Origin of the sequence: Mesorhizobium ciceri biovar biserrulae (genome assembly GCF_001618845.1) — a bacterium.
GTDB classification, from domain to species: domain Bacteria; phylum Pseudomonadota; class Alphaproteobacteria; order Rhizobiales; family Rhizobiaceae; genus Mesorhizobium; species Mesorhizobium ciceri.
Window position 1 is genome coordinate 3739889 of sequence record NZ_CP015064.1, and the last position, 114137, is coordinate 3854025.

At 63.6% G+C, this 114137-nt stretch carries 101 protein-coding genes and 1 other RNA gene (2 of these 102 running past the window's edge); 32 read left to right on the forward strand and 70 right to left on the reverse strand.

Annotated elements, in window-relative coordinates:
- On the reverse strand, positions 1-2204 hold the 5' portion of the coding sequence (locus A4R29_RS17550; RefSeq protein ID WP_063172471.1) for a glucose/quinate/shikimate family membrane-bound PQQ-dependent dehydrogenase. 112 nt of this gene lie to the left of the window's left edge; only the first 2204 of its 2316 coding nucleotides appear in the window; its start codon is at positions 2202-2204; the stop codon falls past the left edge of the window.
- A 194-nt stretch (positions 2205-2398) separates the two neighbouring features.
- On the opposite strand from A4R29_RS17550, the gene A4R29_RS17555 reads away from it, so the two are divergent.
- Both A4R29_RS17555 and A4R29_RS17560 read left to right on the forward strand, forming a co-directional pair.
- Positions 2399-3229, forward strand: coding sequence for a DUF2059 domain-containing protein (locus tag A4R29_RS17555; protein ID WP_063172472.1), 831 nt, complete (start codon positions 2399-2401; stop codon positions 3227-3229).
- 91 nt (positions 3230-3320) lie between these two features.
- Positions 3321-5921 carry an ATP-dependent helicase gene (locus A4R29_RS17560; protein ID WP_063172473.1) on the forward strand — a complete coding sequence of 867 codons (2601 nt, stop codon included), beginning with the start codon at positions 3321-3323 and terminating at the stop codon, positions 5919-5921.
- A gap of 138 nt (positions 5922-6059) precedes the next feature.
- Here A4R29_RS17560 and A4R29_RS17565 read toward each other — a convergent pair whose 3' ends face one another.
- The 5 genes from A4R29_RS17565 to A4R29_RS17585 form a co-directional block, all read right to left on the reverse strand.
- On the reverse strand, positions 6060-7109 hold the full coding sequence (locus A4R29_RS17565; protein WP_024501438.1) for an ABC transporter permease: 1050 nt from the start codon (positions 7107-7109) through the stop codon (positions 6060-6062).
- Positions 7106-7903 (reverse strand): ATP-binding cassette domain-containing protein, encoded by a 798-nt coding sequence (locus A4R29_RS17570; RefSeq protein WP_023813110.1) that lies wholly within the window; start codon positions 7901-7903, stop codon positions 7106-7108. Before A4R29_RS17570 ends, A4R29_RS17565 begins: the two co-directional genes overlap by 4 nt.
- An 89-nt stretch (positions 7904-7992) precedes the next feature.
- Positions 7993-9006: a substrate-binding domain-containing protein gene (locus A4R29_RS17575; protein WP_063172474.1), complete on the reverse strand. Its 1014-nt coding sequence runs from the start codon at positions 9004-9006 to the stop codon at positions 7993-7995.
- Between the two features lie 103 nt (positions 9007-9109).
- Entirely contained in the window at positions 9110-10018 is a 909-nt protein-coding gene (locus tag A4R29_RS17580; RefSeq protein WP_013530991.1) for a sugar phosphate isomerase/epimerase family protein, read from the reverse strand.
- Positions 10015-11046 carry a Gfo/Idh/MocA family protein gene (locus tag A4R29_RS17585; protein ID WP_027160620.1) on the reverse strand — a complete coding sequence of 344 codons (1032 nt, stop codon included), beginning with the start codon at positions 11044-11046 and terminating at the stop codon, positions 10015-10017. The genes A4R29_RS17580 and A4R29_RS17585 overlap by 4 nt, the downstream gene beginning before the upstream one ends.
- A gap of 196 nt (positions 11047-11242) precedes the next feature.
- Between A4R29_RS17585 and A4R29_RS17590 the strand changes: the two genes are divergently transcribed.
- A complete protein-coding gene (locus A4R29_RS17590; protein WP_063172475.1) occupies positions 11243-12268 on the forward strand; it encodes a LacI family DNA-binding transcriptional regulator in 1026 nt (341 codons plus the stop codon).
- 184 nt (positions 12269-12452) lie between these two features.
- Here the strand turns inward: A4R29_RS17590 and A4R29_RS17595 are convergent, their stop codons facing one another.
- From A4R29_RS17595 to A4R29_RS17605, 3 genes are all read right to left on the reverse strand, one after another.
- Positions 12453-12767 carry a ferritin family protein gene (locus A4R29_RS17595; RefSeq protein ID WP_013530988.1) on the reverse strand — a complete coding sequence of 105 codons (315 nt, stop codon included), beginning with the start codon at positions 12765-12767 and terminating at the stop codon, positions 12453-12455.
- Between the two features lie 119 nt (positions 12768-12886).
- Positions 12887-14440: a trimethylamine methyltransferase family protein gene (locus A4R29_RS17600; RefSeq protein WP_063172476.1), complete on the reverse strand. Its 1554-nt coding sequence runs from the start codon at positions 14438-14440 to the stop codon at positions 12887-12889.
- 12 nt (positions 14441-14452) lie between these two features.
- A complete protein-coding gene (locus A4R29_RS17605; RefSeq protein ID WP_063172477.1) occupies positions 14453-16864 on the reverse strand; it encodes a GcvT family protein in 2412 nt (803 codons plus the stop codon).
- A gap of 243 nt (positions 16865-17107) precedes the next feature.
- Between A4R29_RS17605 and A4R29_RS17610 the strand changes: the two genes are divergently transcribed.
- Together A4R29_RS17610 and A4R29_RS17615 are read left to right on the forward strand one after the other, a co-directional pair.
- Positions 17108-18586, forward strand: a complete 1479-nt coding sequence (locus A4R29_RS17610) for an esterase-like activity of phytase family protein (RefSeq protein WP_013530985.1) — start codon at positions 17108-17110, stop codon at positions 18584-18586.
- 163 nt (positions 18587-18749) lie between these two features.
- The gene (locus A4R29_RS17615) at positions 18750-20222 is read left to right on the forward strand and encodes an MATE family efflux transporter (RefSeq protein ID WP_063168296.1); all 1473 of its coding nucleotides are present in this window, start codon (positions 18750-18752) and stop codon (positions 20220-20222) included.
- Positions 20223-20256: 34 nt separating this feature from the next.
- Here A4R29_RS17615 and A4R29_RS17620 read toward each other — a convergent pair whose 3' ends face one another.
- Entirely contained in the window at positions 20257-21468 is a 1212-nt protein-coding gene (locus A4R29_RS17620; protein ID WP_063172478.1) for an MFS transporter, read from the reverse strand.
- 177 nt (positions 21469-21645) lie between these two features.
- The gene (locus tag A4R29_RS17625) at positions 21646-22047 is read right to left on the reverse strand and encodes an SH3 domain-containing protein (RefSeq protein ID WP_063172479.1); all 402 of its coding nucleotides are present in this window, start codon (positions 22045-22047) and stop codon (positions 21646-21648) included.
- 241 nt (positions 22048-22288) lie between these two features.
- On the opposite strand from A4R29_RS17625, the gene A4R29_RS17630 reads away from it, so the two are divergent.
- The gene (locus A4R29_RS17630) at positions 22289-22864 is read left to right on the forward strand and encodes a TMEM175 family protein (RefSeq protein WP_013530981.1); all 576 of its coding nucleotides are present in this window, start codon (positions 22289-22291) and stop codon (positions 22862-22864) included.
- A gap of 53 nt (positions 22865-22917) precedes the next feature.
- Here the strand turns inward: A4R29_RS17630 and A4R29_RS17635 are convergent, their stop codons facing one another.
- Positions 22918-23199, reverse strand: a complete 282-nt coding sequence (locus A4R29_RS17635) for a hypothetical protein (protein ID WP_027160626.1) — start codon at positions 23197-23199, stop codon at positions 22918-22920.
- 163 nt (positions 23200-23362) lie between these two features.
- Between A4R29_RS17635 and A4R29_RS17640 the strand changes: the two genes are divergently transcribed.
- Positions 23363-24229, forward strand: coding sequence for an SDR family NAD(P)-dependent oxidoreductase (locus A4R29_RS17640; RefSeq protein WP_063172480.1), 867 nt, complete (start codon positions 23363-23365; stop codon positions 24227-24229).
- A gap of 3 nt (positions 24230-24232) precedes the next feature.
- On the opposite strand, the gene A4R29_RS17645 is transcribed toward A4R29_RS17640, so the two are convergent.
- A complete protein-coding gene (locus tag A4R29_RS17645) occupies positions 24233-24658 on the reverse strand; it encodes a low affinity iron permease family protein (protein WP_013530978.1) in 426 nt (141 codons plus the stop codon).
- A 263-nt stretch (positions 24659-24921) separates the two neighbouring features.
- Here A4R29_RS17645 and A4R29_RS17650 point away from each other — a divergent pair, with 263 nt between their 5' ends.
- On the forward strand, positions 24922-26169 hold the full coding sequence (locus tag A4R29_RS17650; protein ID WP_013530977.1) for a hypothetical protein: 1248 nt from the start codon (positions 24922-24924) through the stop codon (positions 26167-26169).
- A gap of 105 nt (positions 26170-26274) precedes the next feature.
- Here the strand turns inward: A4R29_RS17650 and A4R29_RS17655 are convergent, their stop codons facing one another.
- The 3 genes from A4R29_RS17655 to A4R29_RS17665 form a co-directional block, all read right to left on the reverse strand.
- On the reverse strand, positions 26275-26568 hold the full coding sequence (locus A4R29_RS17655) for a hypothetical protein (protein WP_013530976.1): 294 nt from the start codon (positions 26566-26568) through the stop codon (positions 26275-26277).
- Positions 26569-26758: 190 nt separating this feature from the next.
- Complete coding sequence (locus tag A4R29_RS17660; RefSeq protein WP_027160628.1) at positions 26759-27400, reverse strand: transferase hexapeptide repeat family protein; 642 nt, start codon at positions 27398-27400, stop codon at positions 26759-26761.
- 138 nt (positions 27401-27538) lie between these two features.
- Positions 27539-28057, reverse strand: coding sequence for a CreA family protein (locus tag A4R29_RS17665; RefSeq protein ID WP_024501452.1), 519 nt, complete (start codon positions 28055-28057; stop codon positions 27539-27541).
- Between the two features lie 188 nt (positions 28058-28245).
- Between A4R29_RS17665 and A4R29_RS17670 the strand changes: the two genes are divergently transcribed.
- From A4R29_RS17670 to A4R29_RS17680, 3 genes are all read left to right on the forward strand, one after another.
- Complete coding sequence (locus tag A4R29_RS17670; RefSeq protein WP_013530973.1) at positions 28246-28824, forward strand: SCO family protein; 579 nt, start codon at positions 28246-28248, stop codon at positions 28822-28824.
- Between the two features lie 10 nt (positions 28825-28834).
- A complete protein-coding gene (locus A4R29_RS17675; protein ID WP_013530972.1) occupies positions 28835-29707 on the forward strand; it encodes a 50S ribosomal protein L11 methyltransferase in 873 nt (290 codons plus the stop codon).
- A 138-nt stretch (positions 29708-29845) separates the two neighbouring features.
- Positions 29846-31690, forward strand: a complete 1845-nt coding sequence (locus A4R29_RS17680; RefSeq protein ID WP_063172482.1) for an aminopeptidase P family protein — start codon at positions 29846-29848, stop codon at positions 31688-31690.
- A gap of 183 nt (positions 31691-31873) precedes the next feature.
- On the opposite strand, the gene A4R29_RS17685 is transcribed toward A4R29_RS17680, so the two are convergent.
- The 23 genes from A4R29_RS17685 to mraZ form a co-directional block, all read right to left on the reverse strand.
- Positions 31874-32170, reverse strand: coding sequence for an AzlD family protein (locus tag A4R29_RS17685; RefSeq protein WP_013530970.1), 297 nt, complete (start codon positions 32168-32170; stop codon positions 31874-31876).
- Complete coding sequence (locus A4R29_RS17690) at positions 32167-32895, reverse strand: AzlC family ABC transporter permease (protein WP_063172483.1); 729 nt, start codon at positions 32893-32895, stop codon at positions 32167-32169. Before A4R29_RS17690 ends, A4R29_RS17685 begins: the two co-directional genes overlap by 4 nt.
- Before the next feature lie 157 nt (positions 32896-33052).
- Positions 33053-33745 (reverse strand): DUF2461 domain-containing protein, encoded by a 693-nt coding sequence (locus A4R29_RS17695; RefSeq protein ID WP_063172484.1) that lies wholly within the window; start codon positions 33743-33745, stop codon positions 33053-33055.
- The gene (ligA, locus tag A4R29_RS17700) at positions 33745-35949 is read right to left on the reverse strand and encodes an NAD-dependent DNA ligase LigA (RefSeq protein ID WP_063172485.1); all 2205 of its coding nucleotides are present in this window, start codon (positions 35947-35949) and stop codon (positions 33745-33747) included. Before ligA ends, A4R29_RS17695 begins: the two co-directional genes overlap by 1 nt.
- Before the next feature lie 112 nt (positions 35950-36061).
- Positions 36062-37735 (reverse strand): DNA repair protein RecN, encoded by a 1674-nt coding sequence (gene recN, locus A4R29_RS17705; RefSeq protein WP_063172486.1) that lies wholly within the window; start codon positions 37733-37735, stop codon positions 36062-36064.
- A gap of 119 nt (positions 37736-37854) precedes the next feature.
- Positions 37855-38724 (reverse strand): outer membrane protein assembly factor BamD, encoded by an 870-nt coding sequence (locus tag A4R29_RS17710; protein WP_013530965.1) that lies wholly within the window; start codon positions 38722-38724, stop codon positions 37855-37857.
- A gap of 263 nt (positions 38725-38987) precedes the next feature.
- Positions 38988-39938 carry a UDP-3-O-acyl-N-acetylglucosamine deacetylase gene (gene lpxC, locus A4R29_RS17715; protein WP_013530964.1) on the reverse strand — a complete coding sequence of 317 codons (951 nt, stop codon included), beginning with the start codon at positions 39936-39938 and terminating at the stop codon, positions 38988-38990.
- A 281-nt stretch (positions 39939-40219) separates the two neighbouring features.
- On the reverse strand, positions 40220-41899 hold the full coding sequence (gene ftsZ / locus A4R29_RS17720) for a cell division protein FtsZ (RefSeq protein ID WP_063168307.1): 1680 nt from the start codon (positions 41897-41899) through the stop codon (positions 40220-40222).
- A gap of 68 nt (positions 41900-41967) precedes the next feature.
- Positions 41968-43275, reverse strand: a complete 1308-nt coding sequence (gene ftsA / locus A4R29_RS17725; RefSeq protein WP_013530962.1) for a cell division protein FtsA — start codon at positions 43273-43275, stop codon at positions 41968-41970.
- Positions 43272-44213: a cell division protein FtsQ/DivIB gene (locus tag A4R29_RS17730; RefSeq protein ID WP_024501462.1), complete on the reverse strand. Its 942-nt coding sequence runs from the start codon at positions 44211-44213 to the stop codon at positions 43272-43274. Before A4R29_RS17730 ends, ftsA begins: the two co-directional genes overlap by 4 nt.
- Positions 44201-45127: a D-alanine--D-alanine ligase gene (locus A4R29_RS17735; protein WP_024501463.1), complete on the reverse strand. Its 927-nt coding sequence runs from the start codon at positions 45125-45127 to the stop codon at positions 44201-44203. The genes A4R29_RS17730 and A4R29_RS17735 overlap by 13 nt, the downstream gene beginning before the upstream one ends.
- A gap of 390 nt (positions 45128-45517) precedes the next feature.
- The gene (gene murB, locus A4R29_RS17740; RefSeq protein WP_013530959.1) at positions 45518-46483 is read right to left on the reverse strand and encodes a UDP-N-acetylmuramate dehydrogenase; all 966 of its coding nucleotides are present in this window, start codon (positions 46481-46483) and stop codon (positions 45518-45520) included.
- Positions 46480-47886 (reverse strand): UDP-N-acetylmuramate--L-alanine ligase, encoded by a 1407-nt coding sequence (murC, locus tag A4R29_RS17745; protein ID WP_063172487.1) that lies wholly within the window; start codon positions 47884-47886, stop codon positions 46480-46482. Before murC ends, murB begins: the two co-directional genes overlap by 4 nt.
- Complete coding sequence (murG, locus tag A4R29_RS17750; RefSeq protein ID WP_063172488.1) at positions 47883-49010, reverse strand: undecaprenyldiphospho-muramoylpentapeptide beta-N-acetylglucosaminyltransferase; 1128 nt, start codon at positions 49008-49010, stop codon at positions 47883-47885. The genes murC and murG overlap by 4 nt, the downstream gene beginning before the upstream one ends.
- Before the next feature lies 1 nt (position 49011).
- Complete coding sequence (gene ftsW / locus A4R29_RS17755) at positions 49012-50163, reverse strand: putative lipid II flippase FtsW (RefSeq protein WP_013530956.1); 1152 nt, start codon at positions 50161-50163, stop codon at positions 49012-49014.
- Complete coding sequence (gene murD, locus A4R29_RS17760; RefSeq protein ID WP_063172489.1) at positions 50163-51563, reverse strand: UDP-N-acetylmuramoyl-L-alanine--D-glutamate ligase; 1401 nt, start codon at positions 51561-51563, stop codon at positions 50163-50165. The genes ftsW and murD overlap by 1 nt, the downstream gene beginning before the upstream one ends.
- Before the next feature lie 8 nt (positions 51564-51571).
- Positions 51572-52654: a phospho-N-acetylmuramoyl-pentapeptide-transferase gene (mraY, locus tag A4R29_RS17765; protein ID WP_013530954.1), complete on the reverse strand. Its 1083-nt coding sequence runs from the start codon at positions 52652-52654 to the stop codon at positions 51572-51574.
- A gap of 18 nt (positions 52655-52672) precedes the next feature.
- The gene (locus A4R29_RS17770; protein WP_063172490.1) at positions 52673-54130 is read right to left on the reverse strand and encodes a UDP-N-acetylmuramoylalanyl-D-glutamyl-2,6-diaminopimelate--D-alanyl-D-alanine ligase; all 1458 of its coding nucleotides are present in this window, start codon (positions 54128-54130) and stop codon (positions 52673-52675) included.
- Positions 54127-55581 carry a UDP-N-acetylmuramoyl-L-alanyl-D-glutamate--2,6-diaminopimelate ligase gene (locus A4R29_RS17775; protein ID WP_024501469.1) on the reverse strand — a complete coding sequence of 485 codons (1455 nt, stop codon included), beginning with the start codon at positions 55579-55581 and terminating at the stop codon, positions 54127-54129. Before A4R29_RS17775 ends, A4R29_RS17770 begins: the two co-directional genes overlap by 4 nt.
- Positions 55582-55635: 54 nt before the next feature.
- Positions 55636-57345, reverse strand: a complete 1710-nt coding sequence (locus tag A4R29_RS17780; protein ID WP_013530951.1) for a peptidoglycan D,D-transpeptidase FtsI family protein — start codon at positions 57343-57345, stop codon at positions 55636-55638.
- Complete coding sequence (ftsL, locus tag A4R29_RS17785; RefSeq protein WP_013530950.1) at positions 57342-57740, reverse strand: cell division protein FtsL; 399 nt, start codon at positions 57738-57740, stop codon at positions 57342-57344. The genes A4R29_RS17780 and ftsL overlap by 4 nt, the downstream gene beginning before the upstream one ends.
- Before the next feature lie 4 nt (positions 57741-57744).
- Entirely contained in the window at positions 57745-58779 is a 1035-nt protein-coding gene (gene rsmH, locus A4R29_RS17790) for a 16S rRNA (cytosine(1402)-N(4))-methyltransferase RsmH (RefSeq protein WP_063172491.1), read from the reverse strand.
- Positions 58776-59234, reverse strand: a complete 459-nt coding sequence (gene mraZ, locus A4R29_RS17795) for a division/cell wall cluster transcriptional repressor MraZ (protein WP_013530948.1) — start codon at positions 59232-59234, stop codon at positions 58776-58778. Before mraZ ends, rsmH begins: the two co-directional genes overlap by 4 nt.
- A 410-nt stretch (positions 59235-59644) precedes the next feature.
- Here mraZ and A4R29_RS17800 point away from each other — a divergent pair, with 410 nt between their 5' ends.
- The gene (locus tag A4R29_RS17800; protein ID WP_063172492.1) at positions 59645-60772 is read left to right on the forward strand and encodes a cystathionine gamma-lyase; all 1128 of its coding nucleotides are present in this window, start codon (positions 59645-59647) and stop codon (positions 60770-60772) included.
- Positions 60773-60859: 87 nt separating this feature from the next.
- On the opposite strand, the gene rnpB is transcribed toward A4R29_RS17800, so the two are convergent.
- The 5 genes from rnpB to A4R29_RS17825 all read right to left on the reverse strand — a co-directional run bounded on the left by rnpB (position 60860) and on the right by A4R29_RS17825 (position 64167).
- Positions 60860-61269, reverse strand: an RNA gene (rnpB, locus tag A4R29_RS17805) — RNase P RNA component class A.
- A gap of 50 nt (positions 61270-61319) precedes the next feature.
- The gene (locus tag A4R29_RS17810) at positions 61320-62051 is read right to left on the reverse strand and encodes a lytic transglycosylase domain-containing protein (protein WP_013530946.1); all 732 of its coding nucleotides are present in this window, start codon (positions 62049-62051) and stop codon (positions 61320-61322) included.
- Positions 62052-62260: 209 nt separating this feature from the next.
- Positions 62261-63016 carry an N-acetylmuramoyl-L-alanine amidase gene (locus A4R29_RS17815; RefSeq protein ID WP_063172493.1) on the reverse strand — a complete coding sequence of 252 codons (756 nt, stop codon included), beginning with the start codon at positions 63014-63016 and terminating at the stop codon, positions 62261-62263.
- On the reverse strand, positions 63013-63732 hold the full coding sequence (locus tag A4R29_RS17820) for a J domain-containing protein (protein ID WP_063172494.1): 720 nt from the start codon (positions 63730-63732) through the stop codon (positions 63013-63015). The genes A4R29_RS17815 and A4R29_RS17820 overlap by 4 nt, the downstream gene beginning before the upstream one ends.
- Positions 63733-63906: 174 nt before the next feature.
- A complete protein-coding gene (locus A4R29_RS17825) occupies positions 63907-64167 on the reverse strand; it encodes a hypothetical protein (protein WP_063173721.1) in 261 nt (86 codons plus the stop codon).
- Positions 64168-64361: 194 nt separating this feature from the next.
- Here A4R29_RS17825 and A4R29_RS17830 point away from each other — a divergent pair, with 194 nt between their 5' ends.
- The 3 genes from A4R29_RS17830 to A4R29_RS17840 are packed head-to-tail and all read left to right on the forward strand — an operon-like array spanning position 64362 to position 70021.
- Positions 64362-68009 carry a hydantoinase B/oxoprolinase family protein gene (locus tag A4R29_RS17830; protein ID WP_063172495.1) on the forward strand — a complete coding sequence of 1216 codons (3648 nt, stop codon included), beginning with the start codon at positions 64362-64364 and terminating at the stop codon, positions 68007-68009.
- 33 nt (positions 68010-68042) lie between these two features.
- Entirely contained in the window at positions 68043-69341 is a 1299-nt protein-coding gene (locus tag A4R29_RS17835) for a BtaA family protein (protein ID WP_063172496.1), read from the forward strand.
- Entirely contained in the window at positions 69338-70021 is a 684-nt protein-coding gene (locus A4R29_RS17840; protein ID WP_063172497.1) for a class I SAM-dependent methyltransferase, read from the forward strand. The genes A4R29_RS17835 and A4R29_RS17840 overlap by 4 nt, the downstream gene beginning before the upstream one ends.
- Before the next feature lie 52 nt (positions 70022-70073).
- Here A4R29_RS17840 and A4R29_RS17845 read toward each other — a convergent pair whose 3' ends face one another.
- Positions 70074-71453 carry a serine hydrolase domain-containing protein gene (locus A4R29_RS17845; RefSeq protein WP_063168488.1) on the reverse strand — a complete coding sequence of 460 codons (1380 nt, stop codon included), beginning with the start codon at positions 71451-71453 and terminating at the stop codon, positions 70074-70076.
- A gap of 230 nt (positions 71454-71683) precedes the next feature.
- Between A4R29_RS17845 and A4R29_RS17850 the strand changes: the two genes are divergently transcribed.
- Both A4R29_RS17850 and A4R29_RS17855 read left to right on the forward strand, forming a co-directional pair.
- Positions 71684-72484 (forward strand): glycoside hydrolase family 25 protein, encoded by an 801-nt coding sequence (locus A4R29_RS17850; protein ID WP_013530938.1) that lies wholly within the window; start codon positions 71684-71686, stop codon positions 72482-72484.
- 315 nt (positions 72485-72799) lie between these two features.
- Positions 72800-73981: a lytic murein transglycosylase gene (locus A4R29_RS17855; RefSeq protein WP_063172498.1), complete on the forward strand. Its 1182-nt coding sequence runs from the start codon at positions 72800-72802 to the stop codon at positions 73979-73981.
- Between the two features lie 84 nt (positions 73982-74065).
- Here A4R29_RS17855 and A4R29_RS17860 read toward each other — a convergent pair whose 3' ends face one another.
- On the reverse strand, positions 74066-75286 hold the full coding sequence (locus A4R29_RS17860) for an alanine racemase (RefSeq protein WP_063172499.1): 1221 nt from the start codon (positions 75284-75286) through the stop codon (positions 74066-74068).
- Positions 75287-75494: 208 nt separating this feature from the next.
- Here A4R29_RS17860 and A4R29_RS17865 point away from each other — a divergent pair, with 208 nt between their 5' ends.
- Positions 75495-76412 (forward strand): DMT family transporter, encoded by a 918-nt coding sequence (locus tag A4R29_RS17865; protein ID WP_024501483.1) that lies wholly within the window; start codon positions 75495-75497, stop codon positions 76410-76412.
- A gap of 439 nt (positions 76413-76851) precedes the next feature.
- On the opposite strand, the gene metF is transcribed toward A4R29_RS17865, so the two are convergent.
- Together metF and A4R29_RS17875 are read right to left on the reverse strand one after the other, a co-directional pair.
- A complete protein-coding gene (gene metF / locus A4R29_RS17870) occupies positions 76852-77769 on the reverse strand; it encodes a methylenetetrahydrofolate reductase [NAD(P)H] (protein ID WP_024501484.1) in 918 nt (305 codons plus the stop codon).
- Complete coding sequence (locus A4R29_RS17875; RefSeq protein WP_024501485.1) at positions 77766-78788, reverse strand: ArsR/SmtB family transcription factor; 1023 nt, start codon at positions 78786-78788, stop codon at positions 77766-77768. Before A4R29_RS17875 ends, metF begins: the two co-directional genes overlap by 4 nt.
- A gap of 122 nt (positions 78789-78910) precedes the next feature.
- On the opposite strand from A4R29_RS17875, the gene tsaA reads away from it, so the two are divergent.
- Both tsaA and A4R29_RS17885 read left to right on the forward strand, forming a co-directional pair.
- Positions 78911-79447, forward strand: coding sequence for a tRNA (N6-threonylcarbamoyladenosine(37)-N6)-methyltransferase TrmO (gene tsaA / locus A4R29_RS17880; RefSeq protein WP_082827436.1), 537 nt, complete (start codon positions 78911-78913; stop codon positions 79445-79447).
- Positions 79444-79758: a DUF2293 domain-containing protein gene (locus A4R29_RS17885; RefSeq protein WP_013530931.1), complete on the forward strand. Its 315-nt coding sequence runs from the start codon at positions 79444-79446 to the stop codon at positions 79756-79758. Before tsaA ends, A4R29_RS17885 begins: the two co-directional genes overlap by 4 nt.
- A 6-nt stretch (positions 79759-79764) precedes the next feature.
- Here A4R29_RS17885 and A4R29_RS17890 read toward each other — a convergent pair whose 3' ends face one another.
- Positions 79765-80268: a hypothetical protein gene (locus A4R29_RS17890; protein ID WP_063172501.1), complete on the reverse strand. Its 504-nt coding sequence runs from the start codon at positions 80266-80268 to the stop codon at positions 79765-79767.
- Between the two features lie 157 nt (positions 80269-80425).
- Here A4R29_RS17890 and A4R29_RS17895 point away from each other — a divergent pair, with 157 nt between their 5' ends.
- The gene (locus A4R29_RS17895; RefSeq protein ID WP_013530929.1) at positions 80426-81391 is read left to right on the forward strand and encodes a D-amino acid aminotransferase; all 966 of its coding nucleotides are present in this window, start codon (positions 80426-80428) and stop codon (positions 81389-81391) included.
- 129 nt (positions 81392-81520) lie between these two features.
- Entirely contained in the window at positions 81521-82360 is an 840-nt protein-coding gene (locus A4R29_RS17900; protein WP_013530928.1) for an SDR family oxidoreductase, read from the forward strand.
- Between the two features lie 47 nt (positions 82361-82407).
- Here the strand turns inward: A4R29_RS17900 and A4R29_RS17905 are convergent, their stop codons facing one another.
- Positions 82408-83025: an MOSC domain-containing protein gene (locus tag A4R29_RS17905; protein WP_013530927.1), complete on the reverse strand. Its 618-nt coding sequence runs from the start codon at positions 83023-83025 to the stop codon at positions 82408-82410.
- 198 nt (positions 83026-83223) lie between these two features.
- On the opposite strand from A4R29_RS17905, the gene A4R29_RS17910 reads away from it, so the two are divergent.
- Positions 83224-83790, forward strand: a complete 567-nt coding sequence (locus A4R29_RS17910) for a methyltransferase family protein (RefSeq protein ID WP_024501491.1) — start codon at positions 83224-83226, stop codon at positions 83788-83790.
- Between the two features lie 10 nt (positions 83791-83800).
- Here the strand turns inward: A4R29_RS17910 and A4R29_RS17915 are convergent, their stop codons facing one another.
- From A4R29_RS17915 to A4R29_RS17930, 4 genes are all read right to left on the reverse strand, one after another.
- Positions 83801-84922, reverse strand: a complete 1122-nt coding sequence (locus tag A4R29_RS17915; protein WP_063172502.1) for a beta-ketoacyl-ACP synthase III — start codon at positions 84920-84922, stop codon at positions 83801-83803.
- Positions 84923-85064: 142 nt separating this feature from the next.
- Positions 85065-85832 carry a trans-aconitate 2-methyltransferase gene (gene tam, locus A4R29_RS17920; protein ID WP_027160655.1) on the reverse strand — a complete coding sequence of 256 codons (768 nt, stop codon included), beginning with the start codon at positions 85830-85832 and terminating at the stop codon, positions 85065-85067.
- 43 nt (positions 85833-85875) lie between these two features.
- On the reverse strand, positions 85876-87525 hold the full coding sequence (gene ettA / locus A4R29_RS17925; protein ID WP_013530923.1) for an energy-dependent translational throttle protein EttA: 1650 nt from the start codon (positions 87523-87525) through the stop codon (positions 85876-85878).
- 164 nt (positions 87526-87689) lie between these two features.
- Complete coding sequence (locus A4R29_RS17930) at positions 87690-88697, reverse strand: ribonuclease T(2) (protein ID WP_013530922.1); 1008 nt, start codon at positions 88695-88697, stop codon at positions 87690-87692.
- 183 nt (positions 88698-88880) lie between these two features.
- Between A4R29_RS17930 and A4R29_RS17935 the strand changes: the two genes are divergently transcribed.
- The 3 genes from A4R29_RS17935 (at position 88881) to A4R29_RS17945 (ending at position 92734) form a co-directional block, all read left to right on the forward strand.
- Positions 88881-89813 (forward strand): alpha/beta fold hydrolase, encoded by a 933-nt coding sequence (locus A4R29_RS17935; protein ID WP_063172503.1) that lies wholly within the window; start codon positions 88881-88883, stop codon positions 89811-89813.
- Positions 89814-89912: 99 nt separating this feature from the next.
- A complete protein-coding gene (locus A4R29_RS17940) occupies positions 89913-91088 on the forward strand; it encodes a CaiB/BaiF CoA transferase family protein (protein ID WP_063172504.1) in 1176 nt (391 codons plus the stop codon).
- Complete coding sequence (locus A4R29_RS17945) at positions 91085-92734, forward strand: thiamine pyrophosphate-binding protein (RefSeq protein ID WP_063172505.1); 1650 nt, start codon at positions 91085-91087, stop codon at positions 92732-92734. The genes A4R29_RS17940 and A4R29_RS17945 overlap by 4 nt, the downstream gene beginning before the upstream one ends.
- Before the next feature lie 210 nt (positions 92735-92944).
- Here A4R29_RS17945 and A4R29_RS17950 read toward each other — a convergent pair whose 3' ends face one another.
- Together A4R29_RS17950 and A4R29_RS17955 are read right to left on the reverse strand one after the other, a co-directional pair.
- Positions 92945-93385, reverse strand: a complete 441-nt coding sequence (locus A4R29_RS17950; RefSeq protein ID WP_013530918.1) for a CHRD domain-containing protein — start codon at positions 93383-93385, stop codon at positions 92945-92947.
- Positions 93386-93539: 154 nt separating this feature from the next.
- Entirely contained in the window at positions 93540-94823 is a 1284-nt protein-coding gene (locus A4R29_RS17955; protein WP_024501497.1) for a cystathionine gamma-synthase family protein, read from the reverse strand.
- A 125-nt stretch (positions 94824-94948) separates the two neighbouring features.
- Between A4R29_RS17955 and A4R29_RS17960 the strand changes: the two genes are divergently transcribed.
- Positions 94949-95407 carry an Lrp/AsnC family transcriptional regulator gene (locus A4R29_RS17960; RefSeq protein WP_063172506.1) on the forward strand — a complete coding sequence of 153 codons (459 nt, stop codon included), beginning with the start codon at positions 94949-94951 and terminating at the stop codon, positions 95405-95407.
- A 50-nt stretch (positions 95408-95457) separates the two neighbouring features.
- On the opposite strand, the gene A4R29_RS17965 is transcribed toward A4R29_RS17960, so the two are convergent.
- From A4R29_RS17965 to A4R29_RS17985, 5 genes are read right to left on the reverse strand one after another with little or no spacing between them, the layout of a single operon-like run.
- On the reverse strand, positions 95458-96429 hold the full coding sequence (locus A4R29_RS17965; RefSeq protein ID WP_063172507.1) for an ABC transporter substrate-binding protein: 972 nt from the start codon (positions 96427-96429) through the stop codon (positions 95458-95460).
- Positions 96430-96469: 40 nt separating this feature from the next.
- Positions 96470-97624, reverse strand: coding sequence for an ABC transporter permease (locus A4R29_RS17970; RefSeq protein ID WP_027160664.1), 1155 nt, complete (start codon positions 97622-97624; stop codon positions 96470-96472).
- On the reverse strand, positions 97621-98499 hold the full coding sequence (locus tag A4R29_RS17975) for an ABC transporter permease (protein ID WP_063172508.1): 879 nt from the start codon (positions 98497-98499) through the stop codon (positions 97621-97623). The genes A4R29_RS17970 and A4R29_RS17975 overlap by 4 nt, the downstream gene beginning before the upstream one ends.
- Complete coding sequence (locus tag A4R29_RS17980) at positions 98500-99036, reverse strand: endonuclease domain-containing protein (protein WP_082827437.1); 537 nt, start codon at positions 99034-99036, stop codon at positions 98500-98502. It abuts the gene before it with no gap.
- Entirely contained in the window at positions 99026-99817 is a 792-nt protein-coding gene (locus A4R29_RS17985; RefSeq protein ID WP_013530913.1) for an ABC transporter ATP-binding protein, read from the reverse strand. The genes A4R29_RS17980 and A4R29_RS17985 overlap by 11 nt, the downstream gene beginning before the upstream one ends.
- 142 nt (positions 99818-99959) lie before the next feature.
- Between A4R29_RS17985 and A4R29_RS17990 the strand changes: the two genes are divergently transcribed.
- Positions 99960-100370: a cupin domain-containing protein gene (locus tag A4R29_RS17990; protein WP_013530912.1), complete on the forward strand. Its 411-nt coding sequence runs from the start codon at positions 99960-99962 to the stop codon at positions 100368-100370.
- A 62-nt stretch (positions 100371-100432) separates the two neighbouring features.
- Here A4R29_RS17990 and A4R29_RS17995 read toward each other — a convergent pair whose 3' ends face one another.
- The 3 genes from A4R29_RS17995 to A4R29_RS18005 form a co-directional block, all read right to left on the reverse strand.
- The gene (locus A4R29_RS17995; protein ID WP_244506838.1) at positions 100433-100768 is read right to left on the reverse strand and encodes a hypothetical protein; all 336 of its coding nucleotides are present in this window, start codon (positions 100766-100768) and stop codon (positions 100433-100435) included.
- 43 nt (positions 100769-100811) lie between these two features.
- Complete coding sequence (hydA, locus tag A4R29_RS18000) at positions 100812-102263, reverse strand: dihydropyrimidinase (protein WP_063172510.1); 1452 nt, start codon at positions 102261-102263, stop codon at positions 100812-100814.
- A 63-nt stretch (positions 102264-102326) separates the two neighbouring features.
- Complete coding sequence (locus A4R29_RS18005) at positions 102327-103577, reverse strand: Zn-dependent hydrolase (protein ID WP_013530909.1); 1251 nt, start codon at positions 103575-103577, stop codon at positions 102327-102329.
- Between the two features lie 121 nt (positions 103578-103698).
- Between A4R29_RS18005 and A4R29_RS18010 the strand changes: the two genes are divergently transcribed.
- The gene (locus tag A4R29_RS18010) at positions 103699-104337 is read left to right on the forward strand and encodes a TetR/AcrR family transcriptional regulator (protein WP_013530908.1); all 639 of its coding nucleotides are present in this window, start codon (positions 103699-103701) and stop codon (positions 104335-104337) included.
- A 75-nt stretch (positions 104338-104412) separates the two neighbouring features.
- Here A4R29_RS18010 and aptA read toward each other — a convergent pair whose 3' ends face one another.
- On the reverse strand, positions 104413-105741 hold the full coding sequence (gene aptA / locus A4R29_RS18015; protein WP_063172511.1) for an omega-aminotransferase AptA: 1329 nt from the start codon (positions 105739-105741) through the stop codon (positions 104413-104415).
- A gap of 226 nt (positions 105742-105967) precedes the next feature.
- Here aptA and A4R29_RS18020 point away from each other — a divergent pair, with 226 nt between their 5' ends.
- Positions 105968-106603, forward strand: coding sequence for a TetR family transcriptional regulator C-terminal domain-containing protein (locus A4R29_RS18020; protein ID WP_013530906.1), 636 nt, complete (start codon positions 105968-105970; stop codon positions 106601-106603).
- A 200-nt stretch (positions 106604-106803) separates the two neighbouring features.
- On the opposite strand, the gene A4R29_RS18025 is transcribed toward A4R29_RS18020, so the two are convergent.
- Positions 106804-107691 (reverse strand): helix-turn-helix transcriptional regulator, encoded by an 888-nt coding sequence (locus A4R29_RS18025; RefSeq protein WP_063172512.1) that lies wholly within the window; start codon positions 107689-107691, stop codon positions 106804-106806.
- A gap of 103 nt (positions 107692-107794) precedes the next feature.
- Here A4R29_RS18025 and A4R29_RS18030 point away from each other — a divergent pair, with 103 nt between their 5' ends.
- Together A4R29_RS18030 and A4R29_RS18035 are read left to right on the forward strand one after the other, a co-directional pair.
- On the forward strand, positions 107795-108637 hold the full coding sequence (locus A4R29_RS18030; RefSeq protein WP_063172513.1) for an SDR family NAD(P)-dependent oxidoreductase: 843 nt from the start codon (positions 107795-107797) through the stop codon (positions 108635-108637).
- Positions 108637-109359, forward strand: coding sequence for an SDR family oxidoreductase (locus A4R29_RS18035; RefSeq protein ID WP_063172514.1), 723 nt, complete (start codon positions 108637-108639; stop codon positions 109357-109359). Before A4R29_RS18030 ends, A4R29_RS18035 begins: the two co-directional genes overlap by 1 nt.
- Before the next feature lie 31 nt (positions 109360-109390).
- On the opposite strand, the gene A4R29_RS33225 is transcribed toward A4R29_RS18035, so the two are convergent.
- From A4R29_RS33225 to A4R29_RS18050, 4 genes are all read right to left on the reverse strand, one after another.
- The gene (locus tag A4R29_RS33225; RefSeq protein WP_024501507.1) at positions 109391-109648 is read right to left on the reverse strand and encodes a hypothetical protein; all 258 of its coding nucleotides are present in this window, start codon (positions 109646-109648) and stop codon (positions 109391-109393) included.
- 60 nt (positions 109649-109708) lie between these two features.
- Entirely contained in the window at positions 109709-110434 is a 726-nt protein-coding gene (gene otsB, locus A4R29_RS18040) for a trehalose-phosphatase (protein ID WP_032898633.1), read from the reverse strand.
- Between the two features lie 53 nt (positions 110435-110487).
- Entirely contained in the window at positions 110488-112269 is a 1782-nt protein-coding gene (locus A4R29_RS18045; protein ID WP_013530900.1) for an alpha,alpha-trehalose-phosphate synthase (UDP-forming), read from the reverse strand.
- Positions 112270-112411: 142 nt separating this feature from the next.
- Positions 112412-114137 carry the 3' portion of an amylo-alpha-1,6-glucosidase gene (locus tag A4R29_RS18050; RefSeq protein ID WP_063172515.1) on the reverse strand. It continues 437 nt past the right edge of the window, so 1726 of the gene's 2163 nt are visible here — the last part of the coding sequence; its start codon lies off the right edge, out of view; the stop codon is at positions 112412-112414.

Consider the following 114137-nt stretch of genomic DNA (forward strand, 5'->3'; position numbering starts at 1 on the left):
ATCGGCGTCGATTGCCCGCCGGCCGGCAGCCGCGCCTGCCACAGCTGCTTGCCCGATGTCAGGTCGTAGGCGCGCAGGTAGTCGTCGACTGCGGCCCCCAGGAAGGCGACGCCGCCGGCGGTGATCATCGGCCCGCCGATGCCGGGCACGCCGACCTTCAGCGGCAGCGGCAGCGGCGTCATGTCGTAGACGGTGCCGTTGCGGTGCTTGTAGGCGATCTTGCCGGTCCTGAGATCGGCACCGGCGACATAGCCCCAGGGCGGCGCCTGGCAAGGAATGCCGAGCGGCGACAGGAACGGTCCCATCACCACCGCATAGGGCGCGCCCTCGTTGCGGTTCAGCCCCTGTTCGCTGCCCCGCCCTTCGTCCGGCGGCGGCACCTGATCGCGCGGGATCAACTGCGACTTGAACGCCAGATAGGTCGGCATGCCGAACAGCACCTGCCGGACCGGGTCGACGGCGACGCCACCCCAGTTGAAGGTGCCGAAATTGCCGGGGTAGATCAGCGAGCCCTGGACGGAAGGCGGCGTATAGCGACCCTCATAGCGCAGGCCCTGGAATTCGATCCGGCAGGCCAACTGGTCGAACATGGTGAGGCCCCACATGTCGGCGCCGGTCAGCGGCTTCGGCATGAAGGTGAGGTCGGAGACCGGCTGCGTCGGCGATGTGTGGTCGCCTTCGATCGCGCCGCCGGGCGCCGGCACTTCGTTGACCGCGATGACCGGCTCACCGGTGCGGCGGTCGAGCACATACAGATCGCCCTGCTTGGTCGGTCCGACCAGCGCCGGCACCACCGTGCCGTCGGGTTTGGTGATGTCGATCAGGCTCGGCTGCGCCGGTACGTCCATGTCCCAGAGATCGTGGTGCACGGTCTGCCGCACCCATCGCACCTGTCCGGTGTTGAGGTCGAGCGCGGTGATCGACGACGAGAACTTCTCGACATTGGCACTGCGCCCGGCGCCGAGCTGATCCGGCGTCTGGTTGCCGAGCGGCACGTAGAGCAGGCCGAGCTTCTCGTCGGCGCTCGGCGTCGACCACATGTTGGGCGAGTTGGCGGTATATGTCTGGCCGGCCGGCAGCGGCGTCGTCTGGTCCGGATTGCCGGAATCCCAGTTCCACACCAGCGCGCCGGTGGCAGCGTCGTAGGCGCGGATGACGCCGGACGGCTCCTGCGTCGAATAATTGTCGTTGACCGCGCCGCCGACAATGATCTTGCCGCCTGAGATCAGCGGTGCCGAGGTCGAGTAATAATAGCCCGACTTCGGATAGGGCATGTTGGTCAGAAGGTTCAGCGTGCCGCCCTCGGCGAAAGCCGGGCAGATCTGCCCGTTGGCGGCGTCGAGCGCGATCAGCCGCGCATCCGAGGTCGGCAGGTAGACGCGGGTCGCACAGGGCTGGCCGGCGGCGCCGGCGGCATCGGCGTAATAGGCCACGCCGCGGCAGGTCTGGTGCTGGCGGTCCTTGTCAAGCTTGACCTTGGGATCGAAGCGCCATTTCTCCTTGCCGCTCGCGGCATCGATGGCGATGGCGAAATTATGCGGCGTGCAGATGTAGAGCGTGTCGCCGATCTTCAGCGGCGTCACCTGATAGGTGGTCTCGCCGACATCGTCCGGTCCCTTCACGTCGCCGGTCTGGTAGGTCCAGGCAGGCTGCAGCTTGGCGACATTGTCCGGTGTGATCTGGTCGAGCGGCGAATAGCGCTGGCCGAACTGCGTGCGGCCGTAATAGTGCCACTCGCCGGCCGGCACGTCATTGCCGAGATTGGCGTTGGCGACCACCTTGTCGGTGCCGAGTTCGCCGGCAATGTCCTTCGGATCTGTAGTCATCGAATAACCGGCGACGGCCAGTGATGCCAGCACGGCAAGGATCAGCGGCGCGCGTGCGTCAGGGCCGACAAGACCCCGCCTCGCCCACGGCGTCAGCAGCCACAAAGCGAGAAGCACGATGACGCCGCCGCGAGGCCCGAGTTCCCACCAGTCGAAGCCGGTTTCCCAGACCGCCCAGGCCAGTGTGCCGAGCACGATCGCCGCGTAGAGCCACAGCGCGGTGGACCGGCGCCGGTAGAGCAGCCAGGCGGCGATCAGGAAGGCAAGGCCAGCAACGACATAGTACCAGCTGCCGCCCAGCATCGCCAGGCGGATGCCGCCGCCGCCGAGTGCCAGGCCGATGAGGAAAAGAATGAGGGAGGTGATGGTGACAGCCAAGATGATACTCCTTCGACTGTTGCGCTTTGCCACGCCAAGGACAGCCCGATGTCCCGTTCCTGCCCTGCGCACAGCTTTCTCCTGCCCGCCCCGCCTGTCAAGCTGGCCCACACGCCAAGGTGGCAATTCATCTTGCCTGCGGTCGGGTTATCGAGCAGTCTCCGTCGCAGCATCACCGTGGAGTAGACCGAGTCATGCCCTTCGTCTTTCCGCCATGGATGCGCATTGCCGGCGCGCTGTTCGGCTTCGTCGTGCTTATGGCTGGCAGTCAACCGGCGTCGGCACAAACGCTCGAGGAGATCAACAAGGCAAGCGGCTTCCACGAGATGCTGGCCGGCCTCGGCCCAAGCATAGTCGCCGGCATCAAATCCGTGCCGGGGCCGGAAAAAGTCAAGGAAGCCTTGTCCGCCGCCGCTGAAGGCGCTTTTGACGCTGACAGGATGGAGAAAGCCGTAGAGGCGCGGATGACGGGCCGGTTGCAGCCCGTCGATCTCACCGATCTGGCTGCTTTCTTCGATTCACCATTGGGCAGGCGGGTCACAGCCCTGGAGATCCAAGCGTCCGATCCGCAAGCCGTGGGGCGCAAGAAGATCGAAGGTCCGAAAATCCTTGGAGGACTTCAGGCGGGAGATCCGGCACGGCTCGCGCTGTACCGGAAAATCGTCGACGATACCAGCGCCGTGGACATGGCTGAAGCGATCGCATTGAACATGGGCTATGCGATGGTTTCGGGAATGCTCGCGGCAGCCGGGCAGCCTTTATCGGATCAGCAGATAATGGTGCTGGTGCACAAGCAGGCCGGCAACCTTCGTGAAAAAGCCGAAAAGGGGATCATGGAAGGAAATGCTTTCGCCTATCGTGACTTGTCGCTCGACGATCTCAGGCTTTACGCGGCATTTCTCGCGTCCCCTGCGGGCAGCCATTACTACGACCGGATGCAGACGGCACTCGGCGCCGTGATGACCGATGAGGCGCGTTCGTTAGGGCAGCGATTTTTCGTCGCTCTCGGCTACCGCAAGGCCTGAACAGCCCATACATCCTTGCCGCCAGCACTTTAGCGGAACAAAAGGTAGACAGTTCTGGTCTTTCCCCACCGAATCACTACATTCGGGGGCGATGTCCGGCTTTTCCGAAGACATGCCCTTTTTCGACGAACCCAATGCGCGGCCCTCGGCCCCGTCGGGTATCGCCGCGCGCGCCATGGCTGCCCGCAGCGGACACAACAACGCACCCGACTATCTGAAGGGCCTCAACCCGGAGCAGCGGCTAGCTGTTGAAACAACGGAGGGCCCGGTTCTGGTGTTGGCCGGCGCCGGCACCGGCAAGACCCGCGTGCTCACCACCCGCATCGCCCACATCCTCGCCACCGGCAAGGCGTTTCCGTCGCAGATCCTCGCGGTGACCTTCACCAACAAGGCCGCGCGCGAGATGAAGATCCGCATCGGCGTGCTGATCGGCGAAGGCAATGTAGAGGGCATGCCGTGGCTCGGCACCTTCCACTCGATTGGAGTGAAGCTGCTTCGCAGACATGCCGAACTCGCCGGTTTGCGCTCCGACTTCACCATCCTCGACACCGACGACGTCGTGCGGCTGATCAAGCAGTTGATCCAGGCCGAGGGGCTGGACGACAAGCGCTGGCCGGCCAAGCAGTTCGCCCAGATGATCGACGGCTGGAAGAACAAGGGGCAAGGCCCCGCCGACATTGCCGAGGGCGACGCGCGCGCCTTCGCCAACGGCAAGGGCCGCGAACTCTACAAGGCCTATCAGGAGCGGCTGAAGACGCTGAACGCCTGCGATTTCGGCGACCTGCTCTGCCACCCGATCCGCATCTTGCGCGCCAATCCGGACGTGCTGAAGGAATACCATAAGCGCTTCAAGTACATCCTCGTCGACGAGTACCAGGACACCAACACCGCCCAGTACATGTGGCTGCGGCTGTTGGCGCAAAGGCCTCAAGGCAAGCCGATCTCCCCCCTTGAGGGGGAGATTGGGCGCTCTTCGGCCGAAACCCGCGCCACCGTAAACATCTGCTGCGTCGGCGATGACGACCAATCCATCTATGGCTGGCGCGGCGCCGAGGTCGACAACATCCTGCGTTTCGACAAGGATTTCCCCGGCGCCACCATCATCCGGCTGGAGCGCAACTACCGCTCGACTGCGCACATCCTTGGTGCCGCCTCCCACCTCATCGCTCACAATGAGGGCCGCTTCGGCAAGACGCTGTTCACGGATCGCAACGATCCCGAGGATGGCAAGGTCAATGTCCACGCCGCCTGGGATTCCGAAGAAGAAGCCCGCGCCATCGGTGAGACCATCGAGGCCTATCAGCGCCAGAAGCACAATCTCAACGACATGGCTATTCTTGTCCGTGCATCCTTCCAGATGCGGGCCTTCGAGGATCGCTTCATCACACTCGGCCTCAACTACCGCGTCATCGGTGGCCCGCGCTTCTACGAGCGCCTGGAAATCCGCGACGCCATGGCTTTCTTCCGTGTCGTCGCGCAGGGCGCCGACGACCTCGCTTTCGAACGTATCGTCAATGTGCCCAAGCGCGGCTTGGGCGAAGCCACCATCCGCCAGATCCACGACACCGCCCGTGCGCTGCGCATCCCTATGCTCGAGGCCGCCGCCAAGCTCGCCGAAAGCGACGAGTTGAAGCCGAAGCCGCGCGCCGCCTTGCGCGAAGTGGCGGCCAATTTCGAGCGCTGGCAGAAGGCGCTGGAAACCACGCCGCACACCGAACTCGCCGAGACCATTCTCGAAGAGAGCGGCTACACGGACATGTGGAAGAACGACCGCTCGGTCGAAGCCCCCGGCCGGCTGGAGAACCTGAAAGAGCTGATCCGCTCGATGGAGGAGTACGAATCGCTGCGCTCCTTCCTCGAGCACGTCGCGCTGGTCATGGACGCCGAACAGAATGCCGGGCTCGACGCCGTCTCGATCATGACGCTGCATTCGGCCAAGGGCCTCGAATTCGAGACCGTCTTCCTGCCCGGCTGGGAGGAAGGCCTGTTCCCGCATCAGCGCGCGCTCGACGAAGGCGGCCGCTCCGGGCTGGAGGAAGAGCGCCGCCTCGCCTATGTCGGCCTGACGCGGGCCAAGAAGAACCTGCATATCTGGTTTGTCTCCAACCGCCAGATCCATGGCCTATGGCAGTCGACGATCCCGTCGCGTTTCCTCGAGGAATTGCCGAACGCCCATGTCGAGGTCGCTGAAAGCGGCAACTCCTACGGCGGCTACGGCAATTCCTATGGCGGCGGTTCCTTTGCCTCCGGCCGCGGCGGCCAGGGCGCAGGACGGCAGAACCCCTATGGCGCCTCGCGCTTCGACAATGTCGGCGCCGACAGCGAAAAATCCGGCGCCTTCTCCAACACCTATGCGACGCCGGGCTGGCAGCGCGCGCAGGCCAACCGCACCGAGGCGACCGACCGCAACTGGGGCTCGCGCTCCGGCCACCAGGTCGAGCGCATCGGCTACGGCGAGACGGACAGCGGCTACGGCGCCGGCCGCACCTCGGTCAAGGGCCGCACCATCGACGGCGAACTGGTCGCCAAATCCGTCTCCGACAAGCCGTCCGCCTTCAACGTCGGCGACCGTGTCTTCCACCAGAAATTCGGCAACGGCAACATCTCGGCCATCGAAGGCAACAAGCTGACCATCGACTTCGACAAAGCCGGCCAGAAACGCGTGCTGGACGGGTTTGTCGCCGCGGTGTGAAGATGGCGTTTTCCCCGCGGAAGCCTCACCTTCGTCATCCGCAAGGAGCGTAGCGACGCGGCGCAGACCCGTGGATGACGAAGTGATTGATGTCTACGCCAATCGTCAAGGCATGCGGTCCGCCAACGAAACAGCCCCTCACCGATACCGCGCCTGATTCCATTTGTGCCCCAGCAGCGACAGGATGATGATCAGCCCGTTGAAGAACTGCACATAGAAACCGCTTAATCCCGCCGCCACGACGCCGGTCTGGATGAAGGACACGGTAACCGCGCCGATGGCGCCGCCGACGACGGTGCCGATGCCGCCCCAGGTCGGCGTGCCGCCGACGAACACCGAGGCCAGCACCGGCAGGAGATAGCCGTCGCCGGCGGTCGGCCACCAGGTGAAGTTGATCATCACCGAGAAGGTGCCGGCGATGGCCGCGCCGATGCCGACGAAGACGAAGACTTTCACCCGCACACGCTTGACGTCGATGCCCATCTGCTGGGCGCTGTCTGGATTGTCGCCGACCACCCTCACCTGGGCGCCGAAGCGGTGCCGGTTGTAGAGCATCGCCGACAGCACGACGAAGCCGATGGCCCAGAAGATCTGCACCGGAATGCCCAGGAGCTGGCTGGAGAAGATCGTGTAAGCCCAGCTGTCGCTGAGGCTGGTCAGCGCCATCGACTTGCCCTCGTTGATGATCTGGATCAGGCCGCGCAGCAGGAAATTCATGCCCAGCGTGGCGATCAACGACGACAGCCCGCCATAGACGACCAGCGAGCCTACGAGGAAGCCGAGCAGCATGCCGGTGACGAGTGCCGCGGCGATGCCGAGAAACGGATCGTAACCGGCCTGCACGACCAGCGCGAAGACCCATGAGGCGAAGCCCATCGTTGCCGGAAACGACAGGTCGATCTCGCCGCAGGTGACGACGAAGACCAGCGGCACCACCACGAACAGCGCAACGGGGAGCGTCGTCAGCACCGAACGGTAGAGATACCAGGTGGTGAAAACGGTCGGGTTGGCGATCAGGAACACCGTCATCATGACGATGAACACGGCGAGCGTGCCGAGCGCGGCACGGTTGTCGAGGATGAAGCCGCGCATCCAGTGATCGGATGGGTGTTTCCACTCTTTCTGGGCACTGGGGCGTGGAATGCCGGCGGACGGCTCGTGCAGGTCGGGCTCCATGGTCTTGCTCATCGTGCTCTCTGCTCCGCGTCGCCGGCATCGTGCAGCCCGGCCAATCCGCCGGGATGCGCGACCTCTTCCATGAAGTTGATGAGGTCTTCGGCCGACTTGACCTCGCTGCGGTCGGTCGTCAGCGCGACCTTGCCGCGATCCAGCACGACGAAGCGATCGGCGATGTCGAAGACATGATGGATGTTGTGGCCGATGAACAGAATCGAGCGGCCGCTCGCCCGCACCTGGCGCACGAAATGGAACACCTTGGCGGTTTCGGTCAGCGACAGCGCCGTCGTCGGCTCGTCGAGGACGATCAGCTCGGCCTGCTTGTAGATGGCGCGGGCGATCGCCACGCCCTGGCGTTCGCCGCCCGAAAGCTGGCCGACGATCGACTGCGGCGTGAACACTTTCGAGGTGAAGCCGATCTCGCGCATCAGCCGGCTTGCCTCCTCGATCTCCTTGTTGACCCTGAGAAAGCCCAAGAAGCCGGTCAGCTCGCGGCCCATGAAGATGTTGCGAACGATGGTCTGCTGCACGGCCAGCGCCCGGTCCTGGAACACCGTCTCGATGCCGGCTTCGCGGGAACGCGCCGCGCTCCACCCGGTCACCGGCTTACCACGCACGAGGATTTCGCCGCTGGTCGGCTTGACCACGCCCGAGAGAATCTTGATCAGCGTCGACTTGCCGGCGCCATTGTCACCGAGCAGGCCGACCACCTCGCCGCGGTCGACGCTGAGATTGACCCCGCCCAGCGCATAGACCTGGCCATAGGACTTGCTGATGTCGCGCAGTTCGATGAGGCGTTCGGCCATCGGATGCTCGCTTTCATTGTCTCGTGCCGGCGTCGTCGCCAGCGGTCCCGCCGGCCGGGGCCTGAGATCCCGGCCGGCGGCTTGGGAGGTCAGCGCAGCGCCTGCTTGGCGAGCTCGGCGACGATCTCGTAATTTTCGGGCGTGACGAAGCCGGCGCCGGTGTCGACATTCATCGGCGCCAGCCCCAGCACAACCTGCTGGCAGAGGCTGAGGATCGGCAGATAGCCCTGCAGGAACGGCTGCTGGTCGGCGGTCAATTGCACCCAGCCACCCTTGAAACCCTCGACGATCTGCGGGCTGGTGTCGAAGCCGAAATTGAAGATCTCGCCCGCCTTGCGTCCGGCCGCCTGCATATAGGTCGAGACATTGCCGAGCATCTGCCCGCCGGGATAGCCGACCGCCTTGACGTCGGGATTGTTGAGCAGCGCCGCGGTGATCACCGGAATGGCCAGATTGGGATCGGACGCCCATTCGCCGCTCGGCGGTGAGGACAACTGGATGACCTCGACGCCGGCGTCCTTGAGCGCTGCCACCGTGCCGCGTTCGCGCGCGCCGCGACTTTCGTTTTCGAACGGACCGATCATGATCGCCTTGTCGCCGGCCTTCAGCTTGCCCAGCTTGAACGCCTCTGCGCCGAGCGCACGGCCCTGCTGTTCCTGCTGGGCGCCGACATAGCCGCCGCCGAACGCTTCCACCACCTTCGGCACAGGCACGTTCTGGTACATCATCTTGATGCCGTCCTTGTGCGCCTGTTCGGCGAGCGGCATGATCGATGCGTCGCCCGGATGGCCCATCATGGCGATGCCGTTGGGCTTGACCGCGACGGCCTCGCGCAGTTGCTGCACCATCTTTTCGATGTCCCACTGGGAGAAGATGTAGTCGACCTTCGGCCCCAGATCGGCCTCTGCCTGCTTGGCGCCATTGTAGACGATGGTGCCGAAAGCGTCGCCCTCGGCGCCGCCGACGAAGAAGCGGATGTGGACGTCCTTGCACCATTTGGCGTCGAGCGCCTGCGCGGGCAAGGTGGAGATCGCAGCGGCAAGCACCGTGGCGGCGGCCACGACGGTCGAGCGCAGAACTGTCCTTCTCATCGTCATGCTCATGCACTTATCCTCCCTTTTTGTCCTCGCAAGCGAGGGGTTTCGACATTCGCTTCGGCAATGTGCGTTGCAGACATCCCGGCCGGCTCCTCCCGCCGACCGATCCTCACATCGGGTTCGGCAGGTAGCTGGCCCCTCCCCGGCATTGTTTGAGATATTCCAGCGCCCGCACCTGCCCGGTGATCTCGAGATCGCCGCGATAGACCGGGTCGTGCCAACCTTCGATATCGATGGCCCCCTTGTAGCCGGCCAGCCGCAATTCGCTGATGACCCGCGTCCAGTCGCTGTCGCCGAAGCCCGGCGTTCGCATCTGCACGAAGGGCAGCCGGCCGAACACGCCATGCTCGCGGATGACATCCCAGCGCACCGTCGCGTCCTTGCCGTGGACGTGGAAGATGCGCGGCGCCCATTTGCGGATCTGCGGCATCGGATCGATCAGATAGACGAGCTGGTGGCAGGGCTCCCATTCCAGCCCGAGATTGTCGTCGGGCACTTCGTTGAACATCAACTCCCAGGCGTCCGGATTGTGGGCGATGTTCCAGTCGCCGGCGGCCCAGTTGCCGTCCATCGCGCAGTTCTCGAAGGCGATGCGCACACCCTTGTCGGCGGCGCGTCTGGCCAGCGGTCCCCAGACCTCCTTGAAGCGCGGCAGGCTGTCGGTCAGCTTCTTGCCGCGCAGGCGGCCGGTGAAGCCGCTGACCATCGAGGTTCCGAACAGATGCGCATTGTCGATGACCGTCTCCCAGGCCTTGAGCACGCCGCGATCGACCTCGCCGTCTTCCAGCGGATTGCCGAACACGCCGAGCGAGGACACGGTGACGTCGGCATCGCCGATCGCCTCGCGGATCTGGCCGGCCAGCCGCGGCAAATCCTTGCCGCCCAGCGTCTGCCAGAAGAAGGGCTGGATGCTCTCGAAGCCGAGCGGCAGGATCTGCTTGATGTAAGCCGCCGGGTCGTCGAGATTGGCCCGCACCATGGTGCCGATCCGGATGTCGAGAAGCGGGTTCGGCGTCATTGTGCTTCCTCTGCGATTGTCACGCGGCGGCCGGTCTCGGCGCTTTCGATGGCGCCAAAAACCATGGCCAGGCTCTTGATGTTGTCGCCGCCGCGCGTTTCCGGCTCGGTGCCGGTCTCGATGGCGTGCATGAAATCCTGGAGAATGCCGAGATGGCCGCCGACGCGATCGGACGCATCGAGCGGCGGCACCTCGATCGGCTGGGTTTTGTCGAACATTCCCTCGCGGCCCGGCATCACTGCTTCTGCCCTCAAATCGTCATGACCGTCCCAGATGAGGCTGCCGCGCTCGGCAACGATGCGCCATGCACTTTCCCAACTGGTGCGGAAGCCGGCCGCGCACCAGCTGCCGGCGTAGGTGAAGACCTTGCCGTCGCCGAGATCGAAGACGGCGCTGGCCGAAGATCCCTGCCTGTACCAGGAACTGGCCGGCTCCCATTCCTGGCAATAGACGCCGGCCGGCTCGCCATTCACCATGTAGCGGGCGGCGTCGAAGGTGTGGATCGCCATGTCGAGCAGCAGCACATGGGCCATCTCCTCGCGAAAACCGCCGAAATGCGGCGCGACGAAGAAGTCGGCGTGGATGCTGGTCGGCGCACCGATGGCGCCGGAGTCCAGGAACCTCCGGATGCGCCTGACATTGGCGACATAGCGGCGGTTCTGCACGACCGCATGGATGCGCCCGGCGCGGCGCGCGGCCTCGACGATGGCGCGCGCATTTTCCGGACTGTCGGCGAGCGGCTTTTCCGTCAGCAGATGGCAATTGTGCGCAAAGGCGGACAGCGCGACCGCGCGCCGGGCGGCGGGAACCACGACATCGAACACCGCTTGCGGTTTGATCTGATCGAGGACGGTATCGAGGCTGCTGCCGATGACGGCATTGGTGAGGCCGTATTCGTGCGCCCGCGCCCGTGCCCTGTCGGCATCGAGATCCACAAGGCCGACAATGGCGAGCCCGTCGACTTGCTGCGCGGCATCGAGCCAGGCCTTGCTCATCGCTCCGCAGCCGACCAGGACGGCATTGATCATCCGGTGCTCCTCCTCCGCTCGGTCCCTCCAGACCGATCGTCACGGCATCCACGGCATGACCGTAAACGTTTTTCCGTAAACGTTTACGAGAACACACCCGAAGGCGTAGAATGTCAATTGGCCGCTCGTGAAAATCGTCCTGTCGCCTTGGCCTGAGCGGCTACCGGTGCTAGCCAAGCAAGGGGAGTACAGTCACTTGGCATCCAGCATTCATGACCTTGCCCGTCACCTGAACATTTCGATCGGCACGGTGTCGCGGGCGCTGAACGGCCGCGCCGACGTCAATGCCGACACGCGCCAGCGCGTGCTCGAGGCGGCCAGGACGCTCAACTATTCGCCGAACCAGTCCGGCCGCAGTCTGCGGCAAGGCGCCACCCATTCGATCGCCTTCATGCTGCAGCCGCATCCGGGCGACCAGCAATATGGCGAGCCGTTCTTCATTCCGTTCCTGATCGGGCTGCAGGCCAGGCTTGCGGAAAGCGGGCTCGACCTGACCGTGGTCATGGGCGCGCCGGGCGATTACCAGCAGGAGCGCCTGCGCCGCGTCGTCGAGACGCGCCGCGCCGATGCGGTGCTGCTGGCCTGGACGCGGCGCGAGGATGAACGCATCGACTATCTCACCCAGGCCGGCTTTCCCTTCGCCACGCTCGGCCGCAGCCGCTCCGGAACCAAGCCCTACCCTTCCCTCGACCTCGATTTCGAGAAGGCCGGCGCCGACGCGGTCGACCGCCTCGTGGCGCGCGGCCACCGCCGCATCGCCGCCGTCCGCCCGTCGCTCGACCTCAATTTCGGCTATCTGTTTTTGGCCGGCTATCGCAAGGCCTTGCGGCGGCACGGCATCGAGGTCGACCCCGAGCTGATCGCGTCCGGCTTCATCAACGAGGCCGGCGGCTACGAGGTGACGCCGCAGGTGATGCGCTCCAAGGCTCCGCCGACCGCCATCATCTTCAACAATGACGCGATGGCGCTGGGCGGCTGCAAGGCGCTGGCAGAGATGGGCATCAGGCCGGGCCACGACATGGCGGTGACCGTCATCGTCGACACGCCGCTCTGCCGCTATTTCTCGCCAGCCCTGACCGCCTTCCGCCCGGCGCTCGAGCCGATGGGACAACGGCTCGCGGAAATGCTGCTGGCGTCGCTTCCCGCCTTCGCCGGCCCGGAGGGTCCTCGGATCATCCGCGAGGTCTGGCCGCTGGAACTGGTCGCGCGCGACAGCGATTAATCGCAGCAGCAGGACCTGGCGAATTTGTCAAACGCTGAGCCAGGGTGTGTTGAGATTCAGGTCAGGCCGAGCCGAAAATGATGGCTTTTGAGAACCGGAGCGGAGCGGACATTCGGGTCCGTGAGCACCGGAAGCGCAGAAAGCCGTCGTTTGCAGGCCGGCCTCACCTGAATATCGACATACCCTAGTCCACCTTCTTCTCGCCTCGCTCCCCGGCCTTGACGATGTCGCCCGTGGTGAACAGGATTTCCTTCAGTTCCGCGCGCCAGTCCTTCTTCTGGCGCAGCAGGAATTCGAGATCCATGCCGAAATGCTTGAACTCCTCGCCCTGCGCGTTCTTCATGATGGCGCGCGCCTGCGGGTCCTTCTCCACCGACATGCGCTGTTCGTACCAGCTGATCGCTTCCGCCTCCTCGATCAGCGAGGTGATCATGCGGGCAAAGGTCCGCACCTCCTGCGACAGTTCTTCAGGCGGTTCGTGATACTGGTCGAAACCCATGTCGTCCTCCCCTCAAACAGCACACCGGTGCGCAGTGCACCGGCCGCAGCCTTGAATGCGCGGGAGGCGCTATAGGTTCCGGATCACGCCACAACCAGGGCGATCAGCGGGAGCCAGCCTCAAGACACCGGCGCCGCTCCGCCCTCTGCCGTGCGCCGCGCGATGAACTCGTCCAGCACGCCTGATGTGGCGACGGCCGAGGTCGGCGGCGCGAAATCGGCAAGCACCCGCCTCCAGACACCGGTGGCGCGCTCGCTCGCCGTCTTCGAGCCGCTTTGCGTCCAGTTGCCGAAATTCGACCAGTCCGCCACCAGCGGCTCGTAGAAAGCGGTGCGGTAGCGGGCCATGGTGTGGCTGGCCGAGAAGAAATGCCCGCCCGGCTGCACCTCGGCGATAGCTTCGAAACCAATCGTGTCGGTGTCGCCGGGCGTCGCAGCACAAAGTTCAGCCACCGTCTGCAGCGCCTCGATGTCGGTGATCAGTTTCTCGAAGGAGACACTGAGGCCGCCCTCCAGCCAGCCGGCAGCATGGATGCACATCGTCGCCCCGGCCAGCACCGAGCCCCACAGCGCGAACTGCGTCTCGTGCGCGGCCTGCGCGTCGGAGATGTTGGCCGCACTGCCGCCGCCGGACCGCCAAGGCAGCCCGGTGAAGCGCGCCAGTTGGCCGGCGCCCAGCGTCGCCTTGACGTGCTCGGGCGTGCCGAAGGCGGGCGCGCCGGATTTCATGTCGACATTGGAGGAGAACGAGCCGTAGACGACCGGCGCACCCGGCCTCACGATCTGCGCCAGCGTCAGCCCGGCCAGCGCTTCGGCATGCTGCAGCGTCAGCGCGCCGGCGACCGTTATCGGCGCCATGGCGCCCGCCAGGCAGAACGGCGTGATGACGGAGACCTGCCCCGCGCGAGCGAAATCGATGATGCCTTGCGCCATCGGAATGTCGAGCTGACGCGGCGAGTTGGTGTTGATGACGGTGTAGCAATGCGCGCTTGCCAGAAACTCCTCTTCCGACAAGCCGCGCGCCAGCCGCAGCATCTCGAACCCGTCCTCGACTTGCGGCGTTCCGCGCGCGAAGACGAACGGGAGCTTGTCCGACAGCCTCAACTGCGCGCGGTTGACGGCATAGTGCCGAAAGCGGTTGTCGACATCCTGCGGTTCGATGCAGGGCCCCAGCATATGCAGCACATCGAAATGCTGCACCAGCCGCATCAGATCCTCGAAATCCGCCAGTGTTCCCGGCCGCCGGCCGCGCTCGAGATCGGTGACGTTCGGCGCCCCGCACCCGGCCAGGAAGGTCATCGAGCCGAGCTCCAGCGTCAGATCGCGGGCGCGCGAACCGGCGTAAGCGTGGATCGACTTCGGCGCCGAGGCGAGTGCCGCCGTCACCATGTCACGGCCGATGCGCACCATGTCGGTGTCTGGATCGACCAGGGCGCCGGCATTGGCAAAATGCTCACGCGCTTGCGGCAGCAGCACCTTGATGCCGAGCTCTTCCAGCACCCGCAGCGCCGTGTCGTGGATCGAAGCCACCTGGTCGTCCGAAAAGATCGGCTGCGGCAGGAACGGGTTCTTCAGCGAATGGTAATTGGGACGGCGGCTGCTTTCGCTGCCGGCCTCGCCCGTGCGTCCACGCCGGCGCTCGCGCCTGCCGTCCCGTGCCGCGTCATCGACCATCGGAAATCCTCCTCATTGCCGCATTGCCTTGCCCAGGGGATCGTAGGGCGAGGCCGCGACGACACGCGCCGGCCGTTCCTCACCCACGACATGCACGGAGAGCGCGGTGCCCTCGCCCGCGAAATCGCGGTCGACCAGAGCCAGCGCCAGGCTCTTGCCGACCGTATAGCCATAGCCGCCCGAGGTGACGAAGCCGACGCGTCGGCCCTGATGCCAGACAGGCTCAAAACCGCTGGCATCGGCGTCGAGCGCATCGATTTCCAGCGTCACCAGGCATTGGCCGCTGCCGGCCTCCCGCTGTTTCAACGCTGCTTCGCGGCCGATGAAGTCGCTCTTGCCGAAAGCGATGAAGCGGTCGAGACCGGTCTGGCCCGGCGTATAGCCTTGCGTGAATTCACGCGACCAGATGCCAAAGCTCTTCTCCAGCCGCAGCGCATTGAGCGCATAGTAGCCGATTTCAGCAAGGCCCAGATCCTCGCCCGCAGCCAGCAGCGTGTCGCGCAGAGTGGCGTGCATGGTCACGGGGCAACTGATTTCGAAGCCGAGTTCGCCCGCGATCGACAGCCGCGCCACACGTGCCTGCACCATACCGATGTCGAATGCGCCACAGGCCATGAACGGCAATGCTGCGCTGGAAACATCCTGATGCGTCGTGCGCTCCAGAATCTCCCGCGCATTCGGCCCCGTGAGCAGGAAGCCGCTCATCGTGTCGGAGAGGTCGGCGATGGTGACGCCCTCCGCCGCATGGCTCTCGAACCAGCGCATGTGGAATTCCCGGAGATAGTAGGAGCCCATCAGCCAATAAGAGCCGCCGCCCCAGTTGAAGACGGTGAGGTCGCCCTTCAGCCGTCCGTCATGGCCGAGCATCGGCGCCAGGCCGGCCCGCCCCGGCTTCGGCAATCGGCAGGCGAGCAGCCGGTCGAGCCACGCCTCCGCACCCAGCCCCGACACCGCATAGCGCGCATAGGCCGAGATATCGACGAGGCCGGCGGCGCGCCGCACCTGCAGCGCCTCCTCGCCGACGATGTCGAAGGCGTTGGAGCGCCGCAGCGTCGTGCTCTCGGCAAATCCCATCGGCGCGAAATAGGCCGGGATTTCCAGCCCCCAGGAAGCCGTCCATTCGCATCCCGCCGCGCTCATGCCGTCATAGGCGCCGGGGCGTTTCAGCGGCCGGCCGGCGGGCAGCCGTTCATTGGGAAAGGTCATGACGAACCGGCGCGAATAGAACTGGCGCGTCGTCTGCCTGAGATATTCGCGGTTGGCGGCGAAGGCACCGTAGCGAGCGATATCCATGCCGAAGATGTCGGCCTGCGGTTCGCCGAAAATCATCCATTCGGCCAGCGACTTGCCGACGCCGCCGCCCTGGCTGAAACCGGCCATGACGCCGCAGGCAACCCAGTAGTTCTTCAGACCACGCACCGGCCCGACAATCGGATTGCCGTCCGGCGTGAAGGTGAAGGCGCCGTTGACCCATTTGCGGATACCGGCCGTCGCCAGGCAAGGGAAGCGCTCATGCGCCTTGGCGAGTTCCGGGCTGATGCGGTCGATGTCTTCCGGGATCAGCTCTATGCCGTAGTCCCACGGCGCTCCGTCCATGTTCCAGTGCTTTGGGTTCTGCTCATAGACGCCAAGCAGCACACCCTTGCGCTCCTGCCGCAGGTATGAAAAGCCGTCGAGATCGACGGCGATGCCGATTTCCCTGTCAAGTGCTGCGATCTCCGGAATGTCATCGGTGATGAAATAGTGGTGCTCCATCGGCGTCACCGGCAGGTCGACGCCGGCCATGCGGCCGAGCTGCTTCGCCCACAGCCCGCCGGCATTGACGACATGCTCGGCGATGATGGTGCCCTGCTCGGTGATGACGTCCCAGCGCCCGTCGGCACGTGCTTTCAGCTCGACGACCCGGTTGCGCAAGATGATGTCGGCGCCGCGCTTCTTCGCAGCACCCGCATAGGCATGCGTGGTACCGTACGGGTCGAGATGGCCTTCGTTGGAATCATGCAGGCCGCCAAGAACACCGTTGACGTCAACGATCGGGCAGATCGCCTTGATCTCGTTGGGCGTGACCAGGCGCGCGGTCTCGATGCCGACCGACTGGAACACGGCCCAGGCTGATTTCAACCACTCCCAGCGCGCGGGATCGCTGGCGATGTTGACGCCGCCCGTCATGTGCAGGCCGATATCCCAGCCGGATTCGGCCTCGATCTCCCGGTAGAGATTGATGGTGTAGTCCTGCAGCGCCGCCACGTTGGGATCGGCGTTGAGCGCATGGAAGCCTGCCGCCGCGTGCCAGGTCGAACCGGCCGTCAGTTCTGCGCGCTCGATCAGCGCCACATCGCTCCAGCCGAACCGCGTCAGGTGATAGAGCACCGAGGCTCCGACCACGCCACCTCCGATGACGACTGCGCGGTAGTGCGACTTCAAGGCTTCCCCTCCACGGTTGGTCCGAAGACTGGAGCATATATCTACTAGACATAAGTGTCCAGTGCCGGCGCGCGCATCGTTTTTCGTCGACCGCCGGCATGCACTGCGCGCTGTCACGCAAGCATCATGTTCGCGCCGTAGACCGCATTTCGGGGAGGCTTGCGCAGCATCATCGATGTCGCACCTCTTTCAGTTTTTCGTCCCGCGGCCGCTCCGGCACATCCGTCACAAAGAGGATTATCCATGAAGCACCTGTATCGACCCGCGTCGCTTGGCGTCGCGCTGGCCTTGTTCACCGCCTTGGCGCCGGCGCTCGCCGACAGCACCGCGACCGTCGGCGGCCTCGTCAACAAGGGGCTGGTCGGCGTCGGCCGCATCCCGGCCGCTCAGCGCGACAAGTTCGGCGAGACCTTCGGCTCGGGTTCCGGCATGGCGATCGACGCATCAGGCTGGACGCATGACACCGCCGGCTACAGAGGTTCGCTCTGGCTGTTGCCGGACCGTGGCTACAATGTCGTCGGCACCACCGACTACCGGCCGCGCCTCAACACGATCGCCATCGAATTTGCTCCGGTCGCACCGGGCGCGGCACCTGCTGCCGGCCAGGAGCAGACGGGCGTCAAGGCAACGCTCGCCGACACCATGCTTCTCACCGACGACAAGGGGGCTGATGCCACAGGCCTCGACCCACTCAACGGCGTGCGCGCGGCAAGCGGCGACATGCCGATCCTGCCGCAAGCCGACAATGGCAAGCTGGCGCTCGACAACGAGGCGATCGTGCGGCTGCCCGATGGTTCGATGTTCATCTCCGACGAATACGGCCCGAACATCTATCGGTTTTCCGCCGACGGGCATCTGCTGTCGGCAACCCAGCCGCCGGCCGCCTTCGTGCCGATGCGCCACGGCACGCCGAACTTCGCCTCGGACAATCCGGGACCCGGTGCCGCCGAGCCCGATCCGAAGGACCCCGAGACCGGCCGCCAGAACAACCAGGGCCTGGAGGGAATGGCGATGACGCCGGACGGCAAGTTCCTGATCGCGGTGCTGCAATCGGCGCCCCGGCAGGATGGCGGCGATTCGCCCGCGACGCGCCAGAACACGCGTGCGCTGGTCTATGACGCGTCCGACCTCGCCCACCTCAAACTGGCGCATGAGTATGTCGTGCCGTTGCCGGTGTTCAAGGATGCCAAGGGCAAGACCAAGATCGCCGCGCAGAGCGAGATCGTGGCGCTCTCCGACAAGACCTTCCTGATGCTGGCGCGCGACAGCGGCAACGGCCAGGGGCTGAAGGGCGACACCTCGCTGGTGCGCCAGATCTTCGTCGTCGACGTCTCGGCCGCGACCGACATCGCCGGCGGCGCCTTCGATGCCGCCGACAAGCCGCTGGCGCCCAAGGGCGTGCTCGACCCGTCGGTGATGCCGGCCAAGCTGACGCCGTTCATCGACATCAACGACAAGGGCGAACTCGGCCGCTTCGGCCTGCACAATGGCGCGCCGAACGACAAGAACAACCTGTCGGAGAAGTGGGAGGCGATGTCGGTGGTCAGCGTTCTCGATCCGAAGCTGCCCGACGACTACTTCCTGTTCGTCGCCAACGACAACGACTTCCTCGCCCAGGACGGTTTTCAGGTCGGCGCACCCTACAAGGCGGAAGACGGCGCCGATGTCGACACCATGTTCCTGGTCTATCAGGTCACGCTGCCGGGTCTCGCCGGGAAGTAACGGCCACTGCACGGGCGGGCGCGCTTGGCGCGTCCGCTGGGCTCGCGGCAGGCATGAACGGGGCAGCGGCCTTTCAGCCGCGCGTTCGCAAGGGTGCATCTCGGTCCCGCCTGCGATATCATCGTGGACTGGATCCAAATCACCATCCGCCGAGCTACCCGCCATGGACGAAAAAATGCCCGCGCGCCGGCGCACCGGCGACCTGACCAGCGGCCCTATCCCGCGCACGCTTCTGCTGTTCGCCCTGCCGGTGCTCGGCTCCAACGTGCTGCAGTCGCTCAACGGCTCGATCAACGCCGTCTGGGTCGGCCGTTTCCTCGGCGAATCGGCGCTGACCGCCACCTCCAACGCCAACCTCGTCCTGTTCCTGATCCTCGGCACTGTGTTCGGCATCGGCATGGCGGCCACCATCCTGGTGGCCCAGTCGGTTGGCGCCCGCGACCTGCCTGAGGCGCGCCGCATCGTCGGCACCAGCGCGACGTTCTTCTTCCTCGTCTCGGTTGTCTTCGCGGTCTGCGGCTGGATCTGGGTTGACGCCATTCTCAACACGCTCGGCACACCGGCCGACGCCTTGCCGCTGGCGCGCTCCTATCTGCGCATCATCTTCGTCGCCGTGCCGATGATGAACCTTCTATCCTTCGTCATGACCGTGCTGCGCGGTGCCGGCGATTCACGCACGCCCTTCTTCTTCATGGCGCTGGCCGTCGTCCTCGACATCGTGCTCAACCCATTGCTCATCGCCGGCATCGGACCGTTTCCCGAACTCGGCATCGCGGGCTCCGCCACGTCCACGCTGATCGGCCAGACGGTAAGCGTGATCGCCATCCTGATCGTGCTCTATGTGCGCAAGCATCCGCTGCGGCTGGCCGGCGCCAACCTCGCTCTGCTGCGGCCCGATCCCACCTTGCTGCGCATCGTCGTCTTCAAGGGCGTGCCGATGGGCCTGCAGATGATCGTCATTTCGGCGGCGGCACTGACGGTGATGGGCATCGTCAATTCCTACGGCTCACAGGTCGCCGCCGCCTACGGCATCGCCGCCCAGCTGTGGACCTACATCCAGATGCCGGCGCTCGCCATCGGCGCCGCGGTGTCCTCGATGGCGGCACAGAATGTCGGCGCCGGGCGCTGGGACCGGATCGGCCGCATCGCCGCCTCAGGCGTCGGCTTCAACCTCGTCCTGACCGGCGCACTGGTTGCCGTGCTGTCGGTTTTCGACCGTTCGGTGCTGAGCCTGTTCCTGAGCCGCGACAGCGCGGCGATCGACATCGCCGTCCACATCAACAATGTCGCCTCGTGGTCGTTCATCCTGTTCGGCATAACCATCGTGCTGTTTGCCACCGTACGAGCCACGGGTGCCGTGATGCCGCCGCTGATCATCCTGGTCATTTCGGTGCTGGTCGTGCGCACCGGCTTTGCCTATTTCATGCGTGGCGTGATCGGCGAGGAAGCGCTGTGGTGGAGCTTCCCGGCGGGTTCGATCAGCTCGCTTGTACTGGCGGCGGCCTACTATCGTTTCGGCCGCTGGCGCACCACGCACATGATCGAGGACAGGCCGGCCGCCGGCGAGCCGCCGGACACCGGTCTTGGCGTGCCGCGCGGACGCGCGCATCTTTCGCCTGAAACACCGAACGGCTGAAGCCAACCCGGTTCCGCTGGACCGCTCCAGGCCCTCAACGCCGTTGTTGTTTCAGCCCAAAAGCCAGCGCCACCAACGCAAACACCACGATCATGCCGGCGAACGCCAGGCTGGCAGCGACGGGACTGGCATAGGTCGAAACGATGCCGATGCCGATGACGGGCAAGGCGTTGCCGACAAAGCAGCAGATGAAGAAGCTGGACACCACTTCGGCGCGACGATGCTTGGGCGCGATCTCGTTCACCACTTGCAGGCCGCCACGGTAACCAAGCGCCGCCGCAACGCCGCAACAGGCCGTCGCAGCAACCATCAGTGCCATCGAGGCCAATATCTGCGCCGCCACCACCAACGAGACGCTTGGGATCATCAATGCCAGCGCAGCCAGCATCGCCTTGTTGCTCTTCATGTGCATCAGAACGACAATGCTGATCGCGGTGACGATCGCCAGCTCGAAGAACAGCGCGCCGGCGACGGCATGGTTGGTCTCATGCAGCTGCTGCGCCAGGATGCTCGGCGCCAACGCGGCGTAGAACCCGACCAGCGCCATCGCGCCGAAGCCGGTCACCGCCGGCGCGACGAAGCGCGCACGGATTTCCTCCGGGACGGAAAGTCGCGGCCGCAAGGAGATCCGCCCGAGGCCGCCCGGCTTCGCCACCGTTTCGCGAGTGCGCCAGACCAGGATCGTCACCACCACAAGTGCTGCCAGATAGACGATGAAGATCAGCCGCAACGGCCATGGCTCGTATTCAGCCAGAAATCCCGAAATCAGTGCGCCGAGGCCGAGGCCGAGGAAATTGGTGCTGGTGGCAATCACACTGGCGCGCGACTTGTCCGCGCCGGGAAGAAGCTCGGCAATCCACGCGGTTCCGGTCCCCGCGCCGACGCCGATGCCAAGCCCGCTCAGGATGCGGGCGACGTCGAGCGAGACGACGTTTACGGCAAACAGGAAGACAAGCGCACTGACGATGGCGACGAGCATGGCCGCCAGGCTCGCGGGCCGGCGTCCGACAATATCGGAGACGCTGCCCAACATCAGAAGTGCCGCCAGATTGCCGACGACATACACGGCGTAGATCAGCGTCAGGGTGATTTGTGAAAAGCCGAATTGCTGCTTGTAGACGATGTAGAGCGGCGTCAGCACCGTGCTGCCGGCAAACAGCACCGCAATCATCGCGGCGACGGTGGGGATTGCGAGAGCATCGCCACCTGCCCCTTCGTGCGTATGCGCAAAATCGCGAATGGCCATGGCCAACCTCGTCACCAATTTCGGGGATCGAGGGGTCTAACGCGGTTTCATCCACGACGTTCCAGCCGGCAGGCAGGCTCCTGACAGCACGGTGGGCATTGATTGAGCGGGATGTCCGCCCGCTGAACAGGCTCGGATCGGGGCCAGCGGCTCCATCTATCGTTCAACCGGTCGGCCTTACCTGCAAGGAAAGCCGGGCGCGATCTTGCACTTGCCGGGACGCGGCCTGTGCGGCGGCCGATGGTGCGGAGGACGGTGCGGCTTGTGCCAGTGTGGCGGCCGATGCGGCGGACGCACGATGATGATTGGCGGGCGAACGATCTGGGTGCGTTCAAGATAACCGGCGCTGGCCCAGCCGCTCACGCCGCCGCCATGGATTCTACACCAGCCCGGCTGGCAGCCGGTGACATTGACTCTGAAGCCGGCGGGCAGCGTTCCCACCCTGGCGTATCCCGCTCCCGGCCCGCTGCGGACGTTGAGGTTGGTCGAGGTGTGAGCGCTGTAGGCGAAGGCCGCGGCGGACGTCCCGAACACCGCGGCCAGGATGGTCGCGGCCACAAGCAGAAAACGAAATCTCATCAGTCCCCTCCATTCGAATCCCGGCCGTTCACCTGCTCCGGCCAAGATTGCCCTGCAAGAGGAGCGGCCAAGCCAAGAAAAGTCAACAGGTGGGCGGCCGTAACCGTCCTGGCCAACGGGACTGATGCCGGATTTTCCTTGGACATGGTTGAGGAATTTCACGGTTGCCATTTATTGGCTCCTCAACATCCGCTAGCGTTTACTCTCTTTCGACAATTCATCGCGGGCAAAGGTGGGATCCATGGGCAAAGGCAGGGTCGAGGCATTCACCGATGGCGTCGTGGCTATCATCATCACCATCATGGTGCTTGAGTTGAAAGTGCCGCATGGCGAGGATTTCTCCGCCTTGGTGCCGTTGTGGCCGATCTTCTTCTGCTACGTGCTGTCCTTCATCAATGTCGGCATCTACTGGAACAATCTGCACAACATGTTCCACACCGTTCAGCGGGTCGACGGGCGCGTGCTGTGGGCGAACCTCAATCTGCTGTTCTGGCTGTCGCTGATGCCGGTGACCACAGCCTTCATGGGCGAGAACCACTTTGCGCCGGTGCCGGTAGCAGTCTATGGCACCGACCTCGCGCTATGCGCCATCGCCTACACCATACTCGCCGCCGCGCTGCATCGCCTGCACGGCAATGATACCGCTTTTGCCAAGGCGCTGGGTAATGACCGCAAGGGGAAGCTCTCGCTGGCTGTCTATATCGTGGCCGTCGTGCTGACCTTCGTCAGCCAGTGGATCGGCGTCGCGCTCTATGTGCTGGTCGCGATGATATGGCTCGTACCGGACAGGCGCTTTGCGCGGGTGATTGAAAAGTAGCTGTCTTCACACATTTTCAAGGCAAAGCGCTGCACGGCTTTCCCAGAGTTGCCCTACTTGCGCATCGCTTTCAGTTTTTCCGCCACCGATGCGGCGAGGTCGGCATAGAGCTCCTCCAGCCGTTCCGCGGCCTTGATGATCGAGAAATCATGGCCGAATTTTTCCAGCGCCATGCGCAGTTTCTCGACGAACTCGGCTTGTTTCTCCAGCGCGGAAAAGAGTGTCTTCACCTGCGCTTCGCTGATGTCGGGATTGGCCAGCATCTGCGGCACCTCGCGGCCCATCTGGTCGCCAATGGCGGTCTGCTCCTTCAGAATTGCAACCCAGTCCGTCAATCAGGAACCTCCGTTTGTCCCCAGGCCCAAATCTCTTTTGCGGGGACAAGGGGCAACATGCGCAGCCTCGGCCGGACTGGTCAACCCGACAAGACGAGCAGAGGCTTGCACCGGCCCGTTCCGGCGCTAAGTTCGGCGCCATCGAACAAGGAATCCATCGCCCATGATCACCGACGCCGAGATCCAGACCGCCCTGCCCGCGCTTGCTCCAGGCAATGCCGCCGTGATCACCGGCGCTGCCAGCGGCATCGGTCTGGCGGCCGCCAAGCGGCTTGCATTGCTAGGCATGAAGATCGTGCTGGCCGACATTGGCGGCGCGCGGCTTGACGACGCCTCGCGCGCCGTTTCCGCGATTGCCGGCGACGGTGCCGTGCTTGCCGTCGCCGCCGACGTTTCGAAGGCGGATGAGGTGGACCGCCTCGCCGAGAGGGCGTTCGGCGCCTTCGGCGGCGTGTCGCTGCTGATGAACAATGCCGGCGTCGGCGACAACCCCGGAAAGCCGTGGGAAAACCGCGATGCCTGGAAACGGCTGCTGGACATCAATTTCTGGGGCGTTGTGCATGGCGTGGAGGCCTTCGCGCCGCGCATGCTGGCCTCGGCCAGGCCGGGTCTGATCGTCAACACCGGCTCCAAGCAAGGCATCACCACGCCGCCCGGCAATCTTGCCTACAATGTCTCCAAGGCAGGAGTGAAAACCTTCACGGAAGGCCTGGCGCACGCGTTGCGCAACGAACCCGGCGCCCATGTCGCTGCCCATCTGCTGATCCCCGGCTTCACCTTTACCGGTCTGACCGAGGGTGCGACGGAAAAACCGGCCGGCGCCTGGACCGGCGAACAGGTTGTGGATTTCATGCTGGAATCCCTGACCAGGGGAGATTTCTACATCCTGTGCCCGGACAATGAGGCGGCCCGGCCGCTGGATGAAAAGCGCATGGCCTGGGCGATCGGCGACATCATCGAGAACCGCCCCGCTTTGTCGCGCTGGCATCCGGACCACAAAGGCAGTTTCGCAACCTTCATGAAAGGCTGATCTTCAGGCCGCTTGCTTTTTCGACCCGCGCTTCTGCGCCACGGCCTTCTTCGCCGCGATGTCGGCGATCTGTTCGTCATGCCGCTTTGCCGCACGCTCGCATTTGGCGCGGATTTCCTCGACTTCGGATTCGGTCAGATGCTCGATGCCGATGAAGTGGTTGTGGCCCTTGCCGACCCGGATCAGTTCGTCGAGCTTGGCCTGGATCGCCGCGCCGTCGCGGTTCTGAGTGTTCTGGATCAGGAAGACCATCAGGAAGGTGATGATGGTCGTGCCCGTGTTGATGACAAGTTGCCAAGTGTCCGAAAAGCCGAAGAACGGACCGCTCACCCCCCAGGCGATGATGATGAGGCAACAGACGGCGAATGTCGGCGGCAGGCCGGCTATGCGGGCGACCCAGTTGGCAACCTTGGTGAAATGCTTTTCCATCTATCGAAATCCTCGACGCTGCGGCGCGATGAGAAACAATCAGCGACCGCTTCAGGTTCCCGATGCGAACAAATACCTCAGGTACAATTGCCTACACGCATAGGGGAGAATAGTCTGGAAAACACACCTTATGGGTTCAATGCCACAGTACTCCTGCAGGCAAGAGTGCCTGTTCCTTCCGCTTCACAGCGGTTTACCTCCAGCCCCTTCCGCTGCGCCACCCCCGCATGGCGGAAGGGGTTTCAGTCCGGAGAGCGCGGAGCATGGTTTCCCGAAAGCGCCGACCGGCAGAAGGACAGACGGTCGCTCCACTTTCCCGCAGATTGCTTGGCAGCGCCGGCCTAGGCCTGCTGATGGCCTGCGCGGCCGTGACCGCCAGGGCAGAACCATCAACAGCACCGGCTGCCGAAATAGCGACCGATCCGACAATCACCGGCAGTCTCGAAAGGCATTGGACCAACAACGCGCTGGACAGCGACCATGCGGTCAAGGACTGGTACACACTGTTGCGCGGTTCGCTGCAGCAGCAATGGGGCGACAACGACGCCAACGCGAAATTCAGCGCGGACTTCCAGGTAACGCATTACGACAAGACGTCGATCGAGGACGACCGCGGATTGTCGCTGTCGGCCGAGGCCTTCCGCCGGCTCGGCCCGGGCCTCGAACTGAGGGGATCGCTGAGCTATCGCGTCTCCAGCACCGGCGACAATCTGGATATCGGCCCGCTGACGCTGGGTACGCGGGAGTTCAAGCAGGTCTTCGGCGCCCAGACACAACTCGGCATCGACCTCGGCAACGCCACATCGCTGATCCTCGAGGCCGCCGACAGCTACGAAAAGCTCGGCGCGACGCATTTCCAGGAAGATCTCATCTTGCCGGCGAAGCTGCATGCCGACCGCAATCTCTTCCAGTTGGCGGCTCGGGTCACCCGGACAGTTGGCCAGCTTGCCTTCGGCGCGTCCGCGTCTGCGCTCTTCGCCAGCGTCGAGGAAATCGGTTACCCGCCGCTGTTCCTATCGTTCAACGCCTATACGCTGCGCGCCGAGGCGGCCTACAAGGCCACCGATGGTTCGACGCTCGGCGTGGCCCTGGGTGCGCAGTTCCTGCGTGGCGCCGATAACATCTACCAGCGCTGGCGTCCGACCTGGCAAGTCACGTTCGGCAAGCCTCTGCCGCACGGCTTCGAGCTGCGCGGCACCTATTTCGGTCGCTACGAAACGTCCGAAACCGACGACCCCCTGGCTTCGTGGCTGCAGCGCGCGGAACTGGAACTGGGCATGAAGGTGCGCGAAAACCTCGGCATCGCTTCCGGCATCTTCTATGAGCTCAAGGACAATTTGCTCTACGAGAACCAGGAGCGCCGCAAGGGCGTCTATGCCGAAGCGACCTACAACGCGACCAAATCGATGGCCATTGTCGTTCGCGTCGACGTTTCCGAGACCTTCAAGACCGTGATCGACGAGCGCGAACACACGGTCGATGCATTTGTGGGCCTGCGGGCGAAGATCTAGCTCATTCCCGCGCTTGACTGGGTAGGCCCACAAGCGGAGGCAGGAGGGTGTTGAAGACCCTCCTGCCCACGACACGTGACATAAGGATGCCCGTGACTTTCCTGCTCAGTGACGGCCGCCCAGCTTGTAGCTGTTGCCGCCAAGGACATTGACGCCGATACCGCTGAGAACGCCGGTAAGGACGTTGGTCTTGTTGCCGTTCAGAATGCCCTGGACGACATTGCCGCTCAGGATGTTGTTGCCACTCAGGATGCCATTGAGCGCGGTCACCTGGCCGACACCGATGGACGGCGACACATTGATCAGGCTACCCGAGCTACCTCCCCAGCCGCCGGCATAGGCGCCGACAGTCGAGAACGAAACCATAGCAGCGGTGAGTACAAAAGCGAACTTCTTCATGACTTCTCTCCATTGTTGCTAGTAGTGTTTTCTTCGACTTCTTACGACTTACCCCCGAAACGAGTAGTGCATTTTGCCGAAAGTCTTGCAACCTTGGAGTGTTTAATTTCACGGATACAATCCGTTTTCCATTTCTTAACTTTAATATTTTACGTTAAGAAAATTGGTTACCGTCGACGTCTTGAGCTGGTCAGACGGCGTCGTTTTCCCAACGATCGAGGAATGCTTCGATCGGCATTGCCTGCATGTCGGGAACCGCTCTGGCGAGCTTTTCGACCGGCCAGTTCCACCAGGCGAGAGCTTCGATCCGCGCCGCGATATCCGGAGCGAAGCGTGGCCGGAGAGCCTTCGCCGGCACGCCCGCGACGATCGCGTAAGGCGGCACATCACGCGTCACCACTGCGTTGGCGCCGACCACCGCGCCATTGCCGATGGTGACCCCGGGCATGATCACCGCGCCGTGGCCGATCCAGACATCATGGCCGATGGTCACGGCTTTCGCCTGCCGCCGTTCGCGGAAGGCGGCATCGACGCCCAGCCAGCGAAAATACTCGTTCGGCCGGTAGCTGAGCTTGTGCTGGGTCAGCCGCTCTATGGGATGCTCCAGCGCATTGATGCGGCTGTTGGCGGCGATCGAGCAGAATTTGCCGATCGTCGTGTAGATCGCTTCCGAATGGCGTTCGAAATAGGAGAAGTCGCCGACGGTGACCTCGCGAAGCACCACCCGCTCGCCGATCGAGGCATAACGCCCAAGCTTGCACGCCTTCAACTCCGCGGTCGGATGGATGCGTGGCTCGGGGTCTTTCGGGACGAGATCTTCGGAACGTTCCATGCCGGCGGCTTTACCCCTAGGCGATTGGTCCCGCAAGCGGGGCCAATCGTCCGTCAGATCGTTTCCCGGCAAGGATTCGCCTAGGCGATTGGTCCCGCAAGCGGGGCCAATCGTGCGCCCGGGAAGGAACTGAATCGCCTATTGCGGCTTGCCTTTGCTCCACACCACGTTCTGGCCGTAGAGCGGCACGGTGGTGACCGACATTTTGGCCGAGCCGTTCTGCACCTGGCGCGAATGCGAGAGATAGATCAGCGTCTCGTTGGCCTTGTCGTAGATGCGGTTCACCACCTGCTTCTTCCAGATCAGGCTGATGCCTTGCTTGAACACTTCCTCGCCGCCCTCGCTCATGTCGATGTCGCCGATGGTGATCGGGCCGGTCTGGCGGCAGGAGATCGAGGAATCGGACGGATCCTCGAACCAGTTGCCCTTGTGCAGGCGATCGATGATGCCGCGATCGAAATAGGAGACATGGCAGGTCACGCCCTCCACCTTGGGGTCCTTGATCGCCTCGACGATGATGTCGTTGCCGAGCCAGTCGACGCCGACCTTGCCGACTTCATCGGCCACGGCGGCCCCGGCACCTAGGACAACGCACGCGGCCAAGGCACCGCCGATCAGTCTTCGCCCAATCAGTCCGTGCCCAATCAGTCGTTGCAAGGGACCCTCCTGCGGTTCGAGTTGCCGGTCACAGGTGGGGCGAGCAGCCCGGCTTTGCAAGCAGATAGGTCGACACCGCAGCGGTTGCGGCAACGCGGCACTTTGCCTGTGCGGGGCCGAACCGCTAAGACTGTCGCACAGGCGCGGCATTGAGCCGGCGCGACGATTTCTGCAGACGGACTTTTCTGATGATGCGTTCTATCCTGGTCGGTATTCTCGTCCTGATGGCGGCCGGCATCGGCTGGCTGACCTTCGACTGGTATCGCGGCCACTATGGCGGCGAGCCATTCGGGGCCGCCTTTACTCTGGTCGACCAGAAAGGCGCGCCGATCACCGAAGCCGCCTTCCGGGGCCAGCCCAGCGTCGTCTTCTTCGGCTTCACCCATTGCCCCGAGGTCTGCCCGACCACGCTGTTCGAACTGGCCGGCTGGCTGAAGACGCTCGGCGACGACGGCAAGAACCTGCACGCCTATTTCGTATCGGTCGATCCGGAGCGCGACACGCCTGAGGTGATGAACGCCTATGTCAGCAATTTCTCCGACCGTATCGTCGGCATCACGGGCGCTCCGGACAAGGTCCATGCCATGGCCAAGTCGTTCGGCATCTATTGGAAGAAGGTCGACACCGGCGACGGCGACTACACGATGGATCATACCGCCTCGGTGCTGCTGCTCAACGCCAAGGGCGATTTTGCCGGCACAATCGCCTACGGCGAAAGCGCCGATACGGCCATCGCCAAGCTGAAGCGGCTGGCGGCGAAAGGCTGATTACCATTTCATGACCCAGACGCGCCTTTACTTCACCACCGGAAAGATCGAGTCCGTCAGCATTTTCGCGGCGCTTGAGGCGGCCTTCGAGGAAGAGGGGCTGCCGATCGCCGTCCTGGAGGTCGACGAAGACAAGGACATCCACGAAGTGTCGCTCTATGCCGATGGCGACGTCGATGCGGTCGAGACCCGCTTGAAGGACATCCTTGCCGGCCTTTCCCTGTCGAAGCCGATCGAGCGCGAGCCCCTGCCCGACATCGACTGGGTGGCGCATTCGCTGGAAGAGCTGAAGCCGGTGCGTGCCGGACGTTTCTTCGTCCACGGCGCACATGACCGCAGGAAACGCCACAGCGGCGAACTCGCCATCGAAATCGAAGCCGGCCTTGCCTTCGGCACCGGCCATCACGGCACCACCGCCGGCTGCCTGGAAATGCTGGAAAGAGTGGTCCGGCGCGAACACCCGCGCAATGCGCTCGACCTCGGCACCGGCAGCGCGGTACTGGCGATCGCCGTCGCCAAGCTGGCGCACATTCCGGTGCTGGCCACCGACATCGATCCGGTGGCGGTGCGGGTGGCTGCCGCCAATGCGCGGCTCAACCACGTCAAGGCACTGGTGGAAACAGCAACCGCGCCCGGCTTTCACCATCCGATCTTCGGCAAGCGCGCACCCTTCGATCTGATCGTCGCCAACATATTGGCGCGGCCGCTGATGCGGCTGGCGCCGCAAATGGCCCATCATATCGCACTTGGCGGCTCGATCGTGCTGTCGGGCATCCTCGAGCGCCAGCGGGACGCGGTCATCTCGGCCTATGTCGGCCAGAATTTCCGCCATGTCAGAACCTTGCACCGCGAGGGCTGGGTGACGATCCACCTGAAGCATTAGACCGGCACCGACCGAGCTTGGACCAAATTCCCCCAGTTGTCAGTCCGGCGATGCTGTAGCAGGTTGCGCGCAGCCGGAAATCGATTCCGATTTCCGCGACCGTACGCTACGGTTGCGCGGACATGCAGGAGGCCCACCATGTTCCAGACCTTCGATTCCGCGGGCGACCCGGCCGTCGGCAAACCGCGCGTGGCGCTGCTGCGCCAATGGCTTGAAGTTAACGGGCTGGACGGCTTCATCGTCCCGCGTGCCGACGAGCATCAGGGCGAATATGTCGCCGATCGTTCGGCGCGGCTGAAATGGCTGACCGGCTTCAGCGGCTCGGCCGGCGTCGCCATCGTCCTGCGCGACCGCGCCTTCGTCTTTGTCGACGGGCGCTACACGCTGCAGGTGCGCAGCGAGGTCGATCTCGACGTCTTTTCAATCGAAAGCCTGGTCGACAATCCGCCGGCTGTCTGGCTGAAAGACAATCTTGGCAAGGGCGCACGGCTCGGCTTCGATCCATGGCTGCACACGATCAGCGAGGTCAAGGCGCTGCAGGCCTCAGTCGACAAGAACGGCGCCGTACTGGTGCCGCTCGACAAAAACCCGATCGACATCATCTGGAAGGATCAGCCCGACGCGCCGGTGGCTCCCGTCGAGCTCCACCCGATCGGCTTTGCCGGCGAGCTCGCCAAGGACAAGCTGGCGCGGCTGGCGGCGGCGATCGCCAAGGACGGCGCCACCCATGCGGTGCTGACCGACCCCTCCTCCATCGCCTGGGCCTTCAACATCCGTGGCGGCGACGTGCCGCACACGCCGCTGGCGCTCGGCTTCGCCATCCTCGCCGCCGATAGGTCGCACCAGCTTTTCATGGATAAGCGCAAATTCTCGCGCCAGGTCGCCGCCTACCTCACCCAGCTCGCCGAGCCGCATGAGCCCGGCGAATTCGAAGCCGCGATCACAGCGCTTGCCAAGAGTGGCGCGAAAATCGCGCTCGACCCGGTGCTGGCGGCTGACCGGCTGCGCATGCTGGTCGAGGACAATGGCGGCGCCGTCATTGCAGCAGCAGATCCTGCCCGAATCCCGCGCGCCACCAAGAACCAGGCCGAGATCAACGGCTCGCGCGCCGCGCATCGGCGTGACGGTGCGGCCGTGGCGAAATTGCTGTGCTGGCTGGAGCGGCAAAAACCCGGCTCGCTCGACGAGATCGCTGTCGTCACCAGGCTGGAGGAACAGCGCCGGCGGACCGGCGAGGAAACCCAGATGCCGCTGCGCGACGTCTCCTTCGACACCATTTCGGGCGCCGGCCCGAACGGCGCCATCATGCATTACCGCGTGTCGCGCGCCACCAGCCGCAAGCTGCAGGCCGGCGAGCTGTTCCTGCTCGATTCCGGCGCGCAGTATCAGGACGGCACCACCGACATCACCCGCACCGTGCCGATCGGCCAGCCGACGCAGGAGATGCGCGAACGCTTCACCCTGGTGCTGAAAGGCATGATCGGCATTTCCACCTTGCGCTTTCCCGCCGGCACGCGCGGCTCCGAGATCGATGCCGTCGCGCGCATGGCGCTGTGGAAGCACGGCTGCGACTTCGCCCACGGCACCGGCCATGGCGTCGGCTCGTATCTGGCCGTGCATGAAGGCCCGCAGCGTATCGCCCGCACCGGCACCGAAAAGCTGCTCGAAGGCATGATGCTGTCCAACGAGCCCGGCTACTACAAGGAAGGCTCCTACGGCATCCGCATCGAGAACCTGATCCTGGTGACGCCGGCGCAAGAGATCGAGGGCGGCGACATCGCCATGCACGGCTTCGAGACGCTGACGCTGGCGCCGATCGATACCAGGCTGGTGCAGTCGGACCTTCTGACGCGTGACGAGTTGCATTGGCTGGACTCGTACCACGCGCGCGTGCTGGCCGAGATCGGCCCGATGCTCGACGGCGAAACGCTGGCCTGGCTGGAGAAGGCCACCGCGCCGCTGCCGCACGACGCGAAGATTTGATTTTTCTGAGGCGCCGAGGGCGTGTCGAGATTCAGGTCAGGACGAGCGAAAACGATGGGTTCCGTGAACCGGAGCGAAGCGTACTTTTGGGTACGTGAGCTCAGTTCTACCGCGACGCGGTAGAACGGGGAAGCGCAGGAAGCCGCCGTTTGCAGGCCGTCATCACCTGAATATCGATACGCCCTACCCGACGAACTGCCGCGCCACGATCAATACCGCCGCGCCCGCCAAAAACATCGCCATCAACCCACCGCGCAGCGAAACCACCGCGGTGACCACCAGTGCGGCCCATTCCGCCGGGCCGGCGTTCAACAGCTCGGGCGCTACCAGCGTCGTCAGCACCGCCGCCGGCACGGCATTGAGGCCGGCCTCGACGCGGGGATGGATGGTATCGAAGCGCGATATCACCAGGTGCCCGCCGATGCGCGTCAGATAGGTCGCGATTGCGCCGGCGATAATGATCCAGAAGGTCGTGCTCATGGCCGTGCCTTTACGCCGCTATGGTGGGGAGGCAGGATGACCGCCAGCAGCACACCGGCAACAGCGCCAATCGAGACATGCCAGGGCGAGCCCACGGTCTTGTAGGCGATGATGGAGGCGGCAGCGCTGGCAATGACCACCGGCAGCCACAGAGGCCGCTTGCGGAAGCCCAGCACGAGACCGAGGAAATAGATCGGCAGCAGGAAATCGATGCCCAGCGCGTGCGTGTCGGGGATCAGCCTGCCGAACAGCGCACCAAGCGCGCTTTCGACGATCCAGAACAGATAGACAGGCAAGCCAAGTCCCAGATACCAGGCAAAGCCGACCGTCCGGCCCGATTGCGCCCGCGCTTCGGCCACCGCGAATTGCGGATCGGTCAGGATGAAATAACCAAGCGCCTGCTGGATGAGGGGCCAGTGCGCGATGCGCCGGCCGATGCCGGCGGAATAGAGCACGTGGCGGAAATTGACGGCGAAGATCGACAGCACGATCAGCCACGGCGCCACATGCTGGCCGAACAGCTGGATGCCGACCATCTGGCTGGCGCCGCCATAGACCAGCGCACTCATCAGAAAGGCTTCCAGGACCGAGAAGCCATTGTCCACGGCGAGCGCGCCGAACAGCACCGCAAAGGGCGCCGAGGCCACCACCACAGGCATCGACAGCCGCACGCCTTGCCAGAAATCGCTTCTGTCGCCGCTCTCGGAAATTACGTCCGTCGCCATCAACCACTCCTGATGCATGTCGCCCAAAAGGGGGATAACGACATGCACAACAACAAGGGAAGCGCGGTATGTAGGTGGCGCGGCTTGCCGTGTCACACGAATTCGCTTGAGCCAAACGATCAGCGGAAATGATCGCTGGATCGGCTGAGTTAGACGCTTATTCCTTCAGGATCTTGCCCTCGATCGCCCTGCCCCAGTCGAGCAGCGGCTTGGCGCGCAAGGTGAAATCGACGAGCTCGTCGACCAGATCAGCCGTATGGATTCCCGCGGGATCGATAACATGCTGGACGACAAAATGCCGGTTGCGGATGGCGGCGACCAGGTCGGCATCGCTGATTTCCTCGAAGCCGCGTGGCGTACGCTTCATACGGCCTTCGGTCTCGAGTTCAAGCCGGTTCTTCTTCAACGCCGCCACCAGGGCGCGAAACCTGTCCGGCTTCGTCGCGATGGCTTTGCGCATCGCCAGCAGCAGCGCCGGCTCCGACTGCCACCAGGCAATGTCGGCAAAGCAGCGCTCAAGCCCGATATGGACGTAGAACACGCCCTGCTCCATCTTGGTGCCGTCGGGCGACAGGATGGCCGACAAATGCCTGTTGTAAGGCCGCTTGTCTTTGGCGAAGCGCACGTCGCGATTGATGCGGAACAGCGACTTCTTGCGATCACCGCGCAGGCCAAGCCCGGCCTCGGCGAAGCGCTCGGTCAGCGCGTCGACGAGATCACTGAGCGGATCGCGCAATTCCTGTTCGAACAGGTCACGGTTCTCCCAAAACCACTCTCGGTTCTGGTGGAAATCCAGCGCCTTGAGGAACGGAATGGCTTTTGGGCCGAACCCTTTGAATGCGCCGTCCATCAGGCCTTGCCGATCCGCGCCAGCCAGGCATCTTCGTCGATGACCTCGATGCCGAGTTCGCTGGCGAGCTTGAGCTTGGAGCCGGCACCCGGCCCGGCGACCACCAGATCCGTCTTCGCCGAAACCGAGCCCGCGACCTTGGCGCCGAGGCGCTCCGCCATCGCCTTGGCCTCGGAGCGTGTCATCTTTTCCAGCGAGCCGGTGAAGACGACCGTCTTGCCGGCGACCTCGCTGTCGGCCGAGACGTTGACGATATACGGCTTCGGCTTGACTTGGCGGAGCAACGCATCAAGCACGTCGTCATTGCGCTCATTGCCGAAGAAGTCGCGCAACGCGTCGATCACGGTATCGCCGATACCGTTGACCGAGGGGAAGACACTGTGCGGATCTTCCGCTGCCGCTGTTTCCTTGCCGACGCGGATCAGCTCCTCGATGGTCGAGAAGGTGCGGGCAAGCACAGCCGCCGTCGTTTCGCCGATATGGCGGATGCCGAGCGCGAAGATGAAACGGTCGAGTTCCGGCTCGCGGCGTGAGTCGATGGCCGCGAACAGCTTGTCGAGGCTTTCATAGTTGCGATCCTCGACGCTGCGCACATTCTTGCGTGTCTTGCCCGATGCGGCTTCGCGCTGCCTCGCCTGTTCCTCGCGCCGTTCCGCCAGCGCCCTGGTGACAGCCGGACGGCGATCCCTGAGCGTGAAGATATCGGCGGCGGTCCTGATCAATCCCGCGTTGAAGAAGGTGTCTATGTTCTCCGCGCCGAGGCCTTCGATGTCCAGGGCACCGCGCGACACGAAGTGGCGCAATCCTTCCACCGCCTGCGCCGGGCAGATCAGCTCGCCGGTGCAGCGGCGGCGGGAATCCTCCTTGCCGGTCTTCTCGTTGATCTCGCGCGTCGCCGGCGAGCCGCATATCGGACAGGTGTGCGGGAATTCGTACGGCACGGCATCGGCCGGCCGCTTGTCGATGACGACGCTGACGATCTGCGGAATGACATCGCCTGCCCGCTGGATCACGACCGTATCGCCGATGCGCACGTCGATGCCGTCGCGGATCGGCTGGCCGGTCGAGTCCAGGCCCTTGATGTAATCCTCATTGTGCAGCGTGACGTTCTCGACCACGACGCCGCCGACCGTGACCGGCGCCAGCCGCGCGACCGGCGCCAGCGTACCGGTACGGCCGACCTGGATGTCGATCTTCTGAACGGTCGTCATCGCCTGTTCGGCCGGAAATTTATGCGCGATCGCCCAGCGCGGTTCGCCGGTGACGAAGCCCCAGCGGCGTTGCAACTCCAGCTGGTCGACCTTGTAGACGACGCCGTCGATATCGTAGCCGAGCGCGGAGCGCTGCTCCTCGATCCGATGATAATGCGCGATCAACTCCTCGGCCGATTTCGCCCGCACCATCAGCGGACTGATCTTGAACCCCCACTCGGCGAATTTCTGCACCGAATCATACTGGGTCGGAGCCGGATCCGCTGTCGTGTAACCCCAGGCATAGGCGAAGAATTTGAGGTTTCGGCTGGCGGTGACGGACGGATCCTTCTGGCGCAGCGACCCGGCCGCCGTGTTGCGCGGATTGACGTAGTCCTGGCCGCCGACGGCGGCCGAGCGCTGCTTCAGCGCCTCGAATTCCGCATAGGTCATGTAGACCTCGCCGCGGATCTCGATGGTCTCGGGCCAGCCCGAGCCTTTCAGCTTCGCCGGAATATCGGCGATGGTCTTCAAATTGGCGGTGATGTCCTCGCCGACGGCGCCGTTGCCACGCGTTGCGCCCTGCACGAACACACCGTTTTCGTAACGCAGCGAAGCCGATAGCCCGTCGATCTTCGGTTCGGCCGTGAACGCAATGTCGAGCTCCTTGTCGCGATCGAAGAACCGCCGCCCGCGTTCGATGAAATCCGTGACGTCATCATCTGTATAGGCCTTGGCAAGGCTGAGCATCGGCACGGCATGGCGCACCTTGGTAAAGCCTTCCGCGGGCGCTGCTCCGACCCTGAGCGATGGCGAATCCTCGCGCACCAGCGCTGGAAAGCGCTCCTCAATGGCAAGGTTGCGCCGCGCCAGCGCATCATACTCGGCATCGGTGATAACAGGCGCATCTTCGGTATGGTAGCGCCGGTCGTGCTCGGCGATCTCTTCCGCCAGCCGCTTCAGCTCGGCTTCGGCCTCGCTCTCACTGAGCGAATCGACAGGTTTTTCAGCCATGCTTTCCTTCCCCGGACGGTGGCCCGCCACAATAGATCAGGATTTTGGGAAAATCATTCCTGAACAGCAGGATGGAGCCATATCCTGACTCGATCCCTGACACCTGTTGTTCTTATGCCGCCGTGGTGTTTTCACGCAGCAATCGCTCGGCGGCGGCGCGGGCCTCGTCGGTGATGGTGGCGCCGGCCAGCATGCGCGCGATCTCTTCCTGCCGCGCCGGCCGGTCCATCTCGGCAATGCCGGTGGCGACACGGTCGGTGGTGCCGGATTTGGAGATCAGGAAATGCGTCGCCGCGCGTGCCGCGACCTGTGGCGCATGCGTCACCGAGAGCACCTGGACGCGCTTCGACAGCCGCGCCAGCCGCTGGCCGATCGCGTCGGCGACAGCGCCGCCCACCCCAGTATCGATTTCATCGAAAACCAGCGTCGGCGCCGAGCCGCGGTCGGCCAGCGCAACCTTCAACGCCAGAAGGAAGCGCGAAAGTTCGCCGCCGGACGCTACTTTCATCATCGGCCCGGGCCGCGTGCCTGGATTGGTGCGCACCCAAAATTCGATCTGGTCGATGCCCTCTTCCATGCGGCTCTCGGCCTCGCTCTTCATTTCCACGATAAAGGCGGCGCGTTCGAGCTTGAGTGCCGGCAATTCCGCCATCACCGCCTTGGTCAGGCCGACCGCCGCCGCATGGCGAAGCGAGGACAGCTGCGCGGCGGCAATGTCGTAGGTCTCGCGTGCCGCGGCGGCCTGTTTTTCCAGCCCGTGCAGGCGCTCCTCGCCGGCATCGAGATCGGCAAGATCGGCCGACATCGTGTCGCGAAGCTGCGCCAGATCGTCGACGGCGACGCTGTGCTTGCGCGAGGCCGCGCGCAGCGAAAACAGCCGCTCCTCCGCCTTCTCCAACCGCTGCGGATCATATTCGGTGGCGCGCAGTGCTGCCTCGACCCCCGATTGCGCCGCGTCAAGCGACAACATCGCCTCGTCGAGCGACTTGACGACGTCGTCGAGCAGGCCGGGCGCCTCAGTCACCTTGCGCTGCAGCCGCCGCAGCAGGCTGGCCAGTTGCGGCAAGGGCGAGGACGGGCCGGACAGCACATCCTGCGCATCATGGATTTCGGAAGCGATCTTCTCGACTCGCATCATCGATGCGCGCAGTTCGGCGAGATCCGTCTCCTCACCCGGCTGCGGATCGAGCTTCGTCAACTCCGCCACCGCGGCGCGCAAATAGTCGGCCTCGCGCGCGGCCGCCGCCACCTTGGCGCGGTGGCGCGACAGCTCCTGCTCGCAGGCGCGCCAGTGCCGCCATGCCTCGCCGGTCGAGCGGACGGCGCCGAGATGGCCACCGAAAGCATCAAGCACCTCGCGATGCGCGCCGGGATCGACCAGCGCGCGTTCATCGTGCTGGCCGTGGATCTCGACCAGCGCGCGCCCGACATCGCGCATCAGCGTGACGCTCGAAGGCTGATCGTTGACGAAGACACGGGTGCGGCCATCCGCCGTCTGCAGGCGGCGCAGGATGATGTCGCCGTCATCCTCGATCGCATTGTCGGCAAGCAGCGCACGCGCCGGATGATTGCGCGGCACGTCGAAGACGGCGATGACCTGGCCTTGCGCCGCGCCATGACGCACCAGCGACGCGTCGCCACGCGCACCGAGCGCCAGCGACAGGGCATCGAGCAGGATGGATTTGCCGGCACCGGTTTCGCCGGTCAGCACCGAAAGACCCGGCTGGAAGTCGATATCCAGCTTCTCGATCAGGACGATATCGCGGATCGACAGTCTGGAAAGCATCAGAACCCGAATCTAGAACGGCACGCGACCATTTGCAGTCGCAGCGCCGCACTATCTTTTTGTTTGAGCACCGGATCAATCCGAAAAGCGCTGTGAACGCTTCAGTCGATGCTCATACGTCAGGCGCCGGTGATCATCTTTCCGGCCTTGGATATCCACGACCCTGCATTTTCGCGCGGTGCAAGCCCATTGCTCTGCAAGAGCTTGTAGGAATCCTTGTACCACGAGCTGTCAGGGTAGTTGGTGCCGAGCACCGCGGCGGCGGTCTGCGCCTCCGAAGTCAGACCCATCGCGTAATAGCTTTCGGTCAGACGTGCGAGCGCCTCCTCGACATGGCGCGTGTTGGAATAGTTCTCGACCACGGTGCGGAAGCGCTTGACGGCGGCGATGTATTCACGCCGCTCGAGATAGTAGCGGCCGATCTGCATCTCCTTGCCTGCCAACTGATCGTTGGCGAAGCGGATCTTTTCCTTGGCGTCGTCGACATATTCCGATGTCGGCCAGCGCGTCACCAGATCCTGCATCGTCTGAACGGTCTGACGCGCTTCCTTCTGGTCCTGCGTCACGTCCTTGATCTGGCGGTAGTAGCTCAAGCCGATGATGTACTGCGCATAAGCAGCGTCATCGGTCGACGGATAAAGCGTGAGATAGCGCTTGGCCGAGCCGATAGCCTCATCGTAATTGCCCTGGCGATAGTCGGCGAAAGCGCCCATCACCATCGATTTGCGGGCCCATTCCGAATAGGGATGCTGGCGGTCGACGGCGTCGAACTTGCGGCTCGCCTCCTGCAGGCGCCCGGCATTGAGATTGGCAAGGCCCTGGTTGTAGAGAACATCGGCCGGCTCGGTCTGGTCGACATAGGTCGACAGGTCGATATCTTTCTCCGACGACATGCAGGCCGACAGGAAGAGCGATGGAACAACTACTGAAAGCGCCAGGAAAACGGCCCTCTGCGGTGCTTTCAATTGACCAACTCGCTTGAAGAACATGATTGGATCTCGCCCTTTCGGCGCTATTTCAATGCCAGTTGCATGCCATTGTTTCAAAACTGGTCCCCACTTTTGAACGACATGCACTAATCGACGGCAGCAGCCATAAACCATAACCGCCTTGCCCGGCAACGCTATCTCCGGCCAATCGCACATTTTTGTGGCGGCCGGACGCAGCTTGGACATCAATGCAATTTCACTGGCAGGTGGTGCATTCCTGCAACACGCGCAATCGCCCATGGAACCCGAAAAAACTGGGAAAATCAGATCATCCAGGGCGCGTAGAGCGGCGCGTTGACGGCGTTCATCTCGGCGCTGCGGCCACGCTCCCGGCGCGTCGTCTCGACGATCTCGAACGCCGTGCGATCCGACAGCAGGCGGCGCAGGGCCGCGGCATTCATCCTGTGGCCGCCGCGATAGGAGCGGAAGCAGCCGATGAAGCGGGCGCCGGCCAGCGCCAGGTCGCCCATGGCATCCAGCGTTTTATGGCGCACGAATTCGTTGGGATAGCGCAGGCCGCCCATGTTGATGACGCGGTTGTCGTCGCCGATCACTAGCGAATTCTCCAGCGAGGAGCCGAGCGCATAGCCTGCAGCCCACAGCCGCTCGACATCCTTCATGAAGCCGAAGGTGCGGGCGCGCGCGATGTCGCGACGGAAAATATCGGCATTGAGGTCGGAGGCAAACAGCTGACGGCCGATCGCCGGGCTTTCGAAGTCGATCTCGATCTCGAAACGGGTTCCGTCATAGGGCCGAAACTCCGCCCACGAGGCGCCGTTCTCGATGCGGACCGGCTTGATGACCCTGATATAGCGGCGCTTGACCGAAAGCGTCTCGATGCCCGCCTGGTCGATGGCTTCGACGAACGCCATGGCGCTGCCATCGAAGATCGGAACCTCGGAACCGTCGATCTCGACAGCGACATTGTCGATGCCGAGCCCAAACAGCGCCGCCATGATGTGCTCGACCGTGGCGATATGCTCGCCGGCGGGATCACCAAGCATGGTGCACAGGTCGGTGGCGCCGACTTCCGAAACCAGGGCACGAAACTCGCGGCCCTGCTCGGCACCGTTGAAAAGCTGGAAAACGATGCCGGTGTCGGCATCCGCCGGCATGAAGCTGATGGACACTTCCTTGCCGCTGTGGACGCCGGTGCCGGTAAGCGACGCGCGCGTCTTCAATGTCGTCTGATAGTCGTGCAAGACAATCCCCATAAGCCCGTAATGCCTAGGTCCGCTTCTCCAGCCCGAGGGCGCGGCTCTTGTGTGAATCGGCTGGCAGGGCGACTTCCCCCGAAATCCCGGCAAACCGATGATGGTAGGCAACGAAGATAATGTCCCGTCAGGGAGACTCCAAATCACGGTTTCTTACTCTGTGTAACCGCGAACTGGAATGGGTGCGACTTTGTAAGTTGTTGAAATCACATCATTTAAAACGTTAACAGGCAAGCGATTCCTCGCTTGCCTGTTAACAAATGTTACAGTCCGTTTACCAATCAGTTGGCCTGGCGGCGCAGGAACGCCGGAATCTCCAGCTGATCGTCTTCCTGAGTCGTCCTCACCTGCGGCGTCAGGCGGCCCTGATCGTCGAGTTGGCCACGGCGCGGCGCATAGAGCTGCGCATCCTGGCTGGCGAGGCGGCGCACTTCGGGCGCGGCCTGGCGCAGCTTGGGCTCGCGCGGCTGCGCCGGCTGCAGCCTTGCGGGTTCTTCCTCGCGGCGGGTCAGTCCGTTGGTCAGGCGCTTCAGCAGGCCCATCGGTCCGCTGTTGTTCTCGTGGTCAACCGGGCGGCTCTTGGCATCCACCTCGGCCTTGACGACGGGCGGGAAGTCCTCGACGCGCGGCATACGCTGAGGCGCCATGGCAACAGGCTGCGGGGCTTCGCGCAGCATCTCGCGCGGCTGCGGGGCCGGCTGCATCTGCTGGACCACCGGCTGCGGCATCGGCTGTGCTGGCGGCGCCTGGAAGATCTTGCTCTGCGGGCGGAAATCTTCTGCGTGAGCGACAGGAGCCGGGCGCGCCTGCGCCATCGCCGCGGCATTGGCTTCGGCCAGCTGGATGGCTTCGGCGACAGGGTCGACAGCGCGTGGCTCGTAGGCCGCCTGCTGGACAGGCGCCGGACGAGCCTCCGCGATCTGAGCCGCCGGGCGGCTGACCGGCTTCGGAGGCGCCGTGCGGATCGAGATCGGCGCAGCGGCGATTTCAGCCGCCGATTTGTCGATGCCGGTGGCAACCACCGAGACGCGGATGACGCCTTCGAGTTCCTCGTCGAAAGTGGCGCCCAGGATGATGTTGGCGTCCTGGTCGACTTCCTCGCGGATACGGGTCGCCGCTTCGTCGACTTCGAACAGCGTCAGGTCGCGGCCGCCCGTGATCGAGATCAGCAGGCCCTTGGCGCCCTTCATCGAGGTCTCGTCGAGCAGCGGGTTGGCGATCGCCGCTTCGGCGGCGGCCATCGCGCGGCCCTCGCCCGAAGCCTCGCCGGTGCCCATCATCGCCTTGCCCATCTCACGCATGACCGAGCGCACGTCGGCGAAGTCGAGATTGATCAGGCCTTCCTTGACCATCAGGTCGGTGATGCAGGCGACACCGGAATAGAGCACCTGGTCGGCCATGGCGAAGGCATCGGCGAAGGTGGTCTTGTCATTGGCCAGCCGGAACAGGTTCTGGTTGGGGATGACGATCAGCGTATCGACGCATTTCTGCAATTCCTCGATGCCGAAGTCCGCGGTCTTCATGCGGCGCTGGCCTTCGAAGTGGAACGGCTTGGTGACGACGCCGACGGTGAGGATGCCCTTTTCGCGCGCTGCGCGGGCAACGACGGGAGCAGCACCGGTGCCGGTGCCGCCGCCCATGCCGGCTGTCACGAAGCACATATGGGTGTTGGTCAGGTGATCGAGGATTTCATCGATGCACTCTTCCGCCGCCGCACGGCCGACTTCCGGCTGCGATCCCGCACCGAGCCCCTCGGTGACGTGAGCGCCGAGCTGGATCAGGCGGCCTGCCTTCGACATGGTCAGCGCCTGCGCGTCGGTGTTGGCCACCACGAACTCGACGCCGCGCAAACCGGCGGTGATCATGTTGTTGACGGCATTGCCGCCGCCGCCGCCGACACCGAACACGGTGATGCGCGGCTTAAGCTCGGTGATGTCCGGCTTTTGCAGATTGATGGTCATTGTCTCCGTCCTTTGCCTTTCACGCCGCTTCGCCGCCGCGGCCGCCTATGGGGCTGTCCCCGTCAATTTTAGAAACTGTCTCTCAACCACTGACTCATGCGATGCAGTTTTCCGCCCGTTCCGGTCATTTTGAGACCGGAAATTCCTTTCGCCGGATGGCTCTCGAAGCTCGCCATCTGCGGGTAGATCAGAAGCCCCACCGCGGCCGAGAAGGCCGGCCCCTTCGCCGCTTCCGGCAGGCCGGCCACGCCGAGCGGGCGGCCGATGCGCACATTTCGTCCCAGGATGCGGCGCGCCGCCTCCGGCAGGCCGGCAAGCTGGCTGGCGCCGCCGGTAAGAACCACACGCTTGCCCACTGCATTGCCATAGCCGGACTTGTTCAGCCGGTCGCGCAGCAGTTCGAGCGTCTCGTCGATGCGGGCGCGCACGATGCGCGTCATCACCGAGCGCGGGATCTGCAAGGGCACGTCGCCATCGTCGCCGATCGGCTGGATCGAGACCAGGTCGCGATCGTCGGCGCTGCCGGGCAGCGCCGAACCATGCATCACCTTCAGCCGTTCGGCGGCATCAAGCGAGGTCGACAGCCCCTTGGCCATGTCCAGCGTGACATGATTGCCGCCGATGGCGATGGCGTCGCCATGGACGAACTTGCCTTCCGAAAACACCGAGATCGTCGTCGTGCCGCCGCCCATGTCGATGCAGGCCGCACCCATTTCCAGCTCGTCGTCGACCAGCGCCGCCAGCCCGCTGGCATAGGGCGTCGCCACCATGCGCTCGACCGACAGATGCGAACGGTTGATGGACAGCTCCAGATTGCGCATCGGCGCGGCGTCGCCGGTCAGCACATGCATGTCGACGCCGAGTGCGTCGCCGACCATGCCGCGCGGATCGCGCACGCCGCGTTCGGCATCCAGCGAGAAGCCGACGGGAAGCGAATGGATCACTTCGCGCTCGGCCTTCAGCGCCTGCTTGGCGCCAGCACCGAGAACGCGCTTGATGTCGGCCTCGTCGGCCTCGTGGCCGCCAAGATTGATGGTGGCGGAGAAGGCTTCGCTCTTCAGCCGGCCGGCCGTCATGTTGACGATCAGCGAATCAACCGTCAGCCCGGCCATGCGCTCGGCTGCGTCGACGGAAAGGCGGATGGCATGCTCCGCCCTGTCGAGATCGACCACGACACCCGACTTCACGCCTTGCGACTTCTGATGGCCGATGCCGATCACCTGGATCCGGTGCGAACGGCCGCGCAGCAGCTTGCCGTCATCGCACGGCTTGAGCTTGGCCACCATGCAGCAGACCTTGCTCGAACCGACATCCAGCACCGTCAGGGTGCCAGACCGGCGCGACGCGGCATCGCCAGGACTGCCGAGCCAGCTCATATCTTCGTCTCCGGCTTGCGCTTCAGGCTCTTGGGTTTCTCGTTGAGGGCGGCTTCGCGCTGCGTCGCCGCTTCCGCCGTCAACTGGACGACCAGCCGGTCCGTCAGGCGCATGTCGACGGCGGCGATGTCGCGCGACAGCAAACCGTTGTCATGATCCATCTTCACGAGTTCGGCGAGCGCCTGATCCTCGTCGTCCTCGGGAAGCTTGATGGTGATGCCATTGTCCAGCTTCAGGTCCCAGCGCCGTTCGCCGACACGGATATAACCTTTGATCCGGTTCGCGAGCTCGGGATATTTTTCGACCTTGGCCAGGAAATCGGGCGCGCTCGCCGGCGCGCCGGTGCCGATCAGCAGCGGCAGAAGCACCTGCTTGCCGCCCGAGAACGGCGCGATCATGGCGCCATTCCTCTCGATGACCGAAAGCTCGTCACCCTGCTGCCAGAGCGCGAAAGCCTCACGCTCCTCGACACGCACTTCCAGCGTATGCGGATAGACCTTGCGCACCGCCGCGACCTCGATCCACGGCAAGGTCGCAATGCGTTCCCGCGCGGCCTCGGCATTAAAGCCGATCAGCGACGTCCAGCCGTCGAGTTCAAGCCTGTCGAGTATATCGATTTCCGAGGTCTGGCGATTGCCCACCACCTTGACCTGATCGACGGCAAATCCGGTACGGGCGGTGATGCTCTGCACGATACCGTCGACATGACCGCCGAGATAGGCGCCATAGGCACTGCTCGAGAAAATCAGCACGGCCGACATCATGGCCGCGGAAAAGCGTGGCGCCTGGAATTCCCCGACACCGAGGCGCGCCATAATGCGCACCGGGCGGCGCAGCATCCGCGGCAGCACGAAATGGTCCAACGACAACGACAGGCCGAACAGCGCCGGACCGGCCGCGCCCCTCTCCCTACCCTGTCCCCATTTCAACGCAGACACGAAGCGTCCTCCACCATCCAACTCAACAAATCGCCAAACGAGTGCCCGGCCTGGGCGGCGATTTCAGGCACCAAGGACGTCGGCGTCATACCCGGCTGGGTGTTGACCTCGAGCCAGACAATCTCGCCGTTTTCGGAATGCCGATCGTCATAACGGAAGTCCGACCGGGAAACGCCCCGACAGCCGATCGCTTGGTGAGCCTTGAGCGCCAGTGTTTGTATTTTTTGGTAAATATTCGGTGAAACTTTTGCGGGGCATTCGTGCTTTGATCCCCCGGCGACATATTTTGAATCATAGTCGTAGAAGGAATGGCCGGTCGGGATGATCTCGCAGACCCCCAGCGCCACATCGCCCATCACCGCGCAGGTCAGCTCCCTGCCGTGAATGTAGCGCTCGACCATGACGGTATCGCCATATTTCCATTCCGACGAGCCAAGAACCTGCGGCGGATGCGACTGACCTTCATGCACGATGACGACGCCGAAGCTTGAGCCCTCATTGACCGGCTTGACCACATAGGGCGGCTTCATCGGATGCTTGTTCTGGATGGCGAAGCGGCTGGCGACCTTCGATTCGGCGACCACGATGCCGACTGCCTTGGCAACCCGTTTGGCCTGCTCCTTGTTCATGGCCAGAGCCGAGGCGAGCACGCCGGAATGGGTGTAGGGAATGCCGAGATATTCGAGGATGCCCTGGATGGTACCGTCCTCGCCGAAGGGGCCGTGCAGCGCATTGAAGGCGACATCAGGCTTGAGCTCGGCAAGCACGGAGCCGACATCGCGCCCGACATCGACGCGGGTGACCTGGTAACCTTCCTTCTCAAGCTCATCGGCGCAAGCCTTTCCGGAGGACAGGGACACGGGCCGCTCGGACGAAAAACCACCCAGCAGGACGGCCACATGCTTGTTTTTCATTCCCCGACATCCCCTCTCTCACGGCGGACCAAAACCAGATTTTCCGCAACATTGAGTCAGAGTCTCCCGGCAGGTTGCCCCCCAGACGGAAAACGCTGAAAACGCGTCGAACGACTCAAATCAGGAAACGCTTTCGAGCAGAGAATCAGAGAGTTGATTCACTGGCAAGTGCTTACGATTCCGAGAGATTCACTTTCTGAGAAAATGGATGCGAAAAGCGTGTCGTTGAGTCTTTGCGGCAACGGTCGCGGACCGTTTTTCGCCTCGTTGAAGTTCATGCATCACATGAACTTCAACACGCGCTAGGTGTGTCGAGATTCAGGTCAGGCCGAGTCGAAAACGATGGCTTTCGAGAACCGGAGCGGAGCATCACCTGAATATCAGCGCACCTTAAAGGAGCTGCCCGAGAAACTCCTGAACGGCATGCCCTGGCCGGAAATTGCCAATGCGCTTGATTTCCCATTGCAGCCGGATACCGGAATTCTCCAGCACCCGCGTGCGCACCGTCTCGCCGAGATATTCAAGGTCGTAGCCGGTCGCGGTTCCGGTGTTGATCATGAAGTTGCAATGCATCGGCGACATCTGCGCGCCGCCGATCATCAGGCCGCGGCAGCCCGCTTTGTCGATCTCCTTCCAGGCCGATGTGCCGTCGGGATTCTTGAAGGTCGAGCCGCCGGTCTTCTCGCGGATCGGCTGCACGGTCTCACGATGGTTCTGCACGGCCTCCATCGCAGCCTTGATGGTCGCCCTGTCCTCGGCAAAGCCTTCGAACACGGCGGAGGTGAAGATCAGCCCGGAAGGAGCCGCCGAATGGCGATAGGCGTATCCCATATCGGCATTGCTCAGCGTCTGCACATTGCCCTTGCGATCGAGTGCTCGCACTTCGATGACGCGCTCGCGCGTCTCGACGCCATTGGCGCCGGCATTCATTCGCAGCGCACCGCCGATTGCACCCGGAATGCCGTGGTAGAAATGAAAGCCGCCAATGCCGGCCTCGAGCGCCACCGCTGCGACGCGCTTGTCGGGGGTCGCAGCTCCCGCCTTGATCCTGATTGGCGAAATCACCTCGGCATCGCCGAAGCCCTTGGCCGAAAGCCGAATGACAAAGCCCTCGATGCCGCCATCGCGGACCAGAAGGTTGGAGCCGACGCCGACGACCGTCAGCGGTATCTCTTCGGGAACGGCTTTCAGGAACGCGGCAAGGTCCTCCTCGTCGGCCGGCTGGAACAACGCTTCAGCCAGCCCCCCGGCACGGAACCAGGTGATCTTGTCCATCTCGGCGTTCGGCGTCAGGCGGCCACGCAGGCCGGCAAGCCGGTCGCCAAGTCTGTCGATCAGGGCCTGGCCGTGCATCATGAGACGGTCCCGCCAAGCTCCTTGGGCAACGCATAGGCCCATTGGGTGATGTTGCCGGCTCCAAGGAAGACGACGAAATCGCCCGGCTTTGCCAGATCACGGACGATGGGCGCAATCGCCGCCGGGCCCTCGATGTAGCGCGCGTCGCGATGACCGCCGGCGCGGATGCGCGACACCAGCGCGTCCGAGCTGACGCCGTCGATCGGCTCTTCGCCGGCCGCGTAGACCGGCGCCACCATTACCGTGTCGGCGTCGTTGAAGCAGGTGGAAAACTCGTTGAACAGATCATGCAGCCGGGTGAAGCGATGCGGCTGGGCAATGGCGATGACACGACCCTGGGTGGCGCTGCGCGCCGCCTTCAGCACCGCCGAGATCTCGACCGGATGGTGGCCGTAATCGTCGAATATTTCGACGCCGTCCCACGAACCGGTATGGGTGAAGCGGCGCTTGACGCCGGCGAAGGACGACAGGCCCTTCTTAATCGCCTCGGCCGACAGGCCGAGTTCGTGCGCGACCGCGATTGCTGCCGTCGCGTTGGAGACGTTGTGACGGCCGGGCATCGGAAGGCGCAGGCCTGCTATGACAGTCTGGCCGCCGGTCTTGCGGTCGCGGATCACCACGTCGAATTCCGAAATGGCACCTGACATGCGGTGATTGGTAAAGCGCACGTCGGCCTGCGCATTCTCGCCATAGGTGATGACCCGGCGGTCCTCGATGCGGCTGACCAGCGCCTGCACTTCGGGGTGATCGGTGCACATCACGCCAAAACCGTAGAACGGTACGTTCTCGACAAACTGGCGGAACGCCTCGCGCACCTTGTCGAAGCTGCCATAGTGGTCAAGATGCTCGGGGTCGATGTTGGTGACGACCGCGATCTCGGCCGGCAGTTTCAGGAAGGTGCCGTCGCTCTCGTCGGCCTCGACCACCATCCATTCGCCGTCGCCCATGCGGGCGTTGGTGCCGTAGGCATTGATGATGCCGCCATTGATCACGGTCGGATCGAGCCCGCCCGCATCGAGCAAGGTCGCCACCATCGAGGTCGTCGTCGTCTTGCCATGCGTGCCGCCGATCGCCACCGCCTGGCGAAAGCGCATCAGTTCGGCCAGCATCTCGGCCCGGCGCACGATCGGCAGCAGCTTTTCGCGCGCGGCCTTCAGCTCAGGGTTGGATTTCTTGATCGCCGTCGAGACGACCACCACCTCGGCATCGCCGAGATTCTCGGCCCTATGGCCGACGAAGCATTCGATGCCCTTGTCGCGCAGCCGCTGCACATTGGCGCTTTCGGTCTGGTCGGACCCTTGCACCTTGTAGCCGAGATTGTGCAGCACTTCGGCAATGCCGCTCATGCCGATGCCGCCAATGCCGATGAAATGCACAAGGCCGATGGTCTGCGGCATCTTCATGCTTGCGTCCCCTTCCTGAAATCCGAAACGGTTTTTTTGGACGCAATAGCCTCTGTAAGATCGGCGAGCAACCGTGCCGCGTCCGGCCTGCCGGCCGATTTCGCACCCGCCGCCATCGCCGTCAGCCGATCGGGGTCGTCCATCAGCCCGCCGACAAGCGCTGCGATGCGTTCGGACGAGAGCGAGGATTGCGGATGCACTTCGCCGCCGCCGGCAGCGGCAAGGGCCGCCGCGTTCGCCGCCTGATCGTGATCGAGCGCATGGGGGTAAGGCACCAGCAGCGCCGGCCGGCCGATGACGGCGATCTCCGAGACGGTCGAGGCGCCGGAACGCGAGATCACCAGATGAGCGGCCGCCATGCGTGCCGCCATGTCGGTGAAGAAGGGCGAGACCTCGACGGCGACGCCAAGGGTGGCATAGGCCGCCTTGACCCGCGCCACGTCATCGGCGCGCGCTTGTTGGGTAATGACCAGCCGTTTGCGCTGGGCGTTGGAAAGCAGCGCAATGGCTCCCGGCACGGCATCGGAAAAGAACTGGGCGCCCTGGCTGCCGCCAAAAACCAGCAGGCGGAACGGTTGATCCCCAGCAGCTGCCGCATAGGCAGTCTTGGCCGCTTCCAGCACCGCAGGCCGGACCGGATTGCCCGTCGTCACCGTCTTGACCCCGGCAGCACTGCTGTCCTGCGGCAGGAAGCCGCCGGCTATGGCGTCGACACGGCCGGCCAGCGCCCGGTTGGCGCGCCCCATCACCGCGTTCTGCTCATGGATCAGGGTCGGTACCTTGCGCCGTGTCGCCGCGTAGAGCGGCGGCAAGGTTGGATAGCCGCCGAAGCCGACGACGGCATCCGGCTTGATCCTGCCAATGACGGCAGAAGCCTGGCGCACGCCGCGCCAGATTTTCCAGAAGGCACCAAGCAGGGCAAAAGGGTTTTTCGAGCCCATCGTCGCCGACTGGATCGGGTGGACGGCAGCGGCCGGAAAATGGCCGGCGAAACGCTCGGCACGGTCGTCGGTTGCCAGGTGCACCGACCAGCCGCGCTCGTTCAGCTCATGCGCCAGCGCCTCGGCCGGGAAAAGATGCCCACCGGTGCCGCCTGCCGCGAGAAGGATGACGCCTCTGGCCATATCACTCCGCCGGCACGGCGCGTTGCGACAGGCCAAAGCCCATCTGCTTGCGCTTTTCCGGCCGCTTGCGTGTCAGCGCCAACACCATCCCCATCGAGATGGCGATGGCGATCTGCGAGGAGCCGCCATAGGAGATGAACGGCAGCGTCATGCCCTTGGCCGGCACAAGCTGGAGGTTGACGCACATGTTGATGACCGCCTGCAGGCCGAAGACGGTGACGAGGCCGCCGACCGCGTAGCGGGTGAAATCGTCATGCTCCTTCAGTGCCGTGTTGAGGCCGCGCAGCACGATGAAGGCGAATATCGACATGATGAAGAAGCACATGATCAGCCCGAACTCTTCGCCTGCGACCGAGAAGACGAAGTCGGCATGGCTGTCGGGAATGACCCGCTTGACTGTGCCCTCACCTGGTCCGACGCCAAACCAGCCGCCATTGATCAGCGCGTCGCGTCCCATATCGACCTGGAATGTGTCGCCTTCGCCGGTAAGAAACTTGTCGATGCGCAAGGCAACGTGCGGGAACACCGTATAGGCGGCGAAAACGCCGCCGACGCCGGCGGCACCCAGCGCAACGATCCACAGCCAGGGCAGCCCGGCCATGAAAAACATGATGCCCCAGGTGCCGGTCGTCAGCATGGTCTGGCCGAGATCCGGTTGCGCCACCAGCAGCGACACGACCAGTACCAGCAGCAACATGGCGAACAGATTGCCGGGAATGTCGGGCTGGCGCTTGTGCTCAGCGAAAAGCCAGGCGCACATGATGACGAAGGCTGGTTTCAAAAATTCCGACGGCTGGATCGACAGGCCGGCAAGCGACACCCAGCGGCGTGCGCCCTTCACCTCGACGCCGATGTAGAGCACCGCCACCATCAGCACCAGCATCAGGCACAGCATGATCAGCGCCATGCGCCGGATCTGCCTGGAATCGAGGAACGACACAGCCAGCATCACGCCGAGCGCCGGTACGGTGAAGATGATCTGCCTGGTGGCGAAGTGGAAACTGTCGAGGCCGATGCGTTCGGCGACCGCCGGGCTCGCCGCGAAGGACAGCACGATACCGAGGCCCATCAGCGACAGGAACGCCGCCAGGAACCAGCGATCGATCGTCCACCACCAGGTCGCAACCGGACTTTTGTCGAGACGGCTCTGCATTATCGTGCCCCTCCGATGGGTTTCACACCCTCGATAGCATTCGCAGCTTGCCTGAAGGCTTCGCCGCGAACTTCGAAATTCTTGAACTGGTCGAAGCTGGCGCAGGCCGGCGACAGCAGCACCACCGCCTCGCCGCTGTCGTCCTTAGCCGCATCATGCGCGGCGTGCTCGACCGCCGCGGCCAGCGTGCCTGAAATCTCGTAGGGCACGGCCTCGCCCAGCGTCGCCGAAAACGCCGGCGCCGCCTCGCCGATAAGATAGGCCTTGGCGATGCGCGGGAAGAAGCCGCGCAAGGGTTCGATGCCGCCTTCCTTGGGCAGGCCGCCGGCGATCCAGTAGATGCGCGCGAAGCTGGACAGCGCCGGCGCCGCAGCATCGGCATTGGTCGCCTTGGAATCGTTGATGAACAGCACATGGTCCTTGCGGCCCACCTGCTCCATGCGGTGCGCGAGGCCGGGAAAGCTTTCCAGCCCCGACTGGATCTCGCCAAGCTCCAGCCCGACCTTGAGGCAAGCGGCGACCGCAGCCAGAGCGTTCTGGGCATTGTGCTGGCCACGCAAGGAGCCGATGCCTTCGAGGAAGGCGACACGGCTGTAACGGCCGTGCACAGCTTCCATCAAATTGCTGCCATCGGCGAAATAGCCGTCGGTCAGCGGCAGGCGCTTGGAAATGCGGATGACATGCCGCCCCGCCCGCTCCAGCCGCTCGGCAATCTGCGCGCACCAGGAATCGTCGATGCCGACGATCGCCGTCTCGCTGCCGGCCACCAGCCGCTCCTTGATCGCGGCGTAGTGCTGCATGGTGCCGTGGCGGTCGAGATGATCGGGCGTCAGATTGAGCAGGATGCCGGCCGTCGGATTGATCGAGGGCGCGAGGTCGATCTGGTAGGACGAACATTCGACGACATAGTGCCGATCGGGCTCGGGCGGATCGAGCGTCATCACCGCGCGGCCGATATTGCCGCCCATCTGGGCATCGCGTCCCGCGGCTTTCAGGATGTGCGCGGTCAGCGCGGTCGTCGTCGACTTGCCGTTGGTGCCGGTGCTGGCGATGAAAGGCGAACTTGGCGCGCTCAGCATCCGCTCGCGGCAGAAAAGCTCGATGTCGCCGACGATCTCGACGCCTGAGCCGCGCGCCAGTTCCACCGTCCAATGCGGCTTGGGATGCGTCAGCGGCACACCAGGCGACAGCACGAAGGCCGAGAATTTCGCCCAGTCGGCGCCGCGCAAATCAGCGGTCGCGATACCGGCAATGGCGGCCTTGGCCACACTGTCGGGATTGTCGTCCCAGGCCAGCACGTCCGCGCCGCCCTCGATCAGCGCGCGCGCCGTCGCGATCCCCGAGCCACCAAGCCCGAAGAGCGAAACGCGCTTGCCTGAAAAGGATGCGGCGGGGATCAAAGGGCTTCCTATCTCAGCTTGAGGGTCGACAGGCCGACCAGCGCCAGGATGACGGCGATGATCCAGAAGCGGATCACCACCTGGCTTTCGGTCCAGCCGAGCTTTTCGAAATGATGGTGGATCGGCGCCATCAGGAACACCCGCTTGCCGGTCATCTTGAAGTAGCCGACCTGGATGATGACGGACAGGATTTCGACGACGAACAATCCGCCGACGATGACCAGCACGATCTCATGCTTGGTGGCGACCGCGACGGTGCCGATCAGGCCGCCCATGGCCAGCGATCCGGTGTCGCCCATGAAGATCGCCGCCGGCGGCGCGTTGAACCAGAGGAAGCCGAGGCCAGCGCCGATGACCGCGCCGAGCACGACCGCGAGTTCACCGGTGCCGGGCACGAAATGGATCTGCAGATATTCGGCGAACACGGCGTTGCCGGAGAGATAGGCGATGACGCCGAAGGAGGCAGCCGCGATCATGATCGGCACGATCGCCAGGCCGTCAAGGCCGTCGGTCAGGTTCACCGCATTGCCGGCGCCGACGATGACGAAGCAGGAGAACGGAATGAAAAACCAGCCGAGATTGACGATGAATTCCTTGGCGAAGGGAAAAGTCAGCGACGACGAGAACGGCGCCTGGCCATTGTGCATGATCACCCAGGCGGCGATGCCGGCGATGACGAATTCCAGCGCCAGCCGTGCCTTGCCGGAAAAGCCGAGATGCGACTGCTTGGTCACCTTCAGATAGTCGTCGTAAAAGCCGATCGAGCCGAAGCCCAGCGTCACCAGCAGCACCACCCAGACGTAGATGCTGGACAGGTTCGCCCACAAAAGCGACGAGCCGATGATGCCCGACAGGATCATCAGCCCGCCCATGGTCGGCGTGCCGGCCTTCTTGAAATGTGTCTGCGGCCCGTCGGCGCGGATCGGCTGGCCCTTGCCTTGCCGCAGCCGCAGCGAATTGATGATGGTCGGTCCAAAGATGAAGACGATCAGCGCCGACGTGATCAGCGCCCCACCGGTGCGGAAGGTGATGTAGCGGAAGACATTGAAGACCGAGACCTTGTCCGCAAAATCGACGAGCAGTGTGAACATGCGCTTTCGTCCCCCGACCTAGGTCTGTTTTCTGGTTGTCGATTCAGCCGGGAATTTGCCCAGCAGCGCATCGACCAGTTTTGCAAAACCGATGCCCTTCGACGATTTGATCATCACCACGTCACCCGGCTTGAGCGCGGCAAGCAGCACCGGCTTCAGCTCCTCGACACCGGCGCGGTATTCCGTCTTGATCTCAGCCGGCAGCGCTTCGGCCAGCGCCCGCATTTCCGGGCCGCCAAGAAAAACGGTCTGCGTGCCCGTGCCGACGATGAGATCGGCAAGGGCCGCATGCAGCTTGGTCGAATGGTCGCCGAGTTCGAGCATGTCGCCGAGCACGGCGATGCGGCGGCCCTCGCCCGTCACCGGCGTCGCGTTGAGCAACGCCATGGCTGCAGCCATCGATGCCGGATTGGCGTTGTAGCTTTCGTCGATCAGCGTGATCAGTCCACCGGGGTGGCTCGAAGTCGAGCCACCGGGATGGCGCAGCACATGGCGCTTGCCGCGCCCGCGCTCGGCGGAGAGATCGGCCAGTGCTGAAGCAACCTTGTCGAGATCGGCGCCGACCAGATGCGCCGCACCCAGCACCGCCAGCACGTTCTGCACCATATGGCGGCCGGGCGCGCCGATCCGCGCCGGCACTTCGTGGCCGCCGATCCTGGCGATGATGTCGGAATGATCGGCATGCAGTTCGCATTTGGTGAGCTTGAAGGTCGAGCGCGCATTCTCGCCGAAGCCGTAGACGTGCTCGACACCGGCGGCATGGGCCATCTTGTCGAGCAGCTTGAAGCGGGCATCGTCGCGGTTGAGGACGGCGGCCCCCTCGGGCTCCAACCCCTCGAAAATCTCGGCCTTGGCCTTGGCGATCTCGTCCAGATTGCGGAAAAAGCCGAGATGCGCCGCCGCGATCATGGTGACGATGGCGACATGCGGCCTCACCATCTTGACCAGCGGACGGATCTCGTCGGGATGGTTCATGCCGATCTCGAACACGGCATAGTCGCAATCATCAGGCATCCGCGCCAAGGTCAGCGGCACGCCCCAGTGATTGTTGAAGGACTGCGCCGAGGCATGCACCTTGCCTACGGCTTGCAGCACATGGCGCAGCGCTTCCTTGGTGGTGGTCTTGCCGGCCGAACCGGTCACAGCGATGATTTTCGCGCTCGAGCGGGCGCGCGATGCAACTCCAAGCTTTTCCAGCGCGACCAGCACGTCCTCGACGACGACGATCGGCGCTGTCAGCCGGCCGAGCGACGGCAGCTTGCCTTCGGCCACCACCAGCACGCCAGCGCCAGCCTTGATGGCGGCGGTTGCGAAGTCATGGCCGTCCATCGCCTCGCCCTTGATGGCGAAGAAGGCGTCGCCCGGCTGCAGGCTGCGGCTGTCGATCGAAATGCCTGAAATGCCATCCGGCATCGGCCCGAGCGGCCGCCCGTCCATGGCGGCAACCAGCGCTTCGGAGGTCCACAGCAAGCTCATGCTGCACGCTCCGTGAGTGCCGCACGGACTTCCTCATGATCGGAGAAATGCAAGGTCTCGGAGCCGATCGTCTGGCCTTCCTCGTGGCCCTTACCGGCCACGATCAGCGTGTCGCCGGCATGCAGCATGGCGACCGCTTCGTGGATCGCCTGGCGCCGGTCGCCGATCTCGATGGCACCTGGAGCAGCGGCCAAAATAGCGGCACGGATCGTTTCCGGCACTTCGGAGCGCGGATTGTCGTCGGTGACGATGACGACATCGGCAAGCCGCGTCGCGATTTCGCCCATGATCGGCCTTTTTCCCCGGTCGCGGTCGCCGCCGCAGCCGAACACGACGATGACGCGGCCGGTGGTGAACGGCCGCACCGAGGCCAGCACGTTTTCCAGCGCGTCCGGCTTGTGGGCATAGTCGACATAGACCGGCGCGCCATTGCCGGTGGTGCCGACGAGGTCGAGCCGGCCCGGCGCGCCCTTCAGTTTCTCCAACGCCATCAAGGCCTTGGCGACAGGTGTTCCCGTGGAAATGGCAAGACCCGCCGAAACCAGCGCGTTCGAAATCTGGAAATCACCGGCCAGCGGCAGGTCGATCTCGTAGAGCACGCCGTCGGCCTCGACTTCGGCCCGCTGGCGGTGGCGTTCGTGCTCGACCCGTTTCAGCCTGAGGAAGTCGCCATGGCGGCCGACCGTCAGCACATTGAGCCCGGCAGCCTTTGCGGCCACGGTCGTCGGCGCCGACCATGGATCGTCGGCGAAGATCACGGCCGGCGCGCCCTTCGGCAGCAACGTGTCGAACAGGCGCAATTTGGCGCGGTGATAATCTTCGATGGTCGGATGATAATCCATATGGTCGCGGCCGAGATTGGTGAAGCCGCCGGCGGCCAGCTTCACGCCGTCGAGGCGGCGCTGGTCGAGCCCATGGCTGGAGGCTTCCATCGAGGCGTGGGTGACGCCGGCATCGGCCAATTCCCGCAGCAATTGATGCAGGGCGACCGGGTCGGGTGTCGTCAGCGAACCATAGTCGTTGCGCCCAGGCGCCACCACGCCGGTGGTGCCGATCGAAGCGGCGGCATAACCGGCTTGCTCCCAGATCTGCCTGGTGAAGGCTGCGACCGAGGTCTTGCCGCTGGTGCCGGTCACCGCGACCATGATCTCAGGCTGCTTGCCGAAATAGCGTGCCGCACTCTGCGCCAGCGCCAGGCGCGGATCGTCGACCGCCAGCACCGGAACCGGGAGCCCGGCAATGGTGCTGCCCTTGCCCGCCACGATCGCGGCCGCACCGCGCGCGGCGGCATCTGCGGCATAAACGGCACCGTCGGCCTTGGTTCCGGCGAGCGCAAAAAAGACAACGCCCGCTTTTACCTGGCGGGAATCCGAAGAAATCCCTGTAACCTCCAGATCGACGGAAGCTATTCCCTCGACGGGCAGGATACCGGCTAGATCTCTGAGCTTCATCGAGTCCCGTTCACCGCAACAAAATAGCGCGCTGTTGCCGGCGCGCCCTAAGAATCACTGATAGGAAACCAGCGTTGCACCATTTTCATGGCTGAAATCTGGCTTCACGCCAAGCATGGCAGCTGAACGCCTGATGATATTGCCGGCCATAACCCCAGCATTCGCGGCCGCGACATCCGTCATGCCGGGCTTTTCCGGGTGCGGGGCATCGGCAATGGTAAACACCAGATACTGCGGATCGTCCATCGGGAAGGCGGCGACGAAGGTGTTGAAATTCAAGTCCTTCGAGTAGCGGCCATTGATGACCTTCTCGGCGGTTCCGGTCTTGCCGCCAACGCGGTAGCCGGGGACTCTGGCGTTTCTGGCAGAGCCCTTTTCGGCATTGAGCGAATAGAGGTAGCGCATGCCTTCGACGGTCTTTTCGCTCACCACTCTCTTGGCGGTGGCCATCGCTTCCGCCTGCGTCCGCACCAGAAAGGTGGGGTTCATCAGGAAACCGCCATTCATCAACGCCGCGCAGCCCACAGCCGCTTGCAGCGGCGTCGTCGACACGCCATGGCCGAAGGCGATGGTGAATGAATTGACCTGTTTCCAGACCTTCGGTTCAGTCGGACGGGCAGTCTCCGGCAATTCGGTCTGCATCCTGTCCAGAATGCCAAGGCGATGCAGGAATTCGCGATGCCCCTCGATGCCGACCATCTCGGCTTCCCTGGCCGACCCGATGTTGGACGAGTAGAGGAACACCTCCGGCAACGACAGCACACGGTTCTTGCCGTGGAAATCGTGAATGGCCTGATGGCCGACCCGGATTGGATGCGAAGCATCGAAGCGGCTCGCCATCGTCGCTTTGCCGGAATCGAGCGCCATGGCTGAGGTGAAGCTCTTGAAGGTCGAACCCATCTCGTAGAGGCCCGCCGACATGCGATTCAGCCGGTCCTTGTCTTGTGCGTTGTAGGGATTGTTCGGATCAAAATCCGGCACCGAGGCCATGGCCACCACTTCGCCGGTCTTGACATTGAGCACAACGGCGCCGGTGCCCATGGCACGATATCGCTCCAGGCCGGCGGCGATCTCGTCGCGCACGACATGCTGCACGCGCAGATCGATCGAAAGCTTTACCGGCTTGAGATCCTTGGCAATGGCAAGGCCCGACGCCTGCAGGTCGCTCAGCCCCTGCTCGTCGACATATTTCTCCATGCCGGAGATGCCCTGGTTGTCGATGTTGGTGAGCCCGACAATGTAGGACGAGGTCTCGCCGCTCGGATAGAAGCGGCGCTTTTCGGTGCGGAAGCCGAAACCGGGAATGCCGAGCTGCATGATGTCGGACTGTTGCTTGGGCGTCAGCTGCCGCTGCAGCCAGACGAAACCGGCGCCGCTCTTCAGCTTATGGTAGGTCTGCTCATAGTCGATGTCGGGAAGCACCGTCGACAGCTTCTCGATCGCCTCGTCGGCGTCGACAATCCGGCGTGGTTCTGCAAACAGCGACGCCGTCTTGATGTCCGTGGCCAACACTTCGCCGTTGCGGTCGACGATGTCGGGCCGCGATGCCGTCACCCGGCTCTGCGGACCGCCCGACATATCGGGGGTCTGGAAGCCGAGATAGACCAGCCGCCCTGATATGGTCGAGAAGATGCCGAAGAACACCGCCATCGTCATGACGATGCGCGTCCTGCCCTTGCCGCCGGTCGCCTTGCGGGCGCCCTCGACCACGATCGATCCATCTTCACTCGTCCTGGCGCGACGTTTCAGCAGTTTACCGATCATTGGGCGATGCCTCCGGTCACCACGGGATCCCTGCCGTCCGACGGCGCCTTGCCGCCCGAACTATCAGCCATGCCGCCCTGGCGTCCCGACAAGATGTCCTGGATGTCAAGGGATTTGGCCGGCAGGTCGCCGACACCGCCGATCTGGCGGGCGCTGACCGGCTCGAGTTCGAGCTGCGACTTGTAGAGTTCGGCGAGCTTCTGCAGCCGCGACGGCTGGGTAAGCAGGCTCCAGTCGGCCTTGAGCAGGTCGATCGTGTCCTCCTCATAGCGTATCTGCGCATGGATCTTCTGCACGGCGGCCAATTGTTCCTCGGCCTCGCGCTTGGCCTTGTAGGTAAGGGCCGCGACCGCAACCATGACGGCGATCAGGACAATGTCGCTGGTACGAAACACTTAGCTACCTCTCCCCCGGCCGGTCGATACCGGGAAGCTTTGGAAGGCCGAAAATCGAAAAGTCGCTGCTGCGCGCCGGCGCCTCGGTGCGGACCGCCGCGCGCAGCCTGGCCGAACGGGCGCGCGGATTGGTCGCCACCTCGGCGTCGCCGGCCGTCACGCCGCCGCCCGACTTGCGGAACGTCGCGGTGCGCGCATGCGCCTCGGGCAGGTGACGCGAGCCGGTCGCGACATCCGCCCGGTCGGCGATGAAACGCTTGACGATGCGGTCTTCCAGAGAATGGAAGGTGACCACGGCGAGCCGTCCGCCCGGCTTCAGCGCGCGTTCGGCCGCAAACAGGGCCTTGGCCAGTTCGCCAAGCTCGTCATTGACGAAAATGCGCAGCGCCTGGAAGACGCGCGTCGCCGGATGGATCTTGTCCTTCGGCGCCCGGCCGATATGCGTCTCGATGGCGTCGGCGAGTTCCAACGTGCGCTCGAACGGGCGCTTTTCGCGGCGCGCCTCGATCATGCGGGCAATGCGTCCGGCATGGCGCTCCTCGCCGAGGAAGCCGAAGATGCGGGCAAGATCGCCCGGCTTGAAGGAATTGACGACGTCGGCGGCGCTGAGGCCCGATTGCGCCATGCGCATGTCGAGCGGCCCGTCGGCGCGGAACGAAAACCCTCGCTCCGCCTGGTCGAGCTGCATCGAGGACACGCCGATGTCGAGCACGATCCCGTCGGCGCTCTCGACATGTTCGTCCAGCGTCGAGAACGGCGCCTGCACCAGCCGCAGCCGACCACCCGACTGCACTTCAAGATCGCGCCCGGCCGCAATGGCATCCGGATCGCGGTCGATCGCCACCACGGAGGCGCCTGTCGCCAGAATGGCCCTGGTGTAGCCGCCGGCGCCGAACGTGCCGTCGATGATGAGGTCGCCCTGCGCCGGCGCCAGTGCTTCGAGCACTTCGGCAAGGAGGACCGGAATGTGGCGGGCCGATCCGCCAACGGCGTGCCCATCTACGGCGCGAGGAAGGTCATCGCCGTGGCCTGCCGTCATTCCGGTCGCTCCCCAGGCTTCGTCCCCTGCCGAAGCTGCAAAAGCCGTGCCCGCGCCTGCGCCCCATAGGCGGCAAGCCGTCCCGGCTCCCAGATCTGAAAGAAATTGCCGCGCCCGACAAAGGCCACTTCCGCCGAGATGCCGGTGTGTTCGCGAAGGAAATCGCTCATCGTGATGCGGCCGTCCTGGTCGAGTTTCAAGAAGGTTCCGTCGCCATGGCAGAAGAACGACATATCGTCCGCCGTCTGCAGGAAGGGATCCTCGAGCGCTATGCGCTGCTCGTAGCGGTCGAGCAGGTCGAGCCCGCCGACGTCCATCGCCGGCAGGTCCAGGCAGCGCAGCGCATAGAGTTCCGAATAGCCGCGCTTCTGCACGACGGCACGGAAATGCGCGGGAACGGACACCCGCCCCTTCGCATCGATCCTGCTCACCGTGTTTGACAGAAACCGGTCCATTAAACGCTACAGCCGCTTGCGCCGCCGCACCCCTCTGCATCTTGTCGCACGCGCCGCCGCAGCGCGTTCCCTGCCCCGTATCAGCCTCGTCCGCACAGGCAAAAACCAGCAAACGCGCAGCCGCCGCGGCTGCCCGATTGGCGTACGCTTTACCCTGACACGGAACGAAGGCTTTGATGTCTGGATGGGATATCATGGGGCACTATGGGCGTCAACGGGAATAGGCTTCACAAACACGCGCGCCCCGACCAAAGAGAGCAGCCGTGACGACACGTCTCGTCTTTATGGTCTATTAAGCCTAACGAAGCGTTTAGAGCCGCCTGGCCCAACCGGACGCGCCTTGCCGCGAGCCGCTGCCGGGCATAGCGTCTCGCCACATCCAGCCGGTCACCAACAGGGTCTGAAATTTGATGTCTGAAACAGCAAAGTCACGCGCTGCAGCGCTTCCTCACCTGCGTCGCAGCGGGCTTGCCATGGGCGATTCCATTCCCCTGCCGCTGACCATGGCCGCCATCTTTCATGCGCCCGGCGACGCCACCGGCTTCAACCAGTACGGGCGATTCAGCAACCCGACCTGGGACGCGGTCGAGCATATGCTGGCCCATCTGGAGGACGCGCCCTGCGTCGCGTTCCCTTCCGGAATGGCGGCAATCTCGGCGGCGTTTTTTGCCGTGCTCAAGGCCGGCGACCGTATCCTGCTGCCATCGGACGGCTATCACACGACACGAGCGCTGGCCGAGCGCTTCCTCAAGCCGCTCGGCATCACCTATGATGTCAGGCCGACTTCGACCTTCCTCGATGGCGGCTTCGATGGCTATCGGCTGGCATTTGTCGAAACCCCTGCCAATCCGGGGCTGGATATCTGCGATATCGCCGCCGTTGCCGATGCTGTCCACAAAACCGGCGCGATTCTTGTGGTCGACAACACGACCATGACCCCTTTCGGCCAACGACCGCTCGACCACGGCGCCGATATCGTCGTTGCCGCCGACACCAAGGCACCCAATGGCCATTCCGACGTGCTGTTCGGCCATGTCGCCAGTCGCAATGCCGATATCATCGCCGCCGTGACCGGCTGGCGCGAAGTTTCCGGCAGCATTCCCGGTCCGTTCGAAGCCTGGCTGGTGCACCGCGGCCTGGAGACACTGGATGTGCGCTTCGATCGCATGTGTTCCTCGGCGGAAGTCATCGCGCGGCGACTGCAGGGCCACAAGGCAATCAGCGGCCTGCGTTATCCCGGGCTTGAAGGCGACCCGTCGCACAACCTAGCCCGCGCCCAGATGGAGCGCTTCGGCTTTCTCATCTCTTTCGAACTCGCCTCGGAAGACAAAGCCGAGGACTTCATCAACAATTGTGCCCTGATGCAGGCCGCGACATCCTTCGGCGGCGTCCACACCTCCGCCGAGCGGCGCCTGAAGCGAGGCGATGCGGTCTCCGCCGGTTTCGTCCGCCTCTCGGTCGGCTGCGAGCCGGTGGAAGAGCTCTGGAAAGCGATCGAGACGTCGCTGGACGGGATCAGCGGCTCCCGGCTCGGATGAACGGCCGGACAGGCTTGAATCAACAGGCGCGCCCGAGGGCGCAACCTGCTGATTTCAAGAGATTTCTCTTGATATCGGGGGAGAGAAATTGCCAGCTGGCCTGTAAGCCGGGTTCTGTATGGCCCTCGTCCCTTGCGAGGCGAGAACGTGGCGGCCATTCATCTTGGGCGCATGTTGCCATGCGCCTCACGCAACCTACCCGGACGGTGAGCCGGAAACAGCCCTCGAGGGTTTCCCCTCGCACCGTCCCTATTCGGTCTTGCTCCCGGTGGGGTTTACCGTGCCGCTCCTGTTGCCAGTCGCGCGGTGGGCTCTTACCCCACCCTTTCACCCTTGCCCCGAATCCGGCAAGCCGGATCGTGGCGGTTTGCTTTCTGTGGCACTTTCCCTGGGGTCGCCCCCGCCGGCCATTAACCGGCACCGTGTTTCCATGGAGCCCGGACTTTCCTCACCCACGACCTTTCGGCGTTTGCGGGTGCGGCCGCCCAGCCAGCTGGCAGAGCGTATAAAGGGGTTCACGCCCGAAAACGCAAACGAAAAAGCTGACTTATGCGGGCGATCCAAGCGCAGCCATCTGCACCTTGACCTTGCCGCAATAGGCTGCCGACACGGGGTTCATCCGCGTTGCGGCGTGCCCGGCATTGTATTTCAGAATGGTGCCGCAGGTCGTGCCGCCACCGAGGCTCCGTGCCATGGCAAGGTATTTCATGCCGTATTTGATGTTGGTGTCGGGATCGAACAGGCCCTTGGCGGAGCCGCTATAGCCCATCATCCGAGCCGTGGCCGGCTTGATCTGCATCAGGCCGATCTCGCCGGCGCTGCCGACGATGTTGGGCCGGTAGTTGCTCTCGATCTTGATGACCGCCGAGGCGAGCGACACGGGCACGCCTTCGATCGCCGCATAGCGGGCAACGATTGCGGAATACTGGCCGCTGCTCGCCACCGCGGCCGTCGACTCCGCCGCGTTCCTGAGGCCGATCGATGCCGTTCTCGTCATGTCGACGGTCTTGCGGCCGCGCTTCGTCTGCCTTTTGGCAATGGACTTCTTCGGTTTGGACCAGCTTGCCTTTTCCGCTTTGGCGGAAGCCCGCTTCGTCTCCGCTTTGGCGGATGCCTGCTTTGTTGCCTTGGCGTCGTGGCCTGCCTTGCCGCTTTTTGCGGATACCACGGGAAACCCTTGATCGGCCCGCGGGCTGAATGACGCTGCATGCGCCGCACTGAAGGCAAAAGTCATTACGCCGGCAGCAAGAGCTGCCGTTAAAACGGTAAATTTCTGCATGTGATCCTGTTCTGTCTGAACCGCGCGAAGATGTTCACGCAGCAACGCCTAACCAACGTCGGAACAACCCGGGGGGCTTGGGGTCCGACATCTACACGTCAGCCGTTTGACGCCCGAATTGGTGTCAAACAAGGCCAGGCAAGTCACTTTGAGTGACAGCCTGTAACTTAAGGATTGGAAAGAATTGCTTGGGAGAGGTCTCCCGGGGATTAGCGCTTCACGGAAGCAAGCAGCCTTTGCAGCGTCCGCAGCGTCGAGCCGTCGGCAACGCCGTCCACCTTGCGCGGCCGGAAATGCCGTTGGAATGCTTCGACCACCGCCTCCGTCTGCCGGTCGAAAACGCCGGATATTTCAACGCCATAGCCGTAGAGCGCCAGCATCGACTGCAACGCTTCGATATCGCCGCCGGTGTCGCCGGTTGTCAGAGTAGCGCCTCGCCTGACGGGGGCGGCCGTAACGAGATGGCCGACACCGGCCTCGAATAGCGTCCGCCACGGAAACTTCTCGCCGGGATCGATTTTGCGCCCCGGCGCAACATCGGAATGCGCGAGTACCCGCTCGGCGGCGATCGAATGCCGACCGGCGATCCCCCGGCACAGCCCGATCACGGCATCGATCTGCCGCCGGGGAAAACCGGGATAGCCCAGCGAATGCCCGGGATTGACGATCTCGATGCCGACGGAACAGGAATTGATGTCGGCGCGTCCGAACCACGAACTCTTGCCGGCATGCCAGGCGCGGTCGCTTTCCCTGACCATCTGCACGATATGGCCATTCTCGTGGACCAGATAATGCGACGAGACCTCGCTGGCCGGATCGCAAAGCCAGGCCTCGGCCCCGGCGCCGGTCGCCATGCCGGTGTAGTGCAGCACGATCATGTCAGGCCTGGGTGTCTCGCGCCGCGGGCCGAAATTCGGCGATAACCTGACTTCGGCACGTGGCTCGTCGGGCAGAAAGCCGCTCATGCGTGGCGCAGGCCCCGCTCGATCATCTCGTAGGCGGCGTTGATCGCCGCCACCCTGGTGGTCGCGATCTTGATGAATTCCTGAGGCAGGCCGCGCGCGATCAGCCGATCCGGATGATTGTCGGAAACCAGCTTGCGATAGCGTTTCCTGACCTCTTCGAATGGCTTGCCGCGCTCGATGCCCAGCACGACATAGGGATCCCCGGCGCCGAGATTGACGTGCCGGGCCATGATGGCTTCGTAATGCGCTTCGTCGATGCGGAAAATCTCGGCGATGCGGTGCAGGAAATGGCCTTCGCGCTCGTGCACCAGCCCGTCGGCCTTGGCGATATGGAACAGACCGTCGAGTATGTCTTCAAGCATCACGCAGTTGGAATGGCCCGAACCGCACATCTGGGCCATCCGCTCGGCATAGGTTTCGAAACCGGCCACGTCGCGCTGGGCGAGATCGAACAGCCGCGCCACGTTGCGCGTCTCCTTCGGCGGCACTTCGAATATCTCCTGGAAGGCGCGCACCTCGTCCTGGGTGACGATGCCATCGGCTTTGGCCATCTTGGCCGACAGCGCGATCATCGCCACCGAAAAGGCGACACGCCGGCGCAAATCCGCATCGCCGGAGAAAACCGTACGCACAGCCTCGACAACGTCGGCGACACCCGACGAGGTTGAGGATGAAACGCGGGTGATGAACTCGCCGAGGCGATCCCAAATCGACATGGCCTGCTTCTTAGAGCCACCGCTCCCTCCTATCAAGCCGGGACAGTGCCGCAGGCTTTGCGCGACAAATCGATCCGGCGCGCGAGAGGGATTGGCCCACGGCGCTCGGACGACATGAGAAAGGCCGGCGCGAGCCGGCCTTCCTCATTCATCACAAGAAGTACTGCTTGCTCACTACTGCGCGGGCGCAGGAGCTGGTGTTGCCGGAGCCGGCTCGGCGGGCTTCTCGGGTGTGATGCTCTTCGTGGTCGAATTATCCGTTGCCGGAGGCGTCGCGGCCGGCGGCGTGGCTTCCGGGGTGGCCGGCTTCATCGGTTCCTCCGTGGCCGGCGGGTTGGTGCTCTGGGTGGTGGTGTTGTCCGTACCGCTGTCACTGCAGGCGGCGACGCCAAGCAAGGCCAAACCGGAAACGGACGCGAGAATGAGCTTTTTCATTTGTCTCTCCTTCAACACACGCTCACGTTGCCGTGAGCGGTCGAAGGACAAATGCGTCAGCCGGCCATGAGTTTCGTAACGTTGCGTTTCCGCATGTAACATCGTCTGGTTCATTTGCGATTGCCGCTCAGGCCGTAGCGAACTAACAGCATGTGCCGAAACACCGATCGAACAGAAGAGCGCCAGGGGCTGTCATGACCGAAAAATGGGATTTCTGGATCGACCGCGGCGGCACATTCACCGATATCATCGGCCGAGATCCGGAAGGCGGGCTGCACCCGCGCAAGCTTCTCTCCGAAAATCCCGAAGCCTATAACGATGCCGCCATCCAGGGCATTCGCGACCTTCTTGGCTTGTCGGCCGGCGACACGATCCCGAGCGGCCTGATCGGCGACATCAAGATGGGCACCACGGTCGCCACAAATGCGCTGCTGGAGCGCAAGGGCGACCGCGTGCTTTTGCTCATCACCAAGGGCTTCCGCGATGCGCTGAAGATCGCCTACCAGGCGCGCCCGGACATCTTCGCCAAGGAGATCATCCTTCCCGAACAGCTCTACGAGCGCGTCATCGAAATCAACGAGCGTGTGTGCGCCGATGGCTGCGTCGAACAATTGCTCGATATCGCCGCCTGCCGGCCGGCGATCGAACAGGCCAGGGCCGATGGCATCGATGCGGTCGCCATCGTCTTCATGCACGCCTGGAAATACCCCGACCACGAGAAGGCGGTGGCGAAAGTCTGCCGCAAACTCGGTTTCAGCCAGGTCTCGGTCAGCCATGAGGTCTCGCCGCTGATCAAGCTGGTCGGCCGCGGCGACACCGCGGTGGTCGACGCCTATTTGTCGCCGATCCTGTCGCGCTATGTGCAAAGGGTGGCGGGAGAGTTGGGTGCGGCGCCAAGCTCCCCCCTTGTGGGGGAGAGCGATCAATTTCCCCGCCTGATGTTCATGATGTCGTCGGGCGGTCTCACCGCCGCCGACATGTTCCAGGGCAAGGACGCACTGCTGTCAGGACCAGCCGGCGGCGTCGTCGGCATGGTCGAGACGGCCAGGCTCGCCGGCTTCGACAAGGTCATCGGTTTCGACATGGGCGGCACCTCGACCGACGTCGCTCACTATGACGGCGAATATGAGCGCGCCTTCGACACCGAGGTCGCCGGCGTGCGCATCCGCGCGCCGATGATGCGCATCCATACCGTCGCCGCCGGCGGCGGCTCGATCCTGCACTACGAGGCCAGCCGCTTCCGGGCCGGGCCGGATTCGGCTGGCGCCAATCCCGGCCCGGCAGCCTACCGGCGCGGCGGCCCGCTCGCCGTCACCGACGCCAATGTGATGCTGGGCAAGCTGCAGCCCGATTTCTTCCCGGCCATTTTCGGACCCGGCCAGGACCAGACGCTCGACGTCGAGACGGTACGGGCAAAATTCGCCGCACTCGCCGCCGAAATCGGCGACGGCCGGTCGCCCGAGACTGTCGCCGAGGGCTTCGTCACCATCGCCGTCGAAAACATGGCCAATGCTATCAAGAAGATCTCCGTGCAGCGCGGCTACGACGTCACCGAATATCTTTTGAACTGTTTTGGCGGCGCCGGCGGCCAGCACGCTTGCCTGGTCGCCGATGCGCTCGGCATGGAAGCGGTGCTGATCCATCCCTTCTCAGGTCTTCTGTCGGCTTATGGCATCGGCCTGTCCTCGGTCTTTGCCTCGCGCCAGCAGGCGCTGCTGAAACCGCTTGCCGAAGAGTCCAGAACGGAGATCGGCAACCTCATTGCCATCTTGAGAAAAGCCGTTGTCGCCGAACTCGCGGCGCAAGGCATCGGCGAGGATACGGTCGCCACGAAGTCGGTGCTGCACATTCGCTACGACGGCACCGACACGACACTGCCGGTGAATTTCGAGGCGGATTCGATTTTCCAGGCCAGGCGCGATTTTGAAATCGCCCACAAGGCGCAGTTCGGTTTCGTCTATGACGACAAGCCGATGATCGTCGAGACCGTCGGCGTCGAAGGCACCGACACCGGCGGTACTGGGCGCGACGAAACTGAATCGCGAACCGAAGACCTTGCCGTAAGCCCTTCACAGACCCGCGAAATCTTCACCGAGGGAGAGTGGCGCACTTCACCCATCTTCCGCCGCGAGGCGCTGAAGCCGGGAAACCGGGTTGCGGGACCTGCCTTGATTATCGAGCCGAACCAGACAATCGTCATCGAGCCGGGCTGGCTGGCCGAAATCACCGCCAGGAACCATGTGCTCCTGCGCCGCGTCGAGAAAAAGCGCCGGCAGGCAGCGCTCGGCACCGAGGCCGATCCGGTCATGCTGGAGGTCTTCAACAACCTCTTCATGTCGATCGCCGAGCAGATGGGCGTCACGCTGCAGAACACCGCCTATTCCGTCAACATCAAGGAACGGCTGGATTTTTCCTGCGCCGTCTTCGACCGTACCGGCGCGCTGGTCGCCAATGCGCCGCACATGCCGGTGCATCTCGGCTCGATGGACCGCTCGGTCGAAACCATCATCCGGCTGAATTCCGGCGACATCCACCCCGGCGACGTCTTTGCCCTCAACGCACCCTACAATGGCGGCACGCATCTGCCGGACATCACTGTCGTGACGCCGGTCTTCGATGATGCCAAGGAAAGAATCCTGTTCTGGGCCGCCTCGCGCGGCCATCATGCCGATATCGGTGGCACGGCACCCGGCTCGATGACGCCGCTCGCCACCACGGTCGACGAGGAAGGCGTGCTGTTCGACAATTTCCGCATCGTCGACCGTGGCCGCTTCCGCGAGAAGGAGCTGGAAACGCTGCTCACCGATCACCGCTACCCGGCCCGCAATCCGCACCAGAACATCGCCGACCTCAAGGCGCAGATCGCCGCCAACGAGAAGGGCGTAGCCGAACTGCGCAAGATGGTTACGCATTTCGGCCTCGATGTCGTCGAGGCCTATATGGGCCATGTCCAGGACAATGCCGCCGAAAGCGTGCGCCGCGTGCTGGAGCGGCTGCCGGATAGTTCTGAGTACGAATACCCGACCGACACCGGCCAGATCATCAAGGTGAAGATCACGGTCGACCGGCAAAAGCGCGAGGCGACGGTAGACTTCACCGGCACCTCGCCGGTGATGAAGAACAATTTCAACGCGCCCGAGCCGGTGGCCCGCGCCGCCGTGCTCTACGCCTTCCGCGTCATGGTCGAGGATATGATCCCGATGAATGCCGGGTGCCTGCGGCCCATCAAGATCATCATTCCCGATGGCTGCATGCTGAAACCCGCCTACCCCGCCGCCGTCGTCGCCGGCAATGTCGAGACCTCGCAGCATGTCACCAACGCGCTGTTCGGCGCCATGGGCGCCATGGCCAACGCCCAAGGCACGATGAACAACCTGACCTTCGGCAACAAGACGTATCAATATTACGAGACGATCTGCTCCGGCTCGCCGGCCGGCCAGATGAACTCGGGCCGCGGCTTTGCCGGCACCTCCGGCGTCCACACCCACATGACCAATTCGCGCCTCACCGATCCCGAAGTGCTGGAGCTGCGCTTTCCCGTTCTGCTGGAGGATTTCCACATTCGGGAAGATTCCGGCGGCAAGGGCAGATGGAGCGCCGGCGACGGCACCAAACGCACCATCCGCTTCCTCGAAAAGATGGAATGCGCGATCCTGTCCTCGCACCGCAACCGGCCGCCGCAAGGGCTGGACGGAGGCGGTGATGGCGAGGTCGGCTCGACCAAGATCCGCCGCAAGGACGGCACGATCGACCTGCTGAAAGCCTGCGACCAGACCGTGCTGCAGGCAGGAGACGCCGTCATCCTGACGACGCCGACGCCGGGGGGATTTGGTAAACCGTAAGAAGAGGCGTCAACAGGCTGTCACCGGCCTGTCATGGCCCTGCGCTACCCGCTTGCGGCAAAGCAAATGGGGAATCATCTTGCCATGACGGACGTTTCCGCAGATCTGGTTTTTCGCCGCGGCAAGGAAGTTGGAAAGGCCGTCTACCAGAACCGCCCGCTGTCGAAGGCCGGCATTTCGGAGCGGCTGTTCGCCTTCCTGTTCTCCGGCCTCGTCTATCCGCAGATCTGGGAAGACCCCGATGTCGACATGGAGGCGATGCAGCTTGGCCAGGGCCACCGCGTCGTCACTATCGCCTCCGGCGGCTGCAACATCCTGGCCTACCTCACGCGCTCGCCGGCCCGGGTCGACGCCGTCGACCTCAACACCGCGCACATCGCGCTGAACCGCATGAAGCTGGAGGCGGTGCGCCATTTGCCATCGCAGGGCGACCTGTTCCGCTTCTTCGGCGCCGCCGACACCAGCCACAATTCGAGAGCGTATGACCGTTTCATCGCGCCGCATCTCGATCCTGTCAGCCGTCACTACTGGGAGCGCCGCAACTGGCGCGGCCGCCGTAGGATCACTGTGTTCGACCGCAATTTCTACCAGACCGGCCTGCTCGGCCTGTTCATCGCCATGGGCCATCGCACGGGAAAATTCTTCGGCGTCGACCCAGCCGGCATCATGCAGGCCAGGAACATCGGCGAGCAGCGCCGCTTCTTCAACGAGGAGTTGGCGCCGGTCTTCGACAACAAGCTTTTGAGATGGGCGACGTCGCGCAAGGCTTCACTGTTCGGCCTCGGCATTCCACCGGCGCAGTACGATTCGCTGATCACTTCTGGCGACGGCACCATGGCCAGCGTGCTGAAAGCCCGGCTGGAAAAACTCGCTTGCGATTTTCCGCTGGAGAATAACTACTTCGCCTGGCAGGCCTTTGCCCGCCGCTATCCGAACCCCGGCGAGGCCGCCCTGCCCGCCTATCTCGAAAAGCAGAATTACGAGACCATCCGCGGCAATGTCGGCCGCGTCGCCATCCACCATGCCAATCTGATCGAGTTTCTCGCCGGCAAGGATGCAGGCACGGTCGACCGCTTCGTCCTGCTCGACGCACAGGACTGGATGACCGACGATCAGCTCAACGCGCTGTGGGCGGAAATCACCCGCACGGCTTCGACCGGCGCCCGCGTCATCTTCCGCACCGCCGCCGAGCCCAGCCTGCTGCCGGGTCGCGTCTCCAGCTCGCTGCTCGACCAATGGGACTATCAGGACCAGGCTTCGCGCGAATTTTCGGCCCGCGACCGCTCGGCCATCTATGGCGGCTTCCACCTCTACGTGAAGCGCGCGGCATGAGCACCAGCGAGTTGCCGGCCAGCCCCGAATTCAAGGCCAGCCATGCCGAACTGATGGACGGCGTCTACCGCTGGCAGCGCCACATCTACGACCTGACCCGCAAATACTACCTGCTCGGCCGCGACCCAATGATCTCGGGGCTCGACGTGCCTGTCGGTGGCACCGTGCTGGAACTCGGCTGCGGCACCGGCCGCAACGTCATCCTCGCCGCCCGCCGCTATCCCGACGCGCGCTTTTTCGGCCTCGATATTTCGGCCGAAATGCTGGAGACGGCCGGAAAGGCGATCGACCGCGAGGGCCTGTCCGGTCGCGTCATATTGGCTAGGGGCGATGCCACCGATTTCGATGCCCGTGCACTCTTCCATGTCGAACGCTTCGACCGTGTCTTCGTGTCCTATTCGCTGTCGATGATCCCCGGCTGGGAAAAAACAGTATCGGCGGCACTTGCCGCCCTGTCGCCGAACGGTTCGCTGCACATCGTCGATTTCGGCCAGCAAGAAGGGCTGCCCGGCTGGTTCCGTGCGCTGCTGCGCGGCTGGCTGAAAAAATTCCACGTCGCGCCGCGTGAATCGTTGCGCGAAGTGCTGGAATCGGAATCTCGGCGAACCGGCGCAAGCTTCCGTTTCCGCACGCTTTATCGCGGCTATGCCTGGCTGGCGGTTATCGGGCGGCGCGGCTAGCCAAGGTGAAACCGCCATTTGCAGGCCGACCTCACCTGAATGTCAATGCACCTTAATGCAGCGCCTTCATCAGCGCCCCCACCATCGTCTGCGGCCGATAGCCAAGCTTGGCAGGCGTCAGCCCCAGCCGCACCACCACCAACTGCTCCGAGGGAATGATGGCAACCGTCTGCCCGTCATGGCCTTCCATCCAGTACGTGTCCTTGGGCAGGCCTGCCGCGACGCCGGCGCCGGGGTTTTCCTCATCGCCCGGGGCCTCGATCCACAATTGGCCCTTGCCGTAGACCTTCGAGGCGGATGCCGGCTCTCGCATCCAGTCGACGAAACCGGCCGGCAGGATCTGGTTGCCGTTCCACACCCCGCCTTGCAGCAGGAACTGGCCGAAGCGCGCCCAGTCATGCGCGGTTGCGTAGAGATAGGACGAGCCGACGAAGGTGCCCTGCTCGTCCGTTTCAAGCACCGCGCTGTGCATGCCGAGCGGCTCGAATAGCGCCGTGCGCGGCCACGTCAGCGCCCTGGCCTTGTCGCCGACCGCGTCCTGCCAGAGGCGCGACAGCATCACCGCCGTGCCGCTCGAATAGGAAAACTGTTTGCCGACCTCTGCAGCCAGCGGCTTGGATTCGGCAAAGCCCGCCATGTCAGGTTCGAGATAGAGCATGCGCGTGACGTCGGCGACGTCGCCATAATCCTCGTTGAACTCCAGCCCGCTCGACATCGCCATCATGTCGGCAAGGCTGATCGCGGCGCGGCCGTCCGCCTTCCACGGCGCGAACAGGTTTTTGTTGTCGAAAGCCATCTTGCCGTCCTTGACCAACGTACCGACGATGGCGGCATTCACCGTTTTGGTCATCGACCAGCCGAGCAGCGGCGTCCTGGCGGAAAAGCCATCGCCGTAGCGCTCGGCGACGACACGGCCATTCTTGACCACCACGACCGCGCGCATGCCGGTGCCGATCAGCGCCGCATCGTCCAGCAGCTTGGCAACAACCGGATCCTGTGATGCCTCGACCCGTTCGCCTTCCGGCCACAGGTCGCCCATGGTGACTGCGGACGGCTCCGCTTGGATCGCGGTCCGCCGCACCTTTCCTACGTCGCCGTCCGGAACCGAAGCGCAGCCAAGCCCGTCGCGGGCTACGGCGACGCTCTTGCCGAGGAAACCGAACAGGCCGGCAGACACCGTTCCCCTGTTCTTGTCCACCGAAACCCGCATTAACCGCAGCAGGGGATGCCCGGGTGCCTGCACGTCGACGGCCAGCACCTCATTGGGATCGCGGCCGGCGATAAAAACGTTCGAACAGACGATCTTGGCCGAGTAGCCCGAGCCGACCCTGATCAACTCCGGTGGCGCGATATAAAGCCAGGCAAAAAGTGCTGCGACCGCCAGGACGATCAGGCCAAGCAGCCATTTGACGATCTTGACCACGATCCGCATTTATTTCCTCCGGGCCCTGCCCGACCCTTATGTCATCGATTTGCCGCCATTGCTTCCGCAAAATCACAATGCTTGTCGAGCGTCATCAACGGATTATCAACCATGATCGGCGATCACAGGATATGCTGAGCGATGCTGTGGGGCGATCGTTCGGAGGGGGCCCGATCACAAAGCAGGCCAACAGTGTAGAGACCCATCAGCGACCGGCTGAATCCGGCTCGGGAATTGCGATGCGCCGTCTTGCGGGCCTGATCATGCTAGCGCTGCTTGGTGCTTGCTCGACCGTCGACGATCTCTCGCCGCTGTCGCCATCCGCTTCGAGCAGCCCGACGGTTGCCGTGCGCGCGCCGCGCTTTGCCGACTCCAAGCCGCATGAATGGGAGAGCGGCGCGCCGTGGAACTATGCCGTCCACGGCACCGATGTTTCCAAATACCAGACCTCGGTCGACTGGCCGGCTGCCAGGGCCAGCGGCATCTCCTTCGCCTTCATCAAGGCGACTGAGGGCGGCGACCGTTTCGACGAGTATTTCAGCGAGCATTGGGCGCGCACGAAGGCCAACGGGATTCCGCGAGCCGCCTATCATTTCTATTATTTCTGCACCCCGGCTGCCGTTCAGGCGCGCTGGTTCATCCGCAACGTCCCCGTCGATCGCTCGGCGATGCCGCCGGTCCTCGACATGGAATGGAACCCGCAATCGCCGACCTGCAGGCTGCGTCCCGACGCCGCCACGGTGCGCGCGGAGATGACCACCTTCCTCGAAATCGTCGAACGCCATTACGGCAAGAAGCCGATCATCTACACTTCCGTCGACTTCTTCGACGACAACGGGCTGTCGGGGTTCCGCGGCTATCCCTACTGGCTGCGTTCCGTCGCCGGCCATCCGCGTGAGAAATACGGCAGCCACCCCTTCACCTTCTGGCAGTACACCGGAACCGGCATCGTTCCCGGCATGACCGGCAAGTCCGACATCAACGTCTTCAACGGCAGCGAAGCCGCCTGGAACAAATGGCTGCGGCAGAACACCCGTTGACGTCAGGTTCAACGGCAGCACCGCCCTGGATCAAAAGCACTCCAGCAGAGCTTCCGTTGAACCGGTTTAACGGCAGCACCGCCCTGGATCAAATCACTCCAGCAGAGCTTCCGTTGAACCGGTGCAACGGCAGCACTGCCCTGCATCAAATCACTCCAGCAGAGAAGCTGCCGCAGAACACCGTTGACACCGGGCCTGCCGCCTGCTTTTCGACACAGCCAGCGGTAAAGAGTGCAACCGCCGGTAATTCAGGGCGTTGGGCTTCCCGGGGGGGAGCACAACAAATGACCCCCTGTTCGTTTCGAAAGGAAGCTGATGCGACTGCGTTCCAAAGTCCTCGCGGCTGCGCTGACCCTGTGCGCCACGGCCTTGCCGGCGATGGCGCAGGAATGCGGCGGCGACTTCGAATCCTGGAAGCAGGGCGTCGCCGCGGAAGCCAAGGCGGCCGGCGTAGGTACAGTGGGTCTCGACGCCCTTGAAGCGGCAACCTTAGATGACAAGGTGTTGGCGCGCGACCGCGCCCAGGGCGTCTTCACCCAAACCTTTGTCGAGTTTTCCAACCGGATGATCTCGGCCTATCGCCTGAAGCAAGGTGCGGCGAACATGAAGAAATACGCGGATGTCTTCGCCCGCGCCGACCAGCAGTTCGGCGTCCAGGCGCCGATCGTCGCCGCCTTCTGGGCGCTGGAGACCGATTTCGGCGCCGTGCAGGGCGACTTCCACACGCTGAGCGCCTTGGTGACGCTTTCCCATGATTGCCGCCGGCCGCAGCTCTTCCGGCAACAGCTGGTGCCGCTTCTGGAACTGATCGATCGCGGCGTGCTGCCGGCCGATGTCAGGGGCGCCTGGGCCGGCGAGATCGGCCAGACGCAGATCCTGCCCTCCGACTATCTGGCACGCGGCGTCGACGGCGACGGCGACGGCAAGATCGACCTGCGCGGCAGCGTGCCTGATGTGATCATGACCACTGCCAACAAGGTGCTGTCGCGCGGCTGGAAACGCGACCAGCCCTGGATCCAGGAAGTCCGCGTGCCCGAAGACATGCCGTGGGATCAGACCGGTCGCACCAACAAGCTGCCGCTGTCGCAGTGGGCGCAATGGGGCGTCACCTACCCCAGCGGCGCGCCGCTGGTCGATAACGGCCTGAAAGCAGGCCTCGCGCTGCCGATGGGCCGCAAGGGGCCAGCCTTCCTCGCCTACGACAATTTCGACGTTTATCTCGAATGGAACCAGTCCTTCACCTATGCGCTGACGGCAGCCAACCTTGCCGCACGGCTGGCAGGCGCGCCGCCGTTGGACCCGCGCAATCCCGAGACCGGTCTCAACAATGAGCAGATGAAGGCATTGCAGACCAAGCTGGAAGCCAAGGGCTACGATGTCGGCACCGTCGACGGCATTTTGGGTACCAACACCCGCGAGGCGATCCGCAAGGAGCAGACGCGGCTAGGTTTGCCGGTGGATGGCTGGCCGACGCCGGAGCTGTTGGGAAAATTATAGGGCAATAGGGCAAATTAGCCCGAAGCAGTGACTGCCGCCACCCCTATTCCCCTATTCCCCTATTCCCCTACTGCCTTATTCCCCTCAATCCGCCATCGTCTCCAAACTGGCAAACCCCTGTGGCGCGTCGCCCTCGTCGAACGGCGTCGTCACCTCGACGAAGGTGTCGGGATAGAAGCCGTTGAAGCGGGTCCTCAGCGACAGCGAATAGGCGCCGATATGGCCGATCTCGATCCAGTCGCCGGTATCGACCGTTTCCGGCAGCCAGAACGGCCGCGACAGGATGTCGACGGAATCGCAGGTCGCGCCGCAGACCTTGAACGGCACGATGTTCTTCTCCTCGCCATTGCGCGAGCGGATCGCCGGGTCGGGAATGAAGCGCGCCGGCAGCGTGATCTTGCCGGTCCATGAATCCGACAGCGATGCCCAGATGCCGTCATTGATGTAGAGCCGCTTGCCCTTGCGCAGCAACACCCGCACGATCAGCGACAGGCAGCGCGCCACGATCACCCTGCCGGGCTCAGCCACCAGCGGCATCTGGTCGAACTGATACTCTTTCAGATCGCCCGACAGCCGCGACATGATCTGGCCAAGCGACGGCATCTCGATCTGCTTGCGATTGGGGTCGTGGCCGTATTCGGCGGGGAAACCGCCGCCGACATCGAGCCCGGCAATATCGAAGGTCAGCCGGTTGCGCACCCAGTCGGCGGAAGCCAGCGCCCGCTCATAGGTGTCGGGATCCTCGATCTGGCTGCCGACATGGAAGCACAGGCCGACCTTGTAGCCGGTACGGTTCAGCCGCTCCGCGAGCTCGACGGCATAGGCCGGCCCGGCGCCGAACTTCTTCGACAGTTCGTAGGCGGCATGCCCCTTGGTCTGCACCCGCACGAACACGCTGATCGAGCCCGGATCGATGTCGAGAGCCCGCACCACTCGCGTCAGCTTGGTGATCTCGTCCTCCTGATCGAGCGAAATGACGCGGATGGCGTATTTCTCCAGCGCCAGCTTGATGTCCGACTGCGCCTTGACCGGGTGCATGTAGAGCATCTCGGCATCGGGGGAAACGGCACGCACGGCGGCGAACTCGCCCGGCGAAGCGACGTCGAAAGCCTTGACGCCGGCTTCGACCAGCGTCTTCAGCACGATCTGCTCGCCATTGGTCTTGACCGCATAGGCGGTCTTGCCGGGGAACATGCCCATGAACTGCCTGGCATCCGCCATCAGCACTTGCGGGCGGAAGCAATAGACCGGATCGTCCGGACGAAGCGCCAGTGCCGCCTCGCGGGCATTCTCGAATCGCTGCATGGACGAATCCTCACTTCGGCTGCGCACAATTAATCCAAGCTAGCGGCTAATGAAAACAATTCTGTGTCTCGTGCGGCTGACGCTGGGGCGCTAGGTCTTTGCCAGCAACGCTTGCCAGCGATCAGGTTTCGGGTGGCTCTTGTCACTGAGTCCGATATGGCTTCTGCCTGACTGACTGGCATTCAGGCCGTCTGGGAGGGCGACTCACATGACAATAGCCGCGACATCAGCACCGCGCGGGCCGATGGTGCTCAAGGACTGGGGGCAGCTCCTGCTGCTCGGCGCGATCTGGGGCGGCTCGTTCTTCTTTGCCCGCATCGCGGTGGCGGAACTTCATCCGCTGGTGCTGGTGCTGTTTCGCGTCGCCATCGCGGCGATCGCGCTGCAGATCTATCTCGGTCTGCGTGGCCCGTCCTTCCGCCTCGCCCTTCCCCATGCCGGCCTGTTCTTCCTGCTGGCGCTCACCAACAACGTCGTGCCCTTTTCGCTGATCTTCGCCGGCCAGACGGAGCTTGGCGCCGGCGTCGCCTCGGTGCTCAACGCCACGACGCCGTTCTGGACGCTGATCCTCGCCAATGCGCTGACATCGGACGAAAAGCTCTCCTGGAACAAGCTCGCCGGCATTGCGCTCGGCATCGCCGGTACGGCCGTCATGATCGGCCCCGGCCTGCTTGCCGGGCTCGGCGGCCCCGTCTGGGCCAAATTCGCGCTGATCGGCGCTTCGCTGTCCTATGGCATTGCGCTGATGGTCGCCCGCCGCTTCAAGGGCGTGCCCTCGCCGGTCGTCGCCACCGGGCAGTTGACCGCTTCGACCATCATCATGATCCCGATCGTGCTCTTCACCTACGGCCCATCCGGCCTGTTCTCGGCCTCGCCGCCGGTCTGGGCGGCGGTGCTGGCGCTGGCACTTCTGTCCACAGCCGTCGCCTACATCCTCTATTTCAACCTCGTCGCCTCGGCGGGCGCTACCAACGCCTCGCTGGTCACGCTTGTCGTGCCGGCCAGCGCCATGCTGCTCGGCTTCCTGTTCCTAGGCGAGCGGCTGGAGCTGTTCGAAATCGGCGGGGTGGTGCTGATCGCGCTCGGCCTCATCACCATCGACGGGCGCGTCCTTGGAAGACGTTAGCGCGTCCTTTGAACCCCCACATCGCCGCGAAAGTCGAATTCGCCTTTCGCGGCGGTAGCGCTGCCATGACACGGCAGCGACACGAGCCGGCCACATTTTATTCACAGGTCTGAAGTCGGTATTTGCCTAGGAGTTTCAAAGCCTAACGGCAAAAGACATGTCGCGGATTTCACAATCACGTCGCAATGCAGCACATTTTCCGCTTGCCTGTGGCACAAATGAACCTAGACTCCATGACATAGCTCTTTAAGAGGAGGCTATGTCATGGGACTTACGAGGCCTATCAACGCATTGATGATCTGTGCTGCGTTCGCCTTTATCGGAGCCCTCATTATGGGCTTCCTTCCCTGACCGCCAAAGCGGGGAAGACCAGCACCCAAATAGTCCAACCAATTCAAAAGGCCGGGTTTTTCCCGGCCTTTTGTTGTTGAGCCCGACCTCATGCCGCGGCTGATCCGGCGGCCGCCGCCTCGTGCGAGCGAATACCGATCATATGGCAGATGGCAAAGACCAGATCGGCGCGGTTCATGGTGTAGAAGTGGAAATCGCCGACACCGCGCTCGACAAGGTCCATGACCTGTTCGGCTGCCACCGCCGATGCCACAAGCGCATGCGTCTGCGGGTCCTTGTCGAGGCCTTCGAAACGCTCCGCCAGCCAGCCGGGCACATGCGCGCCCGCCCTCGCGGAAAAGTTCGCGACCTGCTTGAAACTGTGAACCGGCTGGATGCCCGGCACGATCGGGATGTAGATGCCGGCGCGGCGAACGCGCTCGACATAGCGCTCGTAGAGATCGTTGTCGAAGAAGAACTGGGTGATCGCCCGCGTCGCGCCATTGTCGACCTTGCGCTTCAGCATCTCGATGTCGGTGGCGAAATCGGGGCTTTGCGGATGCTTTTCCGGATAAGCCGCGACGGAGATGTCGAAATCCGCGATCGTCTTGAGCCCGGCGACCAGTTCCGCGCCATTCTCGTAGCCACCGGGATGCGGCCGGTAGGGCTCGCCGACGCCGGAGGCCGGGTCGCCGCGCAGCGCCACGAACCGGTTGATGCCGATCGATTTGTAATCCCGGATGACCGCATCGACCTCGTCGCGCGTTGCCCCGACGCAGGTCAGATGCGCCGCTGCAGGAATACCGGTTTCCGTCAGGATGCGTTTTACGGTGCGGGCGGTGCGCTCCCGTGTCGAGCCGCCGGCGCCGTAGGTCACCGAGACGAATTTCGGCTTCAGCGGCTCCAGCCTTGTGACCGTCTCCCACAGCCTCGCTTCCATCTCGTCCGTCTTCGGCGGGAAGAATTCGAAGGAAACCCTGACCTTGTCGCCGATGTCGGGGCGGCGGGAAAAGCGGAACTGGTTCATGCGATTTCCCCCATCGAGTTCGCTTTGGCCTGCCTTGTGTCGTTGGAAGGATCGGCAATCAGCAGGCGCCGATCGCGGCCGAGCCAGAGTTTCACGGTGAGCCTCGCCTCATTGCCACCGCGCGGCTCGAACTCCTGGGAATCTTCGAGATCGAGGCCGGCTTCCGAAAACCAGTCGGCGATCTGCCGGTCGGAAAAGCCGAGCCGCATATGCGCATGCTCCTCGCGCAGGAATTCCAGCGCATGCGGCGCGAAATCGACGATGACCAGGCGTCCTGCCGGACGCAAAAGCCGCGCCGCCTCGTGGATGGCGCGGGCGGGATCGTCGAGATAGTGCAGCACCTGATGGATGGTGACGAGATCGAAGGCATCGCGCTCGACCGGCGGCGCGAAGATGTCGCCCTGCCGAACCTGCGCGTTCGAAACGCCGGCCTTGTCGAGATTGGCGCGCGCCACGGTCAGCATCTCGCGCGACATGTCGATGCCGACACCGCGCCGATAGAGCGGCGAGAAGATTTCGAGCAGCCGCCCGGTGCCGGTGCCGAGATCGAGCATCGACTGGAACGGCCGCTTGCCGACCAGTTTCAGCATTGCGGCTTCGACGGCGCGGTCCGGCACATGAAGCGAGCGGATATGGTCCCAGCTTGCCGCATTCACGGAAAAATACTCGACCGCCCGGTCCTGCCGCTTGCGCTTGACCGAGGCCAGGCGCTCAAGATCGCGCTCGACCTGCGGATCGGCGCCGCGAATGCCGGAAACCAGGCCCATGACGAAGTCACGCGCGGAATCCGCATCCGACAGGCGGAAGAAGGCCCAGGACCCTTCCTGGTAGCGGCCGATCAGCCCTGCCTCCAGAAGCAGCTTCAGGTGCCGCGAAACGCGCGGCTGCGACTGGCCGAGAATTTCGGTAAGATCGGAAACGGTGAGGTCACCGCGCGACAGAAGTGCCAGTATGCGCAATCGGCTGGATTCGGCCGCCGCCTTCAACGTATCCACCATGGTGTCGAGCGAGACATGCATCAGCGTATTCTCTTTGAAAAGATATAAACATATGTTTATGTCAGTTTTCGAAACCTTGCAAGCGCTATGTCGCTTCCGGACAAGAAAATGCCGCTTGTGTGGCGTTTTAAGAGACATGGGCCATGACTGGACCGCGTGAGATGTTCGAGGCGCGCGAAGGCGAGCAGAGGCTGGAAAACGATCCCGCCCTGATGCCGCCGGATGACGGCATCGTCTTCATCGGCCGCATCGCCTCGCCGTGGACGACGCGCGAAACCTGCCCGAAGAACATGCGCGCCGCGCGCGAGACCGGACAGAAGGCAGTGCTGACCATCGACGCGCCCTACCGAAATGGCTTACGGGGGCTGGAGCGCGCCAGCCACGTCATCATCCTGTCCTGGCTGCATCACGCGCCGCGGGACCTGATTGTGCAGAAACCACGCCATGCGGCCGAAGCAAAAGGCGTATTTTCGCTGCGCTCCCCTGCCCGCCCCAACCCAATCGGGCTGCATGTGGCCAGGCTCGTCGGGCTTGACCAAAATACCGGCCGCATCGACCTCGACGCCATCGATGTGCTCGACGGCACGCCGGTCATCGACATAAAACCCTATTTCGCCTCGACCGACGCTATACCGGAGGCGACCATCGAAGGGCGCGACGAGCCCGGGGGTCGGCGATGACGGCGCCCACCGGTCGCCGCCGCGCCATCGCCAAGGCGCTGACAGCACTTCTGCCGCTGGCACCCTATGCCGACATGGAGAAGATCCGCGGCGACGCCGGCGCGGTCCACATGAAGACCTTGCCACCAGGCATCGCCGTATGGCTGGCGACGATTGCCCATATCCGCCACATGCACACAGATTACGAGAAACTGCTGAGCGAAGGTTACGACCGCGACTCGGCGCGTTTCTTCGTCATCGAGCAGACCAACGTCGTGCTCACTCGCTGGCGCGCGACGCGCCTGCTCGACGCGGATGACGAGGAGGAATGACCACGGCTACTTCCGCTTAAGCACTGCGACCGCATTATAGGGCTGGCCATCGGCCTGGCCGATCCAGGTCCAGGACAGATTTTCCTTGAAAAACCTGACGGCGATGTTGCCGCCGTCGATGCATTTGTCCTGACCGTAGGTGATGCTCTCGTGGTATTCCGCCGAAATGCCGTCACTGGACGTCTGTGACAGCGATCCGCCGCAACCGAGTGACGGATAGTCGATCGACGCGCTGCCATCGTTGATGGTCATGGCGATCGGCCAGTCGGCCCCGGCGTCACCCGCCGGGCTTTGATGGCCGCTGCCGACCCAGGTGCCGCTCAGCGACGGAACGTTCACCGCACAAGGCAGGTTCTGGAAGATCGGTGTCAATTCGCTGCCGGTTTTCTCGCAGCGGTAGGTCTGCCCGCCCTGGCACAATTCCTCGCCTTCGCGCGCGCACTGGGCGCTGGCTTCGCCCGCGGCGGCGAACATCGTCATGGCTGCTATGACGGCCCCAAGCCTGCCCATCTTCCCCCTCCCGTTCAGAGCGCGCAATCTAAGGCAATTCCGATCCAATGTATCGGCGAGATCGTCATCGAGGCCGAACAGCACCGGGCGGGTGGCTCTATGCGTTCTGCCCTGCGCCGATAGCCTGCTGACTCGCCTTGCGTGACAGGAGGCCCCGATGAGCCACACGGCGACGACACAGGACGAGAAGCAACTGCCCGTGGTTGGCGACCACCATGTCGACCCGCATTTCTACCCCGACGGCATCGCCTTTCTCGACGGCCAATACCTGCCGATGTCGCAGGCCAAGATCTCGGTGCTGGACTGGGGTTTTCTGCATTCCGACGCAACCTACGACACCGTGCATGTCTGGAACGGCCGCTTCTTCCGCCTCGATTTGCATCTCGACCGCTTCCTCGGCGGGCTGGAAAAGCTGCGCATGACCATTCCCTTCGACCGCGACGGCGTGACCGAAATCCTGCACAATTGCGTGGCGCTGTCCGGTCATCGCGCCGCCTATGTCGAGATGCTGTGCACGCGCGGCGCCTCGCCGACCTTCAGCCGCGACCCGCGCCAGGCGGTCAACCGCTTCATGGCCTTCGCCGTGCCGTTCGGCTCGGTCGCCAACGCCGAGCAGCTGCAGCGCGGTCTGCGCGTCGCCATCAGCGACAAGATGCGTATTCCGCCGGCCTCGATCGACCCGGCGATCAAGAATTACCACTGGCTCGATCTGGTGCGCGGCCTCTACGATGCCTATGACCGCGGTGCAGAGACCGCGTTGCTCCTCGACTTCAACGGCAATGTCGCCGAAGGCCCGGGCTTCAACGTCTTCTGCGTCAAGGACGGCAAACTGTCGACGCCGGCCACCGGCGTGCTGCCCGGCGTCACCCGCCGCACCGTCTTCGATCTCTGTGCAGAAGAAGGCCTTGCCGCCACGGCGACCGATGTCAGCGTCACCGCATTGCGCGAGGCCGACGAGGTGTTCATCACCTCCACTGCGGGCGGCATCATGCCGGTGACGGAGATCGACGGCGCGGCGATCGCCAATGGCAAGGTCGGACCGATCACCAGCCGGCTGATGGCGCGCTACTGGCAAAAGCACGATGACCCGGCCTGGTCGTCTCAGGTGAATTATCCCCGATAATTCAGGCGTCTTTGTCAAAAGATTCCCGTCGCCTCTGGAAAATCAGAGGATCGACCGTATATGCCCGAAAGCGGAGAAGCCTCCGCTTTCATCCAAAATCACGCCCGCAGGGGCAAGGACTCCAAGATCATGACAAACAAGGTTTGGTTCATCACCGGATCGTCGAAAGGCTTTGGCCGCGTCTGGGCCGAGGCCGCACTCGCGCGTGGCGACAGCGTCGCGGCCACCGCCCGCGATGCCGGCACGCTCGCCGATCTCGTCGAGAAATACGGCGACAGGGTTGCCGCGATAAAGCTCGACGTCACCGACAAGAAAGCCGTCGATGCCGCTGTCGCCGAGGCGCACAAGCGTTTTGGCCGGCTCGACGTCGTCATCAACAATGCCGGCTACGGCCATTTCGGCGCCATCGAGGAGGTCAGCGAACAGGAAGCTCGCGACCAGATCGAAACCAATGTCTTCGGCGCTCTGTGGGTCACTCAGGCCGCACTGCCGATCATGCGGGCACAGCGTTCCGGCCACATCATCCAGATCTCGTCGATCGGCGGCGTCAATGCCTTTGCCTCGCTCGGCCTCTACCACGCCTCGAAATGGGCGCTGGAGGCCTTCAGCCAGTCGCTCAGCATCGAGGTCGCGGAATTCGGCATCCATGTGACGCTGGTCGAGCCGGGCGGTTTCTCCACCGACTGGGCCGGGCCGTCGGCCAAGGTGTCCCAGCCGATCGAGGCCTATGCGCCCGCCCGTGCCAAGATGGCCGAGCGCCGCGCCAATTCGGTCGCCGGCGATCCAGACGCCACCGGGCCGGCCATGCTGGCCATTGTCGACGCCGCCGAGCCACCGCTCCGGGTGTTCTTCGGCGATGGCGGCCTGCCGATGATCAAGCAGGAATACGCCAACCGCATTGCCACCTGGGAGAAGTGGGACGACGTTTCCATCATGGCGCAAGGCGTGAAGAAGAACCGCAAGGGCTGAAGTCCAGCGCTTTTGCTGCGCCGCTCCATGGGCGGCGTAGCCGGCCCTCAGGCTTGATAAATCCACTGCTCCGGCACGCGCAGCGATATCTCTTCGCCTGCCCTAACCGTGCCTGGCTTCTCTACCCAGGCGACAATGCCGCGCAGCCGCTTCGCCGCTTTCGGGAACAGCAGCGCGCCGGCTTCGACGTCGGCCATTCCGGCGTTCTCCGCGATCGACCGGCCGGCGATGCGGCACGGGCCATTCTGCGCGTCGACCTTGACTGTCACGCCGCCCTTGAAGAACAGCAGCGTGCCGGACGGGAGCATGGAGAGGTTCGGCACCCCTTCCATCACCAGATTGGCGCCGATCCATTCCGGCTTGATCTCGGCCAGGCCCATGCGCTCGGCGACAACCGCCAGCTCGTCCGCTGCCACGATGGACAATTGCCGCTCGTTGCGCATTTCAGTGCCGCGCGGATACCAGGGCTCGCGCCCGCCCGAGCGCCGCGTCGGTCCAGCATGGAAATCGCCTGATATGCCGTCGAAACCCAGCCGCAATTCGTCCACCGGGCGCGTCTGAAAATGGTCCGCCGACGCCACGTAAAGCGCTGCCGCCCTGGCGGCAAGCTTTCGCGCGGCGATGATTTCAACCGGCTTTTCAGCCTCGGGGAAGAGATCCGGCATGGCGTTCTTTCTATTCGTCATCCAGCGAATTAGCCGGGCGCGCTTCGCGGCGTCCAGTCGAAAGTGCTGATCGTCCGATCAACAGCACCGATAGGATCGCGATCACGCTTTTCTTACCTGTCATCGATCTCGCACCGCATTGCCGGCGCGCGGTGCCGGTTTCATAGTGACGTCCAGACGGTTTGCGGAGGCTGATCAATGCGACCTGTGACGGCAATCACGTTGCTTTGGTTGATCTGGGCAGGAAGCTGGGCCGTCGCCGCTTTGTGGTCCGACCCTGCCCAGAAGCGCGCCGGGTTCAAGGCGGAGGCCCGCTATCGGGGTCTCTGGATAGCCGGCGCGGTGCTGCTGTTCATTCCGGCGCACGGCTATGAAGGCCGGCTCAGGCTGTGGATGCCTGATCTCCCCGAAGCCTGGATCTGTGTCGCCCTGATCGCCATCGGCATCGCCTTTGCCTGGTGGGCGCGCCTGCATCTCGGCAGGCTGTGGTCGGGCACCATCACCGCCAAGGCCGGGCACCGTGTCGTCAACACCGGCCCGTATGGCCTTGTCCGGCATCCGATCTATACCGGATTGCTGCTGGCGATCCTCGCCACCATGGCGGCCAAGGGCACCGTCTGGGGCATAGCCGGAACCGCGCTGCTCATCATCGGCATCGTGACGAAAGCCAGGCTGGAAGAAAATTTCCTGCGCGGCGAACTGGGCAGCGCCTATGACGACTATGCCGCGCGCGTTCCGATGCTGGTGCCGTTCGCACCAGCATGACGCGGCAGCCTCAAAGCATTCTCAGCAGCGCGCCGCCGATCGAATAGCCCGCGCCGAAGGCGCAGATCAGACCGAAATCGCCCGGCTTCATGTCGGCGTGGTTCTCCGCCAGCGCGACGATGGCCCCGGCGCCCGCCGTGTTGCCCAGCCGCTCCAGCACCATTGGCGCGCGGTCGTGATCGACCTCGTGGCCGAACGACAGCTTCAGGATCATCGCATTCATCCGCGCATTGGCCTGATGCAGCCAGAAGCGCCTGATCGCCTGCGGCGTCAGCCCGTGCTCGGCGAGGAATTCGACGATGAATTTCTGCCCGGCGACGGTGACTTCCTTGAACACCTTGTTGCCGACCTGCTTGATCAGATTGCCTTCCAGATTGATCATGTAAGGATCATCCTGGGCGGTGCGGGTATGGTAGCCCAGATTGGTGCGGATGTTGTTCGACATCTGCGTCCAGATGCGCGTGTCGAGCACCTCGAAGCGCCCCGGCCGCTTGTCGCCCTTGGCCAGGCCTTCGACCACCATCGACACCGAAGCGTCGCCGAAAATGAAATGCGTCTGCCGGTCGCGGAAATTGAGATGGCCGGTGATGATCTCGGGCGTCGTCACCAGAATGCGCTTGTGCGCGCCGGACCGCACCAAATTGACGGCGATGTGCAAGGCCGCCGCCGCCGAAGAACAGCCGAGCCCCATGTCGAAGCCTGCGCCCTTGGTGCCCAGCGCCTCCTGCATTTCGATGGCGATCGCCGGATAGGGCCGCTGGTGATGCGAGGCCGAGCAGATCACCAGGTCTATATCCGACGGCTGTAGCCCCGCATGCTCGAGAGCCTTCTTCGCCGAGGCGATGCCGAACTCGGCTTCGAGCGACAGCGCATCGTCGGGCCGAGCCGGAATGCGCGGCGACATGCGGGTCGGATCGAGAATGCCTTCGCGCTCGATCACATGACGGGTGCGCACACCCGAAGCGTGGACGATGAAGTCGCTATCCGATTTCGCCAGTGGCGGCTCGTCGGTGCCCAGGCGGCGCGCATTCTCCGCGTCGACCCAGGCATTGAAGCTGGCCACCAGCTCTTCATTGGTGATTGTGGCTTCAGGGATTTCAACGCCGATGCCGCTGATGATGACGCGATGCATGTCCAGTCCGTCCCATCCGCAGGCGTTGCGGGCTTCATGTGGGCGCCGGAACGCTCCGGCGCAACAGTTTTCTCACCGCGGCGGTTTACGCCGGCTTAAACCAAAGGTTTAGGCCGGACTGGTCCTCGTGCAACATGGATAATCAGGCCCGCTTGGCAACGATGAAGATGCGTGGAAAGCGCAAAAGCACCTTACCGCTAGCCGTTTTCGGATAGGCCTTGGCGATCTTGGCCGTGTAGCTTTCGAGGAACATCGCCCGTTCGTCGGAATCCAGCGGATCGAGGAACGGTTTCAGGCCCGTCGACTTCACCCATTCGACGATCGCCTGCGCGTCGGCAAGCGGGTGGTTGTAGATGGTATGCCAGATATCCAGCCGATCACTGAGCGGCGACAGGAGGTCATAGTAGGACGACACCGGCGGCAACGGCCCGCGTGCCGCGCCCTTGAACTTTTCGGCAAACGGCATTTCGGCGGCGGTCTCGCGCATCAGGCGGTGCGAGTCTTCGCCCATATTGTCGGGCATCTGGACGGCCAGCGCGCCGCCTGGCGCGAGGAAACCCATCAGCCGCTGGAAGACTGCGGGATGCTCGGGCAGCCACTGGAACACCGCATTGGCGAAGATCACGTCGACCGGCTCCGCCGGCTGCCATGTGGAGGCATCGGCCAGATCAAAGGTGACCTCGGGCAAGCGAGCCCGCGCCTTCTCGATCATGTCGGGCGAAGTGTCGAAGCCGCTCACCCCAGCATCCGGCCAGCGCCCGACGAGCAGTTCGGTCGAATTGCCCGGCCCGCAGCCGATGTCGACGACCCGGCGTGGAAAGTCGACGGGCACCTGCGCCACAAGATCCCGCGCGGGCCGCGTGCGTTCGTCCTCGAATTTCAGATATTGGGCGGCGGACCAATCAGCCATTTGAGCTCCTCATGCCGGTTGAGATCGCCGCCCGGAAAACCCCCTACCGCGTCAGCCTCTTGTAGGTCATGCGGTGCGGGTTGACGGCATCCGGCCCGAGGCGGCGGATCTTGTCCTGCTCGTAATCCTCGAAATTGCCCTCGAACCATTCGACATGGCTGTCGCCCTCGAAGGCGAGGATGTGCGTCGCCAAGCGGTCGAGGAACATGCGATCGTGCGAGATGATGACCGCGCAGCCACCGAAATTTTCCAGCGCGTCTTCGAGCGCGGCCAGCGTTTCGGTGTCGAGATCGTTGGTCGGTTCGTCGAGCAGCAGCACATTGCCGCCGGTCTTCAACATCTTGGCCAAATGCACGCGGTTGCGCTGGCCGCCGGAGAGGTTGCCGACCTTCTGCTGCTGGTCGCCGCCACGGAAGTTGAACGACGCGCAATAGGCGCGCGTGTTGGCCTCGAACTTGCCGAGCTTGACCACTTCTGCGCCGCCGGAAATCTCTTCCCACACCGTCTTCGACGGATCGAGAGCATCGCGGCTCTGGTCGACATAGCCGAGCTTCACCGTTTCGCCGACGCGCACAGAACCCGCATCCGGCTTTTCCTGGCCGGTGATCATGCGAAACAGTGTCGTCTTGCCGGCGCCGTTCGGGCCGATGACGCCGACGATGCCGCCGGGCGGCAGCTTGAATTCCAGGCCGTCGATGAGCAGCGTGTCACCAAAGCCCTTCGACAGGCCTTCCGCCTCGATCACGACATTGCCGAGCCGCTCGCCGTGCGGGATGACGATCTGCGTATCGCTCGGACGCCGCTTGTCGGCTGCATCCAAAAGGTCCTGGAACGCCTGGATACGCGCCTTGGACTTGGTCTGGCGGGCCTTCGGGCTCGACTGGATCCATTCGCGCTCGCGGCCGATGGCGCGCTGGCGGGCATCGTCCTCGCGGCCTTCCTGCTTGAGCCGCTTGGCCTTGGCTTCGAGGTACTTGGTGTAGTTGCCCTCATAGGGAATGCCGCGGCCGCGATCGAGTTCGAGGATCCAGCCGGTGACGTTGTCGAGGAAGTAGCGATCGTGGGTGATGATCATCACGGCGCCCGGATAGGCACGCAAATGCTTTTCCAGCCATGCCGTGGTTTCGGCGTCGAGATGGTTGGTCGGTTCGTCGAGCAGCAGAAGGTCGGGCTGGCGCAGCAGAAGCTGGCAAAGTGCGACGCGGCGGCGTTCGCCGCCCGACAGCTTGGTGACTTCCGAATCCTTGGGCGGGCAGCCCAGCGCTTCCATCGCCATCTCGACCTGCTGTTCGAGATCCCACAGGTTGAGCCGGTCCATCTCGTCCTGGAGCTTGGCCGACTCGTCGGCCGTCTCGTCGGAATAGTTCATCATCAATTCGTTGTAGCGCTCGATGATGGCGGTCTTGGCAGCGACGCCTTCCATGATGTTTTCGAACACGGTCTTGTCCGGATCGAGCGCCGGCTCCTGCGCCAGGTAGCCGACAGTGGCGCCTTCGGCGAGCCACGCTTCGCCGTTCCACTCCTTGTCGAGCCCGGCCATGATCTTGAGGATCGTCGACTTGCCCGAACCGTTGGGGCCGAGGATGCCGATCTTGGCGTCCGGATAGAAGGAGAGATGGACATTCTCGAGCACCTTCTTGGTGCCATAGGCCTTGTTGAGGCCGGCCATGTGATAGATGAACTGGCGTGCCACGCGCGCTTTCCCTGAAAAACCGACTGGATTTGTCGAATTGAATGGAGGTTGGCCGCTATGTAGGCGATGCGGCGGCGAACGGCAATCGCTTTTGCCAGATCAGGCCAATCACACGGACAAGTGTGGACCGCTGCTCGTGCAGTCTGGGGGCCGTTCAGCCGCCCTTACTGGAACCCGATAGCGTCGACGGTGCCGGTCGGGCAGCCTGCCTTGTTGGTCGGCACCGAAGCCAGCAGCAGGTCCTTGAGCGCGCTGTTCGGGCCGATCGGGCCGGCGAGGCCGAGGGTCAGTTCGCCGATCAGCCGCCTGCCGCTCGACGGATCGATGACGCAGGAAACGCGCACGCGGTCCCCTGCTCCCGCCCCGAAGGCAGTGTCGAAAGCGCCGCGGATCTGGTCGGCCGTCAGCTTGCCGCCGATGTTCTTGGCAAAGAGATCGCGCACCGGCGAACTGTTCACCGCGCGCATCAAATTCAGCGCGTCGGAGAAATAGTCCTGCTGGCTCTTGCCGTAGCAGGTGCCGTGCTTGATCCATTCATGCCGTTCGAGGTGGGAGGCCGTTCCAGGCATCACCTGATCGAGTTCCGTGCGGGTGTTGGCGTCAAGATTGACCGGCGGCAGGTCTTTCCAGTGGGCCGGATTGTCGTTGGCCTTGTCGCTCGCCGTCGCCTGGCAATAGAAATTGCCATTCGGCTGCGGCCACAGGCCGTGCAAGGTGAAATGCGTGGCGTCGAAATCGCCGGCACTTTGTGCCCTGCATTCGGTCTTGTTCGACTTTGTCTCGCAAAACGCCGGCTGCCAGCTCAGCGCGAAGACGTATTCGGGCTTCCCCGATGCCGCCGGCTTGCCTTGCCCGTCAGGCGCGGCCGGCACGGTCGCCGCGCTGCTGCCGGAAACATGGCCGCAGCTGACCTTCACCCAGCGGCGCTCCGGATCGGCGCCCGGCACCAGGATGAGATAATGCGTCGGCGTATCCTTGTTGCCGGCAAGCAACTGATAGCTCTGCCCGGCATCGGTCGAGACATTGCCGGGGTTCTTGCCGTTCTTGATCGCTTGCGTCGCCGGACAGGCGGCGTCGGCGACGAAGCTGCCGCTCATCTTCACGTCGGCATGCGCGGCCCCGGCCAGCGACGCCGCCAACATGGCCAATCCGAAAACGACACCGATGCGCATGGAGAATCCCCGGCTGAAGAAGTGGGCGACAGACTGAAGCTGTCTCCATGTCAGAATTGCGATATTTTGCTGACCGAACGCAAGAAACATCGTCGCGAAAAGCGGGTTTGCCGGATTGACGCATAATGTGGGCCGGCGCAAACAAAGCCAACGACGACAAAAGCAAGGGCGGGACCAGGCGGCATGTCATTCAGCCAGCAGCGCGTGGTTGCCTCGCCGACCGGTGCCGAGCTCAATCTTTTCGTCAGGCAGGCCGATGGCCGGGCACGCGCCGTCGTCCAGATCAATCACGGGCTAGCCGAGCACGCAGCGCGCTATGCCCGCTTTGCCGATTTTCTTGGCTCGCGCGGTTTCGACGTCTATGTCCACGATCATCGCGGCCACGGCGCGACCAAGGCGTCCGACGCTCCGCTCGGCAGGTTCGCCGACAGGGACGGTGCCGCCAAGGTGATCGCCGACGTCGACGTCATCCATGATCTTATCGCCCGCGAACGGCCAAACAGACCGGTCATCCTGTTTGGCCATTCGATGGGTGCGTCGGTGGCGCTGAACTACCTGTTGCGCCACTCGCCACGCGTTCACGCGGCAGCAATCTGGAACGGCAATTTCTCCCAAGGCCCGCTTGGGCAGCTTGCGCTCGGCATCCTTGCCTGGGAACGGATGCGGCTCGGCTCCGACGTGCCATCGCGCCTGCTGCCGAAACTCACCTTCCAGGCCTGGGGCAGGGCGGTGCCCAATCACCGCACAGTGTTCGACTGGCTGTCGCGCGACGAAGCGGAAGTGGCGAAATACATTGCCGATCCCTTGTGCGGCTGGGACGCTTCGGTGTCGATGTGGCGCGACGTCGTCGGTATGGCGCTGAACGGCGGCAAGGATGCCGGCTTTGCCGGTATCCGGCGCGACCTGCCCGTCAGCATCGTCGGAGGCGAGAAGGATCCGGCTTCCGACTATGGCAAAGGGATCACCCATCTTGCCAATCGCATGCGCAAGATGGGCTTTTCGAATCTGGTTTCAAAGGTTTACGCCGACACCCGCCACGAAAGCCTGAACGAGGTGAATCGCGACATTATCATGGATGATTTCGCCGCCTGGGCCGACGAAGTCCTCAAAGCGTGACGGATTGGCCCATTGCAAGAGCCGTGACAGCCGTTGCAGGGCTTGATAGAGGCTCTGCTTTCGCAGCAATCGCAGTGATTGCGGCAACCACGGTGATCCATGGCTGAGCCCCCGCTGAAAGGCGTCCGCGTCGTCGAACTCGCCCGCATCCTTGCCGGGCCATGGGCCGGGCAGTTGCTTGCCGATCTCGGCGCCGATGTCATCAAGGTCGAGAGCCCCGATGGCGGCGACGACACCCGCAAATGGGGCCCGCCCTTCGTCATGGGCAAGGACGGCGAGAACCTGTCGGCCGCCTATTACCATTCCTGCAATCGCGGCAAGCGCTCCATCGCCATCGATTTCTCGACCCCGGAAGGCGCCGAGACGGTGCGCCGGCTGGTCGCCACTTCGGACGTGCTGATCGAGAACTTCAAGCTCGGCGGCCTGAAGAAATACGGCCTCGACTATGACAGCCTGCGCAAGATCAACCCGCGCCTCGTCTACTGCTCGATCACCGGTTTCGGCCAGGACGGTCCGTACGCACCGCGCGCCGGCTACGACTTCATCATCCAGGCCATGGCCGGCATGATGTCGATCACCGGCGAGGTCGGCCGCGAGCCGCAAAAAGCCGGCGTCGCCATCTCCGACATCTTCACCGGCCTTTATTCGGTCATCGCCATCCAGGCAGCACTGCGCCATGCCGAGCAGACCGGGGAAGGTCAGCATGTCGACATGGCGCTTTTCGACACCCAGATCTCGGCGCTCGGCAACCAGAATTTGAACTATCTCGTCTCCGGCAGATCGCCGGTGCAGATGGGCAATGCGCATATGAACATCGCCCCCTACGAGGTGGTGCCGGTCCGGGATGGGCACATCATCCTGGCGGTGGGCAATGACGGCCAGTTCGCCAAATTCTGCGCTGCCGTCGGGCTGGACGACCTGCCTGCCAATCCCGACTTCGCCACCAATCCCGCCCGGGTCGCCAACCGGGCCAGGCTGCGCGAACGCATGGTCGAGGCGCTGAAGGTTTTTGATCGCGATCCGCTGCTGGCAAAGCTCGAAGCGGCCAGCGTGCCGGCGAGCCCGATCAACACGATCGGCCAGATGTTCGCCGACCCGCAGACGATCGCGCGCGGCATGCGGCTCGACCTGGACGACGGCCATGGCAATCTTCTGCCTTCGGTGCGCGCGCCGATGGTGATGTCGGGCACGCCGCTGGTCTATGAGCGCCCCTCGCCGCGCCTGGGCGAGCACACGCAAGAAATCCTTGCCGAACTGGAGAAGTCTGGACAATGAAGACCGGCGGACAACTCATCGTCGACGCGCTCGAAGCCAACGGCACCGACCGCATCTACTGCGTGCCCGGTGAATCCTATCTGGCGGTGCTCGACGCGCTGCACGATTCAGCGATCCGCACCATCGTCTGCCGCCAGGAAGGCGGTGCCGCCATGATGGCCGATTGCCACGGCCGCCTGACCGGCAAGCCCGGCATCTGCTTCGTCACCCGCGGCCCCGGCGCCACCAATGCCTCGGCCGGCATCCACATCGCCATGCAGGATTCGATACCCGTCATCCTGTTCATCGGCCAGGTCGCCGGCCACGCCAAGGAGCGCGAGGCTTTCCAGGAGGTGGATTACAAGAGGTTCTTCGGCGACATCGCCAAATGGGTAGTCGAGATCGACGACGCCTCGCGCATCCCAGAATTCGTCACCCGCGCCTTCGCCGTGGCGACATCGGGCCGTCCCGGCCCAGTGGTGATCTCGCTGCCCGAAGACATGCTGACCAGTGTCGTTGAAGCGCCCGTCGCCTTGCCGCACACACCGGTCGAAACGCGGCCCGGGGAAGCCGAACTCGATGCGCTTGAGAAATTGCTGGCCAAGTCCAAGCGGCCTTTCGTCATCCTTGGCGGCACGCGCTGGGACGCCGAGGCGGTTGCACAAATGCGCACGATCGCCGAGGCCTGGTCGCTGCCGGTCGGCTGTTCCTTCCGCCGCCAGATGCTGTTCGATCATCTGCATCCGAACTATGCCGGCGATGTCGGCATAGGCATCAACCCGAAGCTGGCCACAGCGATCAAGCAGGCCGACCTCGTGCTGCTGATCGGCGGCCGCATGGGCGAAATGCCCTCCTCGGACTACACGCTGCTGAAAAGCCCCTACCCGGCCCAGACACTGGTCCATGTCCATGCCGATTCCGGCGAGCTCGGCCGCGTTTACAGGCCGGCATTGGCGATCAACGCCTCGCCGTCCGCCTTCGTCGACGCTTTCGCCAAACGCAAGCCGGCCTCCGCACCCGTCTGGGCAGCCGAGACGCCAAAGCTGCATGCCGCCTATCTCGACTGGTCGACACCACCCGAAAGCGGCCCCGGCCCGGTCCAGATGGGCCCGATCATGAACTATCTCGAAAAGGTGCTGCCCGACGACGCCATCCTCACCAACGGCGCCGGCAACTATGCCACCTGGGTGCATCGTTTCCATCGCTTCCGCCGCTTCGCCACTCAAGGTGCACCGACGTCAGGCTCGATGGGCTATGGCACGCCTGCGGCAGTCGCCGCCAAAGAGCTGTTTCCAGAGCGCACCGTGGTCGCTTTCGCCGGCGACGGCTGCTTCCTGATGAACGGGCAGGAATTCGCCACTGCCGTGCAATACGACCTGCCGATCGTCGTCGTCGTCGTCAACAACGGCATCTACGGCACCATCCGCATGCATCAGGAGCGCGAATATCCCGGCCGCGTGGTGGCCACCGACCTCAAGAACCCCGATTTCGCGGCTCTCGCCCGCGCCTATGGCGGCCATGGCGAAACGGTTGAGAAGACGGCGGACTTCGCCCCGGCCTTCGAACGCGCCCGCGCCAGCGGCAAGCCGGCGATCGTCGAGATCCGGCTCGACCCCGAAGCGATCACCCCGACCCGGACGATGACCCAGATCCGCGACAAGGTTTGAGAGCCGACCGGGGCAAGTCGAGTTCCTTCACGCCCCTCTGCCCTGCCGGGCATCTCCCCCTCAAGGGGGGAGATTGGCAGTTTCGTCGTCTCGCCCTTCTTCCAACACTGGCGATTGGCGAAACCCGAAGTACATTCGATCTCCCCCCTTGAGGGGGAGATGTCCGGCAGGACAGAGGGGGGCGCTGTCCCGCCAACCTTCAACGGTCAGCTACTTCGCCTTCTCGATCTGGCCGCGGACCTCCCCATTCGGGTTCGCTTTGGTGTGGACGTTGACGTAATACTTGCCGGCCTCAAGGTCAGCCGCCTGGGCATCAGTGAGCGTCTCCGACCCCTTGATCGGGCTCTTGAGTTTTTTGAACGGGATGACAGGGTCGGCGTTTTCACCCATCGCCGCAGGGCCATGGATATGCGCGGCCGTCGCCGGTCCGCTGAGGCCGGAATATTTGACGTTCCAGTTGAGCTTCTTCTTGGTCGTGTCGAAGGTGAAAGTGGCCGTGCCCTTACCCTTCGTGGTGACGGGCGGGCTCTGCTGGCTGCCGTCTAGTGTCGCCTTGAACTTTTCCATGGCTGCCAGGGCCGGCGATGCGAACAGGAAAGCGGTCGAAATGGCCAGCGCCGACAGCGCCGGTAAGAAGGATTGGGTGCGCATGAAGAACCTCCGATTGACTGTGCACGCGTCGCGGCTCCCCGGCGCGCGCATGCGCCAACGGAACGGCCTGGCGGCACAATGTATCCAACCACACGTTTTTGTGATGACGTATAGAGATCCTAGGGGCCGTCCTGTCCGGCTTCAGCGATAGCGGTCAGACCGCCGCCAGCGCCTGCGTCAGGTCGGCGATCAGATCGTCCGGATGCTCGACGCCGATCGACAGCCTGACCGTGGTCTCCAGCACGCCGATGCGCTGGCGCACCTCGAAGGGAATGCCCGAATGGGTCATGGCCGCGGGGTGACTGGCCAGCGATTCCGTTCCGCCGAGGCTCACCGCCAGCTTGAAGATCTGCAATCCGTTGAGGAAGGCGAAAGCCGCCTTCTCCCCGCCCTTGATGTCGAAGGAGAAGGTTGATCCGGCGCCGCTGCATTGCGCCCTGTAGGCGCGGCCGGCCGGCGTATTCTCGCCCAGAAACGGCAGGTAGTGCACCTTGTCGACCTTGGCGTGGTCGCGCAGGAATTCGGCGATCAGGCGAGCATTGTCGTTGGCCCGCTCCATGCGGATCGACAGCGTCTCCAGGGAGCGGCCGAGCATCCAGCAGGAATGCGGGTCGAGCTGCGTGCCGATCGCGCCGCGCAGCGCCTTGATCGGCTTGGTGATAGCCTTGCTGCCCATGGCGGCACCCGCGATCAGGTCGGAATGGCCGCCGACATATTTGGTCAGCGAATAAACCGACACGTCGGCACCATGTTCGATCGGCCGCTGGAACACCGGACCCAGCAATGTGTTGTCGCACACGATGATCGGCGTTGACCCTTGGCTCGCGCCGATCTCGTCGGCGATCTTGCGCATCAGCGCGAGGTCGACCAGGCTGTTGGTCGGGTTTGACGGCGTCTCGATCAGGATGACCGACACGCGGCCTTTCGCGACGGCCGCGTCGGCGGCCGTGCGCACCGCCGACTCATCCACGCCATCCGCGAAACCGACAGCACCGATGCCAAAACCGGAGAGCGTGCGCGTCAAAAGCGTCTCCGTGCCGCCGTAGAGTGGCTGCGAATGCAGGATGACGTCGCCCGGACGGGCATAGGCGAGCAGTGTCGTGGCGATCGCCGACATGCCCGATGAAAACAGGATACAGGCATCCGTCCCCTCATAAATCGCCAGCCGGTCCTCGACGATCTCGCTGTTGGGATGATTGAAGCGCGAATAGACCAGGCCGGAGGCGGTGCCGCTCGGCGGCTCCTTCCTGCCGGATGTGTAGTCGAAGAAGTCGCGTCCCTCCTCCGCCGACTTGAACACGAAGGTCGAGGTCAGGAACACCGGCGGCTTGACGGCGCCCTCCGACAGCTGCGGATCGAAGCCATAGCTCAGCATCAGCGTCTCCGGATGGAGCTTGTGGTTGCCGATATGGGTTTTCGACGGGCGTGGCGCGGTCATGGCTTTTCCTGCCTGTTCGAGTGAAATAGTGAACGGCAATTTATGCGATCTCGTTCCGCCAGTCCTTGCTATTTTTGGGCTCACATGGCTGCATCCCCGCAACAAATTGCCTGGAGAGACCGAAAGTGCAGCAGAAGATAGCCGACGATTTCGACCTGAAAATCCTGCGTGAGCTGCGGGCCGACGCCCGCATCACCAACAACGAGCTTGCCGAGCGCATCGGCCTGTCGCCGTCGCCCTGCCTGAGGCGTGTGCGGCGGCTGGAGGAGACCGGGGTCATCAGAGGCTACACCACGCTGGTCGATCCCTCAGCCTTCGGCTGGAGCATGGTCGCCATCGCCACCATCCGGCTCAGCCGCCAGAACGAAGACGAGATCGTGATGTTCGAGGACGCGATCCGCGGCTGGGAAGAGGTGCTGGAATGCCACCTCGTCACCGGTTCGCGCGACTATGTGCTGAAAGTGGTGACGGGAAGCCTCGAACAATACGAGCGCTTCATCAAGGAAAAGATCGCGCGGCTGCAATGCGTCGCCTCGATCGAGACCAGCTTCGTCATGAACACCATAAAGGAACGGCGCCTCTGACATTTCTGCCGGAGGCGCCGCTTTCTGGATAGATGTGTTGCCGGCTAGGCTTACTTGACCGCTTTGTCGGTGATGGCGGTGGTGTAGGCGCCGGTCGGCTCCTTGGTGATGATCTTCTGGTCGAGCAGCGCCTTGGCGGTGCGCTCGTAGGTCGCCGGGTCAAGCTTGCCGTCGGCACTGTCGATCAGCTTGGCGACTTCGCTCATCATGCGCTTCTGGTGGTTCTCGTCCTGGCCGCCGCCGTCCATGACGATGCCTGCGGCTTCGTCATTGTTGTCGATGGCATATTTCCAGCCCTTCATCGAGGCGCGCACGAAACGCACCATCTTGTCTTCGAAGGCCGGATCCTTGAGCTTGTCTTCGGACGCATAGAGCCCGTCCTCGAGCAGGTCGTTGCCCATGGCCGAGTAGTTGAACACGGTCAGCTGTTCCGGCTTGTAGCCGGCGTCGATCAGTTGCCAGTACTCGTTGTAGGTCATGACCGAGATGCAGTCCGCCTGCTTCTGGATCAGCGGCTGCACGTCAAAACTCTGCTTGAGCACCGTGACGCCGTCCGGGCCGCCCTCGGTCTTCAGGCCGAGCTTGTTCATCCAGGCGTAGAACGGATACTCGTTGCCGAAGAACCAGACGCCGAGCGTGTGACCTTTGAAGTCGGCTTCGGTCTTGATCGGGCCGTCCTTCGGGCAGACCAGCTCCATGCCGGCCTTCTTGAACGGCTGGGCGATGTTGACCAGCGGCACGCCCTTTTCGCGGGCAGCCAGCGCACCGCCCATCCAGTCGACGATAACGTCGGCACCACCGCCGGCGATCACCTGCTCGGGCGCGATATCGGGACCGCCCGGCTTGATGTCGACGTCGAGACCCTCGGCCTCATAGAAACCCTTGGCCTTGGCGACATAGTAGCCGGCAAACTGGGCCTGCGTGACCCATTTCAGCTGCAACGTCACCTTGTCGGCGGCCATTGCCTGGAAAGCGGCAAGCGACATCGCGCCAGCCAGAACGGGAATAATCAGTCTTTTCATTTTGTTACCCTCTGAAGTTAGTGCCCTAAACCCACCGCCCCTATCCACCACGGACAGAGGGATGCCAAAACGTGACGGCTCTTTCGACAAGAGCGACCACGCCATAAAAGACCGAACCCGCAAGTGCTGCAACTGCGATTTCGGCCCAGACCATGTCGATGTTCATCCGCCCGACCTCGGTCGAGATGCGGAAGCCCATGCCGACGACAGGCGTGCCGAAGAACTCGGCAACGATGGCGCCGATCAGCGCCAGCGTCGAGTTGATCTTCAGCGCGTTGAAGATGAAGGGAGCTGCTGCCGGCAGCCGAAGCTTCAAGAGCGTCGGCCAGTAGCCCGACGCGTAGGTGCGCATCAGGTCGCGCTCCATATGGCCGGAGGCGGCCAGACCGGCGACCGTGTTCACCAGCATCGGGAAGAAGGTCATGATGATGACCACCGCCGCCTTGGACTGCCAGTCGAAGCCGAACCACATCACCATGATCGGCGCGACGCCGATGATCGGCAGCGCCGAGACCATATTGCCGATCGGCAACAGGCCGCGTCGCAGGAACGGCACACGGTCTGCGAGCACCGCGGTGATGAAGCCGGCGCCGCTGCCCACGACATAACCGAAGATGACCGCCTTGAAGATGGTCTGCCGGACATCGGCGCCGAGCACCGGCAGCGAACCGGCGATGCGCGCGCCGATGGCGCTTGGCGGCGGCAGCAGGATGAAGGGTATGCCGGCCCCACGCGTCACCGCTTCCCAGATGATCAGGATCCAGGCGCCGAAGATGGCCGGGATGATCAGGCGCAGCGCGGTGCGAGCCCATTTGGCGAAGGGACGCAATGATGACAGCACCGCCACGCAGCGCCAGCCAAGCAGCCATGCACCGGTGAGCAACAGAAAGAACGGCGTCCGTGCCAGACCTTCGAAGCCGGTGATGCCGCCAATCAGCAGCCAGGCGGCCAGATGCGCGCCGATGAAAAGCACAACGGCTTCGACGATGGACGGTATTCTGGTCATCGAGATCAAAGCGGCGACAAGCAGCACGCCGAAAATCAGCCAGGTCGTCGCCACATAGGGGTATATCAACGTCCCTGCAGGCTGCGCCAGTGCATCGACTTTCGGCGCGGCGATCGGGCCGAGCGCCACTGCGATCAGGCACAGCACGATCGCCAGCACTGCCTGCCAGGAGGGTTTCAGCCAGTTCATGCCGGCCTCCCGCCCATGGCGCGGTCGACGAGGCGCCCGGCAATGCCGACCACCATGACCAGAAGGGCTGCCACCACTGAGCCAGCAACCAGCGCCGACCAGATGTCGATGGACTGGCTGTAATAGGCGCCGGCGAGCAGCTTGGCGCCGATGCCGGCGACAGCGCCTGTCGGCAGTTCGCCGACGATGGCGCCGACCAGGCTTGCCGCCACCGCCACCTTCATCGAGGTGAACAGGAACGGCACCGAAGCAGGCACGCGCAACATCCAGAAGGTCTGCGCGCGACTGGCATTGTAGGTGTGCATCAGGTCGAGATGCATGATCTCGGGCGAGCGCAGCCCCTTCACCATGCCGACAGTCACCGGGAAGAACGACAGATAGGTCGAAATCATCGCCTTCGGGACGAGCCCGCTGATGCCGATCGCCCCCAGCACGACGATGATCATCGGCGCCACAGCCAGGATGGGAATGGTCTGCGAGGCGATGATCCACGGCATCAGGCTGCGGTCGAGCGTCGCCACATGGACAATGCCGACGGCGATGATGATGCCGAGCGCCGTGCCGAAAGCGAAGCCGAGCAGCGTCGACGAAAGCGTCACCCAGGCATTGTAGACCAGGCTGCGGTTGGAGGTGATGGGCCGCAGGAAGGTGTTCTCGAAGAAATTCACCGCCACCTGATGCGGCGCCGGCAATGTCGGCTTCGGCTGCGACAGCGTCTTGCCGATGAGTTGGCTGAACGTGGATGTTTCACCCGCGCGACGATCGAGATCGCGCTGGAACGGCGTGTTGAGGATGACGGCGAAGACATACCAGAGCGCGACCACGCCAACGAGGATGGTGGTGACGGGAACGAGCTTGTCGCGGAAGGTGTCCATCTAGCGGGCCTCAGCCGACTGGCGCCCTCCTCTCCCCAACGGGGAGAGGGTGGCCGGAGCGAAGCGGAGGTCGGGTGAGGAGGTAGAAATCTTTCCGTCAAGGCAAGCCAAGATCGTATCCAGGACCGCTCGACGTTCGGCCAAAACCTCATGATTCCAGAACCGGAGAACCGAATAACCTTGTCCGTTCAGCCAAGCTGTCCTGGAAGGGTCGGTTGGAGAATCTGCGTGCTGACTACCATCAAGTTCGACAATCAGGCTTACCTCGCGACAAACAAAATCCGCGATGAACGGTCCAAGCGGCACTTGCCTCACAAATTCGTAGCCATTGAGATGACGGCCTCTCAGTTCCCCCCAAAGCCTGTATTCAGCCTCGGTCTCGTCAACCCGCAGCTTTCGGGCGCGAGCGGTTGCCCCGACCTTTCTCTTGGTCGGATCCGTCGGCGCCGCCCCCTCACCCGACCTCCGCTTCGCTCCGGCCACCCTCTCCCCGTTGGGGAGAGGAGGGAGCCCGTCGTTTGCTCCCTCAATCGTCATAGCTGTGCCCCGCGCGCAGCCCGTCCCGCACCCGCGCTGCGATCGCCAGAAACTCCGGCGTCTCGCGGATGTCGAGCGGCCGCTCTCTCGGCAGCGTCGATTCGATGATGTCGCTGACGCGGCCGGGGCGCGGCGACATGACGACGATGCGCGTCGACAGATAGACGGCCTCCGGAATGGAGTGGGTGACGAAGCAGATGGTCTTGTTGGTGCGTCCCCACAATTCCAGCAGCTGCTCGTTGAGATGGTCGCGCACGATCTCGTCCAGCGCGCCGAACGGCTCGTCCATCAGCAGCAGGTCGGCGTCGAAGGCCAGCGCACGGGCAATCGAGGCGCGCTGCTGCATGCCGCCCGAGAGCTGCCAGGGATATTTCTTCTCGAATCCAGAGAGGTTGACGAGGCCGAGCGTGCGCTTGATCCGCTCGCCTTGCTCCGCCCTGGATAGGCCCATGATCTCCAGCGGCAGCCCCACATTGCGCTCGATGGTCCGCCACGGAAACAGCGCCGCCGCCTGAAAGACATAGCCATAGGCGCGTTTCTCGCGCGCCTGCTCTGCTGTCATGCCATTGACGGAAATCGCCCCCGAGGTCGGCTTCTCCAGATCGGCGATGACGCGCAGCAGCGTGGTCTTGCCGCAGCCCGAAGGCCCGATGAAGGAGACGAACTCGCCCTTGCCGATGGTCAGATCGACATTGGACAGCGCCTGCACCGGCCCGTCATTGGTCTGGAAGGTCAGCCCGAGTTTGCTTGCCGCGACGACGGCTGGCGAATTCCCCGTCATCGGTTGCCGCCTGCCTGTTTCCGTTCCCGCGGCGGCTGGAATCCGATTGCTTTTATCGCGATGTTGTTTTCCACTTACCCTGTCCCATTTGGCCCTGTCCCTCTGACCTTGTCCCACGCGATCGACGCCCGGAGTTTCCCCGATGTCGCCCAAACCCACTTGTCATCTTATCCGCCCTGAAAGCACTTATGAAGGCAAGCAGGGGCTGACCTATTTCGCCGGCATTGCCGCCGAGACCGTCGGTGCCTCCGGCATCTGCATGCACATGCTCACCATGCCGCCCGGCGCCCGCGCCAAGGCGCATATGCACGAGAGCCACGAGACGGCGATCTATGTGCTCTCCGGCGAAGTCCACACCTGGTATGGCGACCGGCTCGAGCATCATATCGTCGTCAAGGCCGGTGATCTCTTCTACATCCCCGCCGGCGTGCCGCATCTGCCGGCCAACCTGAGCGGCGCCCCGTCCTCTGCCGTCATTGCGCGCACCGATCCCAACGAACAGGAGAGCGTCGTCCTGCTGCCGGAACTGGATGCGCTGGTCGCCGGAAGCTGACTTCGCCGGGCTAGGCGCCCGTCGGCCAATTGCTAGAGGTTTGCGCCCGCCAGCTTCGGCAATCATCGGCACCGAGACACTTCCCCATAGACGGTGCCGTCCGCATCCGCGACCACCAGTTTCTTGGCGTTCTTGGTGCTGTGCTTGATGATGAAGGTGGCGGGCGACTTGCCCTCTTCGCCTTCGGCCTCGCACTCCGCCTTCACCACAAGCGAGCCGTCGGCCTGGACCCTCTTGCCGGTGAAGGTGCAAGCGCTCGTCGCCGTGATGAAGTCGGTGTTGGTTAGAAGCAACATGTCCTCGGCGTAGACTTCCTGGCCGTTCTTGTTGATGCAGCCGGACTTGTTGCCATAAGGTTTGGCTAGGTCGATGCCGGCCGCCGACACTTGGCTGGCCACCAGAACCAAAACTGCCGCGAAAAGAAGTCCCCCGCGCCGCACCTCAAACCCCGGTCGCCGGGATGCCGGTGCGTTCCACCTTGCGCGGCGCGGAGATTTCCTTCCAGGTCGACAGCGCCCGGTTGACCGCCGCATTCGGCTCGCGGCCGACGAATTCACCATGGCCGGGCTTGGCCTTGACCTCGGCCTCCTGGATCGACAGTTCGCCCCGCGAGAACACGAACCGCGGCAGGCCGGTCACCTCGAAACCCTCGAAGACATTGTAGTCGATCACCGATTGCTGCTTCTTGGACGAAATTGTCTTCTTGCGCTTGGGATCCCAGACAACGATGTCGGCGTCGGCGCCCTCTACGATGGCGCCCTTCTTCGGATACATGTTGAGGATCTTGGCGATGTTGGTCGAGGTCACCGCGACGAACTCGTTCATCGTCAGCCGGCCGGTGTTGACGCCTGTGGTCCACAGCACCGGCATGCGGTCTTCAAGCCCGCCGGTGCCGTTCGGGATCTTGGTGAAATCGCCGACGCCGTTGCGCTTCTGTTTGGTGGTGAAAGCGCAATGATCGGTCGCCACCACCTGCAGCGAACCCGCCTGCAGGCCGGCCCACAGCGAGTCCTGGTGCGATTTGTTGCGGAAGGGCGGGCTCATCACGCGGCGTGCCGCATGGTCCCAGTCCTTGTCGAAATACTCGCTCTCGTCCAGCGTCAAATGCTGGATCAGCGGCTCGCCGAACACCCGCATGCCCTTCTGGCGCGCCCGGCGGATCGCTTCGTGGCTCTGCTCGCAGGAGACATGCACGACATAGAGCGGCACGCCGGCCATGTCGGCGATCATGATGGCGCGGTTGGTCGCCTCGCCTTCCACTTCGGGCGGCCGCGAATAGGCGTGGCCCTCGGGGCCGTTGTTGCCGGCAGCCAGCAGCTTCTGCGACAGTGCCGCCACCACGTCGCCATTCTCGGCATGAACGAGCGGCAGCGCGCCGAGATCGGCGCAGCGCTGGAACGACGCATACATCTCGTCGTCGTCGACCATCAGCGCGCCCTTGTAGGCCATGAAATGCTTGAACGAGGTGATGCCCTTGTCGACGACCGTGGCCATCTCATCGAACACCTGCTTGCCCCACCAGGTGATCGCCATGTGGAAGGAGTAGTCGCACGACGCCTTCGAGGTCTTGTTGTCCCACATCTGCAAGGCTTCGAGCAGCGACTGCTGCGGCGCCGGCAGGCAGAAATCGACCACCATGGTCGTGCCGCCGGAGAGCGCCGCACGGGTGCCGGACTCGAAGTCATCGGCCGAATAGGTGCCCATGAACGGCATTTCGAGATGGGTGTGCGGGTCGATGCCGCCCGGCATGACGTAGCAGCCGGTGGCGTCGAACTCATGGTCGCCATGCAGGCCCGAACCGATGGCGACGATCTTGCCGTGCTGCATCAGCACATCGGCCTTCCAGGTGCGGTCGGCGGTGACGATGGTGCCGTTTCGGATGACTTTGGTCATTGACTGTTCCCTTGTTCTCTTCGCGCTTCTTTACGAGCGTCGTTTGGAAGGTGGATTCTAAGCTCACTCCACGATGACAGCCGTCTCCACCACCGCGTGGAACAAGACATCGGCACCCGCCGAAGCCCATTCCTTGGTGATCTCCTCGGCCTCGTTGTGGCTGAGGCCATCGACGCAAGGGCACATCACCATGGCGGTGGGCGCGACGCGGTTGATCCAGCAGGCGTCGTGGCCGGCACCGGAAACGATGTTGCGATGGGAATAGCCAAGGCGGTCGGCGGCATCGCGGATCGCCTTGACGCAGCCGGCATCGAAAGTCACCGGATCGAAAGCGCCGACCTGTTCGATCTCGTAGCGGATGTCGAGTGCATCGCAGATCGTGTCGATGCCTTCGCGGATGCGGCCATCCATCGCGTCCAGCACTTCCTTTTCCGGCGAGCGGATATCGACGGTGAAGACGGTGCGCCCGGCGATGATGTTGCGCGAATTGGGATAGACCTCCATGTGGCCGACCGCGCCGACGGCATCGGGCTGGTAGTCCATGGCGATCTCATGCACCAACTCGATCACCCGCGCCATGCCGAGCCCGGCATTGCGGCGCTTGGGCATCGGCGTCGAGCCGGTATGGGCTTCCTTGCCGGTCAGCGTCACCTGCAGCCATTTAAGGCCCTGGCCATGGGTAACGACCCCGATGTCGATATCTTCGTCCTCGAGAATCGGACCCTGTTCGATATGCAGTTCGAAGAAGGCATGGATCTTGCGGTCGCCGACCTTCTCGGGGCCTTTCCAGCCGATGCGCTCCAGTTCCTCGCCGAATTTCTTGCCCTGCTTGTCGACATGCCCGTACACATCGGCCTGGTCGAGCACGCCGGCGAACACGCCGGACGCCATCATAGCCGGCGCGAAGCGCGAGCCCTCCTCGTTCGTCCAGTTGGTGACGACGATCGGATGTTTGGTCTTGATGCCGAGATCGTTGAGCGAGCGCACCACTTCAAGCCCGCCCAGTACACCGAGCACGCCGTCATACTTGCCGCCGGTCGGCTGCGTATCGAGATGGCTGCCGACATAGACCGGCGGCAGGCTGGGATCGGTGCCTTCGCGGCGGGCAAACATCGTGCCCATTTCGTCGACGCCCATTTCGAGCCCGGCCGCATCGCACCAGCGCTTGAACAGATGCCGCCCTTCGCCGTCTTCGTCGGTCACGGTCTGGCGATTGTTGCCGCCGGCAATGCCGGGGCCAATCTTCGCCATCTCCATGATGGAATCCCACAAACGGTCTGAATTGATTCGCAGATTCTCGCCGGGTGCGGCCATCTCGAGTTCCCATCTACACCGGGGGTCTTGTCGCCCCTTGAGTGATTTACAGCTTGACCGTATGGTCAGCTTTTAAACTACACAACCTGACCAAGCGGTCAACTAGAATCTTGGGGTAGACATGGCAGAACCCACCCGCCCCATGCGGCGACAGGAGATCCGCCGAGAGAATGAAAAAACCATTCTCGTCGCTGCAGAGAAGGTGTTTGCGGAGGCAGGGTTTGGCGGCGCCACGATGCAGTTGATTGCGGATCTGGCGGGATTGCCGAAGGCAAATCTCCACTACTATTTCGCCACCAAGGAAGAGCTTTACCGGTCGGTCGTTCAAAACATCTTTGAAATCTGGCTACAGGCGGCCAATTGCTTCGACGCGGCGCGCGGGCCCATAGACGGCATCAGTGCCTATATCGACGCCAAGATGGAAATATCACGCCGCCATCCGGACGGCTCGAAGGTCTGGGCCTCCGAAGTGATGCACGGGGCGCCGGTGCTTCAGGACTATATGGAATCGACGCTGCGCGAATGGACCGACGGCCGCGTCGAGATCATCAGGCGCTGGATCGAGGAAGCCAAGATGGACCCGGTGGATCCGCGCCATCTGCTCTATATGCTTTGGGCTACGACCCAGCACTACGCCGATTTCGGCCATCAGATCGAGACACTCAATGGCGGAAAACCTCTGTCCGACCGGCAATGGCGGGAAGCCAAGGAAAATATCAAGCGGGTGATCCTGACCGGGATCGGTGCGTTGCCCGCCTGACTGTAATGGTTCGTTGCAAGCCAAAGGTCAGGTCGGCGCGCTGCCGCGCCGACCTCAACCGACCGCGTCAGTCCGTCAATCGATTGACCTCAGCACATCGCGAACATGGTCGATCAATTCGTTGATCTGGCCCTTGGTGATGATCAGCGGCGGCGACAGCGCGATGATGTCGCCGGTGGTGCGGATCAGCGCGCCGCGCTCGAACGCCTTGACGAAGGCCGAGAAGGCCCGCTTGGTCGGCTGGCCGGCGATCGGCGCCAGCTCGATCGCACCGATCAGGCCGATGTTCCTGATATCGATGACGTTCGGCTCGCCTTTCAGCGAATGCAGCGCGTCTTCCCAGTACGGCGCCAGCTCCTCGCCACGGGTCAGCAAGCCCTCTTCCTTGTAGGTGTCAAGCGTGCCGAGTGCGGCCGCGCAGGCGATCGGGTTGCCCGAATAGGTGTAGCCGTGGAAGAACTCGATCATGTGCTCGGGGCCGGTCATGAAGGCGTCGTGGATCTCCTTCTTCACAAACACCGCGCCCATCGGGATGACGCCGTTGGAGACGCCCTTGGCGGTGGTCATGATGTCGGGCGTGACACCGAAATAGTCGGCGGCGAACGGTGTGCCGAGACGGCCAAAACCGGTGATGACCTCATCGAAGATCAACAGGATGCCGTGCTTGGTGCAGATCTCGCGCAGCTTCTCCAGATAACCCTTCGGCGGCAGGATGACGCCGGTGGAGCCGGCGACCGGCTCGACGATGACGGCGGCGATGGTCGAAGCGTCGTGCAGGGCGACGATACGCTCCAGCTCGTTGGCGAGGTCCGCGCCATACTCCGGCACACCCTTGGTGAAGGCGTTCTTTTCCGGCAGATGCGTGTGCGGCATATGGTCGACGCCGCCGAGCAGCGTGCCGAACATCTTGCGGTTGGTGACGATGCCGCCGACCGAGATGCCGCCGAAATTGACGCCGTGATAGCCGCGCTCGCGGCCGATCAACCGGGTGCGCGAGCCCTCGCCCTTCACACGGTGATAGGCGATCGCCATTTTGAGCGCGGTCTCGACCGATTCCGAGCCGGAATTGGTGAAGAAGACATGGTCCATGCCCTTGGGCGCCAGGTCGACCAGGCGGTTGGCCAGTTCGAACACGATCGGATGGCCCATCTGGAAGGCCGGCGCATAATCGAGTTCGGCAGCCTGGTGCTGGATCGCCTCGGTGATCTTCGGACGGCAGTGGCCGGCATTGACGCACCACAGGCCGGCGGTGCCGTCGAGCACCTTGCGGCCGTCGCTGGTTGTGTAATGCATGTCCTTGGCGGACACCATCATGCGCGGCGCCTGCTTGAACTGCCGGTTTGCCGTGAACGGCATCCAGAATGCACTGAGATCGTTCGGCGTGACTTTCAGCCGGTTGGACATGACCAGGACTTCCCCTTGTAAACTGTTTCGCTGCGCCCAACGCTTGGTCTTTGCCGCGTTTTCATGCTACGCAAATTTTTGACCGATTGGACAAACGTTAGCACCGCCCTGTAGGCGGTCAAGGATTACTAGCGGAAATGCGGCACCTGAAGTGCGTTCCACAGGCTAGGGAAAAACTGGTCCAGAGAATTGGTCCAGATGAGCCTCAACACGAGGGCTTGCAACGGTGACCATCGGCACGGATGCCCCTCGCCGCACCCGCATCCAGCAGGAAAAGCGCGAACTCATCCTGGAGGCGGCGCTTGAGGTCTTCTCCACCAACGGCTTTCGCGGCTCGACCATCGACCAGATCGCCGAAGCTGCCGGCATGTCGAAGCCGAACCTGCTCTATTATTTCCGGCGCAAGGAAGACATCCACGAAACGCTGATGCAGCGCCTGCTCGACACCTGGCTGGCGCCACTGCGCGAACTCGACGACATTGGCGATCCCCTTACCGAACTGCGCAGCTACATCAGGCGCAAGCTGGAGATGGCGCGCGATTTTCCGCGCGAGAGCCGGCTGTTCGCCAACGAGATTCTGCAAGGCGCGCCGCGCATCATGCCGCTGCTGGCGGGCGAACTGAAAACGCTGGTCGACGAGAAGGCCGCCGTCATCAAGGGCTGGATGCGCGCCGGCAAGATCGCCAAGACCGACCCGTGGCACCTGATCTTCTCGATCTGGGCGACGACGCAGCATTATGCCGATTTCGACGTCCAGGTCCGCGCCGTGCTCGGACCGAACCGCGGCGGCGACGGCCGCTTCGAGGATGCGGCAAGATTTCTCGAGCAGTTGTTCCTCGATGGGCTGAAGCCGAAGGGCTAAATGGTTTCGTCATTCTAGGGCGAAGCAAGGAGCGAAGCGACGCGGCGCAGACCCTAGAATCCATGCCGCGACTTCAACGCGCCGCAAAGGTCCAAATTCTGCTCCGTAGTACTCTTCGGCAAACGTCCCGGCATGGATCCCCGGGTCTCCGCGTCCGCTTCGCCCGTGGACGACGAAGCCGAGGGGGACGCCAGCCAACCTCAGGCGCTGCGCCGCTCGGCCGGCAGCGCGTCCAGCAATGCCTGCAGCTTGGCGATCGAATTCTGCTCGGCTAACGGCGTGTAGACGATCAGCTTCATGCCCGAGCCGTCGCCGATCGACAGGCTCATATGCTCGAAGGTCATGGCGCCCGCGCTCGGGTGCCGGACATGTTTCACCCCCGACAACCGATGCGCGACGTCGCGCTGCGGCCACCAGGCACGAAATTCGGGGCTCGAACGGGTCATCAACTCGATCAGCCGCTCGAAATCCGGATCGCCGACATAGCGGGCGCTCGCGGCCCGGAACGAGGCCAGCACGGTGCGCGCCAGTTGCTCCCAGTCAACCAGCAGGTGCCGGTGATGCGGGCTCGTGAACACCATGTGGACGATGTTGCGGGCGTCACCCTCCAGCAGGCCATAATCGCCGAACACCGCCACCGCCGCCGGGTTCCAGGCCAGCACGTCCCAGCGCCGCCCGACGACATAGGCCGGCTGCAGCACCAGGCTCTGCAGCATGTGCAGCAACGGGCCATCGACCTTTTCCGGCGCTACGGCACGGCGCTCCGGCTGCTGGCGGTCGGCGAGGATGAAAAGATGCTGTTTTTCGGCGGCGTCGAGGCACAGTGCTTCGGCAAGTGCCGTCAGCACCTCGACCGAGGGCCTGACCTCCCGCCCCTGCTCCAGCCATGTGTACCAGGTCGTGCCGACGCCGGCGATCATCGCCACCTCCTCGCGGCGCAAGCCCGGCGTACGTCGCCTGAGACCGATGGCGATGCCTGTGGCCGAGGGCGTCAGCCTTTCGCGGCGCGAGCGCAGGAAGGCGCCGAGTTCGCGCCGGCGGCTGTCTTCAGCCGAACGTGTGGGGGCCGCGTGAGGTTGGGACTCCATGCGCGTATTATAGCAGTATTGATACCAGGATAAAGTTTGAACTGTTTGGCCAGCGCCAACTGCCCCATCTTCCGTTCAGAGCAACAGAACGGAGGCTCTGAACATGGAACTCAAAGACAAGACGATCCTCATCACCGGCTCGACAGACGGCGTCGGCCGCGTTGTCGCGCAACGGCTCGGCGCCGCGGGCGCCCGTGTGCTGGTGCACGGCCGCGATGCAACGCGCGGCAAGGCTGTTGTCACCGAGATCGAAGCCGCCGGCGGCAAGGCCGAGCTTCTGGTCGCCGATCTCTCTTCGCTGGCCGAGGTGCGCCACCTCGTCGAGGCGGTGCGCGCCCGGACGAACCGGCTGGACATCCTCATCAACAATGCCGGCATCGGCACAGCGGGCCAAGGTGCCAAAAGGCAGGTGAGTGCCGACGGCTATGAACTGCGCTTCGCCGTCAACTATCTCGCCGGTTTCCTGCTGACATCGGAGCTCCTGCCATTGCTGAAGGTGAGTGCGCCGGCGCGCATCGTCAATGTCGCCTCTGCGGGGCAGCAGGCGATCGACTTCAGCGATGTCATGCTGACCCGCTCCTATGACGGGGTGCGCGCTTATTGCCAGAGCAAGCTGGCGCAGATCCTGTTCACCGTCGATTTGGCCGAACAGTTGAAAGGCACCGGCGTCACCGTCAACGCATTGCATCCGGCGAGCTACATGAACACAACCATGGTCCGGCAGGCCGGGGTGACGCCGTGGAGCTCGGTCGAGACCGGTGCCGACGCCATCCTCAACCTCGCAACCTCACCCGCGCACAACGGAAAAAGCGGCCTCTATTTCGACGGCCTGCGGGAATCCCGCGCCGATGCTCAGGCCTACGACGCCAAGGCAAGGCAACAGCTGAGAAGCTTGAGCCTCGATCTCATCGGCCCGGCCTCCCCCACATCGAAGGAACAGCATTGATGACCAAGGCAATCCAACACACCGTCGTCATCGGCGGCTCGTCCGGCATCGGGCTGGCGACGGCGCGCAAACTGCTTGGCCCGGACATGAAGGTGACCATCACCGGGCGCAACGAGGAGAAACTGAAGAGCGCTTGGAAGAGTCTTGGCGGCGCTGCCGGGAAGGCTGCATTCGACGCCTCGAAGCCGGATGAAGTCACCCGGTTCTTCGAGCGCCTTGGTCCATTCGACCATCTGGTGCTCGCGGCCAGCGGCGGCAAGGGCCTCGGCCCGTTCCCGGCGCTTGACCTGAGTGACATCGGCAGTGGCGTGGAGGAAAAGGTCCGCCCGCAGCTGTCCTGCCTGCAGGCCGCCTTGCCGACACTCAACAAGGCCGGATCGGTCACCTTCATCTCGGCGGTGTCGGCGCAGCTCGCAACGCCCGGCGTCGCCGGTATCGCCGCCATCAACGGCATGCTGTTGACCGTGGTGCCGATCCTGGCGATGGAGTTGAAACCGCTGCGCGTCAATGTCGTGGCGCCAGGCGTCATCGACACGCCCTGGTGGGACTTTCTGGCCGAGGAGCAGAGGCAGGCGCTGTTTGCCGACTATGCCGGCAGGACCCCGGTCGGCCGCATCGGTCGCGCCGAAGACGTTGCCGCGGCAATAGCTTTCCTCGTCTCCAACGGCTTCATGACCGGTCAGGTGCTGACCTGCGACGGCGGACTGCGATTTGCGGCGTAGCGTTCCTCGGGCGCCGACAGGCTTTTCACCCTCAATTGGCTCTTTTTGGACCGCCCCGCACGCTCTTTTCGCCGGGGCTGTCACCGCCCGGTCTCACCGCATCTGAAGCGGTCTTTTCCGGAACATAGGAATAATCAGGCGTATCAGCCCCATACATCTTGTTGTCGATCGCCTCTTGCCAGCTGAAATCCGCGTCGGACGGTGAAACGTCGGCAATGTCATGGCGGGAGGAGCGAGAGTGCAGCCAGTTCGGGGTGATCTCTCGGACCAATTGTGCAAAGCGTCCCATCGAAACCGTTCCTTTCCTTGCCCTTTCCAGGAGGCGCGATCGCGGTTGCGTCGGCTGGATCTAAAGTTGACCTCTCAGCCAGGCCAGCGTCTCGACAACGTCGGCAAGCCCGTACCGCGCTGCGGTGTGCGCTGGTGGTTTGACGCGGATCGATATGCCGCCGGCATCATTGACGGCCTCAAAACCGTTTTCATCCGACGTGTCGTCGCCCAGGAAGACCGGGCGACGGCCCGTGAATGGCGCAATTTCCATGAAACGCCGGATCGCGGCGCCCTTGGCGGCCTCGAGCGGCAGCAGTTCCACACCGGCATTGCCGGGAACCACCCGGTAGCCCTTTGGCAGCGTGGCCAGCGCCTGCTCGACCAGCTGCGTCGCGCGCGGAAGCAGATGCGGGGCGGCGCGCGTGTGGATGGCCAGCACCCGTCCTTTGCGCTCGATATAGGCGCCACGACCGAGCTCGGCCTCGATCTCGTCGGCAAGCGCAGAAATATCCGCCGGCTCATCCGCGACTTCGACGTCGTCGTTCGGTAGGAGCCGATGTTCCAGGCCATAGAGCCCGGCGGCGCGCAGCTTCAAAGGCTGAAACAGATGATCGACAGCCGCGACGGAACGGCCTGTTATGAAGGCCAATGCCCCGTTCAGCTTGCGATCCAGGCCTTGCAGCAAGGAGCGGAGCTCGTCGCTGACCGAGACCGCGTCCGGGTGTTCGGCATGTTCCAGCAGGGTGCCGTCGATGTCGAGGAACAACGCCCATTCGCCGGTCAGCACAGTGTGCGGTTTCTCCATGACGGCCTGCGGCTTGTGCAGGGTCTCGCCAACAATATTTTGCAGCGCATCGCTCATGACATCGCCACCCGTCTGCGCTCAAAAATGGAGACGACATTGTCGACGCTGGGCGGCGGGTCGCTGACGGCACCGGTCACCCGATCGAGGTCCCCGCGCTTGCGCAAACGTGCCGCATCCAGAAGCATGCTGCCGGCCCAGCGATAGACATTGTTGTTGCGGATTGTCTCGCGCATGGGGCGCATGCGCTCGCGCTGTTCTTCGGGCGACATGGTCAGTGCCTGCAACAGCGCTCCGCTCATCATGGCGGCATCGTAAGGGTTGACGATAAGCGCCTCCAGCAATTCGCGCGAGGCGCCGGCGAATGTGCTGAGCATCAAAACGCCCTGCTCGTCGTCGCGCGCGGCGACGAATTCCTTTGCGACGAGGTTCATGCCGTCATGCAGGCTGGTGACCATGCATATGTCGGCGGCCCGATAGATCTCGTAGACCTGTTCTTGCGAGTGATGTTCGGCCACCATGATCACCGGCCTGTAGCCCTCGCTGCCATAACGCCGGTTGAGCTCTTCGGCATAACGGTGGCACTCGTCATGGAGCAGCTTGTAGGCAGGCAGCGTGCCGCGGCTGGGTGCCGCGATCTGCAGGAAGACCAGTTTTCCGATCCACTCAGGCTGTCGCTTGAACAATTCGTTCAAAGCGTGAAACCGATCGAGAATGCCCTTGGTATAATCGAGGCGCTCGACCCCGACGGCCAGCTTCACATCCGCTTTAAGGCCGAACCTCTCGCGCATGCGAGCGCGGCAATCGTCGACAGCGGGAAGTTTCGCCAGCAGGTCCGCCGGCCATTCTATCGAAATCGGATAGGCGTGCACCAATGTGGTCCGTCCGCCGTAGGAGATGGCCGCATCGGCCCGCTCGATGCGGCTTTCCAGGAAGCGATCGACGCTTTCGGTGAAATTGTTGGCATGGAACTGAGTGTGGAAGCCGATGATCGAGCTGCCGAGCAGGCCTTCGAGGATGCGTTCACGCCATGGGCAGATGCTGTACACTTCCGAATTTGGCCACGGGATGTGCCAGAAAGTGATGACGATCGCCTCCGGCAAGCGCTCGCGGATCATGCGCGGCAGCAGCGCGAAATGGTAATCCTGGACCAGCACGATCGGCCGCTCGTTGCGCGCCTCGGCAACCACCGTATCGGCAAACTTCCGGTTGACGGCTTCATAGGCAGCCCAGTCGGAGGCACGAAAAATCGGCCGGGTGAAGGCGATATGGCAAAGCGGCCAAAGGCCCTCATTGGCGAAACCGAGATAATAGCCCTGATGCTCTTCCTCCGTCAGCCAGACCCGGCGCAGCGTGTAGGACGGGTTGCCAGGCGGCACCTGCACGCGATCGTGGTCGTCGACGGTAAGGCGGTCCGCCGTTCCGCCGCCATAGGCGATCCAGGTGCCCGCACAGGCGCGGGTAATGGGCTCGAGCGCCGACACCAGCCCGCTGGCCGGGACGAGCAACTCGACGCCGTCGTCCTTCACATTGTGGATGTACGGCTCGCGATTGGACACCACGATAACCTGCGCATCGGGCAGATCGTCGGCCAGGATCTTGCGCAATGTTTCTGGCGACCAGGTCACCAGCGCGGCATCGGCCGATTGGCCGTTCTTTTCGAACTCCCGTATCACCTTGCGCGCGGCCTCCGCCGCCACATCTTCGCCTGCCGTATGTGGGACGGCAGGAGGATGACGGCGACGGTGCCGCGATATGGAGAGGAATACGGCAAGAGCGGAAAAACCGAGGCTCGCGAAAATCAGAACCCAGAGCAGGTCCGCACCGTAGTTTGTCATTGAACGTCAACTCACCCCGGCCGTCGGCGACCGTTTGTTCGTGTTTCCCGTTTGAAACGGTCCGCCGGCCACGTGGTCGGCGTTCGGACCAGTGTTTTTGCAACGCACAAGGCCTGGATCGGTTCCGCCAATTTTGTTCGGATCATGTTCTTACTATGAGCGGCACCAGCCCTTCATGGCGGTCGGCCAGGAAAGCGACGACCCGGTCGCCGACGCGCTGGAAGGTGAGATCGACGACCCGGTCGCCGACGCCCAGGTGCCGCAGTGTCAGCGTGTCGATGCCGATCGGCAGCCTGGGGCGGCCGACGCGAATCTCACCCTCCCAGCCGTCGATCTCCAGGCCAAGACAGGCCTGCATCAACATGAAAGCGGAGCCCGCCGACCACGCTTGCGGCAGGCAGGCGACGGGATAGGCGATGGGTGCTTCGCCCGGCGCACGTGTAAAACCGCAGAACAGTTCGGGCAGCCGCATGTTGAAATGGACCGCGGATTCGAACGTGCCGCTCATCAGGCGAACCACGCTTTCGCGCTCGCCATAGCGCGCCAGCCCGGCACCGCAAAGGGCGGTATCGTGCGGCCAGATCGAGCCATTGTGGTACGACATCGGATTGAAGAACACGGCATCGTCGGCGAGCGTCCGCAGTCCCCAGCCCGAATGGAAGGAGGCGGAAAGCAGCTGGTCAGCCACCATCTGGGCCCGCGCCGGCTCAGGCAATCCGACAAAGAGCAGATGCCCCGCATTCGAGGTCCGCACCTTGCAGGGCTCGCCGGCACCGTCGATTGCCAGCGCATAGAAGCCGAGATCGTCAAGCCAGAAATCCCGTTCCACGGCAACCCGCATCGCTTCGGCGCGATCATCCCAGTGGTCGGCCCTGTCGTTCTCGCCCCGGCGACGGGCAAGTGCCGCCAGCCCCCGGAAGGCGGCAAAGACGTAGCCCTGCACTTCGACAAGGGCGATCGGGCCCTTGGGAATGCGGCCATCGGCATGGAAGACCGAATCGAAACTGTCCTTCCATCCCTGGTTGGCGAGGCCGGACTCGGCCGCTCGCTGGTAAGTCACGAATCCGGTCTCCCGGCCCGCCTCCTCCGTCCATTCGGCCGCGGCGCACAGCGACGGCCACAGGCCGTCGATGAACGCCATGTCACCGGTACGATCGGCGTAGGCACAGGCAAGATAGATGTAGAGCGGTGTCGTATCGACGCCACCGTAGTAGCGGCCAAAGGGAAGCTCCCGCAGCGCCACCATTTCGCCCTTGCGGGTCTCGTGCATGATCTTGCCCGGCTGCGAATCGCTGAACGGCGATGTCTCGGTCGCCTGATGCTGGGCCAGAAAGGCCAACACGCCCCGCGCCAATCCCGGATTGAGCCACAGCATCTGCAGTGCCGAGATGACACCGTCGCGGCCGAACGCCGTCGAGAACCAGGGGATGCCGGCATAGGGATAGGGGCCGGTCGCCAGCTCGGTGGTCAGCAGCGCGACATCGGCGCGGGCGCGCTCGACCCAGTCGTTGAAGACACGGCCCGAGCTGCGCACCGTCGCGCCATGGCGACGTTTGGCCCGCATGCCAAAGCGGGCGCGGGCGGCAGCGGCGCGGAACCGGTCGCGGTCGGGCTTGTCGGCTACCGCGGGACCGACCTCGACATAAAGCACCTTCCTGCTACGCTTGGTCACGGCGATCAGGAAATCGGCACGGTTGGCACTCAGTTGGTCCGGCGCCTGCGAGAACGATATCGCCGAGAGGCGGGCCAGGCCATCGAGCCCATCATAGCGCAGCAGGACCGACGTCGCGTTTGTTTCGGCGGCATGGGCCAGCCCGCGCTTCAGCCGTGTCGAGCCACGCACTTCAAACATGTCGCGGAAATCGGCG

Excerpts from the sequence above, each read along its gene's own strand:
- A4R29_RS17555 (WP_063172472.1), top strand. The coding sequence starts at position 2,399 with ATGCCCTTCGTCTTTCCGCCATGGATGCGCATTGCCGGCGCGCTGTTC.
- A4R29_RS17560 (WP_063172473.1), top strand. The coding sequence starts at position 3,321 with ATGTCCGGCTTTTCCGAAGACATGCCCTTTTTCGACGAACCCAATGCG.
- A4R29_RS17565 (WP_024501438.1), bottom strand. The coding sequence starts at position 7,109 with ATGAGCAAGACCATGGAGCCCGACCTGCACGAGCCGTCCGCCGGCATT.
- A4R29_RS17570 (WP_023813110.1), bottom strand. The coding sequence starts at position 7,903 with ATGGCCGAACGCCTCATCGAACTGCGCGACATCAGCAAGTCCTATGGC.
- A4R29_RS17575 (WP_063172474.1), bottom strand. The coding sequence starts at position 9,006 with ATGAGCATGACGATGAGAAGGACAGTTCTGCGCTCGACCGTCGTGGCC.
- A4R29_RS17580 (WP_013530991.1), bottom strand. The coding sequence starts at position 10,018 with ATGACGCCGAACCCGCTTCTCGACATCCGGATCGGCACCATGGTGCGG.
- A4R29_RS17585 (WP_027160620.1), bottom strand. The coding sequence starts at position 11,046 with ATGATCAATGCCGTCCTGGTCGGCTGCGGAGCGATGAGCAAGGCCTGG.
- A4R29_RS17595 (WP_013530988.1), bottom strand. The coding sequence starts at position 12,767 with ATGGGTTTCGACCAGTATCACGAACCGCCTGAAGAACTGTCGCAGGAG.
- A4R29_RS17600 (WP_063172476.1), bottom strand. The coding sequence starts at position 14,440 with ATGGTCGATGACGCGGCACGGGACGGCAGGCGCGAGCGCCGGCGTGGA.
- A4R29_RS17610 (WP_013530985.1), top strand. The coding sequence starts at position 17,108 with ATGAAGCACCTGTATCGACCCGCGTCGCTTGGCGTCGCGCTGGCCTTG.
- A4R29_RS17615 (WP_063168296.1), top strand. The coding sequence starts at position 18,750 with ATGGACGAAAAAATGCCCGCGCGCCGGCGCACCGGCGACCTGACCAGC.
- A4R29_RS17620 (WP_063172478.1), bottom strand. The coding sequence starts at position 21,468 with ATGGCCATTCGCGATTTTGCGCATACGCACGAAGGGGCAGGTGGCGAT.
- A4R29_RS17625 (WP_063172479.1), bottom strand. The coding sequence starts at position 22,047 with ATGAGATTTCGTTTTCTGCTTGTGGCCGCGACCATCCTGGCCGCGGTG.
- A4R29_RS17630 (WP_013530981.1), top strand. The coding sequence starts at position 22,289 with ATGGGCAAAGGCAGGGTCGAGGCATTCACCGATGGCGTCGTGGCTATC.
- A4R29_RS17640 (WP_063172480.1), top strand. The coding sequence starts at position 23,363 with ATGATCACCGACGCCGAGATCCAGACCGCCCTGCCCGCGCTTGCTCCA.
- A4R29_RS17645 (WP_013530978.1), bottom strand. The coding sequence starts at position 24,658 with ATGGAAAAGCATTTCACCAAGGTTGCCAACTGGGTCGCCCGCATAGCC.
- A4R29_RS17650 (WP_013530977.1), top strand. The coding sequence starts at position 24,922 with ATGGTTTCCCGAAAGCGCCGACCGGCAGAAGGACAGACGGTCGCTCCA.
- A4R29_RS17655 (WP_013530976.1), bottom strand. The coding sequence starts at position 26,568 with ATGAAGAAGTTCGCTTTTGTACTCACCGCTGCTATGGTTTCGTTCTCG.
- A4R29_RS17660 (WP_027160628.1), bottom strand. The coding sequence starts at position 27,400 with ATGGAACGTTCCGAAGATCTCGTCCCGAAAGACCCCGAGCCACGCATC.
- A4R29_RS17670 (WP_013530973.1), top strand. The coding sequence starts at position 28,246 with ATGATGCGTTCTATCCTGGTCGGTATTCTCGTCCTGATGGCGGCCGGC.
- A4R29_RS17675 (WP_013530972.1), top strand. The coding sequence starts at position 28,835 with ATGACCCAGACGCGCCTTTACTTCACCACCGGAAAGATCGAGTCCGTC.
- A4R29_RS17680 (WP_063172482.1), top strand. The coding sequence starts at position 29,846 with ATGTTCCAGACCTTCGATTCCGCGGGCGACCCGGCCGTCGGCAAACCG.
- A4R29_RS17685 (WP_013530970.1), bottom strand. The coding sequence starts at position 32,170 with ATGAGCACGACCTTCTGGATCATTATCGCCGGCGCAATCGCGACCTAT.
- A4R29_RS17690 (WP_063172483.1), bottom strand. The coding sequence starts at position 32,895 with ATGGCGACGGACGTAATTTCCGAGAGCGGCGACAGAAGCGATTTCTGG.
- A4R29_RS17695 (WP_063172484.1), bottom strand. The coding sequence starts at position 33,745 with ATGGACGGCGCATTCAAAGGGTTCGGCCCAAAAGCCATTCCGTTCCTC.
- ligA (WP_063172485.1), bottom strand. The coding sequence starts at position 35,949 with ATGGCTGAAAAACCTGTCGATTCGCTCAGTGAGAGCGAGGCCGAAGCC.
- recN (WP_063172486.1), bottom strand. The coding sequence starts at position 37,735 with ATGCTTTCCAGACTGTCGATCCGCGATATCGTCCTGATCGAGAAGCTG.
- A4R29_RS17710 (WP_013530965.1), bottom strand. The coding sequence starts at position 38,724 with ATGTTCTTCAAGCGAGTTGGTCAATTGAAAGCACCGCAGAGGGCCGTT.
- lpxC (WP_013530964.1), bottom strand. The coding sequence starts at position 39,938 with ATGGGGATTGTCTTGCACGACTATCAGACGACATTGAAGACGCGCGCG.
- ftsZ (WP_063168307.1), bottom strand. The coding sequence starts at position 41,899 with ATGACCATCAATCTGCAAAAGCCGGACATCACCGAGCTTAAGCCGCGC.
- ftsA (WP_013530962.1), bottom strand. The coding sequence starts at position 43,275 with ATGAGCTGGCTCGGCAGTCCTGGCGATGCCGCGTCGCGCCGGTCTGGC.
- A4R29_RS17735 (WP_024501463.1), bottom strand. The coding sequence starts at position 45,127 with ATGAAAAACAAGCATGTGGCCGTCCTGCTGGGTGGTTTTTCGTCCGAG.
- murB (WP_013530959.1), bottom strand. The coding sequence starts at position 46,483 with ATGATGCACGGCCAGGCCCTGATCGACAGACTTGGCGACCGGCTTGCC.
- murC (WP_063172487.1), bottom strand. The coding sequence starts at position 47,886 with ATGAAGATGCCGCAGACCATCGGCCTTGTGCATTTCATCGGCATTGGC.
- murG (WP_063172488.1), bottom strand. The coding sequence starts at position 49,010 with ATGGCCAGAGGCGTCATCCTTCTCGCGGCAGGCGGCACCGGTGGGCAT.
- ftsW (WP_013530956.1), bottom strand. The coding sequence starts at position 50,163 with ATGCAGAGCCGTCTCGACAAAAGTCCGGTTGCGACCTGGTGGTGGACG.
- mraY (WP_013530954.1), bottom strand. The coding sequence starts at position 52,654 with ATGTTCACACTGCTCGTCGATTTTGCGGACAAGGTCTCGGTCTTCAAT.
- A4R29_RS17770 (WP_063172490.1), bottom strand. The coding sequence starts at position 54,130 with ATGAGCTTGCTGTGGACCTCCGAAGCGCTGGTTGCCGCCATGGACGGG.
- A4R29_RS17775 (WP_024501469.1), bottom strand. The coding sequence starts at position 55,581 with ATGAAGCTCAGAGATCTAGCCGGTATCCTGCCCGTCGAGGGAATAGCT.
- A4R29_RS17780 (WP_013530951.1), bottom strand. The coding sequence starts at position 57,345 with ATGATCGGTAAACTGCTGAAACGTCGCGCCAGGACGAGTGAAGATGGA.
- rsmH (WP_063172491.1), bottom strand. The coding sequence starts at position 58,779 with ATGACGGCAGGCCACGGCGATGACCTTCCTCGCGCCGTAGATGGGCAC.
- mraZ (WP_013530948.1), bottom strand. The coding sequence starts at position 59,234 with ATGGACCGGTTTCTGTCAAACACGGTGAGCAGGATCGATGCGAAGGGG.
- A4R29_RS17800 (WP_063172492.1), top strand. The coding sequence starts at position 59,645 with ATGTCTGAAACAGCAAAGTCACGCGCTGCAGCGCTTCCTCACCTGCGT.
- A4R29_RS17810 (WP_013530946.1), bottom strand. The coding sequence starts at position 62,051 with ATGCAGAAATTTACCGTTTTAACGGCAGCTCTTGCTGCCGGCGTAATG.
- A4R29_RS17815 (WP_063172493.1), bottom strand. The coding sequence starts at position 63,016 with ATGAGCGGCTTTCTGCCCGACGAGCCACGTGCCGAAGTCAGGTTATCG.
- A4R29_RS17820 (WP_063172494.1), bottom strand. The coding sequence starts at position 63,732 with ATGTCGATTTGGGATCGCCTCGGCGAGTTCATCACCCGCGTTTCATCC.
- A4R29_RS17825 (WP_063173721.1), bottom strand. The coding sequence starts at position 64,167 with ATGAAAAAGCTCATTCTCGCGTCCGTTTCCGGTTTGGCCTTGCTTGGC.
- A4R29_RS17830 (WP_063172495.1), top strand. The coding sequence starts at position 64,362 with ATGACCGAAAAATGGGATTTCTGGATCGACCGCGGCGGCACATTCACC.
- A4R29_RS17835 (WP_063172496.1), top strand. The coding sequence starts at position 68,043 with ATGGCCCTGCGCTACCCGCTTGCGGCAAAGCAAATGGGGAATCATCTT.
- A4R29_RS17840 (WP_063172497.1), top strand. The coding sequence starts at position 69,338 with ATGAGCACCAGCGAGTTGCCGGCCAGCCCCGAATTCAAGGCCAGCCAT.
- A4R29_RS17845 (WP_063168488.1), bottom strand. The coding sequence starts at position 71,453 with ATGCGGATCGTGGTCAAGATCGTCAAATGGCTGCTTGGCCTGATCGTC.
- A4R29_RS17850 (WP_013530938.1), top strand. The coding sequence starts at position 71,684 with ATGCGCCGTCTTGCGGGCCTGATCATGCTAGCGCTGCTTGGTGCTTGC.
- A4R29_RS17855 (WP_063172498.1), top strand. The coding sequence starts at position 72,800 with ATGCGACTGCGTTCCAAAGTCCTCGCGGCTGCGCTGACCCTGTGCGCC.
- A4R29_RS17860 (WP_063172499.1), bottom strand. The coding sequence starts at position 75,286 with ATGCAGCGATTCGAGAATGCCCGCGAGGCGGCACTGGCGCTTCGTCCG.
- A4R29_RS17865 (WP_024501483.1), top strand. The coding sequence starts at position 75,495 with ATGACAATAGCCGCGACATCAGCACCGCGCGGGCCGATGGTGCTCAAG.
- metF (WP_024501484.1), bottom strand. The coding sequence starts at position 77,769 with ATGAACCAGTTCCGCTTTTCCCGCCGCCCCGACATCGGCGACAAGGTC.
- A4R29_RS17875 (WP_024501485.1), bottom strand. The coding sequence starts at position 78,788 with ATGCATGTCTCGCTCGACACCATGGTGGATACGTTGAAGGCGGCGGCC.
- tsaA (WP_082827436.1), top strand. The coding sequence starts at position 78,911 with ATGACTGGACCGCGTGAGATGTTCGAGGCGCGCGAAGGCGAGCAGAGG.
- A4R29_RS17885 (WP_013530931.1), top strand. The coding sequence starts at position 79,444 with ATGACGGCGCCCACCGGTCGCCGCCGCGCCATCGCCAAGGCGCTGACA.
- A4R29_RS17890 (WP_063172501.1), bottom strand. The coding sequence starts at position 80,268 with ATGGGCAGGCTTGGGGCCGTCATAGCAGCCATGACGATGTTCGCCGCC.
- A4R29_RS17895 (WP_013530929.1), top strand. The coding sequence starts at position 80,426 with ATGAGCCACACGGCGACGACACAGGACGAGAAGCAACTGCCCGTGGTT.
- A4R29_RS17900 (WP_013530928.1), top strand. The coding sequence starts at position 81,521 with ATGACAAACAAGGTTTGGTTCATCACCGGATCGTCGAAAGGCTTTGGC.
- A4R29_RS17905 (WP_013530927.1), bottom strand. The coding sequence starts at position 83,025 with ATGCCGGATCTCTTCCCCGAGGCTGAAAAGCCGGTTGAAATCATCGCC.
- A4R29_RS17910 (WP_024501491.1), top strand. The coding sequence starts at position 83,224 with ATGCGACCTGTGACGGCAATCACGTTGCTTTGGTTGATCTGGGCAGGA.
- A4R29_RS17915 (WP_063172502.1), bottom strand. The coding sequence starts at position 84,922 with ATGCATCGCGTCATCATCAGCGGCATCGGCGTTGAAATCCCTGAAGCC.
- tam (WP_027160655.1), bottom strand. The coding sequence starts at position 85,832 with ATGGCTGATTGGTCCGCCGCCCAATATCTGAAATTCGAGGACGAACGC.
- A4R29_RS17930 (WP_013530922.1), bottom strand. The coding sequence starts at position 88,697 with ATGCGCATCGGTGTCGTTTTCGGATTGGCCATGTTGGCGGCGTCGCTG.
- A4R29_RS17935 (WP_063172503.1), top strand. The coding sequence starts at position 88,881 with ATGTCATTCAGCCAGCAGCGCGTGGTTGCCTCGCCGACCGGTGCCGAG.
- A4R29_RS17940 (WP_063172504.1), top strand. The coding sequence starts at position 89,913 with ATGGCTGAGCCCCCGCTGAAAGGCGTCCGCGTCGTCGAACTCGCCCGC.
- A4R29_RS17945 (WP_063172505.1), top strand. The coding sequence starts at position 91,085 with ATGAAGACCGGCGGACAACTCATCGTCGACGCGCTCGAAGCCAACGGC.
- A4R29_RS17950 (WP_013530918.1), bottom strand. The coding sequence starts at position 93,385 with ATGCGCACCCAATCCTTCTTACCGGCGCTGTCGGCGCTGGCCATTTCG.
- A4R29_RS17955 (WP_024501497.1), bottom strand. The coding sequence starts at position 94,823 with ATGACCGCGCCACGCCCGTCGAAAACCCATATCGGCAACCACAAGCTC.
- A4R29_RS17965 (WP_063172507.1), bottom strand. The coding sequence starts at position 96,429 with ATGAAAAGACTGATTATTCCCGTTCTGGCTGGCGCGATGTCGCTTGCC.
- A4R29_RS17970 (WP_027160664.1), bottom strand. The coding sequence starts at position 97,624 with ATGAACTGGCTGAAACCCTCCTGGCAGGCAGTGCTGGCGATCGTGCTG.
- A4R29_RS17975 (WP_063172508.1), bottom strand. The coding sequence starts at position 98,499 with ATGGACACCTTCCGCGACAAGCTCGTTCCCGTCACCACCATCCTCGTT.
- A4R29_RS17980 (WP_082827437.1), bottom strand. The coding sequence starts at position 99,036 with ATGACGATTGAGGGAGCAAACGACGGGCTCCCTCCTCTCCCCAACGGG.
- A4R29_RS17985 (WP_013530913.1), bottom strand. The coding sequence starts at position 99,817 with ATGACGGGGAATTCGCCAGCCGTCGTCGCGGCAAGCAAACTCGGGCTG.
- A4R29_RS17990 (WP_013530912.1), top strand. The coding sequence starts at position 99,960 with ATGTCGCCCAAACCCACTTGTCATCTTATCCGCCCTGAAAGCACTTAT.
- hydA (WP_063172510.1), bottom strand. The coding sequence starts at position 102,263 with ATGACCAAAGTCATCCGAAACGGCACCATCGTCACCGCCGACCGCACC.
- A4R29_RS18005 (WP_013530909.1), bottom strand. The coding sequence starts at position 103,577 with ATGGCCGCACCCGGCGAGAATCTGCGAATCAATTCAGACCGTTTGTGG.
- A4R29_RS18010 (WP_013530908.1), top strand. The coding sequence starts at position 103,699 with ATGGCAGAACCCACCCGCCCCATGCGGCGACAGGAGATCCGCCGAGAG.
- aptA (WP_063172511.1), bottom strand. The coding sequence starts at position 105,741 with ATGTCCAACCGGCTGAAAGTCACGCCGAACGATCTCAGTGCATTCTGG.
- A4R29_RS18025 (WP_063172512.1), bottom strand. The coding sequence starts at position 107,691 with ATGGAGTCCCAACCTCACGCGGCCCCCACACGTTCGGCTGAAGACAGC.
- A4R29_RS18030 (WP_063172513.1), top strand. The coding sequence starts at position 107,795 with ATGGAACTCAAAGACAAGACGATCCTCATCACCGGCTCGACAGACGGC.
- A4R29_RS18035 (WP_063172514.1), top strand. The coding sequence starts at position 108,637 with ATGACCAAGGCAATCCAACACACCGTCGTCATCGGCGGCTCGTCCGGC.
- A4R29_RS33225 (WP_024501507.1), bottom strand. The coding sequence starts at position 109,648 with ATGGGACGCTTTGCACAATTGGTCCGAGAGATCACCCCGAACTGGCTG.
- otsB (WP_032898633.1), bottom strand. The coding sequence starts at position 110,434 with ATGGAGAAACCGCACACTGTGCTGACCGGCGAATGGGCGTTGTTCCTC.
- A4R29_RS18045 (WP_013530900.1), bottom strand. The coding sequence starts at position 112,269 with ATGACAAACTACGGTGCGGACCTGCTCTGGGTTCTGATTTTCGCGAGC.